General features: G+C 71.5%; 106 protein-coding genes and 1 other RNA gene (2 of these 107 only partly in view). 73 read left to right on the top strand and 34 right to left on the bottom strand.

Annotated features, from left to right (window positions below; translation table 11 throughout):
• Together FOF48_RS09330 and FOF48_RS09325 are read left to right on the top strand one after the other, a co-directional pair.
• Positions 1–409, top strand: the final stretch of a protein-coding gene (locus FOF48_RS09330; protein WP_143900071.1) for a lysophospholipid acyltransferase family protein. 923 nt of this gene lie to the left of the window's left edge; 409 of the gene's 1,332 nt are visible here — the last part of the coding sequence; the start codon falls outside the window, past its left edge; the stop codon is at positions 407–409.
• A gap of 123 nt (positions 410–532) precedes the next feature.
• Entirely contained in the window at positions 533–1,486 is a 954-nt protein-coding gene (locus tag FOF48_RS09325) for an NAD(P)/FAD-dependent oxidoreductase (RefSeq protein ID WP_143900069.1), read from the top strand.
• Positions 1,487–1,804: 318 nt separating this feature from the next.
• On the opposite strand, the gene FOF48_RS09320 is transcribed toward FOF48_RS09325, so the two are convergent.
• From FOF48_RS09320 to FOF48_RS09285, 8 genes are all read right to left on the bottom strand, one after another.
• Positions 1,805–2,632: an AraC family transcriptional regulator gene (locus FOF48_RS09320; protein ID WP_143900067.1), complete on the bottom strand. Its 828-nt coding sequence runs from the start codon at positions 2,630–2,632 to the stop codon at positions 1,805–1,807.
• Between the two features lie 114 nt (positions 2,633–2,746).
• Entirely contained in the window at positions 2,747–4,024 is a 1,278-nt protein-coding gene (locus tag FOF48_RS09315; RefSeq protein WP_143900065.1) for an MFS transporter, read from the bottom strand.
• Positions 4,021–4,956: a Ppx/GppA phosphatase family protein gene (locus tag FOF48_RS09310; RefSeq protein WP_143900063.1), complete on the bottom strand. Its 936-nt coding sequence runs from the start codon at positions 4,954–4,956 to the stop codon at positions 4,021–4,023. The genes FOF48_RS09315 and FOF48_RS09310 overlap by 4 nt, the downstream gene beginning before the upstream one ends.
• A 14-nt stretch (positions 4,957–4,970) precedes the next feature.
• Positions 4,971–6,158 (bottom strand): aminotransferase class V-fold PLP-dependent enzyme, encoded by a 1,188-nt coding sequence (locus FOF48_RS09305; RefSeq protein WP_143900061.1) that lies wholly within the window; start codon positions 6,156–6,158, stop codon positions 4,971–4,973.
• A 58-nt stretch (positions 6,159–6,216) separates the two neighbouring features.
• On the bottom strand, positions 6,217–7,506 hold the full coding sequence (locus FOF48_RS09300; RefSeq protein WP_143900059.1) for a PD40 domain-containing protein: 1,290 nt from the start codon (positions 7,504–7,506) through the stop codon (positions 6,217–6,219).
• Positions 7,503–8,273: a cell envelope integrity protein TolA gene (locus FOF48_RS09295; RefSeq protein WP_143900057.1), complete on the bottom strand. Its 771-nt coding sequence runs from the start codon at positions 8,271–8,273 to the stop codon at positions 7,503–7,505. The genes FOF48_RS09300 and FOF48_RS09295 overlap by 4 nt, the downstream gene beginning before the upstream one ends.
• Before the next feature lie 3 nt (positions 8,274–8,276).
• Complete coding sequence (tolR, locus tag FOF48_RS09290) at positions 8,277–8,768, bottom strand: protein TolR (RefSeq protein WP_143900056.1); 492 nt, start codon at positions 8,766–8,768, stop codon at positions 8,277–8,279.
• 12 nt (positions 8,769–8,780) lie between these two features.
• A complete protein-coding gene (locus FOF48_RS09285; protein ID WP_143900054.1) occupies positions 8,781–9,497 on the bottom strand; it encodes a MotA/TolQ/ExbB proton channel family protein in 717 nt (238 codons plus the stop codon).
• 153 nt (positions 9,498–9,650) lie between these two features.
• Between FOF48_RS09285 and FOF48_RS09280 the strand changes: the two genes are divergently transcribed.
• Entirely contained in the window at positions 9,651–10,664 is a 1,014-nt protein-coding gene (locus tag FOF48_RS09280) for a hypothetical protein (RefSeq protein ID WP_143900052.1), read from the top strand.
• A gap of 128 nt (positions 10,665–10,792) precedes the next feature.
• Entirely contained in the window at positions 10,793–11,608 is an 816-nt protein-coding gene (gene murI, locus FOF48_RS09275) for a glutamate racemase (protein ID WP_143900050.1), read from the top strand.
• A gap of 27 nt (positions 11,609–11,635) precedes the next feature.
• On the opposite strand, the gene carF is transcribed toward murI, so the two are convergent.
• Positions 11,636–12,493, bottom strand: a complete 858-nt coding sequence (gene carF, locus FOF48_RS09270; RefSeq protein WP_143900048.1) for a plasmanylethanolamine desaturase — start codon at positions 12,491–12,493, stop codon at positions 11,636–11,638.
• 256 nt (positions 12,494–12,749) lie between these two features.
• Between carF and FOF48_RS09265 the strand changes: the two genes are divergently transcribed.
• From FOF48_RS09265 to FOF48_RS09220, 10 genes are all read left to right on the top strand, one after another.
• The gene (locus FOF48_RS09265; protein ID WP_143900046.1) at positions 12,750–13,322 is read left to right on the top strand and encodes a nickel-dependent hydrogenase large subunit; all 573 of its coding nucleotides are present in this window, start codon (positions 12,750–12,752) and stop codon (positions 13,320–13,322) included.
• Between the two features lie 94 nt (positions 13,323–13,416).
• Positions 13,417–14,109 (top strand): cell division ATP-binding protein FtsE, encoded by a 693-nt coding sequence (gene ftsE / locus FOF48_RS09260; protein ID WP_143900045.1) that lies wholly within the window; start codon positions 13,417–13,419, stop codon positions 14,107–14,109.
• On the top strand, positions 14,106–15,008 hold the full coding sequence (locus FOF48_RS09255) for an ABC transporter permease (RefSeq protein ID WP_143900043.1): 903 nt from the start codon (positions 14,106–14,108) through the stop codon (positions 15,006–15,008). Before ftsE ends, FOF48_RS09255 begins: the two co-directional genes overlap by 4 nt.
• The gene (locus tag FOF48_RS09250) at positions 15,005–16,141 is read left to right on the top strand and encodes a murein hydrolase activator EnvC (RefSeq protein ID WP_186001844.1); all 1,137 of its coding nucleotides are present in this window, start codon (positions 15,005–15,007) and stop codon (positions 16,139–16,141) included. The genes FOF48_RS09255 and FOF48_RS09250 overlap by 4 nt, the downstream gene beginning before the upstream one ends.
• An 88-nt stretch (positions 16,142–16,229) precedes the next feature.
• Positions 16,230–17,090: an alpha/beta fold hydrolase gene (locus tag FOF48_RS09245; protein WP_143900039.1), complete on the top strand. Its 861-nt coding sequence runs from the start codon at positions 16,230–16,232 to the stop codon at positions 17,088–17,090.
• Positions 17,091–17,176: 86 nt separating this feature from the next.
• Positions 17,177–18,523, top strand: a complete 1,347-nt coding sequence (locus tag FOF48_RS09240) for a S41 family peptidase (RefSeq protein WP_186001843.1) — start codon at positions 17,177–17,179, stop codon at positions 18,521–18,523.
• Between the two features lie 67 nt (positions 18,524–18,590).
• Positions 18,591–20,477 (top strand): PEGA domain-containing protein, encoded by a 1,887-nt coding sequence (locus tag FOF48_RS09235; protein ID WP_143900037.1) that lies wholly within the window; start codon positions 18,591–18,593, stop codon positions 20,475–20,477.
• 2 nt (positions 20,478–20,479) lie between these two features.
• The gene (locus FOF48_RS09230; RefSeq protein ID WP_143900035.1) at positions 20,480–20,767 is read left to right on the top strand and encodes a hypothetical protein; all 288 of its coding nucleotides are present in this window, start codon (positions 20,480–20,482) and stop codon (positions 20,765–20,767) included.
• A 385-nt stretch (positions 20,768–21,152) separates the two neighbouring features.
• Positions 21,153–22,124, top strand: a complete 972-nt coding sequence (locus FOF48_RS09225; protein WP_143900033.1) for a D-alanine--D-alanine ligase — start codon at positions 21,153–21,155, stop codon at positions 22,122–22,124.
• A 343-nt stretch (positions 22,125–22,467) separates the two neighbouring features.
• A complete protein-coding gene (locus tag FOF48_RS09220; protein WP_143900031.1) occupies positions 22,468–23,991 on the top strand; it encodes a cellulose synthase family protein in 1,524 nt (507 codons plus the stop codon).
• Positions 23,992–24,080: 89 nt separating this feature from the next.
• Here FOF48_RS09220 and FOF48_RS09215 read toward each other — a convergent pair whose 3' ends face one another.
• Complete coding sequence (locus FOF48_RS09215; protein ID WP_186001842.1) at positions 24,081–24,605, bottom strand: hypothetical protein; 525 nt, start codon at positions 24,603–24,605, stop codon at positions 24,081–24,083.
• Positions 24,606–24,688: 83 nt separating this feature from the next.
• Here FOF48_RS09215 and FOF48_RS09210 point away from each other — a divergent pair, with 83 nt between their 5' ends.
• A complete protein-coding gene (locus FOF48_RS09210; RefSeq protein WP_143900028.1) occupies positions 24,689–25,696 on the top strand; it encodes a PEGA domain-containing protein in 1,008 nt (335 codons plus the stop codon).
• Between the two features lie 36 nt (positions 25,697–25,732).
• Here FOF48_RS09210 and FOF48_RS09205 read toward each other — a convergent pair whose 3' ends face one another.
• The gene (locus tag FOF48_RS09205; RefSeq protein ID WP_328700962.1) at positions 25,733–26,326 is read right to left on the bottom strand and encodes a hypothetical protein; all 594 of its coding nucleotides are present in this window, start codon (positions 26,324–26,326) and stop codon (positions 25,733–25,735) included.
• A gap of 51 nt (positions 26,327–26,377) precedes the next feature.
• Between FOF48_RS09205 and FOF48_RS09200 the strand changes: the two genes are divergently transcribed.
• Complete coding sequence (locus tag FOF48_RS09200; RefSeq protein WP_143900026.1) at positions 26,378–28,219, top strand: M1 family aminopeptidase; 1,842 nt, start codon at positions 26,378–26,380, stop codon at positions 28,217–28,219.
• A 15-nt stretch (positions 28,220–28,234) separates the two neighbouring features.
• Here the strand turns inward: FOF48_RS09200 and ftsY are convergent, their stop codons facing one another.
• Positions 28,235–29,794, bottom strand: coding sequence for a signal recognition particle-docking protein FtsY (gene ftsY / locus FOF48_RS09195; RefSeq protein WP_143900024.1), 1,560 nt, complete (start codon positions 29,792–29,794; stop codon positions 28,235–28,237).
• Between the two features lie 68 nt (positions 29,795–29,862).
• Between ftsY and FOF48_RS09190 the strand changes: the two genes are divergently transcribed.
• Positions 29,863–30,426 (top strand): hypothetical protein, encoded by a 564-nt coding sequence (locus FOF48_RS09190; protein ID WP_143900022.1) that lies wholly within the window; start codon positions 29,863–29,865, stop codon positions 30,424–30,426.
• An 11-nt stretch (positions 30,427–30,437) separates the two neighbouring features.
• Here FOF48_RS09190 and rnpB read toward each other — a convergent pair.
• Positions 30,438–30,831, bottom strand: an RNA gene (gene rnpB / locus FOF48_RS09185) — RNase P RNA component class A.
• 172 nt (positions 30,832–31,003) lie between these two features.
• Between rnpB and FOF48_RS09180 the strand changes: the two genes are divergently transcribed.
• From FOF48_RS09180 to FOF48_RS09150, 7 genes are all read left to right on the top strand, one after another.
• The gene (locus FOF48_RS09180) at positions 31,004–31,453 is read left to right on the top strand and encodes an AAA family ATPase (protein WP_143900021.1); all 450 of its coding nucleotides are present in this window, start codon (positions 31,004–31,006) and stop codon (positions 31,451–31,453) included.
• A complete protein-coding gene (locus tag FOF48_RS09175) occupies positions 31,440–32,207 on the top strand; it encodes a tRNA(His) guanylyltransferase Thg1 family protein (protein WP_143900019.1) in 768 nt (255 codons plus the stop codon). Before FOF48_RS09180 ends, FOF48_RS09175 begins: the two co-directional genes overlap by 14 nt.
• A gap of 265 nt (positions 32,208–32,472) precedes the next feature.
• Positions 32,473–32,970, top strand: a complete 498-nt coding sequence (locus FOF48_RS09170; protein ID WP_143900017.1) for a hypothetical protein — start codon at positions 32,473–32,475, stop codon at positions 32,968–32,970.
• Between the two features lie 45 nt (positions 32,971–33,015).
• Positions 33,016–34,839, top strand: coding sequence for an Hsp70 family protein (locus tag FOF48_RS09165; protein ID WP_143900015.1), 1,824 nt, complete (start codon positions 33,016–33,018; stop codon positions 34,837–34,839).
• Between the two features lie 10 nt (positions 34,840–34,849).
• Positions 34,850–36,364: a S16 family serine protease gene (locus tag FOF48_RS09160; RefSeq protein WP_143900013.1), complete on the top strand. Its 1,515-nt coding sequence runs from the start codon at positions 34,850–34,852 to the stop codon at positions 36,362–36,364.
• A complete protein-coding gene (locus FOF48_RS09155) occupies positions 36,361–38,640 on the top strand; it encodes a DnaJ domain-containing protein (protein ID WP_143900011.1) in 2,280 nt (759 codons plus the stop codon). Before FOF48_RS09160 ends, FOF48_RS09155 begins: the two co-directional genes overlap by 4 nt.
• Positions 38,637–40,421, top strand: coding sequence for a hypothetical protein (locus FOF48_RS09150; protein ID WP_143900010.1), 1,785 nt, complete (start codon positions 38,637–38,639; stop codon positions 40,419–40,421). Before FOF48_RS09155 ends, FOF48_RS09150 begins: the two co-directional genes overlap by 4 nt.
• 68 nt (positions 40,422–40,489) lie before the next feature.
• On the opposite strand, the gene FOF48_RS09145 is transcribed toward FOF48_RS09150, so the two are convergent.
• Both FOF48_RS09145 and FOF48_RS09140 read right to left on the bottom strand, forming a co-directional pair.
• A complete protein-coding gene (locus FOF48_RS09145; RefSeq protein ID WP_143900008.1) occupies positions 40,490–41,137 on the bottom strand; it encodes a ribonuclease HI family protein in 648 nt (215 codons plus the stop codon).
• Positions 41,138–41,167: 30 nt separating this feature from the next.
• Positions 41,168–41,905, bottom strand: a complete 738-nt coding sequence (locus FOF48_RS09140; protein WP_143900006.1) for a zinc ribbon domain-containing protein — start codon at positions 41,903–41,905, stop codon at positions 41,168–41,170.
• A gap of 299 nt (positions 41,906–42,204) precedes the next feature.
• On the opposite strand from FOF48_RS09140, the gene FOF48_RS09135 reads away from it, so the two are divergent.
• The gene (locus FOF48_RS09135) at positions 42,205–42,870 is read left to right on the top strand and encodes a hypothetical protein (protein ID WP_255442019.1); all 666 of its coding nucleotides are present in this window, start codon (positions 42,205–42,207) and stop codon (positions 42,868–42,870) included.
• A gap of 188 nt (positions 42,871–43,058) precedes the next feature.
• Positions 43,059–43,217: a hypothetical protein gene (locus FOF48_RS36410; protein WP_186001841.1), complete on the top strand. Its 159-nt coding sequence runs from the start codon at positions 43,059–43,061 to the stop codon at positions 43,215–43,217.
• Positions 43,218–43,374: 157 nt separating this feature from the next.
• Here the strand turns inward: FOF48_RS36410 and FOF48_RS09130 are convergent, their stop codons facing one another.
• Complete coding sequence (locus tag FOF48_RS09130; RefSeq protein ID WP_143900004.1) at positions 43,375–43,671, bottom strand: TIGR02300 family protein; 297 nt, start codon at positions 43,669–43,671, stop codon at positions 43,375–43,377.
• Between the two features lie 139 nt (positions 43,672–43,810).
• Here FOF48_RS09130 and FOF48_RS09125 point away from each other — a divergent pair, with 139 nt between their 5' ends.
• The gene (locus FOF48_RS09125) at positions 43,811–45,106 is read left to right on the top strand and encodes a GYF domain-containing protein (protein ID WP_143900003.1); all 1,296 of its coding nucleotides are present in this window, start codon (positions 43,811–43,813) and stop codon (positions 45,104–45,106) included.
• Positions 45,107–45,236: 130 nt separating this feature from the next.
• Here the strand turns inward: FOF48_RS09125 and FOF48_RS09120 are convergent, their stop codons facing one another.
• From FOF48_RS09120 to FOF48_RS09110, 3 genes are read right to left on the bottom strand one after another with little or no spacing between them, the layout of a single operon-like run.
• Positions 45,237–45,476 carry a DUF3006 domain-containing protein gene (locus tag FOF48_RS09120; protein WP_143900533.1) on the bottom strand — a complete coding sequence of 80 codons (240 nt, stop codon included), beginning with the start codon at positions 45,474–45,476 and terminating at the stop codon, positions 45,237–45,239.
• 17 nt (positions 45,477–45,493) lie between these two features.
• Positions 45,494–46,858 (bottom strand): ComEC/Rec2 family competence protein, encoded by a 1,365-nt coding sequence (locus tag FOF48_RS09115; RefSeq protein ID WP_143900002.1) that lies wholly within the window; start codon positions 46,856–46,858, stop codon positions 45,494–45,496.
• On the bottom strand, positions 46,855–48,114 hold the full coding sequence (locus FOF48_RS09110) for a ComEC/Rec2 family competence protein (RefSeq protein WP_186001840.1): 1,260 nt from the start codon (positions 48,112–48,114) through the stop codon (positions 46,855–46,857). The genes FOF48_RS09115 and FOF48_RS09110 overlap by 4 nt, the downstream gene beginning before the upstream one ends.
• A gap of 111 nt (positions 48,115–48,225) precedes the next feature.
• On the opposite strand from FOF48_RS09110, the gene deoC reads away from it, so the two are divergent.
• The 4 genes from deoC to FOF48_RS09090 all read left to right on the top strand — a co-directional run bounded on the left by deoC (position 48,226) and on the right by FOF48_RS09090 (position 51,964).
• Positions 48,226–49,083, top strand: a complete 858-nt coding sequence (gene deoC, locus FOF48_RS09105; protein WP_143900001.1) for a deoxyribose-phosphate aldolase — start codon at positions 48,226–48,228, stop codon at positions 49,081–49,083.
• Between the two features lie 20 nt (positions 49,084–49,103).
• On the top strand, positions 49,104–49,499 hold the full coding sequence (locus FOF48_RS09100) for a TraR/DksA C4-type zinc finger protein (protein WP_143900000.1): 396 nt from the start codon (positions 49,104–49,106) through the stop codon (positions 49,497–49,499).
• A gap of 30 nt (positions 49,500–49,529) precedes the next feature.
• Complete coding sequence (locus tag FOF48_RS09095; protein ID WP_143899998.1) at positions 49,530–51,257, top strand: phospho-sugar mutase; 1,728 nt, start codon at positions 49,530–49,532, stop codon at positions 51,255–51,257.
• A 68-nt stretch (positions 51,258–51,325) separates the two neighbouring features.
• The gene (locus FOF48_RS09090; RefSeq protein WP_186001839.1) at positions 51,326–51,964 is read left to right on the top strand and encodes a hypothetical protein; all 639 of its coding nucleotides are present in this window, start codon (positions 51,326–51,328) and stop codon (positions 51,962–51,964) included.
• 46 nt (positions 51,965–52,010) lie between these two features.
• Here FOF48_RS09090 and FOF48_RS37515 read toward each other — a convergent pair whose 3' ends face one another.
• The 5 genes from FOF48_RS37515 to FOF48_RS09065 all read right to left on the bottom strand — a co-directional run bounded on the left by FOF48_RS37515 (position 52,011) and on the right by FOF48_RS09065 (position 58,431).
• The gene (locus FOF48_RS37515) at positions 52,011–53,183 is read right to left on the bottom strand and encodes a sensor histidine kinase (RefSeq protein WP_143899996.1); all 1,173 of its coding nucleotides are present in this window, start codon (positions 53,181–53,183) and stop codon (positions 52,011–52,013) included.
• A 357-nt stretch (positions 53,184–53,540) separates the two neighbouring features.
• On the bottom strand, positions 53,541–54,470 hold the full coding sequence (locus FOF48_RS09080; protein WP_143899994.1) for an ABC transporter permease: 930 nt from the start codon (positions 54,468–54,470) through the stop codon (positions 53,541–53,543).
• Positions 54,463–55,590 carry an ABC transporter permease gene (locus FOF48_RS09075; protein WP_143899992.1) on the bottom strand — a complete coding sequence of 376 codons (1,128 nt, stop codon included), beginning with the start codon at positions 55,588–55,590 and terminating at the stop codon, positions 54,463–54,465. Before FOF48_RS09075 ends, FOF48_RS09080 begins: the two co-directional genes overlap by 8 nt.
• A complete protein-coding gene (locus tag FOF48_RS09070; protein ID WP_143899990.1) occupies positions 55,583–57,199 on the bottom strand; it encodes an ABC transporter ATP-binding protein in 1,617 nt (538 codons plus the stop codon). Before FOF48_RS09070 ends, FOF48_RS09075 begins: the two co-directional genes overlap by 8 nt.
• Positions 57,200–57,237: 38 nt before the next feature.
• Positions 57,238–58,431 carry a BMP family protein gene (locus FOF48_RS09065; protein ID WP_143900527.1) on the bottom strand — a complete coding sequence of 398 codons (1,194 nt, stop codon included), beginning with the start codon at positions 58,429–58,431 and terminating at the stop codon, positions 57,238–57,240.
• An 89-nt stretch (positions 58,432–58,520) separates the two neighbouring features.
• Between FOF48_RS09065 and FOF48_RS09060 the strand changes: the two genes are divergently transcribed.
• From FOF48_RS09060 to FOF48_RS09040, 5 genes are all read left to right on the top strand, one after another.
• Complete coding sequence (locus FOF48_RS09060; protein WP_143899989.1) at positions 58,521–59,825, top strand: thymidine phosphorylase; 1,305 nt, start codon at positions 58,521–58,523, stop codon at positions 59,823–59,825.
• Positions 59,826–59,858: 33 nt separating this feature from the next.
• Positions 59,859–61,019 (top strand): molybdopterin-synthase adenylyltransferase MoeB, encoded by a 1,161-nt coding sequence (moeB, locus tag FOF48_RS09055; RefSeq protein ID WP_143899987.1) that lies wholly within the window; start codon positions 59,859–59,861, stop codon positions 61,017–61,019.
• A gap of 136 nt (positions 61,020–61,155) precedes the next feature.
• Entirely contained in the window at positions 61,156–61,527 is a 372-nt protein-coding gene (locus tag FOF48_RS09050; RefSeq protein WP_143899985.1) for a PilZ domain-containing protein, read from the top strand.
• Between the two features lie 58 nt (positions 61,528–61,585).
• Positions 61,586–61,990, top strand: coding sequence for a cytidine deaminase (locus tag FOF48_RS09045; RefSeq protein ID WP_143899983.1), 405 nt, complete (start codon positions 61,586–61,588; stop codon positions 61,988–61,990).
• A gap of 11 nt (positions 61,991–62,001) precedes the next feature.
• Positions 62,002–63,336, top strand: a complete 1,335-nt coding sequence (locus FOF48_RS09040) for a 5'-deoxyadenosine deaminase (RefSeq protein WP_143899980.1) — start codon at positions 62,002–62,004, stop codon at positions 63,334–63,336.
• Here FOF48_RS09040 and FOF48_RS09035 read toward each other — a convergent pair.
• Positions 63,333–64,730 carry a sensor histidine kinase KdpD gene (locus FOF48_RS09035; RefSeq protein ID WP_143899978.1) on the bottom strand — a complete coding sequence of 466 codons (1,398 nt, stop codon included), beginning with the start codon at positions 64,728–64,730 and terminating at the stop codon, positions 63,333–63,335. The two genes, FOF48_RS09040 and FOF48_RS09035, sit on opposite strands and share 4 nt — an antisense overlap.
• Positions 64,731–65,010: 280 nt before the next feature.
• Here FOF48_RS09035 and FOF48_RS09030 point away from each other — a divergent pair, with 280 nt between their 5' ends.
• From FOF48_RS09030 to FOF48_RS08990, 9 genes are all read left to right on the top strand, one after another.
• Positions 65,011–65,748: a PspA/IM30 family protein gene (locus FOF48_RS09030; RefSeq protein ID WP_120528049.1), complete on the top strand. Its 738-nt coding sequence runs from the start codon at positions 65,011–65,013 to the stop codon at positions 65,746–65,748.
• A gap of 33 nt (positions 65,749–65,781) precedes the next feature.
• Positions 65,782–66,969: an ABC transporter substrate-binding protein gene (locus FOF48_RS09025; protein WP_143899976.1), complete on the top strand. Its 1,188-nt coding sequence runs from the start codon at positions 65,782–65,784 to the stop codon at positions 66,967–66,969.
• Between the two features lie 47 nt (positions 66,970–67,016).
• A complete protein-coding gene (locus FOF48_RS09020; protein ID WP_143899974.1) occupies positions 67,017–67,823 on the top strand; it encodes a hypothetical protein in 807 nt (268 codons plus the stop codon).
• A 165-nt stretch (positions 67,824–67,988) separates the two neighbouring features.
• Positions 67,989–69,641 (top strand): hypothetical protein, encoded by a 1,653-nt coding sequence (locus FOF48_RS09015; protein ID WP_143899972.1) that lies wholly within the window; start codon positions 67,989–67,991, stop codon positions 69,639–69,641.
• Positions 69,638–70,342 carry an ABC transporter ATP-binding protein gene (locus tag FOF48_RS09010; RefSeq protein WP_143899970.1) on the top strand — a complete coding sequence of 235 codons (705 nt, stop codon included), beginning with the start codon at positions 69,638–69,640 and terminating at the stop codon, positions 70,340–70,342. Before FOF48_RS09015 ends, FOF48_RS09010 begins: the two co-directional genes overlap by 4 nt.
• Complete coding sequence (locus FOF48_RS09005) at positions 70,339–71,625, top strand: ABC transporter permease (RefSeq protein WP_143899968.1); 1,287 nt, start codon at positions 70,339–70,341, stop codon at positions 71,623–71,625. Before FOF48_RS09010 ends, FOF48_RS09005 begins: the two co-directional genes overlap by 4 nt.
• Positions 71,622–72,386, top strand: a complete 765-nt coding sequence (locus FOF48_RS09000) for a hypothetical protein (RefSeq protein WP_143899965.1) — start codon at positions 71,622–71,624, stop codon at positions 72,384–72,386. The genes FOF48_RS09005 and FOF48_RS09000 overlap by 4 nt, the downstream gene beginning before the upstream one ends.
• Before the next feature lie 108 nt (positions 72,387–72,494).
• Positions 72,495–75,047, top strand: a complete 2,553-nt coding sequence (locus FOF48_RS08995) for a serine/threonine-protein kinase (protein ID WP_143899963.1) — start codon at positions 72,495–72,497, stop codon at positions 75,045–75,047.
• Positions 75,048–75,132: 85 nt separating this feature from the next.
• The gene (locus FOF48_RS08990; protein WP_186001856.1) at positions 75,133–76,890 is read left to right on the top strand and encodes an ATP-binding protein; all 1,758 of its coding nucleotides are present in this window, start codon (positions 75,133–75,135) and stop codon (positions 76,888–76,890) included.
• A 4-nt stretch (positions 76,891–76,894) separates the two neighbouring features.
• Here the strand turns inward: FOF48_RS08990 and FOF48_RS08985 are convergent, their stop codons facing one another.
• The 4 genes from FOF48_RS08985 to FOF48_RS08970 form a co-directional block, all read right to left on the bottom strand.
• Positions 76,895–77,773 (bottom strand): L,D-transpeptidase family protein, encoded by an 879-nt coding sequence (locus FOF48_RS08985; protein WP_143899959.1) that lies wholly within the window; start codon positions 77,771–77,773, stop codon positions 76,895–76,897.
• A 475-nt stretch (positions 77,774–78,248) separates the two neighbouring features.
• The gene (locus FOF48_RS08980) at positions 78,249–80,201 is read right to left on the bottom strand and encodes a lytic transglycosylase domain-containing protein (protein WP_143899957.1); all 1,953 of its coding nucleotides are present in this window, start codon (positions 80,199–80,201) and stop codon (positions 78,249–78,251) included.
• A gap of 124 nt (positions 80,202–80,325) precedes the next feature.
• Positions 80,326–81,885 (bottom strand): multiheme c-type cytochrome, encoded by a 1,560-nt coding sequence (locus tag FOF48_RS08975; protein ID WP_143900525.1) that lies wholly within the window; start codon positions 81,883–81,885, stop codon positions 80,326–80,328.
• Positions 81,886–81,890: 5 nt separating this feature from the next.
• Entirely contained in the window at positions 81,891–82,277 is a 387-nt protein-coding gene (locus FOF48_RS08970) for a PleD family two-component system response regulator (RefSeq protein ID WP_143899955.1), read from the bottom strand.
• A gap of 179 nt (positions 82,278–82,456) precedes the next feature.
• Here FOF48_RS08970 and FOF48_RS08965 point away from each other — a divergent pair, with 179 nt between their 5' ends.
• The 8 genes from FOF48_RS08965 to FOF48_RS08930 all read left to right on the top strand — a co-directional run bounded on the left by FOF48_RS08965 (position 82,457) and on the right by FOF48_RS08930 (position 91,240).
• Positions 82,457–84,100, top strand: coding sequence for a mechanosensitive ion channel family protein (locus FOF48_RS08965; RefSeq protein ID WP_143899953.1), 1,644 nt, complete (start codon positions 82,457–82,459; stop codon positions 84,098–84,100).
• 120 nt (positions 84,101–84,220) lie between these two features.
• Positions 84,221–84,784, top strand: coding sequence for a hypothetical protein (locus FOF48_RS08960; RefSeq protein ID WP_143899951.1), 564 nt, complete (start codon positions 84,221–84,223; stop codon positions 84,782–84,784).
• 7 nt (positions 84,785–84,791) lie between these two features.
• On the top strand, positions 84,792–85,607 hold the full coding sequence (locus FOF48_RS08955) for a hypothetical protein (protein WP_143899950.1): 816 nt from the start codon (positions 84,792–84,794) through the stop codon (positions 85,605–85,607).
• 14 nt (positions 85,608–85,621) lie between these two features.
• Entirely contained in the window at positions 85,622–86,233 is a 612-nt protein-coding gene (lpoB, locus tag FOF48_RS08950; RefSeq protein ID WP_143899948.1) for a penicillin-binding protein activator LpoB, read from the top strand.
• Positions 86,234–86,241: 8 nt separating this feature from the next.
• Positions 86,242–87,525: a COG3014 family protein gene (locus tag FOF48_RS08945; protein ID WP_186001838.1), complete on the top strand. Its 1,284-nt coding sequence runs from the start codon at positions 86,242–86,244 to the stop codon at positions 87,523–87,525.
• Between the two features lie 32 nt (positions 87,526–87,557).
• Positions 87,558–88,316, top strand: coding sequence for a ZIP family metal transporter (locus FOF48_RS08940; RefSeq protein WP_143899946.1), 759 nt, complete (start codon positions 87,558–87,560; stop codon positions 88,314–88,316).
• A 7-nt stretch (positions 88,317–88,323) separates the two neighbouring features.
• Positions 88,324–89,121, top strand: a complete 798-nt coding sequence (locus FOF48_RS08935) for a bifunctional 2-polyprenyl-6-hydroxyphenol methylase/3-demethylubiquinol 3-O-methyltransferase UbiG (RefSeq protein ID WP_143899944.1) — start codon at positions 88,324–88,326, stop codon at positions 89,119–89,121.
• 397 nt (positions 89,122–89,518) lie between these two features.
• Positions 89,519–91,240, top strand: coding sequence for a sigma-54 dependent transcriptional regulator (locus tag FOF48_RS08930; RefSeq protein ID WP_143899942.1), 1,722 nt, complete (start codon positions 89,519–89,521; stop codon positions 91,238–91,240).
• A 48-nt stretch (positions 91,241–91,288) separates the two neighbouring features.
• On the opposite strand, the gene FOF48_RS08925 is transcribed toward FOF48_RS08930, so the two are convergent.
• Genes FOF48_RS08925 through FOF48_RS08910 form a run of 4 tightly spaced genes read right to left on the bottom strand, consistent with a single transcriptional unit; the run spans position 91,289 to position 94,935 of the window.
• The gene (locus FOF48_RS08925) at positions 91,289–91,786 is read right to left on the bottom strand and encodes a GDYXXLXY domain-containing protein (RefSeq protein ID WP_143899940.1); all 498 of its coding nucleotides are present in this window, start codon (positions 91,784–91,786) and stop codon (positions 91,289–91,291) included.
• Positions 91,783–92,892: a DUF4401 domain-containing protein gene (locus tag FOF48_RS08920; protein WP_143899939.1), complete on the bottom strand. Its 1,110-nt coding sequence runs from the start codon at positions 92,890–92,892 to the stop codon at positions 91,783–91,785. The genes FOF48_RS08925 and FOF48_RS08920 overlap by 4 nt, the downstream gene beginning before the upstream one ends.
• A 2-nt stretch (positions 92,893–92,894) precedes the next feature.
• Complete coding sequence (locus FOF48_RS08915; protein ID WP_143899937.1) at positions 92,895–93,905, bottom strand: DUF2157 domain-containing protein; 1,011 nt, start codon at positions 93,903–93,905, stop codon at positions 92,895–92,897.
• Positions 93,906–93,954: 49 nt separating this feature from the next.
• Entirely contained in the window at positions 93,955–94,935 is a 981-nt protein-coding gene (locus FOF48_RS08910) for an alpha/beta fold hydrolase (protein ID WP_255442018.1), read from the bottom strand.
• A 117-nt stretch (positions 94,936–95,052) separates the two neighbouring features.
• Here FOF48_RS08910 and FOF48_RS08905 point away from each other — a divergent pair, with 117 nt between their 5' ends.
• From FOF48_RS08905 to FOF48_RS08865, 9 genes are all read left to right on the top strand, one after another.
• The gene (locus FOF48_RS08905; protein ID WP_143899935.1) at positions 95,053–96,042 is read left to right on the top strand and encodes a MoxR family ATPase; all 990 of its coding nucleotides are present in this window, start codon (positions 95,053–95,055) and stop codon (positions 96,040–96,042) included.
• 24 nt (positions 96,043–96,066) lie between these two features.
• Positions 96,067–96,948 carry a DUF58 domain-containing protein gene (locus FOF48_RS08900; protein WP_143899933.1) on the top strand — a complete coding sequence of 294 codons (882 nt, stop codon included), beginning with the start codon at positions 96,067–96,069 and terminating at the stop codon, positions 96,946–96,948.
• Positions 96,945–97,937 carry a hypothetical protein gene (locus FOF48_RS08895; protein ID WP_143899931.1) on the top strand — a complete coding sequence of 331 codons (993 nt, stop codon included), beginning with the start codon at positions 96,945–96,947 and terminating at the stop codon, positions 97,935–97,937. The genes FOF48_RS08900 and FOF48_RS08895 overlap by 4 nt, the downstream gene beginning before the upstream one ends.
• Positions 97,912–98,922 (top strand): VWA domain-containing protein, encoded by a 1,011-nt coding sequence (locus FOF48_RS08890; protein WP_143900519.1) that lies wholly within the window; start codon positions 97,912–97,914, stop codon positions 98,920–98,922. The genes FOF48_RS08895 and FOF48_RS08890 overlap by 26 nt, the downstream gene beginning before the upstream one ends.
• Entirely contained in the window at positions 98,922–99,977 is a 1,056-nt protein-coding gene (locus FOF48_RS08885) for a VWA domain-containing protein (protein ID WP_143900517.1), read from the top strand. Before FOF48_RS08890 ends, FOF48_RS08885 begins: the two co-directional genes overlap by 1 nt.
• On the top strand, positions 99,974–101,002 hold the full coding sequence (locus FOF48_RS08880; protein WP_143899929.1) for a tetratricopeptide repeat protein: 1,029 nt from the start codon (positions 99,974–99,976) through the stop codon (positions 101,000–101,002). Before FOF48_RS08885 ends, FOF48_RS08880 begins: the two co-directional genes overlap by 4 nt.
• Complete coding sequence (locus FOF48_RS08875) at positions 100,986–102,866, top strand: BatD family protein (protein WP_143899927.1); 1,881 nt, start codon at positions 100,986–100,988, stop codon at positions 102,864–102,866. The genes FOF48_RS08880 and FOF48_RS08875 overlap by 17 nt, the downstream gene beginning before the upstream one ends.
• Positions 102,863–103,588: an SH3 domain-containing protein gene (locus FOF48_RS08870; RefSeq protein ID WP_143899925.1), complete on the top strand. Its 726-nt coding sequence runs from the start codon at positions 102,863–102,865 to the stop codon at positions 103,586–103,588. Before FOF48_RS08875 ends, FOF48_RS08870 begins: the two co-directional genes overlap by 4 nt.
• A 129-nt stretch (positions 103,589–103,717) precedes the next feature.
• Positions 103,718–104,119 (top strand): response regulator, encoded by a 402-nt coding sequence (locus tag FOF48_RS08865; protein WP_143899923.1) that lies wholly within the window; start codon positions 103,718–103,720, stop codon positions 104,117–104,119.
• A gap of 3 nt (positions 104,120–104,122) precedes the next feature.
• Here FOF48_RS08865 and FOF48_RS08860 read toward each other — a convergent pair whose 3' ends face one another.
• The gene (locus FOF48_RS08860; RefSeq protein WP_143899921.1) at positions 104,123–104,449 is read right to left on the bottom strand and encodes a PilZ domain-containing protein; all 327 of its coding nucleotides are present in this window, start codon (positions 104,447–104,449) and stop codon (positions 104,123–104,125) included.
• 227 nt (positions 104,450–104,676) lie between these two features.
• On the opposite strand from FOF48_RS08860, the gene FOF48_RS08855 reads away from it, so the two are divergent.
• From FOF48_RS08855 to FOF48_RS08805, 11 genes are all read left to right on the top strand, one after another.
• Positions 104,677–105,186 (top strand): hypothetical protein, encoded by a 510-nt coding sequence (locus tag FOF48_RS08855; protein WP_143899919.1) that lies wholly within the window; start codon positions 104,677–104,679, stop codon positions 105,184–105,186.
• A 12-nt stretch (positions 105,187–105,198) separates the two neighbouring features.
• A complete protein-coding gene (locus FOF48_RS08850; RefSeq protein ID WP_143899917.1) occupies positions 105,199–105,687 on the top strand; it encodes an ATP-dependent helicase HrpB in 489 nt (162 codons plus the stop codon).
• 15 nt (positions 105,688–105,702) lie between these two features.
• A complete protein-coding gene (locus tag FOF48_RS08845) occupies positions 105,703–106,518 on the top strand; it encodes a flagellar M-ring protein FliF (protein WP_143899915.1) in 816 nt (271 codons plus the stop codon).
• Positions 106,519–106,534: 16 nt separating this feature from the next.
• On the top strand, positions 106,535–107,014 hold the full coding sequence (locus FOF48_RS08840) for a hypothetical protein (RefSeq protein WP_143899913.1): 480 nt from the start codon (positions 106,535–106,537) through the stop codon (positions 107,012–107,014).
• Between the two features lie 154 nt (positions 107,015–107,168).
• Complete coding sequence (sctQ, locus tag FOF48_RS08835) at positions 107,169–108,323, top strand: type III secretion system cytoplasmic ring protein SctQ (RefSeq protein ID WP_255442017.1); 1,155 nt, start codon at positions 107,169–107,171, stop codon at positions 108,321–108,323.
• The gene (locus FOF48_RS08830) at positions 108,320–108,805 is read left to right on the top strand and encodes a flagellar biosynthetic protein FliO (protein ID WP_143899909.1); all 486 of its coding nucleotides are present in this window, start codon (positions 108,320–108,322) and stop codon (positions 108,803–108,805) included. The genes sctQ and FOF48_RS08830 overlap by 4 nt, the downstream gene beginning before the upstream one ends.
• Positions 108,802–109,527: a type III secretion system export apparatus subunit SctR gene (gene sctR / locus FOF48_RS08825; protein WP_143899907.1), complete on the top strand. Its 726-nt coding sequence runs from the start codon at positions 108,802–108,804 to the stop codon at positions 109,525–109,527. Before FOF48_RS08830 ends, sctR begins: the two co-directional genes overlap by 4 nt.
• 4 nt (positions 109,528–109,531) lie before the next feature.
• Entirely contained in the window at positions 109,532–109,801 is a 270-nt protein-coding gene (locus tag FOF48_RS08820) for a flagellar biosynthetic protein FliQ (protein WP_143899906.1), read from the top strand.
• Positions 109,798–110,592: an EscT/YscT/HrcT family type III secretion system export apparatus protein gene (locus tag FOF48_RS08815; protein ID WP_143899904.1), complete on the top strand. Its 795-nt coding sequence runs from the start codon at positions 109,798–109,800 to the stop codon at positions 110,590–110,592. Before FOF48_RS08820 ends, FOF48_RS08815 begins: the two co-directional genes overlap by 4 nt.
• Positions 110,589–111,635, top strand: coding sequence for an EscU/YscU/HrcU family type III secretion system export apparatus switch protein (locus FOF48_RS08810; RefSeq protein WP_143899902.1), 1,047 nt, complete (start codon positions 110,589–110,591; stop codon positions 111,633–111,635). The genes FOF48_RS08815 and FOF48_RS08810 overlap by 4 nt, the downstream gene beginning before the upstream one ends.
• 11 nt (positions 111,636–111,646) lie before the next feature.
• Positions 111,647–111,817 carry the beginning of a flagellar biosynthesis protein FlhA gene (locus FOF48_RS08805; RefSeq protein WP_143899900.1) on the top strand. It continues 1,893 nt past the right edge of the window, so the window shows 171 of its 2,064 coding nt (coding positions 1–171); it begins with the start codon at positions 111,647–111,649; its stop codon lies off the right edge, out of view.

Here is a 111,817-nt window from a genome sequence, read left to right as displayed (position 1 = left end):
GTTCGCGGTGGGGCTCGCGCTGTTCGCGATTCCGTATCCGGTGCCCCGGATGGCGGCGCGGCGCGCGGAGCTGGACATCCAGGCCACGGTGAAGTTCCTCACCGCGGTGGTGGTGTCGCTGGTGTGGTGGTGGGGCCTCACCGCGGTCGCGGCGGTGGGGGGCGGGTGGGGCTGGGGGCTTGGGACCTTCGTGGGGGTGCCGTCGCTGGCGCTCTTCACGTTGTCGTTCGCGGAGCGCTGGGATGCCATCCGTCACGACCTGGAGCTGTTCTTCACCCTGGGCAACCGGAAGCGGCTGAAGGCCCGGCTGCTCGCGGAAGGGGAGCGGCTTGCGGGGGAGGTGGAGCGGGTGGCGGAGGAGTACCGGCCGAGGATCGAGGTGCCCGAGGCCTCGCCCGTCGTGCGGTAGACGCGCGGGCCGTGGCGGCCCGGAAGATCCGCCGATGCCGTCGAAAAAGCCGCCCTGCTGGGGGCCTTGGGCCGGTCGTTAGATTTCCTCCAGGAATCAACGACAGCTCAAGGGAGCAGGGCAATGGCGGCATACGACGTGGTCATCGTGGGAGGCGGTCCGGGAGGGCTCAACGCCGCGCTGTATCTGGGGCGCGGGCGCAGGGCGGTGCTGTTGTGTGACGCGGGCACGCCCCGCAACGCGGCGGCGGAGCACATGCACGGCTTCGGGTCGCGCGACGGCATCCCGCCCTCGGAGTTCCGGCGCATCAGCCGCGAGCAGCTCCGGGCCTATCCGAACGTGGAGGTGCGCGACACGCGGGTGGGCTCCGTGGAGAAGCATGAAGGGGGCTTCCGCGTGGCGCTGGGCGACGGGAGCACGGTGGACACGCGCCGGCTCCTCCTCGCCGTGGGCATGGTGGACGTCATGCTGGACATCCCCGGCTACAAGGAGCTGTGGGGCCCCAGCATCTTCCAGTGCCCGTACTGTCACGGCTGGGAGGTCCGGGACCAACCCCTGGGCGTGTTGCTCACGGAGCCGCAGTACCTGGACCACTCGGCCGTCATCCAGAACTGGTCACAGGACACGACGGTCTTCACCCATGGCGCGTTCGCCGTGACGGCCGAGCAGCGTGAGAGACTCCAGGCCCTGGGCATCGGCCTGGAGGAGCAGCGGATCCGCGCGCTCCACGGGAAGGACGGCCATCTGGAGGCGGTGGAGCTGGAGGACGGGACGCGGGTGGCGCGCAAGGTCATGTTCTCCGCGCCGCCGCAGCGACAGTCGGAGCTCGTGACCCGGCTGGGACTGGCACTGGATGAGCAGGGCTTCGTGAAGGTGGGCCCGGTGGGCGAGACGTCCGTGCCGGGCATCTCCGCCGTGGGGGACATGACGACGCGTCTCCAGGGTGCGCTCATGGCGGCCAGCGCTGGCGCTGTCGCGGCGGCCATGATGAACCACGGCCTCATCCAGGAGGACGCGGACCGTCGCTACACGGCCGTGACGGGGAAGCCTCCGGCCTCGAAGCAGAAGCCGCACTGAGGCCCGCGCACGCGGTCGTGAGGCCACTTTTGCCGGTGTTTGCCGCGTGAGGCCCGGCGTGGCTTCCCGGCCGGTGTTCGCTTCGCGGGGCCTTGCGCGAAATCGCCTCTGGCTTCGCGGGGCTCGGCGTGGATTTCCCGGCCGGTGTTCGCTTCGCGGCCCTTGCGCGAAATCACCTCTGTCTTCGCGGGGCTCGGCGTGGGCTTCCCGGAAGGTGTTGGCGTCGCGAGGCCATGCGCGGCATCACCTCGGGCGGTGTTCGCTTCGCGAGGCTGCCGCGGCCCGCGGGGCGTTCGCCTCGTGCAGGCGCCGCGTGGCTCAGCTGGCGGACGGCGCGCGGTGCTGCCGGCGCCACGCGGCGGGCGTGAGTCCCTCCGAGCGCCGGAACAAGCGGATGAAGTGCGTGGGGTCCGCGTAGCCCACGCGCTCGGCGATGATGTCCACGCGCTCGTCGGTGGACAGCAGCCGCCGCCGCGCTTCCGCGAGCCGTCCGGAGATGATCCACTCCACCGCGCTCTTGCCCGTGGCCTGTTTGATCGCCGTCGTGACGTGAGAGGGAGAGCGGTTCACGGCGGCGGCCACTTCGCGCAGCGAGATGGGCTCCAGGCAGTGCCGTTCGATGAACGAGAGCGCTTCCCCCGCGAGTGACGCCCGCATGTCCACGGGCGTCCACGCGCTCGCGCGAGCCACCTCCGCCAGCACCAGCGAGAACAGGCTGCGCGTCACCTGCTCCCCCAGCGGACGGTGCTGCGTGAGCGTCTCCTCACGCAGCTCCGACAGCAGGCGCACCAGGTGCTCCTGACGACTGGAAGGAATCGATACGACGGCGGAGGCACCCTGGCGCACGCGCTCGAAGGGCTCCAGCAGCGGAGCTACCTCCGTCCGGGCGAACGCGGACGGATGGAACCCGAGGCCCCAGGCCTCCGCCCGCTCGGCCATCACCATCCGGTGCTTCTCCCCAGAGGGGATGAGCATCACGTCGCCCGGGGACAGGGTGAAGCGGGTGCGTTGATGGATGACGGCCCGGCCGCCCGTGTAGAGGGCGAGGACGGCCTGGGGATGCGACGCGACATGGGCGGAGGGCGTGGGGTGGCTGCGCCCGCACGCCACGAACACAGGGGCCGAGGATGCGTGCAAGGGATGCATGGGTTGCCCGGCAGCCACGAAATGCCTCCGCTTCCTTCCCTGGCGAGCAGCGAACCTGCCCGCACGACCGGATGGGGGCTCGGATGTATTCCGCGCCCCTGCGTTTCTCCCGGCTCAGGCCTGCGCGCGGGGCACGGCCTCCCGGAACAGCTTCGCGCCCAGCAGGAGCGCCAGTCCGCCCAGCAGCACTGGCACCGCGTTGATGGCGATGGCGGTGTGGAGGCTGGCCATGTCGGCGATCTGCCCGATGAGCGTGGGGGAGATGGCGTCCCCCAGCATGTGGATGCACAGCACGTTGAGGCCCATCGCGAAGGCGCGGAACGCGGGCGGCACGCAGTTGACGATGGCGGCGTTGATGGGCCCGCTGTTGAGGAAGATGAGGAACTGCGCCACGCCAATGGCCGCGAACGTGAGCGCCGTGTCCTGCAGGTTCACCGCCAGGTACATGCACGGCGCCGCGAGCAGCAGGCCCACGCCGGACATCCACAGGCCGCCACCCACGCGCTTGCGGTCCAGCCTGTCGCCCAGCCAGCCGCCGGCCACGGTGCCGGTGAGGCCCGCCACGGCGGTGATGGCGCCGAAGACCAGCCCCACGCGGCCCGGATGCTCCAGCCACAGGTGCCGCTCGCGCACCAGGTACGTGGGCATCCAGAACGCCAGCCCGCCAATGGAGAACGTCATCAGCGTGTAGCCGGCCGTCGTCGCCCAGAAGGCCATGTTGCGGCCCAGCCCCTTGAGGCCTTCCATGAAGGGCAGCTTCACTGTCGCTTCCGGCCCGTCCATGGCACCGCGTCGCGGCTCCGGCATGAAGAAGGCCATCGTGCCCAGCACGAGCCCGGGCACGCCGCCCGCGAAGAACGCCGCGTGCCACGAATACGTCTGCGTCAGCCACCCGCCCAGGCCGTAGCCCATCGCGGAGCCCACCGGGATGGCGATGTAGAAGTACGACAGCATCCGCGTGCGCTGCTCGCGCGGGTAGAGGTCGGAGATGATGGACGGAGCCACCGCGCCGTAGCCCGCCTCGCCAATGCCAATCACCGCGCGCGCCAGCAGCAGCGCGGTGAACGAGGCCGCCAGGCCGCTGGCCCCGGTGGCCAGGCTCCACAGGACGACGCCGCCCGCCACCAGCAGCCGGCGCGGCACCCGGTCTCCCAGGAAGCCTCCCAGGGGCGAGGCCAGCATGAACACGATGATGAAGACGGTGCCCAGCAGGCCCGACTGCGCGTCGTTGATGCCGAAGTCCTTCTGAATCTCCGGCAGCGCCACGGCGATGATGTACCGGTCGAGGTAGTTGACCAGGTTGATGAGCGTGAGGATGAACAGCGCGTAGCCCGCGCGCACGGACTGCGTGGCGGACGCGCTGGACGAAGCGGTGGGGGAAGAGGCGTTCATGAGGAGGACGGGGCCGAGCCGAAGCGGTGTGCCAGCAGGCCCCAGCGCAGGCCGCGGTCACTCACGCGGCACGCATCCAGGCCCAGCGCCTTCACGGCTTCGCGCAGGATGAGGGCCCCCGCGGGGATGACGTCCGCGCGCTTGGGCTGCAGGCCCGGCAGCGCCCGTCGCGCGTCCAGCGGCAGGCCGCACAGCATGTCCGTGAGCGCGTCCAGCTCGCCCCGGGACAGCGTGCCGCCGTGGACCGCCTCCGCGTCGTAGGTCGCCATCCGGTGCTGCACGGCGTACAGCGTCGTCACCGTCCCGGCCACGCCCACCAGCATCGCGGCTGGCGGAGGCGGAGGCAGCGCGGAGAAGGTGTCGCGCAGGTGCGCCTCGATGGCGGCGCGCTCGTCCGGGGACAGCGGGTCGGTGCGCACGAAGCGCTCGGTGAGCCGCACCGCGCCCACGTCGAAGCTGTGGCGGAAGGCCACGGTCCCGGCGTCACTGCCGTAGATGAACTCCGTGGACCCGCCGCCAATGTCCACGACGAGCAGCGGACCCGCCGCGTCCCCGGCGAAGTCCTGGGCCACCGCGGCGAAGGACAGCTGCGCCTCCATCCCCCCGGGGATGATCTCCACCGTCACGTCCGCGCGGGCCTTCGCGGCGGCGATGAAGTCCGCGCCGTTCTTCGCGTCGCGCGCGGCGCTGGTGGCGGACACCGCGATGCCCTCGGCGCCCAGCTCGCGGGCCTCGTTCGCGAAGGCGACCAGCACGGACAGCGTGGCCTCCATTCCGTCGGAGGAGAGCACGCGGCTGGTGTCCACGCCCCGGCCCAGCCGGGTGATTTCGGCGCGTTCCACCACGGCCTGGAAGCGCCCGTCCGGCAGGCGGTCCGCGACCAGCAGCAGCACGGAATTGGTCCCGATATCGATGGAGGCGAAGCGCGGCATGCGGCGCACACTACTCAACGCAGCAGCGCTTCCAAAGCGTCCCCCAGGGCCTCGTAGTCCGCCGGGGTGTTGTACAGCTGCGCGGACAGCCGCAAGTGCCGCCGGGGCGCCCGGGGCCACGGGGTGACGGGGACCTCGATGTGGTGTGCATCGAACAGGCGCACATGCAGCGGGTCCAGGTAGAGCGGAGGCTCGGGGCGCTCCGGGAAGCCGTCCGGCAGGGCGACGCACGCCATGCTGCCCACCATTGACTCCGGGCAGAGCGGGGCCGCGTTGCCCAGCCGCGCGTCCAGGCGCTTGCGGGCGGCCAGCACCTTCGCCCGGTTGGACGCCATCACCTCCGGCCACCCGCCCGGCACCAGCCCCCCGATGACGCGCAGCGCGGTGGGGATGCAGAGGAAGGGCGTCGGGTCGTGCGTGCCCGTCCAGTCGAACTCCAGCCGGAAGCGCGAGCGGTCCGTGCGCGGCGAGTTGTGCCCGTGGCTCACCACCAGCGGCTTCAGGGCCGGCTGCAGGTCCCGGCGGACGTAGAGGAACGCGGCGCCCTTGGGCGCGCACAGCCACTTGTGGCAGTTGCCGGTGTAGTACGCCGCGCCCAGCTCCCTCAGCTGGAGGGGCACCATGCCCGGCCCGTGGGCCCCATCCACCAGCGTCTCCACGCCCCGCTCGCGCAGTCGGCGCACCAGCTCCGCGAGCGGCAGCACCAGCGCCGTCTGGCTGGTGATGTGGTCCACCAGGAGCAGCCGCGTGCGCGGCGTGACCTGCGCCATCACCGCGTCCACCACCGCCTCCGGCGAGGTCACGGGCCAGGGCAGCTTCGCCACCACCACCTTCGCGCCCAGCGCGGCGCAGGCCACGTCCAGCGCGTTCTTGGACGCGTTGTATTCGTTGTCGGTGGTGAGCAGCTCGTCACCCGGCTGGAAGCGCAGGCCGCGCAGCACGGTGTTCACGCCCGTGGTGGCGTTGGGCACGAACGCCACGTCGTCCGCGTCCGCGCCCACGAAGGCCGCGAGCGCGGCGCGCGCTTCATCCAGCAGCGCTTCCACCTCGCGGCCCAGGAAGCGCACGGGCTCGGATTCCAGGCGTGCTCGCAGCTCGGACTGGTGCTGGAGCACCGCCGTGGGGCACGCGCCGAACGAGCCGTGGTTGAGGAAGACGACCTGCGGATCCAAGCCCCAATGGGAGCGGAGGGGAGCGCTCATGAAGTGCGCAATGCACTCCGGCGCGTCCCCCCTGTCAACGGCACCCCCGGTGCGACGACTACTTCGCCGCCGGAGCGGAGCCCCAGTCCGGGGTCAGCCAATTCCCCTTCTCCATGGGGAGCGGCAGCTGGTTGTTGCCGTCGGAGGTCATCACGTACAGGTGCGCGCCGCCGATGCGGTTGGAGCTGAACATGATGAGCCGGCCGTTGGGGGAGAAGGTGGGCTCCTCGTTGTTGCCCTGGTCCTGCGTGAGGCGCGTCACCTTGCCCGTGTCCACGTTGACGGTGAACAGGTCGAACGCGTTGCGCTCGTCGCGGGCGGTGAAGGCGATGAGGTCCCCGCGCGGCGACCAGTCCGGCGTCTGGTTGTAGTTGCCCTGGAAGGTGAGCCGCTTCACCCCGGAGCCATCCGCGCCCATGACGTACACCTGCGGGCTGCCGCCCCGGTTGGACACGAAGGCGATGCGCTTGCCGTCCGGCGACCAGGTGGGGCTGGTGTTGAGGCCGTAGGGCGTGTCGGTGATGGCCTTGGCGCCGGAGCCGTCCGCGGCGGCGATGTAGATCTGCGCGCTCTCACCCTCCGCCAGCGCGTACGCGATGCGCTTGCCGTCCGGCGAGTACGCCACGCCCGTGGCCATCTGCCCGTCCGTCACCAGCGGCTTCGCCTCGCTGCCCGGCGTCTGCACGTAGATGTCCGGGCGGTTCTTCCGGTAGGACGTGAAGGCCACCTGACCGGACGGGCTGAGCGTGGGGAGGATGTGAGTGCCGCCCTTGGTGAGCGCCTGCGCGTTCATGCCGTCCCAGTCCGCCACGAACACGTCGCGGTTGGCGCCCGCCTTGCGCACGTAGGTGATGCGCGACAGGAAGGGGCTCGCCTCGCGGGTGAAGTGCCGGTAGAGCGCGTCCGCCAGCGCGTGCGCCAGCTGCCGGGGCTCGTTGGCCGGCGCGTCCTTGGCCACCTTCAGGTCCTCGTGGCCCGTGGCCACGCTGAACAGGCGCAGCTCCCCGCGCAGCGCGCCGCCGTCCTGCGCGAGCGACACCTTCACCAGCGACTCCGCGCCTACGTCCGCCCAGCGGCTGAAGTTGATGCTGCCCGCGGTCATGCCCTCCTTCGCGTCGGCGGTGAAGCCCGCGCGGTCCAGCACCTGGAAGATGCCGGAGGCGGCCAGGTCGTACGTGAAGGCGGTGTCGAACGTCTGGGCGGTCTTCTTGTCCGCGCCGTCCTGCACCACGGGCGCGGGGGCCGCGAGCGGCAGCGGGCGGAAGTTCGCGCCGGAGATTTCGATGACGGGCGCCTGCGCCAGGACCAGCGCGGGGACGAGGAGGAGCGACAGCAGGAAGGCTTTCATGGGCTGAACACCAGGACGACGCCGTTCTTCTGGAGCGCGTCGCGAAGCGCATCGGGGGGAGGAGAGAAGGGAGAGGCCTTGCGCACGGCGGCCACCACCGCCGCGTCGAACAGCTCGTTGCCACTGGCCTTGGCCAGGCTCACGTCCAGCACTTCACCCGCGCGGCCCAACCGCATGGCCACCTGCGCCTTGAGGTACAGGCGCTCCGCGTCGGGGATGGTGTCCGCCACGTTGTAGTGGCGGCGCACCTGGGACTTCAGCAGCCCGTAGTACCGCTCGCCCTCCGCGGTCGCGGAGTCACCGTCGGGGTCGCCGTCCTCGGCCCCCTCCAGCTCCTCCGGCTCGCTGGGCTTCGCGGACTTGTCGAACGCGCCGAACAGCTTCTTGCGCCGGTCCTCCGCGGTCGCCTCGCCCTTCTGGGGCGCGGGCGCGGGGGCGGGCTTCACGCCGGGCACCGCCACCGCGGTGGGGGAGGGCGCGGGCGCCTCCGTCGGGGGCGTGGGCGTGGGCTTCGCCACGACCTCCTTGGGCGGAGGCTGCGCGACCTCCTTGCGAGGCAGCAGCTTCGGGTCGCGCGGCTTGCCCAGCCGCACCAGCGACGCGTTGATGGGCTTCTGGTCCAGGTTCAGCTTCGGCGCGGACGTGAAGCGCGCGTAGAGCAGCGCCGCCGCGAGCACCGCCACGTGCCCGCCCACGGAGAAGGCGACGAAGCGCGACAGCCGCGTGGGCCGCGTCACCAGCAGGCTGTGATTCACCGCGGAGCTCATGGGCTAGCGCTTCGCCTCCTTGGGCTTGCCCTTGCCGCTGGGGGCGGCGGGCGCCTTCCCGGAGTTGGACGTCTTGCCCCCCGGCGCCGGTTCCGTGATCATCCCCACGTTGGCGATGCCCGCGCGCTGCGCCGCCGCCATCACCTCCACCACCACGCCGTAGGGCACGTCCCGGTCCGCGTGGAGGTAGACCTCCTTGTCCGCCTGCGCCTTGGCGTTGGCGGCGAGCTTCGTCTCCAGCTCCTCCAGCGGCACCTCCGCGTCCCCGATGTAGACCTTGCGCCCCGCGTCGATGGAGAGGACGACCTTCTTCTCCGCCGCCTCCACCGGGGCCGCCTTCGTCTCCGGGAGGTTCACCTTCACGCCCTGCTGGATGAGGGGCGCCGTCACCATGAAGATGATGAGCAGCACCAGCATCACGTCCACCATGGGCGTGACGTTGATCTCGCTCATGGTGGTGCGGCCACCGCCGCCCTTTCCTCCGCCCATGCCCATGTGGTGGGTCCCCTAGCGGAAGAAGTGCCGCTTGATGATGTTGAGGAAGTCCGCGGAGAAGTTGGACATCTCCGTGTCGAACACCTTGATGCGGCTGACGAACGAGTTGTACGCGACCACCGCCGGGATGGCCGCGAACAGCCCCGCCGCCGTAGCGAAGAGCGCGTTGCCCACCGGCGCCGCCACCGTGGCCAGCGTCGCGTTGCCCTGCTCCGCGATGTTGTTGAACGCGCCCAGGATGCCAATCACCGTGCCGAACAGGCCCACGAACGGCGACGCGGCGCCCACGGTGCCCAGGAAGGACACCCGGTTCTCCAGTTCGGTGATCTGCGCCGTGGCCGCGCGGTTGAGCGCGCGCTCCACGTTTTCAATGCCGCCCAGCTTGGCGCTCATCGCGTCCTCGGCGCCGCCGCCCTCCTTGCCCGTCTGCGCCAGCTTGCTCAGCTCCTCGTAGCCCGCGCAGAACACCTTCGACAGCGGCGAGCCCTCCAGCTTCTGGGCGGACTGGTAGATGGCCTCCAGCCGTGACGCCTTCCAGAACGTGTCGAGAAAGGTGAGCGACTGGGCGCGGGCGCGCGACAGCTGGGTGGCCTTCATGGCGATGAGCGCCCAGGAGGCCACGGACACCGTCATGAGGAGCAGGAGCACCGCGAGTTCGATGAACGACGCGTCGCGGATGATCTCCACGTAGTTCATGGCGGCGAGGGCCAGGGGCAGGTGGGCAATCATGGGGTCCAGCGCGTAACATCCTGTGCTCGGGCGGGTCAAACCCGCCGTCGATGCCCGGTTGCTTTGGGCGGGAGTGAATAATTCCCGGACTGAGTCGTCTGGACAGGTGTTACGGGCCGACGACCTCAACTTCCCGAAACACGGATGCCCACCATGAACGCGAGAACGCTCGCCGCATTCCTCTGTCTCTCCGCCGGCGCCACCGGCTGCATCATCGAAGACAACAGCCCGCGCTACCCCGGCGACGTCCGGATGACGTGGAGCTTCGACGGCGCCAGCTGCAGCCAGATGCGAGACATCCAGGGCGTCGACATCTCCATCGGGGGGGAAATCCTGGAGAACGACGGCCGCTATCCCTGCCAGGCCAACGGCTTCGACGGCATCGTCCTGCACGACTTCGCGCCCGGCACCTACGCGTTCGACGCGGTGGCGGTGGACTACAACAACGCGGCGCGTTTCACGTACCACGGCAGCTTCACGGTGGACGGCAACATCTCCGTCCCCATCACCTTCTCGTCGGGCGGCCCGCAGCAGGGCAAGACCTTCGCGTACGTGAACTGGCTGTTTCCCACGGAGGCGGGGTCGGGCTATCCGACCTGCCAGCAGGCGGGGGTCGCCTACGTGGATGCCCGCGTGGATGACGGCTCCTGGGCGCGCTTCGACTGCTACCAGGGGAGCGAGGGCCGGTCGGTGAGCACCCCGGAGCTGGCGCCCGGACAGCACTACCTGGAGGTGGTGGCCATGGACGTCCGCGAGCGCCCCCTCTACTACTTCGGCGGTGGCTTCACGGCGCAAAACGGGGTGCCGGCGTCCGTCACGGCGAACACCTACGCCATCGGCGGGGCCGCGGTGGGCTGGCAGCTCTACGAGGGCAGCGTGAAGCTCAGCTGCAGCCAGGCCGGCGTGAGCGAGGTGGGCATCAACTTCCAGGACACGCACACCGGCGAGTGGGTCTACGGCTCCGAAGGCCAGTGGTTCGGGTGCAACGAGTCCCCGGCCATCTTCGAGTTCCTCCGCCCCGGCGAGTACTTCGTGTCCTTCCGCGCCTCCGGCACCGGCAACCGCGCCTACGAGTCCCGCAGCGACCTGCCTCCCATCCGCGTCTATGCCCACGACTTCCCGGGCGTGCCGGATGCCCTCAACGCGCCGGTGTTCCGCGTGCGGTAGGCCGCACCCTCCGGTCCGGGTGGCACGGGCCAGGGTCGGAAGCCATCCAGGCTTCCGGCCCTTCGTGCGTTCCGGGGCCCGGAGGCCGGCCACGGGCGTTGGCATCAAACGTGATAGGGACTGCCCCTATGCGGCAAGACAGCCACGGTCCCATCGGCGTGTTCGACTCCGGCATCGGAGGGCTCACGGTCCTCAAGGCGCTCATGGCGCGGCTTCCCCACGAGCGCACGCTGTACCTGGGGGACACCGCGCGGGTGCCCTACGGCACCAAGTCCGGCGAGGTGGTGACGCGCTACTCGCTGAAGAACGCGGAGTTCCTGCTGGAGCGTGGCATCAAGCTCCTGGTGGTGGCGTGCAACACGGCCTCCGCCGCGGCGCTGCCCGCGCTCCAGGCCGTGCTGCCGGTGCCGGTGCTGGGCGTCATCGAGCCAGGGGCCCGCACGGCGCTCCAGCGCACGCGGGGCGGCGGGGTGGGCGTCATCGGCACGCCGGGCACCATCCGCTCCGGCGCGTACCAGCGGGCCCTGGAGGCCGGCGACCCGAGCGTCGCGGTGAAGGCGACGGCGTGCCCGCTCTTCGTGCCGCTGGCGGAGGAAGGGTGGACCACGGGGGACGTGCCGCTGCTGGTGGCGAAGGAGTACCTGGCCGGCTTCGCGCGAGACGGCGTGGACACGCTGGTGCTGGGCTGCACCCACTACCCGCTGCTCAAGGGCGTCATCGCCGAGGTCGTGGGGCCGCACGTGTCGCTGGTGGACTCGGCGGAGGCCACCGCGGAGGCGGTGGCGGAGCTCCTGGAGGCGAGGGGACTGCTGGCGCCCGCCTCCGTGGGGACACCGGAGCACGCCTTCTTCGTCACCGACGTGCCGGAGCGCTTCGTGGACGTGGGGGCCCGCTTCCTGGGGCGCCCCATCCCTTCCGCGGAGCAGGTGGACCTGCGCTTCTAGGCGGCGGGGCGCGGCCCGGGCCCCTCATCAGGGCGCGGAGCGGCTGGACGCGGGGGCCGCGGGGTCCTCGGCGGTGGCCTTGAGCAGCTCCTTGGCCGCCTGGAGCACGGGCACCTCCTGGGCGCCGTCCACGGCGACCAGGGCCTGGGCGGCCTCGGTGCCGATGTCGTCCTGGCGGGGCAGCTGGCCGGTGGCCCAGGTGATGAGCCGCTCCATCAGCGGGAAGAAGTGGATCATCTTCAGCGGCCGGTTCATCCAGCCCACGGTGATGCAGTAGTACTGGTTGAAGGGCGCGGTGTGGTGGATGCGGTGGTGGTCCGGCGGCAGGATGAGGTGCACGCGCTGGAGGAAGTGGATGAGCGCGGGCGGCGAGTCCAGGTGCGACCACTTGTGGAACTGGTTGGTCGCCATCACCCAGAAGATCATCGCGCCCAGGAACGCGGCCAGGAACACCCAGCCCGGCCCGTTCAGCGGCACCGCCACCGCGAGCGCGGCCACCGGCAGCGACACGAGGCAGTTGTTGCCGTTGGTCTCCACGAAGTCGTGGCGGGTGATGGCCTTCTCGTCGACGTGGTGCTCACGGAAGGGGCGGATGAAGGCCTTGCCCAGCACGGGCATCTCCGTGGATCCCCACGTGTCACCCATCCAGTGGACCAGGCCGGATACGAAGTCCGCGGCCAGGTAGCCCAGCACCACCGCCAGGATGAGCAGCCACGGCCCGGTGTGGTGGGTGCTCCAGAGCTTGTAGATGAGCGCGCCCTCCAGCGTCACGAACGCGAGGATGGAGGCGATCTCCATCGCGCGGATGGCCGGGGAATAGCCCTGCGCGAGCGCCTGGGCATCCTGCAGGCGGACCTTGTCGGCGATGGTGTCCGGCTTCTTCATCGGTGGCTTTTCCGCCCGCGGCAGGGAAGGTGGGTCCGACGGCGCGATCGTCAGAGGGGTTTACGTACCCCAGGGCGTTTCGGCTTTTCAACAGAGGTGGCCATGCCCGCCAGGCTGGTGTCCCCGTGTGGATCCGCACACGGAAGGTGGCGGACGCACACGGACCTGGAGCGCGCGGACGCGGGGTTCGGAGCGGGGTGCGTGACGCTTACCTTGTGAAGCCCGGACCCCGCTGGTACGGTGCCCGACCTCGGCAATGGCGAAAACCTTCGAAAAAGCCGTCACTGGCTTCAATCACAACATCAAGCACAAGGGGAAGGTCTACCACGTCCAGACCGAGGACTCGGGCGTCAACAACCCCCACATCATCACCCACCTGTTCGTGGGCGGGAACATCCTCGCGTCCAAGAAGACGTCCTACGCGGACATCCTCAACGCGGAGAACCTGGCGGAGGTTGTTCGCGAGTTGATGGAGGAGCAGCACAAGGAGATGCTGCGCAACCTCATCAACGGCGTGTACGACAACTACGAGTCCACGGTCCGTTCGTACCAGCCGGGCCAGCTCGCCACGGACGCGGAGGTCGCCGCGCAGCCCAAGCTGCAGCCGGTGCCCACGCAGCAGCCGCGTCCCCCCACGCCGCCTCCGCCGCCCGTCGCGGCCACGGGCTCGCAGCTCCCTCCGGAAGTGGCCGCCGCGCGCGCCCTCAAGGAGAAGCCCCGCATCAACGAAGTGGGCGTGGAGACGCTCTTCGGCGAGGACCTCATCTCCGAGAAGAGCCTGGACGAGGTCATCCTCAGCTACCTGGCCAGCGAGGGCGAGCCCTCGTAGCACCCGCCGTGCGTCGTGGCGCCGCGCCCGGGCCCGTTCCTGGGCGGGCTCCAGGGCCGTGGTAGGCTCGCCGGAGGCGCCCCCGCTTCCGGTCATGATCCAGTTCTTCCACGTCTACAAGGCGTATCCCGGCGATCCGCCGGTGCTGCAGGACATCAACCTGAACGTGGAGAAGGGCGAGTTCGTCTTCCTCACCGGCCCTTCCGGCGCGGGGAAGACGACGCTGCTCAAGCTCATCTTCTGCGGGGAGAAGGCCACCAAGGGGCAGATACTGGTGGGCGGCAAGAACATCGCGCGCATCCGCGAGTCGGCGGTGCCGTACCTGCGGCGCAACATCGGCGTGGTGTTCCAGGACTTCAAGCTGCTGCCCCACCGCAGCGTCGCGGACAACGTGGGCTTCACGCTGGACGTGCTGGGCGTGCCCCGCGCGGAGGCGCGCGACAAGGTGTACCGGATGCTCAAGCAGGTGGGCCTGGAGCACAAGGCGCACTCGCTGCCGCTGCGGCTTTCGGGTGGAGAGCAGCAGCGCGTGGTCATCGCGCGCGCGCTGGTGAACGACCCCACCATCCTCCTGGCGGACGAGCCCACGGGCAACCTGGACCCGGCGCTCACCGTGGAGATCATGGACCTGCTCACGGACATCAACATCCGCGGCACCACGGTGATGGTGGCCACGCACGACGCCACGCTCCTGTCGCGCTACCAGAAGCGCACGGTGCGCCTGGAGCGCGGGCTCATCGTCTCCGACGAGGACGGCGTCAAGGCGGCGCGGCGGATGCTGGTATGAGCGTGTTGTCGAAGGCGGCCTACTTCTGGCGCTCGGCGGCCGGGGGCTTGAAGCACGCTCCCTTCGTGCACTTCATCGCCGTGTCCACCATCGCCATCGCGCTGTTCGCCGCGGGGCTGGCGCGCGGCGCGTCGCACGTGGTGGACAACCTGCTCGCGTCGCTGGGCGGCGAGGTGGAGGTGACGCTCTACCTGGCGCCGCAGCTGGGCGAGGACGAGGTGCACGGCGTGCACACGCGCGTGGTGGAGCTGAGCCACGGCGAGGTGACGGTGGTGCCGCCGGAAGCGGCGCTGAAGCGCCTCAAGCGCGAGCTGGGAGACCTGGGCGAGGCCTTGTCGGAGCTGCCGGAGAACCCGTTGCCCGCGACGCTGGAGCTGCGCGTGCCGGAGGCCAGGAGGTCTCCCGCGGCGCTCCAGGCCCTGGCGAAGGAGCTGCGCGCGCTGCCTGGCGTCACCGGCGTGGACTACGGCGAGGCCGCGGTGGAGCGGCTGTCCGCCATCGCCCGGGCGCTGAGCTTCGGGGCGCTGGTGGCGCTGGTGGTGGTGCTGGGGACGACCGTCGTCATCGTCGCGGCGACGCTCCAGCTGGCCATCTATTCGCGGCGCGAGGAGATTGAAATCCAGAAGCTGGTGGGCGCCACCGACCGCTTCGTGAAGACGCCCTTCCTCCTGGAGGGGCTGCTCCAGGGGCTGTTGGGCGCGCTGGTGGCGGTGGGCGGGCTGTGGCTGTTCGGCCGGCTCCTGGGGCCCACGCTGGGCTCGCTCTTCGCGTTCCTCCTGGGGCCGGGCGTGGCCGCGCCCTGGGTGGAGACGCGCACCGCGCTGGAGCTGCTGGCGGCCGGGTGCGCCCTGGGGCTGGGCGGCAGCTTCGTCGCGGTGGGGCGCTTCCTGCGCGTATGAGACGGCTCGTCTGGCTCATGGTGCTGCTGGGCGCGGCGACCGCGTCCGGTCAGCAGGACGAGGCGGCGGAGCGCGCGGCCATCCGCGAGAAGCTGGCCGCGCAGCGGGCCACGCTCGCGCTGGTGGAGGCGAAGAAGCTCTCCGTGCTGGAGGGCATGGAGCTGATGGAGGACATGGCCGCCTTCTCCCGCCGCCGCGTGCGCGCGCTGGAGGGGGACTTGAACCTCTTCCGCCGCCGCGTCGCCCTGGCCGAACGCGAGGAGGCCGTGCTGCGAGAGGCCCTGCGCGCCCAGCTGCGCCGGCTGTCCCCGCGCCTGCGCACCCTGTACCGGCTCCAGCGCCGCCGGCCCCTGGAGGTGCTGCTGTCCGCGGAGGACTTCGCCGCGCTCATGTGGCGCTCCCGCGCGCTGGAGGCCAGCATGGCGGGGGACCTGGAATTGCTCCGCACCGTGCAGCACGTCGCGGGGCTCCAGCGGCAGGCGACGCTGGAGCTGAAGCGGCTGCACACCTCGCTGTCCGAACGCGTGGCCTTCCTCCAGCAGCAGTCGAAGCAGGCCCAGGCCCAGCAGGAGGCGCTGGAGGAGGTGGTGGGGAAGCTGGCCGGCGAGGCGGAGCTGGCGAAGCGCGCCGTGCGCGAGCTGGAGGGCGCGGACGCGGAGCTCACCCGCATGCTGTCGGACCTGCACGAGGCCCCCGCGACGAGCGGCTTCGGCGCGCTGAAGGGCAAGCTGCCCCGGCCCGTGGCGGGCATCGTGGAGGTGGGCTTCGGCCGCGTGGTGAACCCGCGCTTCAACACCGTCACCGTGCAGAAGGGCGTCGACATCCGCGTGCCCGCCGGCACCCCCGTGCACGCGGTGGCGGAAGGCACCGTCGTCTACGCCGGCTGGCTGCGCGGCTACGGCAACCTGCTCATCGTCGACCACGGCGATGACTTCCACACCCTGGTGGCCCACCTGTCCACCATCGCCGTCGCCGTGGGAGCCCGCGTGGCCCCCGGTGAAGTGGTGGGGGAGGTGGGCGACACCGGCTCCCTCAAGGGCGCCTACCTGTACTTCGAGGTCCGGCGCGCGGGGCAGGCCGTCGACCCCGCCCCGTGGCTCGCCCCCGCCTCCGCCTCCGTGAGCACCCCCTGACATTGTCATCTTGATGCGCTGCGTCTGAGGTGCGGGGGCGTTAGAAGGTGCCGGCCAGCGGCGGTCGCTGGAAGAGGGAGGCCCGCGCGTGGACCTGATGGGTGGGATGCAGAAGGCGATGCGCCGCGTGCTGGTGGCGCGGGGCGTGGCGTCGGAGATGGTGGACGTGGGTGGGCAGAAGGTGCACCACTACGCGCTCGAGGGGCAGGGCAAGGGGCCGCCGGTGGTGCTGGTGCACGGGCTGGGCGGTTCGGCCAACGGCTTCGGGCGGACGTTCTTCGGGCTCGCGCGGCGCTTCTCGCGGGTGCTGGCGCCGGACCTGCCGGGCCACGGCTTCTCCGGCGAGTACTGCGGCGGTCCCACCTGCGTGCGCGGCCAGTTCGACGTGCTGCGCGCCTATTGCGAGGACGTGGTGAAGGCGCCCGCGCTGGTGGTGGGCAATTCGCTGGGCGGGGCCATGGCCGTCAACCTGGCCTCCGAGCAGCCGGCCCTGGTGAAGGCGCTGGCGCTGGTGGCCCCCGCGGGCGCGGAGCTGACGCCGGAGGCGCTGACGGCGCTGCTGGGCGCGTTCGCGGTGAAGTCCAACGCGGACGTGCGGGCGCTGACGAAGCGGCTCTTCCACCGTCCGCCATGGGCCGCGATGCTGCTCGCGTCGGAGCTGCGGAAGTTCTACACGACGCCCACCGTGCGGGCCCTGTCGGATGACGCCCTCGCCACGCAGGCGAGCATCGCGCCCCAGGCGGTGCGGGACCTGAAGATGCCGGTGCTCCTGCTGTGGGGCGGCAGCGAGCGGCTCCTGCCTCCGGAGATCCTCTCCTGGTACCGGCAGCACCTGCCGCCCCAGGCGGAGGTGCGTGTGGTGGAGGGCTTCGGCCACGTGCCGCAGATGGAGCGGCCGGACGCGTTCGTGTCCCACCTGGTGGGCTTCGCGGACCGGGCCGGCCTCTAAGGGCGGGAATCGTGCGGCGGGCCGGGTGTAGACTCGGGGCCTTGCGAAGGCCCCTTGCTCCCCGCAGCCCCAAAGGACGCGCTCCCGTGACCCGTTTCCCGAAGCCGTGGCGCATGGGACTCGCCGCGCTCCTGCTGTGGGGCGCGCCCGCGCTCGCGCAGAAGCCGGCGGACGCGGCCGGCCGGGACGAATCCGCGTACCGCCAGCTGGAGCTGTTCGCGCGGGTGCTCTCCTACGTGGAGAACAACTACGTGGAGTCGGTGGACCGCAAGACGCTCATCCAGGGCGCCATCCAGGGGATGCTCGAGACGCTGGATCCCCACACGCTCTTCATGCCCCCGGAGGTGTTCCGGGAGATGAAGATCGACACGTCGGGTGAGTTCGGGGGCCTGGGCATCGAGATCGCGCGCAAGGGCGACCGGTTGGTGGTGGTGGCGCCCATCGACGACACGCCGGCGGCGCGCGCGGGCATCAAGGCCGGGGACGAGCTGCTGGCCATCGACGGGGAGAGCACCCTGGGCATGGACCTGGGCCGCGCGCTGCAGAAGATGCGCGGGCCCGCCGGTGGCCGCGTGCTGCTCACGCTGATGCGCGCGGGCTTCAACGCCCCGCAGGAGCTGGCCATCCTGCGCGACCACATCCGCATCGTGTCGGTGGAGGGCGCGCTCTACGACGGCATCGGCCACGTGAAGGTGAAGAACTTCCAGGACCGCACGGACCTGTCGCTGAAGAAGGAGCTGGACCGGCTGCGCGCGCTCAACGGCGGCCGGGAGCTGGACGGCCTGGTGCTGGACCTGCGCAACAACCCTGGGGGCCTGCTGGATCAAGCCGTGGCGATGAGCGACCGCTTCCTGCCGGGCAACCTGACCATCGTGTCCACGCGCGGGCGCGACGGCCGCAACGCCTCCGAGGAGCGCAGCCGCGACCGCGACACGGAGAAGGACTACCCGCTGGTGGTGCTCGTCAACGCGGGCAGCGCCTCCGCGTCCGAAATCGTCGCCGGGGCGCTCCAGGACCACGGCCGCGCGGTCATCATGGGGACCCAGACCTTCGGCAAGGGCAGCGTGCAGACCATCATCGAGCTGGAGGACGGCTCCGGGCTGAAGCTCACCATCGCGCGCTACTACACGCCCAAGGGCCGCAGCATCCAGGAGAAGGGCATCACCCCGGACTTCCTCGTGCCAGAGGACGCGTCCGGGAAGCCGGGGAGTGACGCGCCCCGGGAGAAGGACCTGCGGCGCCACTTCAAGGCGGAGCCGTCCCAGGCGACGTCGGAGGTCGCGGCCGCGCCGCGTGCACTGCCCGCGAACCTGAAGGACTGGGCGGTGACGGCGAAACTCGCGGATCCACAACTCAAGGTGGCGCTCAACTACCTCCACGGGTTGGCGCCAGGGCCCGCGTCCCGGGGCTCCGGGAGCACCGCGGGTCGCTGAAACCCCTTTCGAGGCTGGCGTTCCGCCGCGCAGTGCGTGTAATGCGCACAGCAACGAGGGAGACCGGATGCGACGTCCTTTCAATCGCGCGCTGCACGCGACGCTCAGTGGCTGGCTGGTGGGAATGCTGGCCATGGGTCCCGCGGCGGCGCAGCAGCAACACGTACCGCTGCGGCTGATGCCGCGCACGCTGCCGGCGGCGGCGGGCCCCCGCGTGGCGGTGGTGGCCATTCCCGTGGATGCCTCGCTCGAGGGTGAGGCGCTGGCGCTGGCGCATTGGGCCGAACAGGCCGTGGCGCGCTCCGGAAGGCTGGAGCTGGTGCGGCTGACGGACGCGCTGGACGCCCAGGGCGCGAGCGCTCGCCAGACGAAGGCCGTGGAGGGCAACGCCGCATTCAAGGACGGCGCCAAGGCCTACGACGAGCTGGACACGGTGAAGGCGCTCCAGAGCTTCGACAAGGCGGTGCGGGCCTATGAGCAGGCGGACCTGTCGCGTGCGTTCGGGCTCTTGAGCCGCGCGCGGGTGATGAAGGCCGCGACGCAGGTGGCCAACGGAGAGAACAAGGCCGCGGAGCTGGAGATGCGCGCGGTGCTGGCGGTGGACCCCCGCGCCACCTTCAACCCCAACTTCTTCCCTCCCGAAGAGGTCGCGTTCGTGGAGAAGGAGCGCAAGGCGCAGCTGTCCTCGGCGGAGGCCGCGCTGTCGGTGCGCACGCTGCCAGGGCCCGCGCAGGTGTTCGTGGACGGGGCCTACCGGGGCGTGTCCCCGTTGGCGCTCACCGGCCTGACGCGCGCGGACCACTACGTGACGCTGGTGGCGCCGGGCTACGCCGTCACGGAAGGGCGGGCCCGCGAAGGCGAGGCCTCCTTCACGCTCGCGCGCCTGCCGGTGCAGCAGCGATACGCGGCGCTGGTGGAGCGCATCGCGAAGAACCCCGACGAAGAGGACCGTGACAAGGCGCTCCAGGAGCTGGGCGTGCTCGCGGACGTGCCGCAGGTGCTGGCGCTGCTGGTGCGCGGCGGTCCGGGCAACACGCCCCTGACCGTGACGGGCCTGCGCATGGACGTGGCGGACGGCCACAACCTGGCGTACGCGCTGGGGCAGGTCCCGCGCGGCGACGCGATGGCCACGGGCTCCGAGGCGCTCCTGACGGGGCTGGTCTCCGAGGACGCGGCGCGCGTGGGCGGCAAGCCGGTGAAGCACTTCTCCGGTGGCGGAAGCGTGAGCCGCCGCACGGCGGGCTACGTGCTGCTGGCGACGGGCGTGGCGCTCCTGGCGGGCGGCATCTACTTCGGGCTGGAGGCCTCCTCGAAGTCGGATGCCTTCAAGACGGCGCCCCAGGGCAGCTCACGGGCGGAGGACCTGAAGAACACGGGCAAGACGTACGCGCTGGTGGCGGACGTCGGCGTGCTGGCGGGCCTCGTGTCCGCGGGCGCGGGCAGCTACCTGGCCTTCTACAAGAAGGGGGGCGGGTCGTCGTCCAGCGCTCCCCCGGCCAAGAGCGCTCCGCGCGCCGAGCCGGTTCGTGAAGTGAAGCCGATGGAGAAGGCGCTGCCCATGCCTCCGCCTCCGCCGGCGGCTCACACGGAGCCCGCGGCTCCGAAGGCGAACCCCGCGTCCACGCCGGCCCCGGAGAAGCCCGTGGCCCCGCCGCCTCCGCCGCCGGCCTTCGAGCCGCCCCCGCAGGCCCCGCCGCCCCCTCCGCCCGCGAAGAAGCTGACGCGCAAGGAGCGCGAGGCCGAGGCGAAGCGCCAGCGGGAGGAGGAGGCCCGCCTCAAGCGCGAAGAGGAGCAGCGCAAGAAGGAAGAGGAGGCGAAGCGCAAGCAGGAGGAGGAGGCGAAGCACAAGCGAGAGGAAGAGGAGAAGCGCCAGCGCGAGGAAGAGGCGAAGCGCAAGCGCGAGGAAGAGAAGAAGCGCCCCAAGCTCGACGACGACGATCTCCGGAACTACTAGCCATGCGCCGCCTTTCATCGCTCATTGTTCCCTCGGCCCTGGTCCTGGGACTGTCCGCCTGCAGCCTGCTCGTCGACTTCGACCCGGAAGGGCAGCCCTGCGACCGGGGCCAGTGCATCGAGGGCTACGTCTGCCGGAACGAGGTCTGCGTCTCCGGTGACAGCATCCCTCCGGACGGAGGCCCGTCCGACGCGGGTTCCTCCGATGCCGGTGACGCGGGGGATGCGGACGCCGGCACGACTGACGGCGGGCTGCTGCCCGACGGCGGCGTCCGCGGCGACGCGGGCTGAAGCATCCGGTCCGTGGCGGGGGCCTGAACGGGCCCCCGGTATGTCTGGACGGGCCCGCGCCCCCACGCGGCGCGGCCCCTGCGTGTCCCGGTTCGAGCGACGGTCTCGTGGCTCGCGCCGCCCCGGCTCGAACCGCTCGGGGCGGGGTCCGACGCTGCCCGAGCCGAGCGCTGGAGTGGGCCCCTCGTGGCTCGCGCCGCAGGACCCGTGTCCGCACGTGTCCGCCGGGCCGCGCCGTGTCCCCCCGGACACGGCTGCTTGGTCACGGGTATCACCCTGAAGCCCTGTCATTCCGGAGGCTTGCACGCGTGGTCCGCGCCGGGGAGGACCGCTGGTGCGTGGCATCATCCGTGCTCTGGCGTGGGCCCAAGGAGGCATCAAGGACATGGGCAAGCGCGTGGGAGTGCTGATGGGCGGGTGGGGCGAGGAGCGGGAGATTTCGCTCAAGACGGGGGAGGCCGTGGTGGCGGCCCTGGAGACGCTGGGCCACGCCGTCACGCGCGTCTTCGCGGGTCCGGGGCTGGACCGGGCGCTGCGCTCGGCGGAGCTCGACGTGGCCTTCCTCGCGCTGCATGGCCGCATGGGGGAGGACGGCCGCGTGCAGGGCCTGCTGGAGCTGTTGGAGCTGCCGTACACCGGCTCCGGCGTGCTGGCCTCCGCGCTGGCCATGGACAAGCCCATGGCGAAGAAGCTCTTCCAACTGCACAACCTGGCCACCCCTCGGGGCTACCGGGTGGGCCGCGCGGACGTGGAGCGCGCGCTGGAGCTTCACGGCGACAGCGGCTTCCCTTGCGTGGTGAAGCCCGCGAAGGGCGGCTCGTCCGTGGGCCTGTCCGTGGTGCACGACGCCGGGGCCCTGGTGCCCGCGGTGGCCCAGGCCTGCCGCTTCGGGGGCGAGGCCCTGGTGGAGCGCTTCGTCCGGGGGCAGGAGGTGACGGTGGGCATCCTCGGCGACGCGGTGCTGGGCAGCTGCGAGGTGTCCTTCCCGCGCGAGGGCTTCGACTACGAGGCCAAGTACAAGGGCGGCTCCCAGTACTTCCTCCCCCCCCGCCTGTCCGACACGCGCCGCGTCAACGTGGAGTCGCTCGCGCTGGCCGCGTATCGCGCCCTGGGCTGCCGGGGGTACGGCCGCGTGGACCTGTTGTGCTCGGACACGGAGAATGACGTGGTGCTGGAGGTGAACACCCTCCCGGGCTTCACCCCCACCAGCCTCCTGCCGAAGATCGCCGCCCACGCCGGCCTGGACTTCCCGGAGCTGGTGCAGGGGGTCCTCGACCGCGCCACCCGCGACGAGGCCCAGGTCGCGGAGGCGGCCCCCCTCCCGGTGACCCCGGCGCCCCTGCGTGTCGCCCGCTAGGTCCTACGCCGCTTGAAGCACCCGGGACGTCCTCCCCGGGTGTGGCCATCAGGCCCTTCCAGACCGCCCCGACGCAGGGAAAAAACGGGGGTGACACCCTGCGTCAATGTCGTCCTTCCAGATCTCTCGAATCCGGGGAATAGTTTGACACGACCCGGGTGGCTCCCTATTGTCCGCCGGCATCAGTAACCGGAAGGTCAAAGCCCTGTCTTTTCGGGCACATACGGGGCGGGGCTCAGCGGACCCAGGAGGCGGCGGTCAGCGTGAGCGGTCGGTCGGGCATGCCGCCACGTCTGGTAGGACCGCTAGCAACAGGGCCGGCGGGAGGGGCTGAGCGTCACCGATGACCACCGTCGAGATCATCTTCCTGGCTGTCTACTTCAGCCTGCTAAGCGTACTGGGGGTCTACGGATCCCACCGGTATCGCATGGCGTTCCTGTACTACCGCCACAAGTTCAAGTTGCCCACGCCCAACGGCACGCTGACGGCGCTGCCCCGGGTGACCATCCAGCTGCCCATCTTCAATGAGATGTACGTGGTGGAGCGCCTGGTGGAGTCGGTGTGCCGCATCGACTATCCGCGCGAGCTGCTGGAGATCCAGGTGCTGGACGACTCCACGGACGAGACGTGCGCCATCGCGCGCGCGTGCGTGGAGCGCCACCGTCAGAAGGGCCACGACATCGTCTACATCCACCGCGTCAACCGCCAGGGCTTCAAGGCGGGCGCGCTGGAGAACGGCCTGAAGCTGGCCACGGGCGAGTACGTGGCGGTGTTCGACGCGGACTTCGTCCCCAGCCCCGACTTCCTGATGCGCACGGTGCCCTTCTTCGCGGACGCGAAGGTGGGCATGGTGCAGGTGCGCTGGGGCCACCTGAACCGTGAGTTCTCCATCCTCACGCAGGCCCAGAGCATCTTCCTGGACGGGCACTTCATCATCGAGCACACCGCGCGCAACCGCGCCGGCTGCTTCTTCAACTTCAACGGCACGGCGGGCATCTGGCGCCGCTCCACCATCTCCGACGCGGGCGGCTGGCAGCACGACACGCTCACGGAGGACCTGGATCTGTCCTACCGCGCCCAGCTGAAGGGCTGGCAGTTCGTGTTCCTCCCGGAGGTCATCTCCCCGGCGGAGGTGCCGGTGGACATGAACGCCTTCAAGAGCCAGCAGCACCGCTGGGCCAAGGGCTCCATCCAGACGGCGAAGAAGCTGCTGCCCACCATCCTCAAGAGCGACCTGCCGCTCCTGGTGAAGCGCGAGGCCTTCTTCCACCTCACCAACAACATGGCCTACCTGTTGATGGTGCTCCTGTCCGTGCTGATGCCCATCAGCATGGTGGTGCGCTTCCAGCACGGCCTGTACGGCACGCTGTTCCTGGACCTGCCCTTCTTCATCACCGCGACGGCCAGCGTCTGCGTCTTCTACGTGGCCGCCCAGCGCGAGCGCGGCGCGAAGGGCTGGGAGCGCTTCAAGTACCTGCCCTTCCTGATGAGCCTGGGCATCGGCCTGGCCATCAACAACGCCAAGGCCGTGGGCGAGGCGCTGCTCAACCAGCAGTCGGGGTTCGCGCGCACGCCGAAGACGGGCGCCGAGGGCAAGAGCGTCAAGGCCGTGAAGAAGAGCTACCGGGGCAGCAAGACGCTGATGCCGGTGGTGGAGCTGCTCTTCGCCGCCTACTTCACCGGGGCGCTGTGGTTCGCCATCGACGCGCGCATCTACACGTCGGTGCCCTTCATCGTCCTGTTCCAGGCGGGCTTCCTCTACGTCGGCGTGTCCAGCCTGCTGCAGGGGCTTGCGGGCCGGGTGAAGGTGGCGGACGCCGCCCCCGCCGTGACGTCCCCCGAGGAGCAGCCGCGCCAGGCGGCCTGAGCCGCGCTCCCGCCTCCGCTGGCTGACTCGCGCCGCCGCTTCCCACCGGGCTTCCCGGGCGGGGACGGCGGCGCGGTGCTTCGAGGGGACTACCGGCCGGCGTCGGGTGCGCCGCGCAGCAGCACCTGCTCCTGGCGCACCGGGGCGGGGCCGGAGGTCGCGGAGCGGCAGCCCTCGTCAATGGAGGTGCTGGACGCGGCCCGCAGGGTGATGCCGGCGTCGGTGCAGGCCACCGCCTCGGTGGGGAAGCTGACGGGGCAGGGCGTTCCGGAGGCGGTGAAGCCGGTGGCGCGGGTCTCGCCCACGAAGCCGTCCGGGGTGCGGTGGAGGATGATTCCCACGGAGCCCGCGTCCGGGGACTCCACGCCGCCGTCCGCCCAGGCCCGCACCACCGCGAGCGACAGGGTGCCGCCGTCGTCCTGGCCCAGGTAGCGGAAGGCCGGGTTCTGCGCGTGGCGGTAGTCGCCGGATTGATCCTTCTCGCAGCCAGCGGGCACGTGGATGGCGGGGGGCGCGGAGGAGGGCGTCTCCACCCGGGGCGGGGCCTTGCCGGGACACGCCGTCAGCGAGAGGACACAGAGGCCAAACGGGAGGGCGACGAGGGTGCGGTGCATGGGGCGCGGAGTTTCGCCCAACCCACGGTTCGGTGGGACGGTGTTTGCTTCCCCTGGGATGACTCTCTAACCTTCGGTCCGTCATGAGTCTTCGCCGCTTCGCCATCCTGTCGCTTGTTGCCTCCCTGGCGCTGCCCTCCGCGGTGTTCGCCCAGGAGGATGATCTCCTCGCCCCCACGGAGGAAACCAAGCCCTCGAAGTCCAAGGGCAAGACGACCAAGACGGCGAAGCCGAAGGCGACGGTGAAGCGCAAGGCTCCGCCCAAGAAGGAGCGGGTGAGCACGCGCAAGGGCAAGCCCGCCGTGACGCCCACGGTCGACGACGCTCCCCCAGCGAAGGCCACCCTGGCGCTCAAGCTGGGCAGCAACGCGCGCGGCGCGAAGGTCACCGTGGATGGCCAGGAGGTGAACCCCCAGACGCCGCTGGAGCTGACGCCGGGTGAGCACACCGTCGTGGCCCGCCGTCAGAACTACCTGGACTTCACCCAGCAGGTCACGCTGGCGCCGGGCCTCGCGACGGAGCTGACCGTGTCCCTGGACGCGGCGACGGGCTTCGCCACCCTGCGCGCGGACGTGCTCCGCTCCGTGGTGTTCGTGGACGGCACGCGCGTGGGCGTCGCCCCCATCGAGAACTACGCCCTGTCCCAGGGGCCGCACGAAATCGAGTTCCGCGGGCCGGGCCTCAAGGACGTGAAGAACATCAACGTGCGCGCCGGCCAGCTCTACGTGGTCGAGGGCCGCCTGCGTCCGTCGGCCAACACGACGACGGCGGTGGCGCGGGGGGATGACACGCCGCGCACGCCCGTGCTGGAGCCGACGACGTCCACGGCGCAGGTGGAGCAGCCGGGCCTGGCGCTGGGCACCGAGCAGCCTCCCGAGCTGAAGGAGAGCACCAGCAAGTCCTGGTACCAGCGCTGGTACGTCTGGGTGGGCGTGGGCGTGGTGGCCGCCGCGGCGGGCGCGGGCGCCTACGCGGCGACCCGGAGCCCCGCGGCGCTGACCCCGGGCCAGGTGTGCGGCGGGGAGTGCGACGGCTCCATCGGCTTCTCGGGCCTGCGCCCGGCGCCGGCCGCGAACGCCCTGCGGTTCTGACGCGCGGGGCGCAGGGGTCGCTCTCGGGGACCCGGGTCAGTGTCCCCGGAGGTCGTCCTCGGCGCGGCCCGTGCCCGGCTCCAGCCTCAGGAAGACGTCCGTCACCCGGCCCACGCCCCAGTAGTCCAGCGCGGTGGCGCGGAGGCGGAACGGGCCGGACTCCGGCAGCAGGCTGGTGACGTCCACCTCGTTCGGCTCGAAGGTGAAGGCGCGCCGGCCCAGGTTGTCCACCTGCTCGTTGCCCATGAAGATGCTGTCCGCGAAGCCCACGGCGGCGCGGCGTGACACGTGCCCCTTCGCGTCCAGCACCTCCAGCAGGAGGAAGTTGTCCACGGCGAAGCCTCGCGTGCAGGCCGCGTCCCCGCAGAGGTGGGCCTGGGCGCCGTCCAGCTGGAGCGGCGGCGTCTCCGCGGTGGCGACGACGCGGGGCGTGCGCTCGCCCTCGCGCGTGTCCACCTCCACGTCCTCGCGCCGCTTCTCCAGGCGCGCCGTCTCGCGCTCCGGCGTGGCGGACAGCAGCTGGACCGAACGCGGCTGAGGCGGCGCGGCGGCGGTGCTCGGAGGAACCTGCTTCGCACAGGCCACCAGGCCCAGGGCGGCGGTGAGGGTCATCGTTCGCGGAAGTCGCACCCGGAGGCTTGTAGCGAGCAGCCCTGGACGGGGTCAATTAGCATGCCCTCCATGCGGACCCTCCCCGGATGGTGGCTGCTGTGTGTGCTGGTCGCGAGCCCCGTGGGCGCGGCGCCTCCCGCCGCGGCGCCTCCCGCCATCCCGGGCGCGGGCAGCGTGGCGCCAGAGGTGCAGCTGTGCCTCCAGCACCTGAAGCCCTCGGAGCGGGACCGGGCCGCGAAGGCGCTGGGGCCGCTGGAGTCCGTGCCGCTCTACCGCGTGCAGCTGGAGGTGTCGCCGAAGGAGCGACGGGTGTGGGGCAAGGTGCAGGTGGAGCTGGTGGCGAAGGGCCCCAGGCCCCTCACGGAGCTGTACCTCCGGCTGACGCCCAACACCCGCTCCCGCCAGGTGACGCTCTCCGGCGCGAAGGTCAACGGGAAGGCCGTGGCGCTGGAGCTGGGGCCGGAGCCCACCCTGCAACGCGTGGCGGTGGAGCCGCCGGTGGCCCCGGGCGGCACGGTGTCGCTGGAGGTCGCGGTGAAGGGCACGGTGCCGAAGGCGGCTCCAGGCGCGGAGTCGCTGCTGGGCGCGGGCGGGCTGCTGGGCGGCGCCGGCGCGAAGGGCGGCGCGGACGACCATGGGGCCTTCTCCGCCACGGCGGACGTGCTGAGCCTGGTGGGCGTGGTGCCGCAGGTGCCCCCGGTGGATGACCAGGGCCAGCCGTGGGCCGGCCCGCAGGGGATGGGGGACCTGGCGCTGTACGAGCCCGCGCACGTGCTGGCCACGCTCACCGTGCCCTCGGGCTGGGCGGCGCACGCCACCGGGACGCCCCTGGGGGAGGTGCCCGAGCGCGACGGCCGGGTGCGCTACAGCTTCGCGGCGGCGGCGGTGCGCGACTTCCCGGTGCTGGTGACGCGCGGCTACACCGCCGCCACCGCCACGGTGAACGGCGTCACGGTGGAGAGCCACTTCGCGCCCCAGGACGCGGCGTCCGGCAAGCGCGTGCTCAAGTACGCGTCGCAGGCCCTGACGGAGTTCGAGAAGCGCCTGGGCCCGCTGCCCTACACCCACTTCCGCGTGGTGCAGGCGCCCTTGAGCGGGGGCGCGGGAGGGATGGAGTTCCCCGGGCTCGTCACGGTGGCGACGTCGCTCTACCGCGCGAAGCAAGACCCCCTGAAGATGCTGGCGGGCATGCCCGGCATGGAGGCCTTCGAGGACCTGCTGGACGCGCAGGGCGCGGGGCTGCTGGCCCAGATGGGCGCCCAGGTGGGCGAGTCGCTGGAGCGCACGCTGGAGTTCACCGTGGCGCACGAGGTGGCGCACCAGTACTTCGCGGGGCTCGTGGGCTCGGACCCCATCCGAGAGCCGGTGGTGGACGAGTCCCTGGCGCAGTACGCCGCGCTCCTCTACATGGAATGGGCCCACGGCCCGGAGGTCGCCGAGTCCCTGCGCAACGAGGCCCTGGTGATGCCCTACCAGTTCTTCCGGATGACCGGAGGCCGCGACGGCCGCGCGGACCGCCCCACGGGCGACTTCGACGGGGGCGAGCTGGAGTACGGCGCGCTCGTGTACGGCAAGGCGCCGCTGCTGCATCACGCGTCGCGCGAGCTCGTGGGGGACGCCGCCTTCTTCAAGGCCCTGCGCGCGTACGTGGACACGTACCGCTTCAAGTGGGCGTGCAAGGCCTGCTTCACGCAGGAGCTGGCGAAGGCGAGCCCCGTGAACGCGAAGGCGCTGGGGCGGCTGCGCGTGCGCTGGTGGGAGGAGGCCCACGGCGACGAGGACCTGGGCGCGGCGGACCTCCAGGGGCTGATGGAGGCCATGGGAGGCTCGGGCGGCCTGGGCGGCGTGAAGCTGGACGCCCAGACGCAGGCGCTGCTGGAGCAGCTGCTGCCCCAGCTCATGGGGCCCTGACGGACCGCGGGGCCCTCAGTCGAACAGCGCCCGCACGAACTCACGCGGCTCGAAGCGGCGCAGGTCGGCGATCTTCTCGCCCACGCCCACCCAGACCACGGGCAGCTTCAGCTCGTCGCAGATGCCGATGATGACGCCGCCCTTGGCGGTGCCGTCCAGCTTGGTGAGCGCGATGGCGGTGACGCCCACGTCCTCGTGGAACTGCTTGGCCTGCTGGATGGCGTTCTGCCCGTTGGTGGCGTCCAGCACGAGGAGCACCTCATGGGGCGCGCCGGGCAGTGCCTTGCCCAGCACGCGCTTGACCTTCTTGAGCTCCTCCATGAGCCCGGCCTTGTTGTGCATGCGGCCCGCGGTGTCCGCGATGAGGACGTCGGCGCCCTCCGCCTGGGCCTTCTTCACCGCCTCGAAGACGACGCCGCCAGGGTCGCCGCCATCCACGCCCTTGACGAGCTGCGCCCCGGCGCGCTCGGCCCACACGTCCAGCTGTTCGGTGGCGGCGGCGCGGAAGGTGTCACCCGCGGCGAGCACCACCTTCTGCCCCTTGCCGGTGAGCTGCGCGGCCAGCTTGCCGATGGTCGTCGTCTTCCCGGCGCCGTTGACGCCCACCACCATCACCACGTGCGGCGGGCCCCCGCCCTCCAGCGAGCGCGGCACGGGCAGGTCCACCATCCGCGCCACCTCCTCGCGGATGGCGTCCTTGATGCGCTCCGGGTCCTTCAGCTCCGAACGCTTGAGCTTGTCGCGGGCCACCGAGACCAGGTGGTCGGCGGTGCGCACGCCGATGTCGGCGGTGAAGAGGATGTCCTCCAGCTCCGCCAGCACGGACTCGTCCATCGCGCGCTGCTGGCCGAACAGTCCGTTGAGCCGCGCCATGAAGCCCTGGGTCTTCGTGCGGTCCAGGCCCTGCGCCAGCGTGTGGCCGCCCTCCGCCTCCACCTTGGCGCGCTGGGCCGCGGCCTCCGCCTGACGGGCGGCCTCCGCCTGGGCGGCCTCCTGGGCCACGGCCTCCTCGCGCAGGCGCACCGCCTCCACCTGCTCCCGCTTCCGGCGCTCGCGCGTCTCGTCGTCGACGGCCTTCTTCGCGCGGTACTCGACGCGCTTGGCCTCTTCTTCGCGCTCCTTGAGGGCGCGGACCTCGGCCTCCAGGCGGGTGCGCTCGGCGCCGTCCTTCGCGTCGTGGGCGGCGAACGAGGCCGTCTCCCGCTGGCGGCGGAGGTCCTCCGTGTGGGCGTGGGCGGTGTCCAGCTCCCGGCGCAGGGCCAGCTCCGCCTCCGAGGGCGGCAGCTCCACGCGCAGCTCGGGGCGCTCGGCGGGCAGTTGGGGAGGGGCCTCCTCCTGGGGCTTGCGGGGGGCCTCCGGCGCGCGCTTGCGGCCGAACAGCTTGCGCGCCGCCACGACCACCAGGACCAGCAGGACGGCCGCGCCGCCAATGCCCACCACGTCGCCGCCGGTGAGCCCGGTCTGGGGCGGGGTGCCCGTGCCCGGCTGCGTCGTCCCGCCGCCGGGAGTGGGGGCAGGGGAGGGGGCGGGAGGCACCTGCGCCAGGAGCGCGTCGAGGGCGTTCGGGGTCTTCATCGCCGCTCCGCATACACCAACGCGCAGTTGGATGCAGCGCCCGTGGCCGGTTAGAACTGCCCTCCGCCATGCGCCTTCCGCCCCTGAACGTCCTGTTGTCCGCCTCCGTCCTCCTGGGCACCTCCAGCGCCTGCATCGTGGAGGCGCCGGGAGGGGCCAGCCCCGAGGAGCGCCGGGCGGCCACCGTCAGCCAGGTCCCCCCGCTGTCCATCCGCAGCGGCGCCAACCTGGGCGGCAAGGTGGAGGTGGTGGGCGCGTCGGTGCAGCCGGGCCGCATCCCCGCGGGGGACCAGGCCCGCGTCACGGTCTTCTTCAAGGTGCTCCAGCCGCTGGAGGACGACTACCTCGTCTTCGTCCACGTGGAGGACGCGGACGGGCGCATGGAGCGCCTCAACGTGGACCACAAGCCCGCGGGCGGCCTCTACCCCACGACGCAGTGGAAGGTGGGGGAGACGGTGAAGGACGAGTTCGTCGTCGCCCTGCCGCCGGGCGCGGCGCCGCGCGCGGTGAACGTATGGATGGGGCTGTGGGAGCCGCGCAACGACAGCCGCCTGCCCATCACCAACCCGCAGGCGGTGCGCAACGACGGCCGGGGGCGCCTGCTGCTGGCGCAGGTCCCCGTGGGCGGATGACAGGGAAAAAAAACCGGAGCGGCCCTGTAAGCCGGGTTTTGTCACCACCCCTTTCGGGATGGGCAGCGAACATTCATCTAGGGCCCTGGTTGCCCAGGGGCCTCATCAGCGAGCAACCCGAGCGCGTAGGACGGGCCATCCCTGTCCCCTTTCGGGGACGCGCTCCTATTGGCTCTTGCTCCAGGTGGGGTTTACCGTGCCGTCCGAGTCACCCCGGACGCGGTGCGCTCTTACCGCACCGTTTCACCCTTACCCGCCCCCTCGCGAGGACAGGCGGTCTGTTTTCTGTGGCACTTTCCTGCGAGTCGCCTCGACTGGCCGTTAGCCAGCACCCTGCCCTGTGGAGCCCGGACTTTCCTCCCGCCATCCATGCCTGCGATGGCCGGCGTTCACCCGGACCGCTCCGGCACCTGGGGGATACAACAGCCGCCCCTCGCGGGTCCACTTTGGGGATGGGGACACCGTTCGAAGGTCGCTGACCCCCGGGTCCGGCTGAGCGTCCGGAGGCTTGTCGGGTCCGCGTGGGTCCGGCCGTCCAGCAGTCCCCGCGGGTGACCTCGCGACAGGGGAGGGACGGGTGGAAGCGATCATCTTCACGGGCATCCAGGGAACGGGGAAGAGCACCTTCTACCGGGAGCGCTACTTCACCACCCACGTCCGCCTGAGCCTGGACATGCTCAAGACGCGGCACCGGGAGAAGGTGCTGCTCCGCGCGTGCCTGGAAGCGAAGCAGCCCTTCGTGGTGGACAACACCAACCCCACGGTGGCGGAGCGCTCGCGGTACATCGCGGCCGCGAAGGACGCCGGCTTCCGCGTGGTGGGCTGCTACTTCCAGTCGAAGGTCGCGGACGCGCTCATTCGCAATGAGCAGCGCCCCCTGGAGCAGCGCGTGCCGGTGGTGGGCGTGCTCGGCACCTACCGGCGCTTGCAGGTCCCCAACCCCGAGGAGGGGTTCGACGCGCTGTTCTTCATCCGGCTGTCTCAGGACGGCTTTGTCGTGGAGGAGTGGCAACGTGAAGTTCGATGAGCTGGACGAGCGGATGCGCGTCTTCGAGACCGCGCACGACCTGTGCGTGCTTCCCGGCGTGTTCATGGTGGCCCGAATCGATGGGCGCGGCTTCACGCGCCTGACGAAGGAGGTGCACGCGTTCGAGAGCCCCTTCGACGTGCGCGTCCGGGACATGATGGTCGCGACGACCGAGCACCTGATGAGCTGCGGGTTCCGGATCCTCTACGGCTACACGCAGAGCGATGAGATCTCGCTGCTCTTCCACCCGGACGAGGACACGTTCGGGAGGAAGACGCGCAAGCTCAACTCCATCCTCGCGGGCGAGGCGAGCGCGAAGTTCTCCCTGCTCCTGGGCGGCCTGGCCGCGTTCGACTGCCGCATCTGCGAGCTGCCGAACGCGGAGCTCGTGCGCGACTACTTCCGCTGGCGCAACGAGGACGCGCACCGCAACGCGCTGAACGGGCACTGCTACTGGAGCCTGCGCCGGGAAGGCAAGGGCGTGGACGAGGCCACGAACACGCTCGTGGGCCTGTCGGTGGCGCAGAAGAACGAGCTGCTGTTCCAGCGAGGCATCCAGTTCAACGACCTGCCGAACTGGCAGAAGCGGGGGACGGGGCTCTACCGGGAGGCGTACGAGAAGGAGGCTCGCAACCCGAGGACAGGAGCGGCGGTCCGCGTGGAGCGCCGTCGCCTCAAGGTCGACTTCGAGCTGCCGATGAAGGACGCGTACGGTGCCTTCATCCTGTCCCTGCTGGAGGGACAGGACCGATGAGCATGGACGCCGGCCGGCGGATGCGGCGGTTCGGGGGCCGGCGTCGTCGTTCTGGAGTTGAAGGGCTGTCTGCTTTTGGCGTGGCAGGGCATCGCCAGGCCGCGACCAGAGAGAGGCGGTCCTGCCGTATCTCCCTCCGTGGGGTGCGCAGCGGCGCCCCGACTGTCATTGGGGATTGCAAGAATTCACCCGGGTGCCGCAGGATTCGCGCCCGCGTGGCGTGGGGCCTCCGGGGCACGGCGCGCCCGTTTCGAGGGGGAATCACATGATCATTTTCGGTTCGAGGCTCTACGGCAAGGTCGACGAGGTTCCAGGGCTGGGCTACGTGGCGACCAAGTTCGGCCACCTCTACTACGTGCCGCTCCTTCCCCTGGAAGGGTGGCTCGTCGTGGGCGAGGACGGCAATGGATGGCGAGGGCAGGCCATCCCCATGAGCGGCAAGTCCGTGCTCGTGGCGTGGGCGCGCGTGGTGTTCCTCTTCGTGGGCCTCGGTGCTCTCTTCGGGGGGCTCACCATGCTCTCCGGCCAGGTTTCGGGGCTCACGATCTCGCTGGCCCTGGTCTCGGTGCTCTGCATCGCGGGGCTCATCGCCTCGTACACCTGGAGGCCGTTCACTCACGCGTCGCCAGAGCGCGCGCTGGAGATCGCCGCGCAGGCGGGCATCAGTGAAGAGGGGCTGGAGCAGCTGCGCCGGATGTACGCGAGCCCCGTGGCCTCGATGGCCGCCGCGCCCGCCCAGCGCTGGACGCCCCCGGAGTCGTAGCCCGTCGCCCGCAGTCCTTCGCTGAACGGCCCCGAGTCCCATTCCATGAGTCATGTTGTCGGCATCGATCTGGGCACCACCCACTCGCTGGTGGCCTCGCTCGACGGCGCGGGTCGCCCCACCCTCCTGGCCAACCGGCTGGGGCAGCGCCTCACGCCCTCCGTCGTCGGCCTGGACGCGGAGGGCCGCCTCCACGTGGGGGAGTCCGCGCGCGCGCAGCTGCTCGTGCATCCCGAGCGCACCGTGGCCGAGGTGAAGCGGCGCATGGGCCGCGACCTGCCGGTGATGCTCGGTGAGCGGCGCTACAGCCCCACGGAGATCTCCGCGCTCATCCTGCGCGCGCTGCGCGAGGACGCCGAGCGGGCCCTGGGAGGGGCCGTGACGGAGGCGGTCGTCACGGTGCCCGCGTACTTCAGCGATGCGCAGCGCCAGGCCACCAAGGATGCGGGCGAGCTGGCGGGACTCAAGGTGGAGCGGCTGCTCAACGAGCCCACGGCCGCGGCGCTCGCCTACGGCGTGAACCACCTGGACGCCGAGCAGTACGTGCTGGTGTACGACCTGGGCGGCGGCACGTTCGACGTGTCGGTGCTGGAGATGTTCCAGGGCGTGCTGGACGTGAAGGCCTCCGCGGGCAACAACCAGCTGGGGGGCAGCGACTTCGACCAAGCGCTGGCCGCCTGGCTGGGCGCGGAGTTCGAGCGCCTCCACGGCGTGTCCCTGGCGGGCAACCTCGCGGCGCGGGTGCGGCTCAAGGCCGCGGCGGAGGCCGCGAAGATCGCGCTCACGTCGGTGGACGCGACCCCCGTCATCGTGCCGTTCCTCGCGTCTGGCAGGGGTGGTGCGCTCGCGTCGCTGGAGGTGGAGGTGACGCGCGCCCGGTTCGAGGCGCTGGTGACGGACCTGGTCCGCGCCACGCTCGAGCCCATGGAGAGCGCGCTTCGAGACGCGAAGCTGTCGAAGAAGTCCATCGCGGAGGTGGTGCTGGTGGGCGGCAGCTCGCGCGTGCCGCTGGTGCGCCAGCTGGTCGCCGAATACTTCGGGCGCGAGCCGCGCGAAGGCGTGCACCCCGACGAGGCGGTGGCGCTGGGGGCCGCGTTGCAGGCGGGCCTGAAGACGGGCGCGATGAGCGCCGCGCACGGCATCATGATCACCGACGTGTGCCCCTTCACGCTCGGGGTGGAGGTCCAGGCGTCGGTGGGGCGCGAGCGGGTGGGGGGCGTCTTCTCTCCGCTCATCCCGCGCAACACGACCGTGCCGGTGTCGCGGACGGAGACCTTCGCCACCACGGCGGACAACCAGCGCGCGGTGGAGATCCGCGTGTTCCAGGGCGAAGCGAGGCTGGTGAAGGACAACCTGCTGCTCGACGCGTACACGGTGGAAGGCGTGCCGCCCGGGCGCGCGGGCGCGGAGAAGGTCGCGGTGACCTTCACGTACGACATCAACGGCATCCTCGACGTCACCACGCGCGTGGTCTCCACCGGCAAGGAGGCCACGCTGGTGGTGGACAAGCGCTCGCAGCGCCTGGGGCCAGAGCAGCGGGTGGAGGCGAGGGATCGGCTGGCGCGTGAATGGGGTGCCGCACCCGCCCCGAGCGTGTCCGCGCCCGGAGCCGCGTCCATGGCTTCGTCCATGGCCGGGGCCGCATCCGCGCCGGCGTCCACGGCCGTGCCCATCGCCGCGTCCACGGTGAGCGATGCGGACGCGCTGCTGGCCGCCGCGACCGAACGGATCGCCACCGCCCCGGCGAACGTACGTCCCCGGCTGGAGTCGCTGTGCGCCGACTTGCGGGACGCCCGTGCGCGAGGCGACCGCGTCGCGGCGGCCCGGCTCGATGCCGAGCTGACCGACCTGTTGTTCGACCTGGGCTGAGAGTGACCGCGTGCTGCTGACCCAACTCAAGCGCGCGGTGGTGTTGCGTCCCAGCGAGCCATCGGCGCGGTTGGCCCTGGCCGAAGCGCTCTTCCAGGAGCGGGACTTCAGCGGCGCGGCGGAGCACGCGCGGCGGGCCCTGGACCTGGGCGGGGGAGGGGCCGCGCGCCGCCTCCTGTGTGGCGCCTGGGCGCGTGACGGACGGCGGGAGGAGGCCCTCAAGCTGCTGGAGACCTGCGCGCGGGAGACTCCCGGTGACGCGGCCCTGCGCGCCGAGTTGATCACCCTGTTGGAGGAAGCGCGGCCGGACGACGCGCTGGTGCATGCGCTCCTGGCCACGGAGGCCGCCCCCGGGGAGCTGGAGGCCTGGCGCGCCGTCATCCGCCTCTGTGAGCGCACGAACCGGCCCTCCGAAGCCATGCCCGCGCTCAGGCGGGCCCGGCTGCTCGCGCCAGAGGACCCGCGCCTCGCGGAGTCGGTGCTCGAAGCGCGCGCGGCGCTCGGGCTCCCGGCCACCACCGCCATGCTGGACGCGCCACCGCTGGAGCAGGCCGCGCAGGCACTCGCGCTGCCCACGGCGCGAGCCGCGCTCTCCTTGGCGAAGCTCGACGCGGCCGTGGAGGCCCTGGCCCGGGGAGCGCTCGGGGAGGCCAAGCGGCAGCTCGTGACCGCACCCGCGACCAGCCGCTCGGGGGCCGCGGCGGCCTTGCTGCGCGCGGAGTTGGTGTGGCTGGAGGGACGGCCCCTGGCTCAGGTCGAGGCGGCCCGCCGCGCCGCGCTGGAGGCGCGCGGAGCGCCAGGGGCCGCCGCGCTGCGCCTGGGAGATCATCAGCTCGAAGCCGGAGCCCTGGACGAGGCGCGGGCGCTCTATGCCCAGGCGGCCGCGAATGGCGAGTCGCTGGCGGCGGCGGGGCGCGAGGCGGAGGTCTCCGAGCGCCGTCGGCTCCTGGCGCGCGATGTCCCCGCGGTCGGACGGTTGGGCGTGCTCGGATGGCATCCGAACGGCGGGCATGTCTCGCCACTGGAAGCGGTGGCGGTGCCAGGACGAGGCGTGCTGCGGTGCAGTGGCCGCGTGGGACCGGAGGGGCAGGAGGCCGCGGACATCGCCTTCAGCGCGGTGCGTGCACGCGCGCCCGCGCTGGGGCTGGGCGCGCTGGTCACCCGCTACGATCTGCACCTGCACTTCATCGACACGGAGGTGGGCAAGGACGGCTTGTCATGCGGCCTCGCGCTCGCGCTCGCGGGCCTCTCCGCCTACACGCAGCGCCCGTTGCCGGCGCGGCTGGCCGTCACCGGCGAGCTGACGCTCTCCGGCGACGTGCGGCAGATCGGCGGCGTGCACGAGAAGCTGGTGGCTGCCCACCTCGAAGGCATGCGCGTGGTGCTGCATCCGCGCCGGAACCTGCAGGAAGTGGCGGCGTTGCCGCCTGACGTGGCCGGGCGTCTGCGTCTGGTCGCGGTGGACAGCTTGGACGAGGCATGGCGGGTCGTGACCGCGACCGCGCCAGGAGTGGAGCGACGGTGAACAACGAACCCCGGCCGAACCCCTACGAGGTCCTGGGCATCGAGAGGGACGCGGACACCCGCGCCATCAAGAAGGCCTACTTCGAGCGTGTCCGGCAGAACCCGCCGGAGACGCACCCAGAGGTGTTCAAGCGCCTGCGCGAGGCGTACGAGCTGCTCTCCGACCCTGAAGCGCGTCAGGCCTTCGACGCCAGCACCGACGCGCCGGTGGATGGACCGGAGGCGGTGAAGAACGCGCAGCTCCAGGAGGCCGTCGACCTCTTCGAGGCGGGCGACAAGGCCGGGGGGCGCAAGGTCCTCAAGGCCCTGCTCACGGAGCAGCCCGACTTCCACGAGGCGCGCCTGCTGCTGGGCCGCAACCTCCTCTTCGAGAACGAGGCCAAGGAGGCGTTGGAGGAGTTCGACGCCCTCATCGCTCGGGCGCCCGGGCATTGGCAGGCGCACCTGTACCGAGGCTGGGCGCTCAACCGCCTGGACCGGCTGAAGGAGGCCGCGGATTCCTTCTGGCGCGCGGGCAAGCATGGCCCGTCGGAGGTGAGCCCGCGCGTGGCGCTGGCGGACTGCCTGGAGGCGATGGGGCAGGTGCCGGACGCGCTCGACGTGCTCGCGCAGGCCCAGGCGCTGCCCGGCGTGTCGCGCATGGACGTGCTCGCACTCAAGGTGCGGCGGATCGCGACGATGCTGGAGTACGGCCAGGAGGCCGACGCGGCGAAGGAGCTGGAGCAGCTCGACGCGGAGCTGCCGGAGGACGCGGACCCCGAGCTGCGCCGGTGGGCCGGAGGCCAGCTCTCCGCCGCCGCGGCGCACCTGTTCTCCCAGCAGAAGTCACAGGGCGCGAACCGCCTGCTGGAGTTCGGCCGGCGCTTCAATCCAGAGAGCACCACCGAGGTCTCCTATCCGACCCGCGTCACCGTGGACATGGACGCGCTGCCGGCCATCACGCGCGAGTGGTTGCACTCGGAGGCCGAGCGCGTCGGAGGCTGGCGCACCCTGTGGACCAGCTTGAAGTCGGCGGCCCTGACCCTGGTGCTCGTCACGGCCACCTGCTTCCTCCTGGCGCACATCTCCTTCGGAACCTCCGCGCGCGGCGTTTCGGACTGGGTCTGGTGCGCGCTCTACGCGGCCGTCTTCTGCGGCGTCACCTACGCCTGGGCCCGCCACTTCCTGAGGGTGATGGCGAGCCCCTATGCGCGCTTCAACACCATCCATCCGCTGCACCTGGTGCAGGTCGACATCGACCACATCACCGTGTGGCCGCTCGTGCACCTGCAGGACTTGAAGCTGGTGAACCACCAGCGCAACGGCGTCTATCAGCACACCGCCCTCGAGCTGCGCTTCAACAACGAGCGCACGGTCCTGACGGTGCAGGGCAAGGACAAAGCGGAAGCGCAGGCCCAGGAGCTGATTGCCCGGCGCCGCCGGGTCCTGGAGCTGCTCGGCCGCGGGATGCTGGATGCGGAGAGCGGTGTGGAGCACCTGCCTCCGGCGCTGCTGGCTCAAGCGGACAAGCGGGGGCATGTGCGCGCGCAGCGCGCGCGTTCGCCGTGGCCCGGCGTGTTCGCGGCCGCGGGGGTCGGGGTGTTGCTGGCGGGCGGAGCCGTGTGGCAGCAGAGGCGTTCGGTGCAGGACCACGCCTGGATGCGCGTCGCGGCGCGGTCGGACCTGGGCTCCATGCTCGAGTATCTGCGCGACTCGCCGGACAGCCGCTTCGCACCGCGGATCCAGGCCCTCGTGGATGCACAGCTGGCCCAGGCCCGAGCGCGGCTGGATGCCCGGTTGGATCCAGACAGCGCCGCGGCTCCGTCCCGTCCGTTCTTCGAGAGCCTGCTGGACGCGGTGTCGCGAGACCACCGCCGGCGCATCACGGTGGTGTGGAAGGCGCCCGCCGAGGACGACGCGTTGCCCGTGCGGGACGACCCTTCGGAGTCGCTGGTGGTGGCGTGGCAACGGACGGTGGATGAAGTGCTGGGGACAGGGGTCCTGGTCGTGGACGGAGGCTGGGGGCGCTCTCGGGAGGAGCCGCCCCTGCTCACCCTCCACGTGCGGGATGAGTCACGGGGCGCTTCGGGGACCCAGCGCGTCTGGTCTGTGACCCAGGAGGGCCTTGCTCCGGACGGGCCCGCGCGGGCCTTGGAGCTCGTGGCGGACGCCGCGGATCCGCGCGCTTCGGAAGTCCTCTTCCATGCCTGGGTGGACGCCTGGCACCTTCCCGGTGCGCGCCAGCGCCACCCCCTGCTGCTCACCACGTCGACGCTTGCCCAGGAGGCCCAGCCGTGAGTGCTCCTTCGACTTCTCCTCGCCTGGGGCTGCTGTTGCTCGGTGGAATCGGTCTCTGCTCGCTCGCGTTCGTGGCGGTGGTCCGGCTCTCCATGGCGTACGAGAAGGTGCTCTTCGTCAACGGGCTGGACAGCGAGGTCACGGTCTCCGCGGGCGGCAAGCGGTTCACGCTCGATGCGAATGGTCACCGTCTGCGCAGGCTGCCCGTGGGGCCGCTGGAGGTGGACGTGCGCAACGCGACGGGCCCGCTGGCGCACGAGACGGTGTTCGTGACCGACGAAGGGGGCCTCTTCATCTACAACCTGCTGGGCGCCGCGCCGCTGTATTCGACGACGGTCCGCTACTCGCGGACGCAGGACTCCAACGGCGCGCCGGACTCCCAGCCGCTGTCCCTGGGAGGCAAGGTCTTCCAGCGGGTGGGGCAGTTCGACTACGTGCTCACCGACCCTCCGGAGCGCATGTCGGTCCGTAGTGAGAGTGGCCGCTCGATCACGCGCACGCACCTGGGGCGGTTTCCCGGCGGTTGGACGACGACCTTCGGGATGTTGATGGACTCCCGGCAGACCGCCGAGGCGAACCAGCTGGCGGAAGCCTTGTGGCGCGCCCTGCCGGAAACCCGGAGCGCGGAGGAGGCTGCCTTCGTTTCGCGGTTGTCGCTCGCGCGCAAGGAAGGGCTGCTCGCGTCCGTCGCGGTCTCGCGCGCATGGCGGGACGCGCATCGGGACGACCTGACCGCGCACCGGCTCTGGGCGAGCGAGATGCGTCGTGCGGAGCGCAACGACGAGGTCCGCGCCTACTACGTCGCGGAGCTGGAGCGTGAGCCCGGGGCTGTTGTCATGGCCATCATGCTCTCGCGCTACGAGCCCGCCGGGGAAGGGACGAAGCGGCTGGAGGCCTTGATGCGCGACCATCCGGGTGAGCCGCTCCCCCGAAAGGCGCTGGCGCTGCGTTATGTGCGTCAGCAGCGCTGGGCGGACGCGCTCCCGCTGCTGGAGGCGATGGAGCAGCAGGACTCCGATTACGCCCTGGTCCTGGACATGCATGCGGAGACGCTGGTGGCGCTGGGCCGCCGCGAAGAAGCCGCGCGCAAGGTGTCCGAGCGGTTGCTCAAGGCCGGCGCCAAGGACGACACCGTGAACCCGGACGACGTGCTGCTCTACGCGAAGCTCGTCGGGGGCTCCTCTCAGAAGGGAAAGAAGAACGCCGTGATGCGGCAGCTCATCACCTGGGCGTCGAAGAAGCCGGCGGACGCCGTGGTGAGCGAGTGGGTCGCGGCCTCGCTTGGTGAACCTGTGGTCTCCCCGGAGTCGAGCAATGCTCCCTCGGACAACGTGCTCGCCGCCGCGACGCGGGTGTTGATGGCGCTCGCGGAGGAGCCCAAGGTCGCCGCGAGGGATTGCGCCGACATCGAGTTCAGTGTGTTCCGCCGCATGGGCACGGATGCGACCCTGCTGCTCGCGGCGGAGTCCGAACGGCTCGGGGACTCCGCGCTCGCGGCGAGGATTTTGGACGTGTCCGCTGTGGAGATGGGCTTCGGCGAACTGCAGGACGTGGTGCACGGCAAGCTGCCGCTGGAGTCCCTGCCCACGCTGGACTGGGGCGAGCGCGCCGCGCTCTCCCTGGTCGTCGCGCGCCGGCTGGACGCCGAAGGTGTGGACTCCAAGGCGGCCTATGCGCGCGTGAAGCGGGAAGCGCTGCTGCCCGGCCCGGTGACGGCCGCGCTCGAGCACTGGGCCCGGCCCAAGCCGTCCAGCGCCGTGGCGGGGGACACCGAGCCCTGAGTGGGGTCCATGCCATCCGGGCCCACCCGCCTCCCGTGGCTTAGGAGATGGAAGGCCCGGAGGTGCGGCTACATCCGCTCGTCGATGGCGCGGTTGCTCATCTCATCCGCTTCCGCGTTCTGCGCGCGGGGGACGTGGGCGAGCTTCACCTTGCCGAAGCCGGCGAGCAGCTTCTGGGCTTCCAGGAACAGGGGCTTCAGGGTGGGGCTCTTCACCTGGTAGCGCCCGCCCAGCTGCCGGATGAGCAGCTCGCTGTCGGCGAACACCTCCACCTCGCGCGCGCCCAGGCTCTTCGCGTGCTGGAGGCCGATGAGCAGGCCCATGTACTCGGCGTAGTTGTTCGTCTGGGTGCCCAGGAACTTGCCCAGGCGCGCCACCACCGCGCCGTGCGTGTCCATCAGCACCGCGCCCGCGCCCGCGGGGCCCGGGTTGCCGCGCGCGGCCCCATCCGAATAGACGCGGACACGGGTCAGCGAGCCCCCCGCGGCGGGCACCACGACCTCGACACCGGGGGCCTCCGACTGCAGCGCGACGGCCTGTTCGGTGGCGGACACCGGCACGGGCTCTCGCGGAGCGCCGCCCAGCTGGTCGGCGGCCTCGTCCAGCAGCTGGCCCAGGTGCTCCCGGGTGAGCCCGCGAAAGGCTCGCACCGTCGCCGTCAACGGCTCCTCACGGGCGATGTGACGGAGGAGGTCGACGAGCGAGGGGGGCGGCATGGAGGGAGGGGAGCGTGGGGCTCGCCGCCGCTACTTCTCGGCGGAGTCCTTCGGCTTCTCCTGCAGCGCTTCAATGGCGAAGATGATGCGGTTGCACGAGGGGCACACGTCGGTGCCCAGCGTGGTGCGCAGCATGTTGTACATCTGCGGGGGCAGGTTCATGTTGCAGCCCTGGCAGGTCCCCGCCACCACGCCCACCATCGCGGGCAGCTTCTTCTTGCGGATGACCTCGTAGCGACGGAGCAGGGTGGCGTCCACGTTCGCGGCGACTTCCGCGCGGCGCCCCTCCAGCTCCTTCACCTGGGACTCGGACTCGCCCAGCTTCCCGCGCAGCTCCGTCATCCGGGCCGACAGGCCCTGCTGCTTGGTGGCGTAGTCCGCCTCCTTGCCCTTGATGGCGTCGCGTGCGCCGCCCAGCTCCTTCACCTTCTCCGTGAGCGCCTCGGACTGGGTGAGGATGCCCTTCTTCGCGATGTCGATTTCGCGAGCGAGCGCCGAGTACTCACGCGTGGAGCGCTGGTCGGACAGGCGCGCTTCCCACTTCTTCACCTTGTCCTTCTCGTCCGTGATGTTCTGCTCGAGCAGGGCCTTCTGCTTCTCCAGGTCGGCCACGCGTGTCCGCTCGGCTTCGATGCCATTGCGTGCGCCGCCCAGCTCCCGCTCCAGCTCGGAAATCTGGCGGGGATGCACGTCCGCCGCCTTCCGGAGCGAGGCGACCTCGAGGTCAACCTTCTGCAGCTCCGCCAGGGCCTTCAGTTTCTCCCGCAAGTTTGCTGCCTCCCACACGGCCGCACCGACGCACGGCTCGGCTCTTGTACCAACAAGGATGCTGGGGTTCCAACGCCCAAATGGGCAGCCTTCCATCCCCGTGTTCCCCGCCCGCCCGTTGGGCGTTTGAATCCGCTTCACGCACCCGTTAGACGGGGCACGTGTCCAGCCACCGCCTCCGACCCCTCCTGGCCCCCGCGCTCCTCCTCGCCGCCGGGGCCTGCCGCGACGCCCCCGCGCCTCCGCCGCCTCCGGCGACGCCCCCTCCCGCCGCCGTGGCCCCCCGTCCGGCAGGACCCGTGAAGTGGGGTGAAATCGAGGGCCGGGTCCTGCTGACGGGGACTCCACCCCCACCCCCCAGCGCGCCGACCTCCGCCACCGTCGCCAGCGTCTGCGGCGACCAGGCGCTGGACCGCTCGCTCGTGGTGGGCGCGCAGGGCGCCCTGGCCTACGCCGTCGTCTCGCTCCAGGACGGCGCCGCGCTGCCCGAGCCGGAGACGCCCGCGCCCCCGCCCGTGCTGGACCAGAAGCAGTGCCACTACGAGCCCCCGGCCCTCGCGGCGAAGGCCGGCGGCGAGCTTCTGCTGCGCAACTCCGACCCGCTGGTGCACAACGTCCGCGCCCAGGCGGGGACGAACCGCTCCGTCTTCAACGTGGCCATGCCCCTGGAGGGGATGACGCTGCGCCGCCCCCTGCCCGCCGAACCCGGCACCGTCCAGGTCCGCTGCGACGTGCACCCTTGGATGCACGCCGTGGTGCGCACCTTCAACCACCCCTATTTCGTCGCCACCACCCCGGACGGCCGCTTCCGGCTCCGCGTCCCCGAAGGCGCGCACACCCTCACCTTCTGGCACGCGCGGCTTCCGGAAGCCTCCCGCCCGGTCACGGTCCGCGCGGGGGAGACCGTCCAGCTCGAGCAGACCTGGGACGTGGGTGCCCTGCTTCAGGAGGGCTCGGGGAAGTAGCGCCCCCCTGACATCGCTGTCAGGGCCGACCCGCCTCTGGAGGAGTTGTCTGATGGGGAGCCCCTCCAAGTGCCGGAAAACACGGCCCTTGTTCGGGCTTCTGTCTTGGTGGCAAAATTGCTTTGTCGGAAGCCAACACTTCCGCGCGAGGGGGACTCGTCATGCATCAGTCCAGGAAGCAACCCGCAGTGTCCGCCGCTGGGGAGCGGTCGCCCATGGGGGTCCGCCGCAAGGGGACCCGCCCCGTGGGCATGCAGGAGATGGGACCCAACCTCTACGAGGAGATCCGCAGCGCGCTGACCGAGCTGTCGCTGGTCTCGTCCCATGAGCGCCTGAGCGGCACCTGAGCCGACGCCCGGGTGGAGCGGGCCCCTTTTTGGGGCTCCCTCCCGGGGAAGCGGCGTTCCCGGCTTGGCCCTGGGGAGGGCGGGCAGGGAAATGACAACGGGGCCCGCCCGAGCAGTTCGGGGGGCCCCGGTAGGATGCGAGCGTAAGGGGAAGGCGCTAGATGTCGTCGTCCTCGGCGGGCTCGGCGCCCGCCTCGGCGTCCTCATCATCCCCGAAGGAGTCGAGGTTCTCCTCGTCATCCTCGGAGGCGGGCGTCTCCTCGGGCTCGGCCGGTTCAATGACCTTCGGCGCGGCCGCCAGACGGCCACGGCGGCCCTCGGCGGGCTTGGCGACCACGTTCTCCCGCTGATCCGCCCCGCACTTGGGGCAGATGGGGTCCGGCTTCTTCATGTCGTAGAACTTCGTCCCGCACTTGAAGCACGAGTGCTTGGTCCCGAGATCCTTCGCCGGCATGCGCCACCCTCGTCGAGCCTGGAGTGAAAGGGAGGGCGGCTGAATAGTTGGGCCGACGAACGGAGTCAACCGTGTGTTTGCGCGGGAGATTTCTGGCGGTAGCATCCCCGGCGGTTTCCCCCGAGAGCCGGACGCCCCTTTGAACTTCACCTGCGACAATTGCCAGAAGCGGTACTCCATTGCGGACGAGAAAGTCCGCGGCAAGACGGTCAAGGTCCGTTGCAAGAACTGCCAGAACGTCATCACCGTGGAAGGGCCCGCCGAGGAGGAGAGCACCCGCGTGGTGTCCCTCGCCGACGTGGAGCGCATCCGGGCCCAGGAGCGTTCGCTCGCGGGCGGCGGTGCCGCGGCCGCGGCCGCGCCCGCCCCGGTGGCCGCCGTCGCAGCGCCTGCACCCCTGGCCCGACCTCCTGCGTCGGCTCCCCAGCAGCCCTGGGACGATGAGCCCACGCGCACCGCGCCGCCCCGCCAGACGGCCGGGGCGCCCTGGTTCGTGATGGTGCGCAACAAGCAGGAGGGCCCGCTCGACGAGGCGGCCGTGGCCGAGTGGATGGCCGCCGGCAGCATCAGCGCGCGCAGTTTCTTCTGGCGCCAGGGCATGCCGGACTGGAAGCGGGGCTCGGACATCCCGGAGCTGGCGGCGCTGCTCGCGCCCGCCGCGCCGGAGCCGCCGCCCGCGCCTCCGGAGCCGCCGCCCGTGGCCGTCGCGCCGCCTCCGCGCGCCGCGCCTCCGGCTCGCCGCGAGCCGGAGCCCCAGCAGCCCTTCTACGCCGAGTCCGAATCCGGGTCGTCCGAGGACGGTGACGACGGCGGGTTCGAGCGCGACGGCGACGAGGACGAGGGCACGCTCTTCGGCAACAACCGAGAGGCGCCCGCCCCCGCGGCGGCTCCCGCCGGGCGCCGCGCCGCGCACGTGGAGCAGGCCCCCGCCGCCAGCGGCGCGCCCCTCAACGAGCTGTTCTCCGACCTGGATCTGCCCGGCAACCGGGGCGACTCCCAGGACGACGAGGACGCCTACCCGGACGAACAGCGCGACGACGGCCGCGACGACGAGGAAGAGGACGCGCGGCAGGCCGTGGAGGACTCGAAGGCCGCTCGCAAGCGCCCGGTCGTGGCGAAGAAGAGCGGCGGCGGCGCGCTGAAGGTCGTGGCGCTGGTGCTGGTGCTGCTCATCGTCCTGCCGTTGGCGGTCGTGTTCGGCCTGTCGGCGGCGGGGATGTTGCCGCCCGCCCTCGCGGACATCGTCAACAAGGCGACCGGCAAGGCGCCCGCGCCCGCCGCGCCGGCGCCGCGTCAGGCCGCGCCGGCGACGGAAGGCACCCAGCCCGTGGCGCCTCCGGAAGGTTCGGCCGCGGGGGGCGAAGCCAAGGCCCCGGCGGAAGGTTCGGCCGCGGGGGGCGAAGCCAAGGCCCCGGCGGAAGGCTCCACGCCGTAGTCACCCCCTGATGGGTGGGCCTGCTCCCGCGCCTCGCGCAGGAGCGGGCCCTGCCCGGTGCATCCCGTTCCACCGGGAGGACCTGGCACGTCGAGCCGGACGCTCCAGCGGGCCACGCGCCCCGAACTCCTCAGAGGTCGAAGTCTCCGGACGGCGGCTTCTTGCCGCGCAGGGCCTGCTCCCTCGCGGCGCGGACCTCGGCCCTCAGGGTTTCGGTGGCTTCGGGGTCCACCGTCCCTGTTTCGAGGTCCACGACGTCGCCCTCGCGCACGCCGGGGGGCAGGGTGCTCAGGGCGCGAGTCACCTGGCGGCCATCCACGACCAGCACGGCGACGTCCTCTTCGATGCGGTCCACCGTGGCCTTGGGCATGGCCTTCGCTTTCTTCGTCACGGGTGGCAATCCCCGGCGGGCTCGCGATCCGTCTTCATGGCTTCCTCGCGCGTCTTGAAGATGAGGAGGTTCTCCTGCTTGATGAGCCGTACGCTCTGGCACGTGGACTTGTGGAAGATGCGCTTGTGCCGGCTGGCCCGGTAGTCGACGCCCATGGAAGCAGGCGCGCTGGTGGACGAGCGCACCGACTCCGTCCGGTTGCCCTGGCGCGTGGCGGGCAGGTCATCCACGTCCGTCATGTTGCCGACGCGCGAGGAGGTGGCGCGAGTCGCCTCCGCGCGCGCGGGCTCCGTCCGCCCGGCGGGCGTCGGCTCGGGAGGGGCCGGCTTCACCACCGGCGGCGGGGGCCTGGCCGTGCGCACCAGGGCGGGGCGGGGATCCAGCCCCGGGAAGACGCGGCGCACGGAGGGGGGCTCGCCCGGGGAGGGGCGCTGGAGCGCGAGCTCGAACTGCTTGCCGTCGCTCACCGCGTGCACCTCGCCGTTCACGTCCGTGCGGAACGCCCGCGCGTCCATGGCCCGCAGCCGCCCGAGCAGCTCCTTCACCTTCGCGCTCCGGCCCAGGCCGTCGTCCCCGCTGAACACCGCGGCCTGGGGATGCACCTCCTCCAGGAACGCCTGCGTGTTGGCCCCGTCCACACCCGGTGAGCCGACCTTCAGCAGCGTGGCGGGCGCCAGGAGGCCGCCCCCCAGGAGCCGGGCCTCCGTCTCTCCCCGGGCGGCGCCCGCGAAGATGATCGAGGTGTCGTCGTACGTGAGGCGCAGCACGATGGAGTTCGCCGCGTTCCGGCCCTCCGCGTCCGGTGCCCCCTTGAGCAGCGGCTCCGCGGGCGCGCGCGGCCAGAGCACCGTGAGGTTCACCCGGTCCTCCAGCGTCAACCGGACCAGCTCCCGGGGCGCGGCGGAGGACGGCGCGGGGGAGAAGACCTGCACCCCTCGCGACCCCACCGCCGTCAGGAGCGCGTCGTAGGCCTTCGACGTGTCGGGGAGCTGCGACTCCATCAGCCGCCGCGCGCCCACGCGCTTGAGCACCGCGTCCAGCGCGCCGTGGTGCCTTGGATCCGGCTGGGTGAGGACGACGAGGTCCAGCTCCCGCCGCAGCAGCTCTGGCAGCCGGTTCACCAGGTGCGATTCCGCCGACGCGGGCCCCGAGTCCACCAGCACCGTGTTGCCGCGCGGCGTGACGATGAGCGCGGCGTCGCCCGCGCCCACGTCGAAGAAGTACACGTGGAGCTTCCCGTCCGGCGCCCCGCCGAAGTAGCGCGACTTCTCCGGGGCCTTCTGGGCGGGGGGCGCGGACGGCTGCTGGCAGGCCAGGGAGGCGAACAACAGCCCCACTCCGAGCGCGATGCGGGCACTCATGGATGGCAATCCTCGGCGGGGCGGCGCTCACGCAGGGCGTCGGCGCGGCTGGAGTAGACGGTGCGCTCGTTCTTGGAGCGCTTCAGGGTCGAGCAGTCCTCGCGGTGGAACACCTTGCTGCCCTTCAGGGACACGTAGCGCTGGCCCGAGGCCTCGTCGGACGTGTCCGGGGACACGGGGGCCGTGCGCTCCGCGGGCGCGCGCGTCCGGGAGCCTCCCGGCTCGGGTTCCTTCTCCACCGCGCGGCCGGAGCGGCGGTTCGGCGTGGGCTCGATGGGGCCGAGCGCCACGGGATTTCCCGCGGGCTGCGTGCCGGGCAGGCTCACGGACCGGGCGTCGCCCCTGGCTGAACGCAGGGTGACGGTCGCGCCGTCGCTCACCGCCATCACCTCGCCGTCCTGGTCGGTGCGGAAGGTCCGGGCGCTCACGCCGCGAAGGCGGCCCAGGACCTCCGGGCTCGGGTGGCCGTAGTCGTTGCCCACGCCGCAGGAGATGACCGCCGCCTGCGGCTTCACGCGCTCCAGGAAGGCCGCGGTGGACGAGTGCTTGCCGCCGTGGTGCGCCACCTTCAGCACCGTGGCCGTGAGGTCCAACGGCTTCTGCAGCAGCAGCTCCTCCGTGGGCGGCTCCGAGTCGCCGGTGAAGAGGAACGCCGTCTTCGCGTAGGTGAGCTTGGCGACGATGGAGTTCGCGTTCGCGTCCGAGCGCGTGTTCGCGAGGAACTCCTCCTGGGGGACGCGTGGCCACAGCACGGTGAGCGCGACGCCCTCGCCCAGGCCCACGGTGAGCAGGGTCTGGGGCGTGGCGGGGTTCGGCTCCGGGCTCATCACCTGGCCCACCTCACGGCCCACGAAGTCCAGCAGGTCGCGGTACGCCTCGCTCGGGTGGTCGAAGCCCGGGTCCATGAAGCGCTTCGCGCCCACCGCCTTGAGGGCGGCGCGCAGCCCGCCCAGGTGGTCCAGGTGTGGGTGGGTGAGGATGACCAGGTCCAGGGGCTGCTTCACCAGCTCCCGCAGCCGGGCCGCCAGCCGCGTCCCGGCCTCCGGTGGCCCGCCGTCGATGAGCACCGTCTTCCCCGTGGGGGACACGATGAGCGCCGCGTCCCCCTGGCCCACGTCGAGGAAGTAGACCGTGAGCCGCCCCGGGACGGGGGCAGGGAAGGCCCCGGGGGTGGGAGCCGCCGGAGCCGCCGCGTGGCCCGGCACCGCCGCGAACAGGAGGAAGAGGAGACCCAGGAACCGCGCGAAGACCTTCACGGGATGGAACTCTACAGCCCCGCTCCCCTCCACGGCACCCCGTGCGTTGCCCGGGGCCTGGGCCCCCCGCGAGCGCTTCCCCGGGACCCGGGACTGGGTTATGGGGCCCCCATGCCGTCCGACGCCGATGCCGTCATCCCCGTCCTGGAAGCGCTGCTCGACCAGGCCCGTCTCCGTCTGAACGCCTGGAAGGTCCCGCAGGAGTCGGTGCCCGCGCCCGCCGCCGCGCTGAACGCCGAACCGCCGCGCACGCCCGGGGTGAAGACCGCCACCGCGCGCGTCGACCCCGCGTCCATCCTGAAGGCCACGGACCTGGCGCGGTACATCGACCACACCCTGCTCAAGCCCGAGGCGCGCGCGGAGGACGTGGTGCGCGTGGCCGAGGAGGCCCGCCAGTACGGCTTCGCCACCGTGTGCGTGAACAGCTGCCACGTCGCCACCGCGGCGCGGGTGCTGGCCGGCGCGTCCGCCGTCCCCATCGCCGTGGTGGGCTTCCCCCTGGGCGCCATGCTGCCGTCCGCGAAGGCCTTCGAGGCGCGCGAGGCCATCCGCGCCGGGGCGCGCGAAATCGACATGGTGCTCAACCTGGGGGCGCTCAAGGCGCACGACTACCAGCGCGTGCACCAGGACATCGCCGCGGTGGTGGAGGCCAGCCACCCCATCCCGGTGAAGGTCATCCTGGAGACGGGCCACCTCACCGACGAGGAGAAGGTCGTCGCCTGCGCGCTGTCCAAGGCCGCGGGCGCGGCGTTCGTGAAGACGTCCACCGGCTTCGGGCCCGGCGGCGCCACGGTGAAGGACATCGAGCTGATGCGCGCGGTGGTGGGGGACGAGGTGGGCGTGAAGGCCTCGGGCGGGGTGCGCTCGGCGGAGGACGCCATCAAGCTGCTGCGCGCGGGGGCCAACCGCCTGGGCGCGTCCGCGTCCGTGGCCATCGTCACCGGGCAGATCTCCACCGCGCAGTACTGACCCCTCCTGGAGCACGCACCGTGACCCCGAAGCAGCGAGAGGACTTCCTCCAGCAGTTGCTCGCGCTCCACGCGGAGCTGACCGGGAAGACGCCCCTGCGCATCGAGCCCAACCGCACCGACGAGACGCGCGTCGGCGGCGACGAGGACGAGCAGCCTCTCAATGAAATGATGCAGGCCATCGCCTCCAGCCGGAACCGCAACACCGACGGCACGCTGGCGCGCGTGGTGAAGGCCCTGGGCAAGCTGCGCGAGGACCCGGACTCCTTCGGCGAGTGCGAGGAGTGCGGCGACGACATTCCCATGGGCCGCCTGAAGGCCATGCCCTACGCGGAGTTCTGCGTCGCGTGCCAGAACAACAAGGACGGGCCCAAAGGCCCGGTGCGCCGCAAGCACCTCACGGATTACAAAGGCTGAACCCCCCTTTTCAAGACGAGGCAACGCGCGATGGACACCACCGGACTCAGGGAGCGGGCGGAGGCCTGGCGCAGGGCGGATCCAGACCCGGAGACGCAGGCGGAGCTGGCCCAGGTGCTCGCGACGTCGGACTGGGCGGACCTGGCGGACCGCTTCGCCCAGGACCTGGAGTTTGGCACCGCGGGCCTGCGAGGCGTGCTGGGCGCCGGCCCCAACCGGATGAACCGCGCCGTCGTGCGGCGCACCACGGCGGGCCTCGCGCGCTACCTCAAGGCCACCGTGCCGGACGTCACCACGCGCGGCGTGGTGGTGGGCCGTGACGCGCGCCGGCTGAGCCGTGAGCTGGCGGAGGACACCGCCGCCGTGTTCGTGGCGGAGGGCATCCCCGCGCACGTCTTCCCGGAGCCGGTGCCCACGCCCGTCACCGCCTTCGCCGTGCTGCACCTCAACGCCGCCGCCGCGGTGATGGTGACCGCCAGCCACAACCCGCCGGAGTACAACGGCTACAAGGTCTACTGGGGCAACGGCGCGCAGATCGTCCCGCCGCAGGACGTGGGCATCGCGGACGCCATCGCGAAGGTGGAGCCCGCGAACCAGGTCCCGCTGCTGACGCCCGCGGAGGGCCGCGCGAAGGGGCTGTGGCGCGACCTGCCGGAGGACGTGGGCAACGCCTACCTGCGCGCCATCCTGGACCTGCGCCTGTACCGCAAGGGCAGCGACACGCTGTCCGTCGTCTACACCGCGATGCACGGCGTGGGCGGCGCGTGGGCGGTGCTGGCGCTCAAGGAGGCGGGCTTCCCCCGCGTGACGCCGGTGGCCGAGCAGCAGGAGCCGGACGGCCGCTTCCCCACGGTGCGCTTCCCCAACCCGGAGGAGCCGGGCGCCATGGACCTGTCGCTCGCCACCGCCGAGCGCGTGAAGGCGGACCTGGTGCTCGCCAACGACCCGGACGCGGACCGGCTGGCCGTGATGGCGCGCGATGCGTCCGGCAAGCTGCGCCTGCTCACCGGCAACGAGGTGGGCGTGCTCCTGGGCCACTACGTGCTCACGCAGGGGACGAAGCGCGCGCGTCCGCACGTCGTCACCACCATCGTGTCGTCCACGCAGCTGGGTGAAATCGCGCGCGGGCTGGACGCCGCGTACGACGAGGTCCTCACCGGCTTCAAGTGGATCGCCAACCGCGCGCTGGAGCGCACGCGGAGCGAAGGCACGCAGTTCGTCTTCGGCTACGAGGAGGCGCTGGGCTACACCGTGGGCACCGCCACGCGCGACAAGGACGGCGTGGGCGCGGCGCTGGTCGTCGCGGACATGGCCGCGTGGTGCGAGTCGCGCGGCACCACCGTGCTGGGCTACCTGGAGGAGATCCAGCGCCGCTTCGGCCTGCACGTGGGCGCCCAGCGCAACGTGACGCTCCCCGGCGCCGCCGGCGCGCAGACCATCCGCGCCATCATGGAGGCCTTCCGCGCCTCGCCGCCCCCGCGGATTGGCGGCACCCCCGTGAGCGCCGTGCGCGACTACCAGAAGGGCGAGGGCGGCCTGCCTCCCTCCAACGTCGTCGCCTTCGCGCTGGAGGGCGGCGGGCGCGTCACCCTGCGCCCCTCCGGCACCGAGCCGAAGATCAAATACTACTTCGAGCACAAGGAGACGCCCGCCCCCGGGGAGCCGCTCCCCCAGGCCCGCCAGCGCGCCGAGGCCCGGCTGTCCGCCCTCATCGACGCCTTCCTCGCCCTGGCCCGCGAGCGCGGTCAGCCCGCCTGAGTCCTGAATCACCCTTCAACCCCGGGCCGCGTCTCCTCCCGTCGTGGCCCATCGCAGAAAGGAACCGCGTGAAGCGCTTCATTCCTGGTTTCCTCCTGGCCGTCCTGCTGGCCGTTCCCGGCACCGCGATGGCGCGTGGCCAGGGCTGGTCCCTGCTGGCCGCGGACACGCTGGGCTCCGGCCGCAACATGTTCAGCGCGCAGATTGGCTTCCCGGGCCTGACGCTGGGCCTGCTGCACGGGGGCTCGGACAACGTCGATATCGGCGGCAAGTTCAGCTTCAACTGGGGCCGCGAGGGCCTGGTGGACGCCTCCGACGAGGGCATCAAGCTCCAGGGCTGGCTGCGGGTGATGATCGCCCGGACGGACAAGGTGGCCATGGCCATCACCTTCCAGCCCGGTCCGTTCCTCTACTTCCCCCGCGGCAACACCCTCTTCGGCATGGCGCTGCCGGTGGCGTTCGTGGTGGGCATCCCCGTGGGCAGCGCGCTGATGATCAACGCGGGCCTCGACGTGCCGTTCAACGTCTACATCGGCGAGGGCATCGGGCCGGTCATCCCCATCCTCTTCGGAGGCGGCCTGGAGTACTTCGTGAGCAACAACTTCAACGTGAACTTCAACCTGCGGCTGGGGCCCTCCATCGTCCCGCGCTTCGACGACAGCTACTTCACGATGGAAGCCCTGGCGGGCGTGGCCTACCGCTTCTAGCGCTCCGGCGCGGGCGGGGAGTCGCCTCCCGCCCGTGCCCCCGGCTTCACCAGGAGGACGTCTGCTCGGGCAGCTCCACCGTGAAGGTGCTGCCCAGGTTGACGCGGCTCTTCACCGTCAGCTTGCCGCCCAGGCTCTCCACCAGGGTGCGCGCCACCGTGAGGCCCAGGCCCACGCTCTTCTCCGGGGCCTTCGTCGTGTAGTACGGCGCGAAGATGGCCTGCAGTTCGCCCTCGAAGATGCCGATGCCGGTGTCCTTCACGAACAGCTGCGGCCCGAAGTCACCGAACATGTCCGGCAGCTCCACGCCCACCTGCACCACGCGCGGCCGGTCCTGCACGTCCTCCACCGCGTCCACCGCGTTGCAGACGAGCTCCGCCACCACCTGCTCCAGCTGACGGCGGTTGAACACCACCGCGATGGGGTCCTCCGGCAGCACCACGCGCACGTCCGCGCGGCCCAGGCGGTGGTTGGCGCGCAGCCGCGACACCACCTCCGGCACCACCTCGCGCAGGTCGAAGCGCTGGATGTCCTTGGGGTTGGTGGGGCCCAGGGACAGCAGGTGCTGGCCGTGCAGGCGCATCTGCTCCCCGGCCACGCCCAGCTTGAGCAGCTCCTCCGGATCCGGCGGCAGGCCCAGGGCCGCGCGGGCGCGCACGTGCTCCAGCGCCCGCTGGAGGCCCACGCCCAGCTGGTCCATCTGCGTCGCCAGGTCCGCGGCGAGCGTGCCCACGCGCGCCAGGCGCTCCATGCGCACCCAGCGCGTGCGCGGATCCTGGAGCACTTCCGAGAGGCCGCCCTGCTCGCGGTGCGCCTTGAGCTCCAGCAGCGTGTGGACGCGCACCTTCAGCTCCAGCGGGTCCAGCGGTTCGGTCGTCAGCAAGTCGTCCACACCTGCCTCCATCACCTCGCGGCGCGTCTGCCGGTCCGCGGAGGGCGTGAGCATGAGGATGGGGAGCTGCGGCGGGGCCAGCTCCTCGCGGAAGCGCCGGTACGCGGCGAGGCCCACCGTGCGGGCCCGCTCCACGTCCAGCAGCACCAGGTCCGCGGAGTGGCGCGACACCGCCTCCAGCGCGGCCGTCGTCCCGCGCGCGGGCAGCACGTCGTAGCCCGCGGGCGTCAGGATGGAGCGCACCCGCTCCACGCTGCCGGATTCCACGTCCACCGCGAGCACGCGCGGACGAGCGTGGGACGTCGAGCCTGTTCCCGTCGTCTCCATGTCACCCCACCCCGGCCTGGAAACCGGGACCGCCCACGCCCGGAGGCGTCAGCGGGTGCCCGGGGGAGTGCGCCGCCCAACCGCGGAGGCCCACGTGCTGCGCCTGCTCGCTGTCCGGTACGCAATCCGACATGGGCGCACTCTCTTGCCAGCGGCATGCCGGACGTCCACCAGACGGCAGATCAGCCCACACTGGAAATACCGGAAATGCGATCCAATAAGGTCAGGGGGTTGGCGGCCCCCTTCGCCATGACCTGACGCATCAGGACAGGTGGCCGCTTCAGATTTGACGAGTCGGTCTTGACCAAAAGTGGATCCAGACCCGGGTGTTTATCTACCCACTCGCTCTGGAAGCGCTCAGCGGGACTCCTGCTCGTAGGGGGTGCCGAGCGCGGCGGGGGCGTGGCCGCGCTGGCCCTGGAGCGCCAGGACGAGGAGGGTCAGCAGGTAGGGCAGGGCGAGGAGGAAGCCCTGGGGTACCAGGTCGAGGAGCCAGGGCGCGCTGGAGGCCAGTCCGATCCTCAGGGCGTTGCCGAAGGCGAAGAAGAGGGCGGCGGCGAAGGCGCCCAGGGGCGTCCAGCGGCCGAACACCATGGCGGCCAGGGCCATGAAGCCCAGGCCCGCGGGGGTGTGCTGCTCGAAGCGGTCCAGGACGGCGGTGGATAGCACCGCGCCTCCCAGGCCCGCCATCAGCCCGCCGCCCAGCACCGCGCCCCAGCGCAGGGCTGCCACGGACAGGCCCAGGGTGGCCACCGCGTGCGGCTTGTCGCCCACGGCGCGCAGCCGCAGGCCCAGGGGCGTGCGTGACAGGAGCAGGTGGAAGAGGAAGGGCAGGGTGAGCGCCAGGTACGTGGGCGCCGCGTGGCCCGACAGCGCGCCCAGGAGCGGCACGTGGGACAGGCCCGGGACGTTCCAGCGGGACAGCTGGGTGATGGCGGGCGTGCCGTTGGGGCCGAAGAGGGACTCCAGGAGGAAGGTGCCTCCCGCCATGGCCACCAGGTTGAGCGCCATGCTGGAGACGACCTGGTCGGAGCGCCAGCGGATGCTGAGGAAGCCGTGCACCGCCGCGATCGCCGCGCCCGCGGCCATGCCCACGAGCACCGCGAGCGGCGTGGGCATGGCGAGCGCCGCCACGGCCGCGCAGAAGGCGCCCGTGCGCATCATGCCTTCCACGCCCACGCTCACCACGCCGGCGCGCTCGGAGAGCATGGCGCCCAGCGCGGCGAACACCAGCGCGGGGGCCGCGTCCAGGGTGGAGAAGAGGAGCGAGTGCAGGACCTCAAGCACGGGGCACCTCCACCAGGGGCCGCGCCTGGGCCAGGGCGCGCTTCTGGCGCCGCTCCAGCAGCGCGAGCCACACCATGCGGCCCGCGACGAAGAGCAGCGCGAAGCCCTGGATGAGCTCCGGGAAGCTCTTGTGCACACCCAGCAGCTGCATGCGGGTGCCCCCCGCGCGCAGGATGCCGAAGAAGGCCGCGGCCAGGGCCGTGCCCAGCGGGTGACTGTTGCCGATGAGCGCGATGGCGATGCCGTCGAAGCCGTAGGGCGCGCCCAGCGAGCCCGGATAGCGTCCCTCCGTGCCCAGCACCAGCACCGCGCCGGCGAGCCCCGCCATCGCGCCGGCGAGCGCCATGGCCCCACCCGCGCGCCACAGCGTGGGGATGCCCGCCGCGCGGGCCGCCTCTGGCGTGAGGCCCACCGCGCGCGTCTCGTAGCCGGAGCGCGTGCGCGCGAGCCACACCCAGACGCCCAGGGCGGCGGCCAGGGCCAGCGGGAAGCCCAGGTTGAGGCGCGAGCCGTCGCCCAGCAGTCGGGGCAGCTGCGCGGTGGGGAGGATCTCCGCGGTGCCGGTGATGGACGACGCGCCCTCGGCCACGGCGCGCAGCGGCCCGATGACGAGCCAGTTGTCCACCAGGCTCACCGCCACCCAGTTGAGCATGATGGTGGAGATGACCTCGTGCACGCCGCGCTTGAGCTTGAGCACGCCGGCGATGCTCGACCAGACCGCGCCCGCCGCGGCGGCGGCGATGAGCGCCAGCGGCACGTGCAGCACGGCGGGCAGCGACACGTGCGCGCCGACGAGCGCCGCGGCCAGCGCGCCCCAGATCATCTGCCCCTGCGCGCCGATGTTGAACAGCCCCACCTTGAAGGCCACCGCCACGGACAGGCCAGTGAGGGTGAGCAGCGCCGCCTTCATCGCGGCCTCGCCCAGGGGGCGCAGCACGGTGTTGGCGCTGCCTCCGTCCAGGAAGGCGGGCCAGTTGCCCACGCCGCCCCAGAGCATCTGGAGGTAGGCGCGCGTGGCGGTGTCCGCGTCGCGCGTGAGGGCGATGGCCAGCCAGCACACCGCGAGCGCCAGCAGCACGGAGAGCACCGACGGCAGCGCCTGCCGCGCCCGCTCACCCATGGCTCGACTCCGCGCCCAGCATGCGGCGGCCCAGCTCGCGCTCGTCCAGGTCCTGGCGCGGGAAGTGTCCCGTCACGCGCCCCTCGTAGAGGACGTAGACGCGGTCCGACAGGGCCAGCACCTCCTCCAGGTCCAGCGACACCATCACCACTCCCGCGCCCCGGGCCTTCGCCTCGCGAAGGCGCTCGTGCACCTGGGCCACCGCGCCAATGTCCAGCCCGCGCGTGGGCTGCACCACGACGAGCAGCCGCGGATCCGCGTCCAGCTCGCGCGCCACCACGACCTTCTGCTGGTTGCCGCCGGACAACCGCTGGAGCGCCAGGGTCGGGTCGGGCGGACGCACGTCGTAGGCCGCCAGCAGCTCGTCCGTGCGCTCGCGGCGGCCCTGGAAGTCCACCCAGGGCCCTCGCGCGAAGGGCGGCTGGCGGTGCCGGCCCAGCGCCACGTTCTCCTCCACCGTCATCGCCTTCACCACGGCGCGCGCCAACCGGTCCTCCGGAACGTGGCCCACGCCTCGCGCCTTCGCCAGCGCCGGGGTGAGCCCCGCGAGGGGCGCGCCCAGCAGCGTGCCCTCTCCGCCCTCCAGGGCGCGCAGCCCGGTGAGCACCTCGGCCAGCTCGCGCTGCCCGTTGCCGTCCACGCCGGCGATGCCGACGATCTCGCCTGCCCGCACGGTGAGGCTCACGCCCTGGAGCGCGGGCCGGCCGTTGTCGCCCTTCGCCCGCAGGTCCTTCACGTCCAGCACGACGGGGCCCACCCCCGCGTCCTTCGGCGCGGGGGCGGCGGCCAGGGCCGCGCCGGGGGCGTGGCTCGCGGCGGGGGCCCGCAGGTCCGTCGCGCCCAGGGACCCCGTTCCCGCCAGGTGCGCGCCCGCGCCCGCGGCGTCCAGCACGGCGGGGACCTGCGTGGCGGGCACGCCGGTCAGCGCGGCGCTTCGCGCTCCCTCGCCCACCATCAGCGCGGCCAGCGCGGAGACGGTGGTGTCGGCGGCCCGGACCTCCGCCACGGTGCGGCCCCGGCGCATCACCACCACGCGGTCCGCCACGCCCAGCACCTCCTTGAGCTTGTGGCTGATCAACACCACCGTGCGCCCCTGGGCGACCAGCCCGCGCATCACCTGCGACAGCTCGTCGGACTCCTGCGGGGTGAGCACGGCGGTGGGTTCATCCAGGATGAGCACCTGCGCGCCCCGGTGCAGCGCCTTGATGATCTCCACCTTCTGCTGGGAGCCCACCGTGAGCGTGTCCACGCGCGCCCGGGGCTCCAGCTGGAAGCCGAAGCGCTTCGCCGTGGCCGCCACCTCGTCACAGGCCCGGTCCAGGTCCAAGAGGCCGTGCTTCGTGGGCTCGCGGCCCAGCACCACGTTCTCCGCCACGGTCAGCGTGGGCACCAGCATGAAGTGCTGGTGCACCATGCCGATGCCGCGCGCGATGGCGTCGCGCGGGCTCTTGAAGCGCACCGGCTGCCCGTCCATCCGGAACGTGCCCGCGTCCGGATGGTAGAGCCCGTAGAGCACGTTCATCAGGCTGGACTTGCCCGCGCCGTTCTCGCCCACCACGGCGAGCAGTTCCCCCGGGGCGATGTCCAGCGACGCGTCCTCCAGGGACACGCACGACCCGAAGCGCTTCGCGATGTGTTGGAGGGAGATCAGGGCCGCGCGACCTGGAAGGAGGCCAGCTCCGCCTGCGTCCCCGGCACCGTGAGCTTCCCGGCCAGGATGTCCTGGCGCAGCGCCTCCACCTTCTGGAGCACCTCCGCCTTGCCGGGGAACTCCACGCGCACGTCCGCCATGCCCACGCCGCTCTCCTTGAGGCCCAGCACCTGCTCGCCCGCCGTCAGCTTGCCGTCCACCAGGTCCTTCGCCGCCTGGTACACCGCCAGGTCGCTGTGCTTCACCATCGACGTGAGGATCGCCTCCGGCGCCAGGTGGGACTGATCCGAATCCACGCCAATGGCGAACACCGACTTGCCCGCCGCGCGCGCCTCCTTCACCGCCTGGATGACGCCCAGGCCGTCCGTGCCCGCCGCGTGGAAGATGACGTCCGCGCCCTTGGCGATGAGGTCCTGCGCCACTTCCTTCCCCGCCGACACGCTGTTGAAGCTGCCGGTGTAGACGCCCATCAGCGCGTCCGCCGCCTTCGGGTTCGTGGTGCGCACGCCCGCGCGGTAGCCCACGTCGAAGCGCTTGATGAGGGGCACCTCGATGCCGCCCACGAAGCCCACCTTGTTCGTCTTCGTCACCAGCCCCGCCAGCGCGCCCACGAGGAAGCTGCCCTCCTGCTCCTTGAAGAGCACCGTGCGCACGTTGGGCAGCGACTTCGGCTTGCCCTGCGCGTCCAGTAGCTGACTGTCGATGAGCAGGAACTTCGCCTCCGGGTTCTCCGTGGCCACGTCGCGCACCGCGTTGGCCAGCAGGTACCCGTTGCCGATGGTCAGCTTCGCCCCTTGCTCCACGAGCAACTGGAGATTGGGGGCGTAGTCCTCCTGCGCCTTGCTCTGGAGCACCAGCGGCTGCACCGGCAGCGGCTTCACTTCAGGTGCGAGCGACGCCAGGTCGGAGGAGATGGACTGACGCACTTCGCCAGAAGGGGCGTCCACGTAGCGGCCCCCCTCGTAGCGCTTGCCCGCGGCCCACAGCTCCAGGCCCCGCAGGGAGGCGTCGTTGAAGGAGTGGTCCCCCCGGCCCCCCACGTCGATGACGAGCCCCACGACGACCGGCTTTCCCTCGGGCGGCTTCGCGGCGGTGGCCGCTGGAGTCGGGGCCTTGGGGACTTCCTCGGACTTCTTGGAACAGGCGCACAGCAACGCGGCGAGTGCGAGCACGTGGAGTCGGTGGAGCATCATGGGCCCTGCTATCTATCAGATGCGGCTGGGGCTTTCCCTTTCCTGGGAGTGCATCAGGAGGGGACTTCCTGCTATGGCCTTGTCCCGTGCAACCCTACGAGCTCATCAAGGCCAAGCGCGACGGCGGCAAGCTGGACCCGTCGGACATTGAGGCGTTCATCCAGGCGTACACCGCCGGCACCGTGGCGGACTACCAGATGGCCGCCATGTGCATGGCCATCTTCTTCAAGGGGCTGGACTCGCGGGAGCTGGGGGCGTGGGCGCGCGCCATGCTCAACTCCGGCGAGGTCCTGGACCTCTCCGACACGCCGGCCATCAAGGTGGACAAGCACTCCACGGGCGGCGTGGGCGACAAGGTGTCGCTGAGCCTGGCGCCCCTGGCGGCGGCCTGCGGCGTGCCGGTGCCCATGATTTCCGGACGGGGCCTGGGTCACACCGGCGGCACCCTGGACAAGCTGGAGTCCATCCCCGGCTTCCGCGTGGACCTGTCCACGGAGCGCTACCGCCAGCTGGTGCGCGAGGTGGGCTGCTGCCTCATCGGCCAGACGGCCCAGGTGGCCCCGGCGGACAAGAAGCTCTACGCGCTGCGCGACGTGACGGCGACGGTGGACTGCATCCCGCTCATCGCGTCGTCCATCATGAGCAAGAAGCTGGCGGAGGGCATCGACGCGCTGGTGCTCGACGTGAAGGTCGGCAGCGGCGCCTTCATGAAGACGGCGGACGACGCGCGCGTGCTCGCCCGGACCATGATTGGCCTGGGCGCGGAGATGAACCGCAAGGTCGTGGCCCTGCTCACGGACATGGACCAGCCCCTGGGCCGCCAGGTGGGCAACGCCCTGGAGGTCCGCGAGGCCGTGGACATGCTCCGCGGCGAGGCGCCCGACGACTACACGGAGATCACCTACGCGCTGACCGCGGAGATGCTGGTGCTGGGCAAGAAGGCCGCCACCGTGGAGGAGGCGCGCGGGATGCTGCGCCGCTGCGTGGAGGACGGCAGCGCGCTCAAGAAGCTCAAGGAGATCGTCCGCTCGCAGGGCGGCGACCCGCGCTCCATCGACGACTACTCGCTGTTGCCCACCGCGAAGGCCACCACGGAGGTGGTCGCGCCGCGCGACGGCTTCGTCACCGGTATCCACACCGAGGGCGTGGGGCTGGCGGCGGTGGCGCTGGGCGCGGGGCGGCAGCGGGTGGACAGCCAGATCGACCCCGCCGTGGGCTTCACGCTGCTCAAGAAGGTGGGCGACGTGGTGCGGGAGGGCGAGCCCGTGGTGCAGGTGCACTACAACGACGCCGGCCCCGTGGACGACGTGCGGGCGCGGCTGCTCGCGGCCTACCGGTTTGGCGACCAGGCTCCCGCGGTCCGTCCCCTCGTGCTGGACCGGCTGGAGTAGTCGCGCTCGCCGCGTCCCGTCCCCCTGCGCGCCATGGCCCCCTCGTTCCGCGAGCTGCTGTCGGAGGTGAAGAAGGAGATCCACGAGGTCTCCCTCGAGCACGTCCGAGGCCTGTTGGACTCGGGCGCGAAGGTGAAGCTCATCGACGTGCGCGAGGCGGACGAATACGCCGGGGGGCGGCTCCCCGGCGCGGTGCACATCCCCCGGGGGTTCCTGGAGCTGCGCATCGAGGAGAAGGCGGACCGCGACGAGGAGCTCGTCCTCTACTGCGCGGGCGGCACCCGGTCCGCGCTCGCGGCCCGGACGCTGCGGGAGCTGGGCTACACGCGGGTGGCGTCGCTCGCGGGCGGCTACAACCGCTGGAGCGACGCGGCCCTCCCGGTGGAGAAGCCGGTCGTGCTCTCCCCGGACCAGAAGGAGCGCTACCGCCGCCACCTCATCCTCCCGGAGGTGGGCGAGGAGGGGCAGGCGCGGCTCCTGAAGTCGAAGGTGCTGCTTTTGGGCGCGGGCGGGCTGGGCTCTCCCGCGGCGCTCTACCTGGCCGCCGCGGGCGTGGGCACGCTGGGCGTGGTGGACGCGGACGTGGTGGACCTGAGCAACCTCCAGCGGCAGGTGCTGCACACGCTGGAGCGCCGGGGCCAGCCGAAGGTCCAGAGCGCGAAGGCCGCCCTCGAGGCGCTCAACCCGGACGTGAACGTGGTGCCCTTCCAGGAGCGGCTGACCTCCGCCAACGTGGAGCGCATCCTCGGGGACTTCGACCTGGTGCTGGACGGCGGGGACAACTTCCCCACGCGCTACCTGCTCAACGACGCGTGCGTGCTCCTGGGCAAGCCGAACGTCCATGGCTCCGTGTTCCGCTTCGAGGGACAGGTGACGACCTTCCTCCCGGGACAGGGGCCGTGCTACCGCTGCCTCTACCCCGCGCCTCCCCCTCCGGAGCTGGCGCCCTCGTGCGCGGAGGCCGGCGTGCTGGGCGTGCTGCCCGGGCTCATCGGGATGCTCCAGGCGACGGAGGCCCTCAAGCTGCTGCTGGGCGTGGGGGAGTCCCTGGCGGGGCGGCTGCTCACCTTCGACGCGCTGGGCACGCGCTTCCAGGAGCTCAAGCTGCGCAGGGATCCAGCGTGCCCGGTGTGCGCCCCAGGCGCGAAGGTGGAGCTCATCGACTACGAGCGGTTCTGCGCCACGGGGGCCTGAGGTCTCCCGGGATGCATTTTCAGGGGCAACGGTCTAGATGAGGCCGCGTATGATGCCGCCAGCCCAGACCCGGGGCGGTGGTGGAGCGCGACCCGGGGTCGGGCCTGAGAGCGGAAGCGGCAGGGAGACGACGGCGATGTCCGAGCAGAACGAGAACCAGGACACCAGGACGGGGGAGGACCGGCGTGACTCGCCCCGCGTCCCCATGCGTCTGAAGGTCCGGCGGCAGGGGGAAGAAAGCTACCTGGACCGCGCGGGGGACCTGTCCCTGGGCGGCGTGGGGTGGGTGGGTGAGGCGCTGGAGGCGGGCCAGGTCGTGGAGGTGCGCTTCGCGCTGCCTTCGCCCCTGGACGAGGTGCAGGTGCAGGGCGAGGTGCTGCCTCCCAAGCCCGGCATGACGGGCCCGGTGGTGCGCGTGCGGTTCCTGGATCTGCCGGTGGAGGTGGAGCTGGGCATCGCCCGGCACCTGGAGGCGCAGGTCAAGGACGAGCCCCGGAGCGCCTCCTAAGGCACGGGCTCCCGGATGGGACGGGCGCCCCCTGGGGCGTCCCGCGAAGGAGGGTGTCATGGCGGAGGAGATTCCCTGGGAGCGGCTGTTCGAGGAGGCCCTGCGGGTGCGTCAGCGCGCGCACGTGCCGTACTCGCGCTTTCCGGTGGGGGCCGCCGTGCTGTACGCGGACGGCTCGGTGGTGGCCGGCTGCAACGTGGAGAACGCCACCTACGGCCTCACGGTGTGCGCGGAGCGCGGCGCGTTCGTCGCGGGCGTGGCGCAGGGCCGTGAGAGGCCGGTGGCCGTGGCCATCGTCGTGGATACCCCGGAGCCCTGTCCCCCGTGCGGCATGTGCCGCCAGGTGATGGCGGAGTTCTCCGGGTCTGACCTTCCGGTGCGCAGCCGCACCCTCCGCGGGGAGGAGGCGCGCTACACGCTCGGTGAGCTGCTGCCGCACGCCTTCACCCGCGCCTTCCTCTAGGAATCTCTCGCGTGGACTTGCTCCTCACTGGCGCCACTGTCGTCACCATGAACCGCGACCGCGAGGTGCTGCCTCGCGCGGACGTGCTCGTGCAGGACGGGCGCATCGCGAAGGTGGGCCGGGGCCTGAAGGTGAAGGGCGCTCGCCGCGTCCTGGACCTCACCGGGCAGGTGGTGATGCCCGGCCTCATCCACGGCCACCTGCACGCCTGCCAGACGCTGTTCCGCGGCCACGCGGACAAGCGGGAGCTGCTGGACTGGCTGCGCGAGCGCATCTGGCCCATGGAGGCGGCGCACGACGCGGCGTCCCTGCGCGCCAGCGCGGACCTCACCTTCGCGGAGCTGATCCGCTCCGGCTCCACGGCGGCGCTCGACATGGGCACCGTGCACCACTACGACGCCGTCTTCGAGTCCGCGCGCGACAGCGGCTACCGGCTCGTCGGTGGCAAGGCGATGATGGACTCCGGCGCGGAGGTGCCCGCGGGCCTGCGGGAGACCACGGCGGACTCGCTGTCGGAGAGCCTGGCGCTGATGGCGCGCTGGCACGGCACCCACGACGACCGCCTCCGCTACGCGTTCGCGCCCCGCTTCGCCCTGTCCTGCACGCCGGAGCTCCTGCGCGAGGTGGGGCGGCTGTCGCGCGAGAAGGGCGTGCGGATCCACTCGCACGCCAGCGAGAACCGGACGGAGACGGACGTGGTCCGCCAGGTCACCGGCGAGGACAACGTCGCCTTCTTCCACGGGCTGGGCCTGACCGGGAAGCACGTCACGCTGGCCCACTGCGTCTGGGTGGAGGGCCGGGAGCAGGCGCTGCTGCGCGAGTCGGGCACGGTGGTGTGCCACTGCCCGGGCTCCAACCTGAAGCTCGCGTCGGGCTACGCGCGCGTGCCGGAGCTGCTGGCGGACGGCATCCCCGTGGCGCTGGGGGCGGACGGCGCCCCGTGCAACAACACGCTGGACCTGTTCCACGAGATGCGGCTCGCGTCCGTGCTGCACAACCCGCGCGTGGGCCCGGTGGCGATGACGCCCATGCACGTCCTGGAGATGGCCACGCTGCACGGCGCCCGCGCGCTGGGCCTGGAGGACGAGGTGGGGTCGGTGGAGGTCGGCAAGCGCGCGGACCTGACGGTGGTGGACACGCGCGGCTTCCACTTCTGCCCGCTGCCGGAGGACGTGACGGGGCCGCTGGTGTACTCGGCGCGCTCCACGGACGTGTCGCACGTGCTCATCGACGGCAAGCTGGTGCTGCGCGAGGGCGAGCTCACCACGATGGACGCCTCCGCGGTGCTCGCCAACGCCCAGACGCAGGCGCGCAAGCTCTTCGCCCGCGCGAAGCTGAAGGCCTAGCGGCGCTGGGCGGTGGCCGCGTCCTGGGCCTGCGCGCGGGGCAGGCGCAGCACGAAGGACGTGGCCCAGCCGTCCGCGTCCTCGACGGAGAGCCGGCCCCCGTGGGCCTCGGCCGCGAGCCGGGAGAAGTACAGGCCCAGGCCGTAGCCCCGGCGGCCCTCCTTCTCGCGGCTGCCCTGCACGTACTTGTCGAAGAGGGACTCGCGCGCCTCGGGGGGGATCGCGATGCCGTCGTTGCGCACCGCCAGCCACTGCAGGCCCTCGGACTCGCCCGCCTCCAGGCGCACCCGCCCGCCGGACGGCGCGTAGCGGAGCGCGTTGGTGGCCAGGTTCTCCACCACGCGGATGAGCAGGCCCGCGTCCCCCGTCAGGTGCAGGCCCGGGGAGGAGGCCAGCTCCAGCCGGATCTTCCGCAGGCGGGCCGCGCCGTCCAGGGAGCGGCGCACCTCGTCCAGCAGGGGGGCCACCGGGAAGGGCTGCTTGCGCGGGGACAGCCGGCCCTGCTCCAGCCGGGGCACGTCCAGCAGGTCGGAGATCATCCGGTCCAGGCGGGCGGTGACGGCGAGCCCCGTGCGCACCGACTCCACCAGCGGGGTCCCGACGGGCAGCTCCTGCTCCATCCACGACAGCGACAGCGTCACGGCCGACAGCGGCGAGCGCAGGTCGTGCACCAGGAACTGCATCAGCTGCTCCTGGTGGGCCTGGAGCGCCTCCAGCTGGGCGTTGCGCCCGTGGGCCTCCGACAGCATGCGCTCGATGGTGCGGTGGGCGTCCTCCACCTCGGTGGCGCGGCGGGCGTCCAGCTGCCGCGCCACCTCCGCGCGCGACAGGTCCATGGCCAGCTGCCGCAGCCGCCCGGTGCCGTAGTGGCTCACCGCCGCGACCAGCACCAGCGTCACCGCGGCCACGGTCACCGCGCCCAGGCCCACGCCCGCCTCGCGCATGAGCACCGCCTGCGCCAGCGCGGACAGGCCCGCCGTGCCATAGACGAGCCAGGGCATCAGCTCCAGGCCGGACAGCGCCACCACGAGCGCGAAGAGCCCCAGGCTGAAGCCCGCGACGCCCGCGGGGAAGGGCGACACGGGCAGCGCCAGCTGCTGGAGCCCGAACACCAGCCCCACGTCCACCAGCGACTGCACCACGCCCAGCTGCCGCGAGAAGGGCCGGGAGCGCAGCGCGAAGAGCATCGCCACCACGCCGCCGTAGCAGAGCAGCAGCGGAGGATAGTGGGTCCAGTCGCGGGCGCCGGACAGCCACAGCCCCACGCTCACGGCGAAGAACACGGCCGTGCCCACCAGCCGCACCGCCGCTCCCGCGCCCAGCACATGTTTGCGCTGGGCGGCCACGACCCGCGCGAGTTCATTCTCAAAGGCGACGGGAGGTTCTGTGTCCATGGGACGCTCCCGTTTTCCCCGCTTCCTCCCCGCCCGGCAAGTTCATGGCCGCCTCGTCTTTCGCGACACCCGCCGGACCCCTAGAAACAGGGGCTGGCGGGAGGGGGTCGTCCGGTGGCCCTGGCCCCGGCCGGGCTGGCGGGCGGTGGCCGTCCGGGGGCAATCATCCGTTCCGGGCAGGCGTAGTCACGATGACACGCGCCTTTCGGCCGGGTGCTTGTGGGTGGCGGAGTTCGTGTAAGGTGGCTGGGATTACGCACAGGCGGAGGTGAGAGCCGACATGTGGCAGCGATTCAAGAGAGCGATGCGGAGCTTCGCGGGCTTCTTCGTCTCCTCCATCGAGGATCCGGAGCTGATTCTCGAGCAGAACATCCGTGACCTGAACGACCAGGTCCCCAAGATGAACGAGTCCATCGCCATGGTCCGGGCGAATGTGACGCTGCTCGAGAAGGAGAACATGAAGTACCAGCAGGACGTGCGGGAGCTGACCGCCAAGGTGAAGGCCGCCATCCAGGCCGGCCGCGACGACCTGGCCGGCACGTACGCGACCAAGCTCCAGGGGGAGAAGGAAGCGCTCGCCCGCAACCAGCAGCAGCTCGACATCGCGAAGCAGGCCTACGAGAAGGCCCTGAACGTCAAGAAGGCGTTCATGCGCGAGAAGGACCGCAAGACCCAGGAGGCGATGAACGCCGTCCGGGACGCGCGGCGCGCCAAGTGGCAGGCGAAGGTCGCCGACACGATGGAGTCCTTCACGGTCGCCGGCGTGGACTCCACGCACGACGAGATGCTGCGCAAGGTGCAGGAGAAGACGGCCATCAACGAGGCGCGCATGCAGATGGCGCTGGAGTCGGTGGACCACCAGGCCGCGGCCATCGAGGAAGAGGCCGAGAAGATCCAGGGCGACGAGCTGGTCAAGCAGTTCAAGATGGAGATGGGCCTGCTGGACAGCCCCGCGCCGGTGTCGGACGTGGGGGCGGGGCCCGAGAAGACCATCGGCAAGAAGGTGGAGATCAAGTAGTTCTCCCCCCATGAAAGAGGCCGGCGCACACGGATGAAGCTGCACCGCGGACCCGGCCTCTTTCTCTTCCTCGCGCTCTGTGTCCTGGGCGCGGGGTACGTGTTCGCCTCGCGGGCGGGCTACCTCGACCGCTTGCAGGCGCGCTTCTTCCCCTCCACCCGCGAAGCCGTGCGGCTGTCCCCCGGTGACTTTCCCGCGGGCGTGGCGGCCCCGGTGGCGGACGTGGCGTCGGTGCCGCTCAGGCCCGTGCTCATCGGCTTCACCCCGCGCGGCTCCGCCTCCGCGCTGCTCGTCGCCGCGGGTGGCTCCACCACGCTGGACAACCCGGTGACGCCCGCTGGCGCGGCCCAGGGCCTGCTCAAGACAGCGTACGCGCTGGACGCGCGCGCGGTGCTCTTCGCCCGGGAGGAGGAGCTGAAGCAGGCCCTGTCCGTGGGCGCGGAGAACGGCGGCGTGGACATGGCGGCGCTGTCGGTGGACCGGCTGGCGTCGTGGGCGCCCACGCTCCGGGACGCGGCGCCGCGCACGGTGTTGCTCGTGGGGCGCAGCCGGGGCCAGGAGGCGATGGCGGCGGTGGGGGTGCCGGACCTGGCCAGCCTGCGCGGCAGGCGGGTGGGCGTGTATCCGGGCGGCTCGTCGCACTACTTCGCCCTGTGGGTGCTGGCGCGGGCCGGGCTGCGGACCTCCGACGTGCGGTGGGTGGACCTGCCCTCCACGCTGGACGCCGGCCGGGCGCTGCGGGAGGGCCGGGCGGACGTGGTGGTGGGCTTGTGGGGCGACGTGGAGCTGGCCGCGCGCGACCGGGGCGGCAAGGTGCTGGCGACGACGGCGGACGCGCCGCACCTCCTGGCCACGGTGCTGGTGGCCCGGGGCGACTTCGCGGCGCGCTACCCGGACGCGGTGCGCCGGGTGCTCCGGGGCCTCCTGGACGCGGGGCAGGGCGTGCTCAAGGACCCGGCGGCCGGGGCGCGGCTGTTGGGCGAGGTGGCGCCCTACCTGGGCGACCCGACGGAGGCCATCCGCAGCGCGCCGCCCGCGACGCTGGCGGACAATCGGGCCTTCTTCGGACTTTCCGGCGAGGCGCCAGTTACCTATGACGAGCTCTTCCAGAGCGCCGCGGCGCTCTTCCAGAAGCTCAAGCGCGGGACCGCGCCCCCGCCCGCGGAGGACACGCGGGACCTGGGCGCGCTGAAATACGTCTCCGAGGCGCGGGGGCCCTAGGCCCTGCTTTAGGCTCTGGGAGTGGGCAGCGGGAAGGGGAGTCGGACGTGGCGAAGACACCGAACTACATCAAGGCCGCGTTCCTCCTGCCGGCCAACCTGGTGGGCCTGACGACGGCGGCCATGTCCAGCGCCGTGACGCAGCAGCCGCTGCCCATGCTGGTGGCGCTGGGCGTGGAGGGCCTGTACCTGGGCGTCCTGTCGTCCATGTCGCGCTTCCAGCGCGCCGTGCGCTCGAAGCAGCCGGACAACCCGGAGGCGGCGCGCGCGGCGGTGGACGCGCTGCTCGCGGACCTCGCGCCGTCGCAGCGCGACCACTACCAGCAGCTGGTGGGGCTGAAGGAGAAGATCCTCGGCAACTATCGCAAGCTGCCCGGCGGGCGCGTGCTGGTGGCGGACAGCGAGCCCAAGCTGGACGCGCTGCTCACGTCGTTCCTGCGGCTCATCTCCGCGCTCAACCAGTACCGCACGTACCTGGGCGGGTCGGACCGGGAGCACCTGGCGGGTGAGGTCGCGGCGCTGGAGGCGGAGGTCGCGGAGGAGCCCAACCCACGCCTCAAGGACGTGAAGGGCAAGCGCGTGGAGATCCTGCGCAAGCGCCTGATGCGCTTCGAGCAGGCGGGCGAGAGCCGCGAGGTGGTGAGCCACCAGCTGGCCGGCATCGAGGACCTGATGCGGCTGACGCACGAGCAGTCCATCGCCATCCGCGACCCGGAGAGCGTCAACCGCCAGCTCGACGTGCTCTCCGCGGAGACGGAGGCCACCGATGAGACGGTGCGCCAGATGGAGCGCTTCCTCGACTTCACCGAGGAGACGCGCGGGCCCCTGCCGCACGGCGGCACGCGCGTGCGGTGAGCCGGGCGCGGGCCCGCATGCCGGTCCGCCCCTGCTGGCCTGGACCGCCCCTCGCGGTGGGGCGGGTGGCGCCTGTTCACCGTGGCACCTTGGGGGCGAGGCAGCGGCCGGTGACGGCGCACGAATAGATTGACTCTCCGCCGCAGGCATCCTGTCCTGACGTCCATGCTCCGCCGCGTAGGCTTCCTCCCGCTGCTCTTGGTGTTGGTCGTGTTCGCCGGCTGCTCGCGCTGCGGGAAGGACGCGGCCGGGCCCGCGGCCTCGCCGTCGGGTGTGTCGCGCTACCTGCCGCGCACGGCGCAGGCGGCGGTCGTCATCGACGACCTGGGCACGCTGGGCGAGAAGCTGGCGCGCTTCCAGAACCTCAAGGTGGCCTCGTTCGTCGCGCAGCTGCAGAACTTCCCGTCCGCGGAGCGCTACGTGTCCGCGGTGATGCGGCAGGTGGGCGTGGACCTGCGCAGCCGCAAGGCGCTGGAGGATGCCGGCATCGATCCGAAGCGCGGCGCGGGCGCGGCCTTCCTGGGCGGCACGCAGGTGGTGTCCGTCATCGGCGTGAAGGACGCGGACAAGCTCAAGACCACCTTCGCCACCTTCGCCCGCACGCGCCTGGGCGCGTCGGAGGAGAAGGAGGCGAAGTCGGACGCGGGGCGGCTCGTCACCTTCCACCGCCCGGGCTCCACGGAGCCCCTGCTGGGCATGCTCTTCCTCAAGCACGACCTGGTGCTGCTGTCCGCGGGCGCGTCGGTGGCGCGGCTGACGGAGCTGGCGGCGCTGCCGGAGGAGAGCTCGCTCGCGAAGGAGCCGGTGCTGGAGGCGTCGCTCAAGCGGCTCTCCGGCGACCGGGACTTCCACGTGTGGCTGCCGGGCGGCACGGGCCTGCTGCCCATGGGCACGGTGCAGGGCATCACCTTCACGGGCCACATCGAGGAGCGCGCGGTGACGCTGCGCGCGGACGCGCCGTGGCCGGACACGCAGGCGTCGCTCGCGGCGCTGGAGCCCAAGGGCGGTGAGGCGCTCGTGGGCTGGCTGCCGCAGGACAGCTTCTTCGTGGCGCGCTTCCGGGGAGACCCCGCGCAGCTCGACGGCGTGTGGCCGTACCTCGCGGGCTCGCAGGTGACGCGCGCGGTGCAGGAGGCCGGCTTCAACGTGAAGACGGAGGTGTTGGACAACCTCAAGCCGGGGATGGTGCTGTCGCTGTCGCTGTCGCCCAACGTCAACCTGTCCTCGGGCATGCCGGACCTGGACCTGCGGCGGACCAACCCCTTCCGCTTCGTCAACCTGGTGGCGCTGGCGGAGGTGAAGGACGTGGCGAAGGGGCAGGCCACCTTGGAGAAGGTGCCCGGCTTCGCGGGCGGCTTCGGCGCGAAGGTGGAGCCCATGGACGTGAACGGCCAGAAGGCCTACCTCACGTCGTACCGCGCGGGCGAGGGCGCGCACTTCGCGCTGTCGAAGGACGGCAAGCTGGTGCTCGCGGCGCCGCGCGCGCGCCTGGAGTCGTCCCTGGCCGCGCTCGCCCAGCCGGCGGGCACGGGCCCCGTGTCGGAGGACCTGAAGTCGGTGGGCAAGGACGCCGCGGTGGTGGTGCTCCTGGACCTGCGCCGGCTGGCGGACGCGGTGAAGGCGCTGCCGTCCGCCGCGTGGGGCATTGGCGGCTTCGCCATCAAGGCCACCACGGTGCGCTGGCTGGACGCCACCGACGACCTGCGCGCCGTGACGATGGCGCTGTCGCGCAAGGACAAGGCGCTGCAGGCTGAAATCTCCCTGAGGCTGACGCCCGCGCCGGCCGCCACCACGACCACGACCCCGGCCACGCCGTGATCCGCGCGCGAGACGTCGTGAAGGAATACGAGGACGGCGAGGGGGCGCGGGTGCGCGTCCTCGACGGCGTGTCCCTGGACGTGGAGGCCGGCGACTTCGTCGCGGTGGTGGGCGCGTCCGGCAGCGGCAAGTCCACGCTGCTGCACCTGTTGGGCGGCCTGGACGTGCACTACCAGGGGCAGCTGGAGGTGGGCGGGGTGAAGCTCACCGGCCTGCGCGACAGGGAGCTGGCGCGCTTTCGCAACACGCACGTGGGCTTCGTCTTCCAGTCGTTCCACCTCATCCCCAACCTGTCCGCGCTGGAGAACGTGCTCCTGCCCTCGCACTTCGGTCCGGCCACGGCGGACGGGCGCAAGCGCGCGAGCCAGCTGCTGGAGCGCGTGGGCCTGGGCGCCAAGCAGGACCGCGCGCCCATCCGCCTCTCCGGCGGCGAGCGCCAGCGCGTGGCCATCGCGCGGGCCCTCTTCGGCAGTCCCCGGCTGCTGCTGTGCGACGAGCCCACGGGCAACCTGGACGCGGCGACGGGCGCGGGCGTCATCCAGCTCTTCCAGGAGCTGCACAAGGAAGGGCTCACCGTGCTCACCGTCACCCACGAGGAGCGCATGAGCGCGGTGGCGCGCCGGGTGCTCCGGCTCAAGGACGCGAGGCTCGTGGAGGAGTCCACCTCCTCCGAGCCCCTGGCCTCGCGAGGTGCGCCGTGAGGTGGGACGCGCTGTCGAGGCTGGTGCGGCTGTCCCTCGCGCGCGAGCGCCGGGGCGCGTTCTTCTCCGCTTTCGGCGTGGCCATGGGCGTGGGCGCGCTCGTGTTCTTCGTGGGCCTGGGGCTGGGCGTGGGGAGCGTCATCCGCGAGCGCATCTTCCCCACGGACTCGCGCCTGGTGGACGTGGTGCCCGCGTCGGTGTCGCTGGGCCTCTTGGGCGGCGGCAAGCTGGACGCGGCGGCGGTGGAGCGCCTGGGCGCGCTGCCCGGCGTGGAGACGACGTACCGGAAGATGAACGTGCGCGTGCCGGCGGTGACCCGCTACGACGGCGTCTTCTTCGGCTCGCGCCTGCGCATGGGCATGGAGGTGCTCGCGGTGGGCGTGGACCCCGGCCTCGTGCGCAAGGACGTGGGGCTCCAGGAGGCGAAGGACTTCAGTGACCCGGGCGAGGGCAAGGCCATCCCCGCGCTCATCTCCACGCGCTTGCTGGAGCTGTACAACAAGACGTTCGCGCCCGCGCGCAAGCTGCCGCAGCTGTCCGCGGAGATGCTCATCGGCTTCGGCTTCCCGGTGGAGTTCAACCGCTCCTACGTGGCGGCCACGTCGGGCGGCCCCAGCACCACGCAGCAGGCGCAGGTGGTGGGCGCGTCCGACCGGGCCATGCTCGCGGGCATCACCATCCCCCTGGACACGGCGGTGCGCATCAACCGCGCCGCGGGCGCGGACGCGGACAGCTACTCCGGCGTCACGCTGGTGGCGGCGGACCCTTCGCGCGTCCCGGAGCTGGTGGACGCGGTGAAGGGGATGGGCTTCGAGATCGATGATCAAGAGCGCAGGATGGCGGAGAACGCGGGCGCGGCGGTGGCGCTCACCACCTCCGCGCTGGCGCTGCTGTCCATCCTCATCTGCGTGCTGGCCGCGGTGAACATCGCCCATGCGATGTCCTCGTCGGTGCGCGCACGGGCAAGGGAGATTGGCGTGATGCAGGCCGTGGGCGCTTCGCGCGCGGACGTGCGCGCCATCGTGCTGGCGGAGGCCAGCGTGGTGGGCGTGCTGGGCGGTGGGGCGGGGACCGCGGCGGCGCTGGTGCTGGCCTTCGCGGTGGACCGGTTCGCGGCGGGCTACCTGCCCAACTTCCCCTTCAAGCCCGACAGCTTCTTCTCCTTCCCCGTGGGCGTGGTGCTGGGCGGCGTGCTGCTGGGCCTCCTGGCCGCGCTCGCCGGCGCCTACTTCCCCAGCCGCCGCGCCGCCGCCACGGACCCGGCCAGGACGCTCGCGGGATGACCGGCCCTGCTCGCAAGACGCTGCTGACCAACGGGGTGTGCCTGGTGGGGTTCGCGTGGATCTACGGGGGCGACCTCGCGGATGCCCTGCGCGCCCGCTCCGCGGAGGTCTCCGCGCTCATGACGCCGCCGTCCGCCGTCCGCTCGGGCGTGGTGCTGGGGCTCGCGGCGGTGGGGCTGGCCGTGTTCCTGGGGGGACTCCTGCGCAAGCAGCCGGAGGGCTTCAAGGGCTACCGGCTCCTGCCCATCCTGCTCGTGGGCGCGCTCTTCGTGGACCTGGTCCTGGCGGAGGGGCGGACGCCGCTGGACTCGCCCGAGCTGGCCGCGGTCGCGCTCCAGCGCTTCCAGAGCGGGGCCCAGAAGCTGGCCACGCCGCAGGCCGTGCCCACGCAGGCGCGCGTCCTCCAGCCCCTGGTGGAGGAATTGGGCAGCCCTCCGTATTTGGAGCGGGGCGTGCCGGTGCCGGCCTACGCACTCCAGGTGCGCACGGACTGCGAGGGTCCCCCCCGTGAGGCTCCTGGGACACGCCCCGGGACGCTGCTGTACTGCGTCGCCCGGGATGGCAGGCAGGCCTGGGTGGGGCTGGTCGGGCTGCCCGCCGAGGTGCGCTTTGGTGCGCCAGCGGTGTTCTCGCGCGGGGGCGAGCCTCGCTTCGCCGTCGTCCGCGTCCAGGTCCCAGAGGAGGAAGGCGTCATGGAGGGCATCGATCTGGAGATTCCCCAGGTGGATGGGGGTGGCGCGGTGACGTCCCCTGTGCCTTGAATCCGGGTCGCCTGCAGGGCAAGCGTGCGGAAATAGGTCCGCGTGCGCGGTTGACCCCTCGGAGCCGCGATCGATAGGCTCCCTGCAAGGACTCGACCCCCACTCAAAGTGACGACCTCTCAACCGAAGCGGCAACCCATCCCGTTCGGGAAGTATCTCCTCCTGGACCGCGTCAACATCGGCGGCATGGCGGAGGTCTGGCGCGGCAAACAGTTCGGCGCCAGTGGCTTCGAGCGGCTCGTCGCCATCAAGCGAATCCTCCCGAACATCGCGGAGGACGAAGAATTCATCTCGATGTTCATCGATGAGGCGAAGATCAGCGTCCAGCTGACCCACGCCAACATCGCGCAGATCTACGAGCTGGGGCAGATCGCCAGCAGCTACTTCATTTCGATGGAGTACATCCCCGGCAAGGACATGCGGGCCATCTTCGACCGCTGCCGGAAGAAGGGGGAGCCCGCGCCGGTGCCGCTGGTCGCCTTCTGCGTGGCGAAGATGTGCGAGGGCCTGGACTACGCCCACCGCAAGAAGGACGGGATGGGGCGCGACCTCAACATCGTCCACCGCGACATCTCGCCGCAGAACGTGCTCGTGTCCTTCGAGGGCGAGGTCAAGGTCATCGACTTCGGCATCGCGAAGGCGGCGGGCAAGGCGACGAAGACGCAGGCCGGCATCCTCAAGGGCAAGTTCGGCTACATGAGCCCGGAGCAGATCCGCGGCCTGCCGTTGGACCGGCGCTCGGACGTGTTCGCCATTGGCGTGTGCCTCTACGAGATGCTCACGGGCGAGCGCCTCTTCGTGGGCGACAGCGACTTCAGCGTGCTGGAGAAGGTGCGCAAGGCGGAGGTGCCGTCCCCGTCCACGTACAACCGGCGCATCCCAGAGGCGCTGGAGCGCATCGTCCTCAAGTCGCTGGCGAAGGACGTGGACGAGCGCTACCAGTATGCCAGCGAGCTGGGCGACGACCTCCAGCGCTTCCTGCTGACGAACGACTCCATCTTCGGCCGCAAGGACCTCATGCAGTACATGAAGTCCACGTTCGCCGAAGAGGTGGAACGGGAGAAGCAGCGGCTGGCCGAGTACGCGGACATCCGCGCGCCGGACGGCATGCTGGCGGCCATCGAGGCGGGCTTCAGCGGCCCGTCGCCGGTGCCCACGCAGAGCATGACCAACATCCCCGCGGTGGCGCCCTCCGCGCCCGCCGTGGAGCCGGTCTCCGCGCCGCCGCCGCGCGCCTCCAACTCCGGCGCGAACGCCGGCCAGGGGGCCCGCCGCTCGCCCACGCTCGCAGCGCTGCCCAAGCTCACCGCCGCGCCCGCCGCGCCCTCGCCCAAGGAGGACGAGGAGCTGGCGACGCAGATGGTGGACCGCGACGCCGTCTTCGACGACGCCCCGGAGCCCACCACCCAGCCGGGGGCCGCCATTGGCCGCGCCGTCACGCCGCTGGAGACTCCAGCCGCGCCCGTGGACGACGATGAGGACGTGGCGGGCCGCACCGCAGTCATCCCGCCGCCCTCGTCGCTGCCCCCGCCTCCTCCGGGGCCGCCGCGCCTGTCCCAGAGCAACGCCCCGGTGCTCAGCGCCGCGCCCCCGCGCCCGTCGCTCACCAACGTGCCCACGCTGATGGCCCACGACGCGCCCGCGCCGCGGCAGACGCCGAACCGGGGCAACGACAGCCAGCTGCCGCGCCTCCACCGGCCGGACGCGCCGCCGGAGCAGCTGCCGCCCTTGTCGCGCCCGCCCGGGCCGCCCGTCCTGAGCGGGGCGAACGCGCCGCCGCGTCCGCCCCCGGCGAAGGAGCCCCACGCGAGGGATGCACGGACGAAGGAGGCGCCCGCGGAGGCCTCTGGCGGTGGCATGGGCCTGCGCGGCATCGACAAGCGCCTGCTCTACAGCGCCGTGGCCCTGGCCTCGCTGCTCCTGCTGGTGGGCATGGCGGTGGTGCTCTCGCCGAGCAAGGCCGCCCTGGGCTACGTGATGGTGGAGCTCAAGTCGCTGGACGTGAAGGACCGCGCGATGGTGTCCATCAACGCCGGCCCTCCGGAGAAGTTCCCCTCGAACGGCTTCATCCTGAAGCAGGTGCCGGTGGGCAACGTGCTGGTGGTGGTGACGGCGGACGGCGCCGACGCCTTCAACCAGGCCGTGATGGTGTCCGAAGGGGCCAACGCCACGCAGGTGCCCGTGGTGCTCAAGCGCCAGTCGCGCTCGGTGGTGGTCGTCTTCAAGACCCAGCCCGACGACGCCGAGGTGAAGATCGACGGCAAGGTGGCCCGGGCGCAGGGCAGCCACGAGCTGGTCAACCGGGAGTTCTCCCTCAGCTCCGACTCGCCGCTGGTGGAGGTGTCGGCGCCCGGTTACGCGCCGCACATCTCCACCGTGCAGGTGAAGAGCAGCGGCCTCGACGTGGCGGCGGTGCTCGAGCGTGCCCCGGTGGACGTGCGGGTGGAGTCCACGCCGGAGGGCGCCTCCATCTTCCTGGGCAACAAGGACCTGGGCGCCGTCACGCCGACGAACGTGCGGGTGCCCTTTGGCACGCGCGAGCTGACGCTCAAGGCGAAGTGCTTCTCCGACGCGGATGTGTCCGTGGGAGCGCCTGCTACGCCGGGCGGCTCGGTGAAGGTGGAAGCGTCCTTGAAGAAGCTGGCGCGCTGCCGCGATTAGCGGCGGCGCGGTCCCGACACTAAAGGTAGGCCTGGGGGTCCTCCCCCCGGATGTCCCTGGGGGGAGTGGCGCCGGAGGGATGTCCGTGACGAAGGTGCGCAAGGTGAACAAGGCGGATCCGCTGGCGGATCTGCCCCGGTGGGCGCAGCAGCTGGCGCGCAAGTACTACACGAAGACGGTCAGCACCTTCCTGCTGTACGGGGCCGTGCGCGACCTGCAGCCCTTGCAGCTGGAAGGCGGTGGGCGCGGCTTCGGGACGCTCAAGACGTTCCTGTCGGAGGAGCTGTTCGGTGGGCGGGACCACGTCCTGTTCTACGACCGCTCGTCCGGCATCCGCTCCGCGACGCCGGAGACGCAGAAGGACCTGGTGCGGGCCATGTCGGGCTACGACGCCATGTACGGCACCGACTACGCCAAGGTCATGCCGCGCGATCCGGGCCGTGCGTTGCAGATCCTGGAGAACTTCCTGCGCATGCGCCTGAGCGAGGGCCGCTCGCTGGCGCTCATCATCGACTTCGCGGAGACGCTGGTCCCCGGCGGGGAGATGAGCCACCTGTCCGCGGAGGACCGCTTCGTCGTGGCCACGCTGGACAAGTGGGCGCACGACCCGCAGTTCCTCGCGGGGGACGTGTCGGTGGTGCTGCTGGCGGAGAACCTGGCGGACATGTCGCCGCGCATCAGCCGCAACCCGTACGTGGCGCCCATCGAGCTGCCCCTTCCCACGGAGGAGGAGCGCCTGGACTACGTGCGCTCCAAGCTGGAGGGCAAGCGCCTCCAGTCGCTGTCGGAGGTGCCGCTGGCGGGCCTGGCGAAGATGACGGCGGGCCTGTCGCGCATCAACCTGGACCGCGTGCTCACGGAGGCGCTGGAGCGGGAGATCCGCATCACGCCGGACCTGCTCAAGGAGAAGAAGAAGGAGCTCATCCAGGCGGAGTGCCACGGCCTGCTGGAGTTCATCGAACCCGCGCACACGCTGGACGCGGTGGCGGGCCATGCGCCCGCCAAGCAGATGCTGCGGCAGGCGGCGTCCGCGCTGAAGAAGGGCCGCATCGAGGTCATGCCCATGGGCTACCTGGTGAGCGGCCCGGTGGGGACGGGCAAGACGTTCATGGTGAGCTGCTTCGCCGGAGAGATTGGCATCCCGGTGGTGAAGTTCCTGAACTTCCGCAGCCAGTGGCAGGGCGTCACGGAAGCCAACCTGGAGAAGATCTTCAACCTGCTGAAGGCCCTGTGGCCGGTGGCGGTGATGATCGACGAAGCGGACACCTTCCTGGGCAACCGCGACTCTGGCGGGGACTCGGGGACGAGCAGCCGCATCTTCGGCTCCATCGCGTCCTTCATGGGCAACACGCAGTACCGCGGGAAGATCGTCTGGTTCCTGCTGACGGCGCGGCCGGACCTGCTGCCCATCGACCTGAAGCGTCAGGGGCGCGCCGAGGAGCACATCGCGCTCTTCTATCCGCAGACGGACGCGGAGCGGAACGAGCTGTTCCAGGCGATGAGCCGCAAGACGGGCGTGGCGGTGGAGGGGGTGGAGTCCTTCTCCTCGCTGATTCCGGAGGGCCTGCGGGCCTTCAGCGGCGCGGACATCGAGGCGGTGATGGTCCGCTCGAAGTTCCGCGCGCTGGCGGACGGGCGGGACCAGGTGACGAAGGACGACCTCATCGCCGTGCTGACCGACTTCGTCCCGCCCAGCTATCCGCTGGAGATCGAGATGCAGAACCTGGTGGCGGTGCAGGAGTGCACCAGCCGGGCGCTGCTGCCAGAGAACTTCCGCAAGGTGGACCGGGACTTCATCAGTCGGCGCGTCCGCGAGCTGAAGATGCTGCTGGAGGAGCAGTAGGGCCTCAGCCAGCGGTGAGGGGGACGCCCAGGTTCGGATCCTGGAGCGTCTCCACCACCGCGATGCGGTCGCCCACGGCGAGCGCGTCATGCAGCACCAGGATGTCCTCGTTCGCGTGACGGATGCAGCCATGGGACACGTCGCCCCCGAGCAGGGCGGGGGCGCTGGTGCCGTGCAATTCCTCGCCGCTGCGGTGGCCATCCACCCAGGAGAGGTCCAGCAGCCGCGCGCCGAAGACGTGCCGGTCGTTCCACAGCCGCGCGCCCGCGTCCTCCGTGGCCACCTGATCCAGCTTCGCGCGCACCACCTTGAGGCCCGCGTGCGTGGGCGTGGCGGCGGTGCCGACCGCGTTGGGGAAGATGTCCAGGAGCTGCCCCTCCGGGTCGAAGAGGAAGGTGCGGTGCTCGCGCAGGGCGATGACGACGCGCACGGGCTGTCCCGCGTAGAAGGGGGAGGGCAGGGCGCGCGACTGTCCCCGGGCCCCCAGCGCGGGGGCGAGCGCCACCAGGGCGCGCAGCGTGGCCGCGTCGAGCACCCCGTTCGAGCGCACCTCGGGGAACCCCGCGCGAGCATGCACCTGGAAGTTGCGCAGCGCGCGGGCCGTGTCCGGGCCGTAGCGTCCGTCCGCGCCGCCGTACAGCGCGAACCCCATGTCCAGGAGCGCGCCCTGCACCGCGAGAAGTCCGTCACCCCGTGAGCCCGCGCCCAGCACCGCCCCACCCGAGGCCACGTCCATGAGCTGGGAGGAGCCGGCGAAGCGAGGGTGTTCCAGGAGCGGCGTCGACGAAGGGCTCGCGCCGTCCGTGCCTCCGGTGCGCGCGCTGTCGCCCGGAGGTGTGGGCCTGAAGGTGACGGCGTTCGCCAAGGCGAGCGATGAAGCCATCCGTGTCACCGGTGCCGTCGACACAGCCTCCCATGCGCGGGCCGTCTCTCCGGACCATGGCATCGCGCTCGCGCGGCCATCCGTCGTCGCGGCGCCGCGCGAGCGCTCGTGGAAGGCCGTGCCCGGTGCGCGCGGCGTGGCCCCGGTCCCGGCTCCCGGTGGCGCGCTGGCAAGCGGTGCGTGCGCGGATGAAGGGGACTCACGGAAGCGCGTGAGCGAGTTGGGCTCGGAGGCAGGAGGCTCGCGGCGCGGAGTCGGTTCCCTGGGAACCGTCCTGTCTCCCGGACGACCGGCTCCACCAAACAGGACGGACCGGAGCAGGGGCGCTCCCGGCGGCCGGCCCGCGTCGATGGGCGCGGGCTCTCGCGTGTCGGGCGTTTCAGGGAGGACCGCGGACGTCTCTCGAAGCAGGGCGGATGCGAGCATGGCTCCGGGGACTGCAAGCCCCCGGCCGTCGCCTCACGCCCTCATGCCGCTACGGCGCGCTCAGCGACAGCAGCTTGCCGGTGGGGACCGTGCGGTGGTCCTTGATGTGGTTCCACTTCATGATGTCCTCGACGGACACGTTGTAGCGCTGGGACACCGACCAGAGCGTCTCGCCCTCGGCCAGGGTGTGCACCTTGCCCTTGGGACCCACGGGGGCCTGGCCCGCGACGGTGTTCGCCACGACGATGGTCCCGCCGCGCTCCTCCACCTTGGCGGGCGCCGCGCTCTTGGCGTCCGACGGCCACACCGCCAGCAGCGTGCCCACCGACAGCGTGCGGTTGCGGCGGGGCAGGTTGTTCCACTTCTTCAGGTCGTCCACGGACACCTGGAAGCGGTTGGCGATGAGCCACAGGCTGTCGCCGTCCTGCACCCCGTACGTCACGCGCGTCTTCCCATCCACCTTCTCGGTCTTCACGGGACCCGCGGCCACGGGCCCCTTGGGCGTTCCGGCGGGCACTTCGTCCTCCGGCCGCGCCACCACCACGCCGCTGCGCCGCGCCTGCGCGACCTTCGACGCCAGGGCGCCACCCGCTTCGCCGCTGCCGCCCCGGCCGTTCGCCGGCACCGGAATCACCAGCTCCGTGCGCAGCTTCAGCGTCCGCGCGTTCTTCAGCCGGTTCATCTGGAGGATGGCCTCGGGCGCCGTGCCGTACTTCTGGGCGATCTGCGACAGCGTGTCGCCGCGCTTCACGGTGTGCACCCGGAACGTCAGCCGGTCCGCCGGCGACAGCTTCTGGAGGTTCTCCGCGAAGAGCGTCGTGGTGCCGCGCGGCAGCTTGAGCACGTAGGGCTTCGAGGTCGTCGCGGGCGGCGTGCACCAGCGCCGCAGCTCCGGGTTCAGCTCCTGCACGTCCGTCACGCTCACCCCGGCCGCGCGCGCCACCACGTCCAGGTCGGTCGCGTCCGTGAGCTTCACCTCGTCGTATTCCAGCGTGGCCTCGTACTGGAACTCCTCCTCGGAGAAGCCGAACGCGGTGGGGTTCTTCGCCACCAGCGCCGCGGCGATGAGCTTGGGCACGTAGTGCTTCGTCTCCTTCGCCAGCCCGCGCTCCTCCGCCAGCACCCAGAAGTCGTTCGTCCCGTAGCGCTCCACCATCTTGCGCACCCGGTACGAGCCGGTGTTGTAGCCCGCCCACGCCAGGTACCAGTGGCCCAGCTCGCCGTAGAGGTCCTTCAGGTACGCCGCCGCCGCCTGCGTGGCCTTGATGGGGTCGCGCCGCTCGTCCACCCAGAAGTCCTGCTTGAGGCCGTACTGCTTGCCGGTGCTGGAGATGAACTGCCACGGCCCGGCCGCGTGCGCCCAGGAATAGGCGTTCGCGGAGAAGCCGCTCTCGATCATCGCCAGGTACACCGTGTCCCGGGGCAGGCCCTTCGCCTCCAGGATGGGCTGCATCACCGGCAGGTAGCGCGTGGAGCGCGCCATCCACTTGCGGAACCACTTGCGGCCGGGGCCCTGGAAGAACTGGATGTACTCGGCCACCCGCGGCTGCATGTCCACCGGGATGTCGTAGCGGTCCTTCACCCGCGAGATGTCGAAGGTCGCCAGGTCCGTGATGCGCGCCAGCGCCGGGGGCGTGTCGTCCTCGCGGAAGGTCGGCTCCTCCAGCGCGTCCAGCATCCGCAGCCGCAGCGGGTTCGTCAGCCCCAGCCGCCGCAGCGACTGCATCATCTCCGCGTTCGGCTTCGACTCGGGGTCCAGCGTGGCGCCTTCCAGCGCGCGAAGCTCTTCCAGCTCGGCGGACTCGGACTCCACCTCGTCGCTGTCCTCGCCCTCCTCCATCATGGGGACCGGAGGCGCGGCCAGCGTGCCGTCCGCCGTCAGCGAGGGTGCTTCCGAGGAGGGAACCGCATGCACGCCCGGCGGCGGCACGGGTTTCGGCGCCACCCCCGGCGGGGAGGGGACCGAGGCCAGGGCAAGCAGGATGAGGGAGAGAGGCGGCATGGGAACGCCAGGCGATGTCGCCCAGAAGCAGGCGAAGGCCGCAGTATTCGCCAGCTTTCTTGACAGTCAAACAACAAGTCGCTCGGTGTGCCCCCCGAATGGACACCGAGTGGGAGCGAGCGCCCTATTTCGACGGGGGCTCCGCCGCTTGCCCGCTCTTCTCCGGTCTTCCGTGACCCGGCCCGAGCACGCGGGGCAGGTAGGTGGCGAAGTCGAAGTGCGGCGAGTTCTCCGTGTTGTGGCAGGTGACGCACACGGCCTGTCCCGGCTTGCCCACGATGGTCTTCGGGCTGGGGGCGTCCACATGACGCGAGCCGGGGCCGTGGCAGCTCTCGCAGCCCACGTCCTCGCGTCCGGCCACCTTGTCCAGCCGGCACACGCCGCCGGGCTGCTGCCAGCCGGTGACGTGACAGCCGACGCAGTTGAGGTGGTGCTGCTTGCCCACCTCCTCCAGCGTCGCCCACGCGTGGTGGTGCTTGGTGCCTTCCCACACGGCGGTCGCGTCGGGGTGGCAGTCCGCGCAGGCCGCGCTGCCGACGAAGCCCGACTGTCCCTTCGCGGGCAGCGGGCAGTCCTGGCCGTGCGCCTTCGCCCACGCGAGGTTCAGCGCGCCCACGTCCGCGTCGTAGGCCTTCACCAGCGCCTGCGTGTCCGGCGCGGTGGGCAGGTTCGACTCCAGCGGCAGGAAGCGCAGCGTGAAGCCGTTGACGTCGGTGGCGGTCGCGGGCGGCGCGGTGAGGGCGGTCTGTCTGCGCGCCGCCAGCTCGTCGCGCTTGCCCTGCTTCAGCGCCTTCAGCTTCGGGTCGAGTCCCGGCAGGGCGATCTCCTTGTCCAGGAGCGCGATGCGCTGCTCCAGCGCGGCCACCTCCCGGTCCACGTCTCCCTGCGAGGCCTGGAGCGCGAAGGGTCCCTTCGCGGCCGCGTACGTCAGGTCCACGCGCAACAGCGAGCGCCCCTTGCTCTGCAGCGCCACCACCGGCACGTCGGAGCGCACCAGCCGGTTCTCCTCCGCGGAGAACTCGCTGGCGCTGTGGGTCGCGACCACCAGGTTCGCGGCGAGCCCCGGCAGCGCCGCGGCGGCCTGCGCGGTCTCCAGCGGTTGGTCCAACAGGCCCACCACGAAGTCCGCGCCCTGCTCCCGCGCCCGCTGGCTGGCCTTCACCAGCGCCTCGCCCGAATCCGCCGCCACCACGCCCACCTGGCGAGCCCCCGCGTCCAGCACCTTCACCTCGCCCGGCGCCACCTCCGGGAGGCCCAGCCCCCGGCGGAAGTCCGCGCCGCGCGTGTCGTCCAGCGCTCCCGTGGCGCGCACGGCGAGGCCCATGGTGCGCAGCGCGTCCGCCAGCGCCTTCGCCTTGCGCTCCTCCTGCGGCACCTGATCCGCCTTGAGGTGCGTCTCCCCGAAGAGGCTGTTGCCGCCGTCCACGTACAGCACCGGCTGGCCGCCCCTGCGCGCCTCCTGCACCTGGAACGCCGCCCGTCCGATGCCGCCGCGCATGTTCTCGCTGCAGCCGCAGGGGCCCAGGTAGCCGCGCGTGTCGGCGGAGAGGAAGAGGACCGCGCCCGGAGGCGCGGGGGTGGGGGCCTGCTTCGCCGGGGCGCCGCCTTCCTGGGGGCGCGACTCCTGGCGTCTGCAACCGGCGAGAAGCGCGCTCACGAGCACCGCGAGGACGGCCGCGCGCATCGTCATCACCAGAGGATGCTCTGCACCAGTTCGTCGATCTTCTCACCCATCGCCTCCAGGCCATTCACCTTGGAGAGCGAGCCGTCCGCGCCCACCTGCTCCGCCAGCTTCGACAGCTCGTCGTCCGGCAGGCTGGAGAACAACACGATGGGGATGTCCTGCGTGTTGTACTCGTTCTTCAGCGTGCGGCAGATGTCCGTGCCCTTCGCCTCCGGCATGTGGATGTCCGTGAGGATGAGGTCCGGTCGCCAGCTCTGAAGCGTTTTCTCAAACTCCATGAGCGTGGAGGTGGCCACGACCTCGTAGCCCCGCGCCTCCAGGACGGCCTTCTCCATGGCGAGGGTGATCTCGCTGTCGTCAATCAGGAGGATTCTTCGCTTCTGCTCGGACACGGCGACCTTCCTTGGGGTCGGTTCTAGCCCACCACCCAGCGTCGCACCAATGCTTTCCCGTGTCGCAACCCAGGCCGGGTTCGCGGCTTTGCCCGAGGGGCGTCCCAGCCGCCGGGCGGGCGCGGAGGTCGTGGCCGTCTTTCACGGGCAACGGGACCGAAAAAGGGTAAGGAAGCGCCATGAAGCACCGCGCCTCCCGGGCCCTGGCGGCCCTCCTCCTCCTGGGGTTTCTCCTCGGTGGCCTCCCCGCGGCCGCCCTCAACCCTGGACTGGGGCAGGTCCCCCAGGACCTCGACCGTTCGTCGCCGCGCGCCACCACGCAAGGCTTCCTGGACGCGGTGCATCGCGGGGACTACCCCCGCGCCGCCTTCTACCTCTACCTGGACTACCTCCCGGCTTCCGAACAGGCCGCGCAGGGCGCCCAGCTGGCGCGGAAGCTGAAGTTCGTCCTGGACCGCGAGCTGGCCGTGGAGGTGTCCGCCCTTCCCAAGGTGCCGGAAGGCGAGCCTCCGGGGGCGCGCTTCAGCTCCCTGGGCGCCATCCCGCTCAAGGGGGAGAGCGTGCCCATCCGCCTGCAACGGGTGACGGTGGACGGCGCGCCCACCTGGGTCTTCGCGGAGGCCACCGTGAAGATGGTGGACCCGCTCTTCGACGAGTACGGCCCGCTGCTCACCGAAACGCTGCCGGCCTTCTTCTTCGACCGCACCGTGCTGGGCCTGGAGCTGTGGCAGTGGCTGGGGCTCGCGGTGACGCTGCTGGGCGCGTGGATCTTCTCGTACCTGTTGGAGAAGCTGCTCCTGTCCGCCGCGATGCGGGTGGCGCGCTGGACGAAGATCACCTGGGATGATCAGCTCGTCGGCGCGGGACGGGGCCCGCTGCGGCTGCCGTTCTTCTCGCTGTTCCTCGCGCTGGGCACGTCGTTCCTGCTGCTGCCCCCCAAGCTGCGGCTCTTGAGCGACCGGGTGAGCTACTCGCTCGTCATCGTCGCGGTGTCGTGGTTCATCCTGCGCTTCCTCCGGGTGTCGGAGGCGTTCGTCCAGAGCCGCGTCACCACCGAGGGGGGAAACCAGCCCCGCGCGCGCTCGCTGCGCACGCAGCTGGCCGTGCTGCGCGCCGTGTTCGAGGTGGCCACCTACGTCATCGCCGCCGCGCTCCTGCTGATGCAGTTCGAGGTGGTGCGCAACGTCGGCGTGTCGCTGCTCGCCTCCGCCGGCATCGCCGGTCTGGTCATCGGTCTCGCCGCGCAGAAGTCCATCTCCACGCTGCTCGCCGGCATCCAGCTGTCCATCACCCAGCCGGTGAGCATTGGAGACCAGGTGCTGGTGGAGAACGAGTTCGGCGTCGTGGAGGAGATCACCCTCACGTATGTCGTGCTGCGCATCTGGGACCAGCGCCGGATGGTCATCCCCATCACCCAGTTCCTGGACAAGCCCTTCCAGAACTGGAGCAAGGGCTCCCCGGAGATGATGGGCACCGTCATCCTCCAGGTGGACTACATGGCGGACATCGACGCGCTGCGCGCCGAACTGGACCGCATCCTCGCGAACGAGGGCAAGCACCTGTGGGATGGCCGGGTGAAGACGCTGGTCGTCTTCGACGTGATGGACAAGACCCTCACCGTGCGCGCCCTGGTGAGCGCGGCGAACTCCAGCCAATTGGGCGACCTGCGCTTCCTCGTGCGCGAGCGGCTGGTGCTCTTCCTGCGCGGCCGTCCCCAGTGGCTGCCCATGGTGCGCAGCGAGTCCCGCGCCGCCCAGCTGCCCCCGCCTCCCAAGGACGATCTGGAGGAGGCCACGGCGGGCGCCCCGGAGCCCCGGGCCTGAATCCGGCGCCTCCGGGGGAGCGGGCGCTTGCACGGAAGTTCGCCACCCGATGAATATGTCGCCCGTCGCGACGTATGACGCGCGTAAGAGCAGTCGCACCCTCGCTGGGGAGTCCAAGAGATGAAGCGTCCTGTCACGTTGTGCGGAGCCCTGGCGCTCCTGGCCGTCGCCGCGCCGCTGACCGCGAGCGCCCAGGAGCGGGGTCGCACCGACGGGCCCGAGGAGTCGGAGTACGGCGCGGGCGGCTACGGCGACAACCGCCGGGGCGTGTCGCTCCAGTTCGACTGGGGCGCGGCCATCAACGCCCAGAAGAACCCCGCGGGCGCGCCGGAGGGCCCGCCGCTGTTCGTGGGCGCCACCGTCTCCCTCTGGGGCGATGACTGGTACCGCCTGGACGCCAGCGGCGCCTACGTGTTCGACGGAGGCCGCTTCATCGGCAACGTGGGCCCCACCTTCCGCACCTGGGGCTGGCCGGTGTCCTTCACCCTGGGCATCAAGGCGGGCGCCATCGTCATCCCGGAGGGCGAGGGCCTTCGCTTCGCCCTGTCGCCGCAGGTGGGCGCGGAGCTCTTCCTGGGCCGCCGCGACCGCGTGCTCATGGGGCTGCACTACTCGCCGGACATCCCCATCGGGGGAGGAGGAGTGACGAACCGGTTGTTCATGAACATCGGATACCGGTTCTAACGTCGCCATGATCGCCCAACTGCTCGCCGCCGCTGTCGCGTTGACCGCCGCGCAGGCGCCTCGTGCCTCCGCGCCCCCGGTCTCGCTGCCGTTCCCGTCGGGGGACGTGCAGACCTACAACATCATCCAGTGGGACCCGAACCAGCTGCCCCGCATCTACGAGCGCTCGGATCAGCTCCCGCTCACCGATGAGGAGCTGACCAAGCTGTCCCAGGCCGGCTTCGAGCCCGCCCAGCTGGTGAAGATGATTGAAGAGCGCCGCTGCTCCTGTGACGCCAGCGCGGACGGCCTCATCCGCCTGAAGAAGGCGGGCGTGGACAAGACGGTGCTGGCGGCGGTGTCGCGCCACGGCCTGGCGCCCAACCGGCAGCTGGACGTCCTGGTGACGCTGGACTTCACCGGAGAGAGCCGCACCGCGCGCGAGGCGTTCCTCTACTTCTTCGTGGACGACGGGGACATCACCCGCGTGTTCTCCGCGAACCTCCCGGAGCTGCTCCAGCGCAGCAACAGCCACGAGACGATGGTGGACCGCAGCGACATCATGGTGGCCCGCACGGTGCGCCGCATCCAGCTGGCGGGACACGTGCCGCTCAAGACCTACGGCGCGCACCGCGTGCTGGTGGCCGCCAGCGCCAGCCCCACGCTCACGCACCCCTCGCAGCTCACCCCGCAGGAGCGCGCGAAGGCGCAGACGTACACCTTCGACTATCCGCGCGCGTCCTTGCAGAGCCTCTGCCGGCTGACGGCCGGCTACCGCCGCGACGCGGTGCTTGCCTACAAGTGGAACTTCGAAGGCAGCCGCTTCGAATGCGAATGGAACTAGGAGTCGACCCGACCATGAACACCCGCCGCCTGCTGCTGTCCGCCCTCGTCGCCGTGTCGCTCGCCGGCTGCGCGGGCCCCCGCGCCTTCACGCGGGGCACCTATGAAGACCCCAACACCATCGAGATGCTGGGGGACCGCTTCAACGAGAACGACCTGCAGCTCATCGCGAAGAAGATGGCCGAGTCGCTCGCCAGCTCTCCGCGCTTCGCCCAGGCCCCGCCGCAGGGCCAGTCCCTGCCCATCGTCCTCGTGGGCAAGCTGCGCAACAGCACCAGTGAGCACATCGACATGCGCTCGCTGGCGGACAAGATCCAGACGGCGCTCGCGCAGACCGGCCGCTTCGCGCTGGTGGACCAGGCCGCGCGCCAGGACATCGCGGAGGAGTACGAGTACCAGCAGTCCGGCTATGTGAACCCGAACGCCGCGAAGGCCCCGGGCCAGCAGGCGTCGGTGGACTTCCTGATGACGGGCGACCTCGCCTCCATCATCCAGGAGGTCGGCCGCGACAAGCTCGTCTATTACAAGATGACGGCGAAGCTGAACGACGTGCGCACCGGGACGCTGGCGTGGACGGACGAGAAGCAGATCCGCAAGAAGTTCGAGAAGCAGGGCGTGAGCTGGTAGCCGTCCCCGTGTCCAACCTCCCTGACATCGTCCCCCAGGCCCCACGCGCTCCCGTCCGTCCCGCGGCCGCGCGCTGGGGCCTGTTGTTCGCCGTGGCCTTGAGCGTCCTGGGCACGGGCTGCGCCAGCGACTACGTGGCGCGCACGGCCTCGGCGCGCTGGGCGTACCAGTCCTCGGACTACCCGCGCGCGCTGAGCGCGCTGGATGCCGAGCAGCGGGAGTCCCCGGAGCGCGACCGGCTCCTGCTGCTGCTGGACCGGGGCATGGTGCTGCACGCGGCCGGCCAGTGGGAGGAGAGCACGAAGGTGTTGGCGGAGGCGGACCGGCTCAGCGGCGAGCTGGACATCACCTCCGTGAGCGAGGAGGCCGGGGTGCTGCTCAGCAACGAGCGGCACCGCGCCTACCGGGGAGAGGACTTCGAGAAGCTGATGATCTCCGTCCTCCAGGCGCTCAACTACACGGAGCTGGGCCGGGACGAGGACGCGCTCGTGGAGGTCCGCCGCGTCAACGAGCGCATCGAGAAGATGATCGTCGACGAGAAGAAGCCCTACGAACAGCTGGCCATCGCCCGCTACCTGGGCGGCGTGTTGTACGAGGACCAGCGCGAATGGGACTCGGCCTTCATCGACTACATGAAGGCCTATGAGCTGGAGCCCCGGCTGGGCGGGCTGGCGGAGCCGCTGCTGCGGCTGGCGAAGAAGACCGGCCGCGACGACGCCTACGACACCCTGTCCCGGAAGTTCTCGGGCGTGGCGCACGACCCGCTCGCGCCAGGGGACGGGCAGCTGGTGGTGGTGGTGGAAGCGGGCCTGTCTCCGGAGAAGCAGCGGATGTCGCGCTCCAGCGGTGACTCCGGGGAGCTGATTGAAGTGCCCGTCTATCGCGACCGCGGCGGCACACCGCCGGTGCGTGTGTCGGTGGAGGGGCAGGCGGAGCGGGCCATCACGGTGACGTCGCTGTCGCGCGTGGCCCAGGTGCACCTGAACGACCGCATCGGCCGCATGCTCGCGAAGCAGCTCGCGGGCGCGGTGGCGAAGGCGGGCCTGGCCGCGGGCGTGGGCGCGCTGACCAAGAGCAAGGAGCTGGGGGTGCTCACCTTCCTGGTGCTCAACGCGGGCAACCAGCCGGACCTGCGCTCGTGGCTCTCACTGCCAGCGGAGTTCCAGGTGGCGCGATTCCGGCTTCCTCCGGGAAAGCACACCGTCCAGGTGGACGCGCCGGGCCGGCCGACGACGCACCTGGTGGACGTGAAGCCGGGACGGGTGGCGGTGCTCGTGGTGCGAAGCTACTGACCCGGGCGTTTTGGGAGTAGGGTGCGCGCCCCATGTCGCCGGTCGTGGCCGAAGTCCTCCTGTATTCCTTCATCGTCGTGGTGAGCGCGCTGTCTGGCGCGAGCGTGGTCATCTTCAACGACCGCTCCACGCGGCTCGTGACGTTCCTGGCCTTCGCGGCGGGCGTGATGTTCGGCGCGGCCTTCTTCCACATGCTCCCGGAGGCGTACGAAGGCGGGGGCTGGTGGGCCTTCGCGCTGGTTCCCATGGGGTTCCTCTTCGTGCTGGTGCTGGAGCGCTACCTGCTCGCCCACGCGTGCGAGGAGCCGCCGGACTGCGCTGAACACGTGCACGGCCACGCGCTGGGCCTCAGCGCGTTCCTGGGGCTGTCCACGCACACGCTCTTCGACGGCATCGCGCTGGGCTCCTCCGTGAAGGAGGGCGTGGGCGCCATGGCGCTCCTGGCCATCACCGCGCACAAGGTGCCCTCGTCGCTGTCGCTCGCGTCCATCCTCCAGGCGGAGGGCAAGAAGCGCGGCACCATCCTGGCGTACACCGCGCTGTACGGCCTGATGGTGCCGGTGGGCGCGGTGCTCTACTTCGGCTTCGACGCGGTGCTGCGCTTCGAGTCCCTGGCGCCCAAGGCGCTGGCCTTCTCCGCGGGCACCTTCCTCTACATCGCCGTGTCGGACCTGCTGCCGCACGTGAACAAGCACGGCAGGGACAAGCCCGGACGCAACCTGGTGGCATTGGCAGCCGGGTTGCTGGTGATGTTCGTGCTCGCGCGGGTCCTGGGACACACGGAGCACTGAAGGCGCCATGGAACGACGCAAGGACTGGTACGAGCACCCGGAGTACTACGAGGCCATCTTCGGCACCGACACCGTGCGCGAGGCGGACTTCCTCCAGGCGTTGAGCCAGCGCTACGGCACGGGGGGCAACCAGTGGCTGGAGCCCGCGTGCGGCGCGGGGCGGCTGGTGGCGGAGGCCGCGGGGCGGGGCCTGCGCGTCGCGGGCTATGACCTGTCGGAGGCCATGCTCGCCCACGCGCGCAAGCGGCTCACCCCCGCCGAGCGCCGCCGCGTGAAGCTGTCGCAGGCGCGCATGGAGGACTTCTTCGACCCGGCGTTGGAGGGCCGCGTGGACCTGGCCCACACGCTGGTGTCCACCTTCCGCTACCTGGACAGCGAGAAGGCCGCGGTGGAGCACCTGTCCGGCACCCGCCGCCTGCTCAAGCCGGACGGCATCTACGTGCTGGGCTTCCACCTCACCGACTACGCGCGCTCCGGCCCCGAGCACGAGCGCTGGGTGGGGCAGGTGGGGCGCGACAAGGTCGTCTGCAACACGCACGAGGGCCTGCCGGAGAAGCAGCTGCGCCGCTCGCCCATGCGCAACCGCCTGCGCGTCACCGGACCCGGCAAGGACTGGCTCATCGAGACGACGTGGCACTTCCGCACCTACGACGAAGCCCAGGTGAAGCGCCTGTTCCGCAAGTCCGGCCTGCGCGTCGCCGCCACCTTCGACTTCGACTACGACCTGGAGGCGCCCGTGGGTCGCGGCAGTCCGCGCCTGGACCGCGTGTTCATCCTGAAGCCGGACGTGGGCGCCGCTCCCTGAAGCACGCGCTGACCGGTATGGAATGACCCCAGGTGCTCCCGCTAAGCGGGACACCGAGGGGCGCGTCAGGCCTTGGGGCTCAAACGGTGCCGGGGTTGCGTTCCATCAGGACGCGCCTGCGTTCCATCAGGACGCAGTGGAAGAGGGCCGCTGTGGAGAAGCCGCTGGAATCACAGGGCTTTGTTCCTGGCACGACATCCGCAAAGCGTCCCGCCCATACGCCGGCAACGGTGTGTACCGCATCCAGATGCTTCCGGAGCGCGGAAGGAGGGGCCGCTCCTTCCGCGCTCTCCATCTGGATCCGCACCTCCTCGTCATCTCCGATAGAGTCCGCGTCTGATTTCTGGACGGCTTCGCCGGTCGGCGGTGGCGTGGCTTCCGCACGGGAGGCGAGGGGATGCAAGACGAGTTGGCGCAGCTCATGGCTGCGCTCAGGGATTCCAGGGACTTCGAAACGGCGGCGGCCGCGACGTTGCGGCGGATGCTGACCGTGGCGGAAGCCGCGGTGGCGGCCAGCCGCTATGCGGGGCGGGCCCGGGTCCTGCGCGGCATCGTCCACCTGCGTCCCGGAGAGGCGTACCGGCGGCTGGCGGCGCTGGACGTGGGCGGCAAGGAGACCACGGACGCGGGCGTCGGGACGCCCTTCTTCACCTCCGCCACGGCCTGGCGCGCGGTGGTGGAGCACCGGTGCGCGGTGTCCATCGACGTGAACATCGGCACGGTGCAGCCGCACGCGCCGGACGCGCCGGTGACGGGGGACCCGGGGCTCGCGGGCTTCCACAGCAACGAAAGCAAGCAGCGCTTCCTGGGCCGCCACGCCACGCACGTGTGCGTGCTGCCCCTGCGCACGCCCGCGGGCATGGAGGGCATGATTTCGCTGGAGGCGGACTGCCTCGCCGCGATGGGCCAGGAGTTCGTCTGGCGCGACGCCGGGGACCTGCTCCAGCTGCTCACGGACATCGCCGCGCCGTACCTCACCGCGCTGCCGCAGCGGCCGGTGGCCACTCCGGAGGTGGACGAGTTCCTTCCCGTGGTGGGCCACTCCATGGCGGAGCTGCTCCCCATCCTCCGCGTGTTCGCGCTCCAGGACGAGACCATCCTCGTGAGCGGCGCCACCGGCGCGGGCAAGTCGCGCCTGGCGCGCTGGTGCCATGAGCGCTCCAACCGCCGGGGCAAGCCCTTCGAGACGCTGGACCTCGTCACCGTGCCGGAGGACCTCCAGATGGCGGAGCTCTTCGGCTGGAAGAAGGGGGCCTTCACCGGCGCGGTGCGCGACGCGCCGGGCGTGGTGGCCCGCTCGGACGGGGGCACGCTGTTCATCGACGAAATCGACAAGCTGTCGCTGAAGGCGCAGGCCGGCCTGCTGCACCTCTTGGAGTCGCGCAGCTATCGGCCGCTGGGCGAGGGCACCGGCGAGAAGCTCGCGGACGTGCGCTTCATCATCGGCACCAACGCGGACCTGCACGCGCAGGTGCGGGCCGGGCGCTTCCGCGAGGACCTGTACTACCGCGTGAACGTGCTGCCCGTGCGCATGCCGCCCCTGCAGGACCGCCAGGACGAGATCCCCCTCTGGGCCCGGTACATGGTGAACCGCCGCCACCGCGAGCGGATGCCGGAGGGCTCCGCTCGGCTGGCCTCGGAGGCGGAGCACCTGCTGACCACCAGCACCTGGCCGGGCAACCTGCGGCAGCTCGACAACATCGTGCGGCGCGCCTACACGCTGGCGATGGTGGAGCAGGCGGCCGGCGCGGGCGACCTCGTGCTGCAGGAGAAGCACGTGGCGCGCGCGCTGGACTACGAGCAGGCGCCGGGCGGCCGTCCCCTCCCCGAAGCGCTGCGGGCCGCGGCGCAGGCCTTCGTGGGCGAGGCGCGCAGGCGCGGGGCTCCGCTGGACCTGGACTGCGCGGACGGCTTCCGCGGACTGGTGCTGGGGCTGGCCATCCGCCAGGTGGGCCGCGACGAGGCCTTCCGCCTGCTGGGCCGCGAGAGCCTGGTGAAGAACCGCAACCACCACAAGGCGCTCAAGCGCGAGCTGGAGAAGGTGGACGTCCTCTACAAGGCGTTGGGCGAGGGGGGCTCGCCCTTCTCCGACCTGCTCGAGAACGAAGACGCCGAGTAGCCTCGCCGCCCCCGCGCCCCATCCGCTGGGGCGCGGAGCGTGGCGACCTCAGTGCACGTTGCTGCCGAGCAGCTCGTAGTTCTCGTCGCGCAGGCCCACCAGCACGCTGGAGCCGTTGTCCATCACGCGCAGCTCGCCGTAGCGCGCCTTCGCGAAGCGCTCCGCGTGGCCCTCCTGGAAGAAGAAGGCCTCCGCTCCCAGGCGCATCTGCGAGTTCCGGATGCGGAAGTGCAGCCGCACCTCGCCCGGGGCCAGCGGGGTGCCCGGCGTCTCGTAGCGGACGAACTCGCCCACGTTGTGCTCATTCAGGTGCAGCACGATGTTGCCGTCCTCCTGGGGTTCCTCGCGGCCTTCGCGCCAGCCCTGGTTGATGGCGTAGTCGAGCACCATGTAGTCGCCCTGGATGAGCGAGCGGGGATCGACCGGCGCCAGCCGCAGCAGCACCGGCTGGCCCTGGGCCAGCACGGTCTCCTTCTGCACGACGAGGAACGCGATGGCGAGCAGCACCACCGCCAGCCCTCCGAAGATGACGACGCCGCGTTTCATCGCGCCTCCGCGAGCACGGCGGGGTCCCGCCGCAGGACGAACTGCCGCACGCCCAGCAGCACCAGGCCTCCGCCCACGAGCGCGAGCGCCTTGGCCAGCAGCGTGAGCTGGAGGTCGTAGTAGTAGAACGACCCGAACGTCAGCAGGAAGGCCGCCGCGAGCCCCAGCATCACGCGGCTGCGGCGGTGGAAGCCGAGCGTCAGCATCAGCCCCGCCATCAGCACGCCAGGAGTGTGCAGCGTCATGACGGTGAGGAGCAAGAGCGCGCAGGCCGCCGGGACCCAGGCACGCTTGTCCCCCGCCAGTCCCTGCTCACGCAGCACCCGCCAGCCCGTCCCCAGCGCGAGCAGGGCCAGCACGAGGGAGATCCCCGCGCGCGGCACGAAGTCGCTGGCGAAGTGGAACAGGTAGCGGAAGCCCTGCTGGGCGCCCTCGATGCTGCGGAACAAGAGCCAGCCGGGCACCGCGCACGCGAGCGCGAAGGCGATGGGGCCCACGCGGGCCCCCAGCGGTCCGCGCCGGAGTTGAGGCTCGAAGAGGAGGAAGCCGCAGAGCGCCGTGGCGCCCACCAGCATCCACGCGTCCACGCCCACGCCCCCCAGGCCTTGGTACGCCAGGACCGCGCCCGACACGCAGATGCCCACCGTCGCCAGGAAGTAGAGGATGACATCGGGGAACGTGGCGAGCAGGGCGATTCCCATCAGCATTCCCGCCAACGCCAGGAGGTCCATGTCCAATTCCTTGATGCCCAGCCCTGAAAGGAACGCTCCGACGCCCGACAGGCACAGGGCCAGGGCGAGCTGCTCCATGAAGGGCCCGCGCGTGCCGCGGCGCAGGAACACCGACGCCACGGCCAACGCCAATCCCAGGCCGGTGAGCGCCGCCTCCTCCTTCCAAAGGCCCACGCAGGCGAAGAAGCTGAGCATGAAGGCGGCGGACAGCCATGCGCCCAGCCCGGCCAGCGCCTTCACGAACCAGGGGGACGCGCCCACGGTCTTCTGCCGGACCTCCAGGGCGGTGCGGGCGCGGGCGTCCACCTCCGCGCCCACGTGGCCCTCGGCCGTCAGGCCCTCCAGGACTTCGCGCATCGTCGGTCGCAGGGCCATGGTCAGGTCTCCTCCGAAACGCCCGTGGCCTGCGACTCATGGCGCAGCCAGTACACCGCCAGCCCCACCTCGCAGATGAGCAGCAGGGGCAGGAGGAAGAGGGTCAGCTCCTCGGCGCGGGTGACCTCGATGAGGAAGTAGCCCGCCGCCGTGGTGACGAGGATGATGGCGCACAGCGCGCCCACGGTGAGCAGGAACAGCTCGCCGTGCAGGTGCCGGTGCAGGGCGTAGATGGCGGCGAAGGCCCCCAGCAGCAGCAGCAGCGACAGGCCGGTGTCGAACGCGCGGTTGTACTGGCTGACGATGAACAGGATGGACATGCCCACGAGCGGCCCCATCGCCATCAGCGCGAGCACGCGCGGCATCCACCGCCCCTGGAGCCACGGCACCCGCCGGTTGGCGAAGTGCTCGTAGGTGGCCCACGCGAACCCGTTGAGCAGCCCGAGGATCAGCGCCAGGTTCGTGCCGCGCGACTCGAAGCCGTGCATGCGCTGGCCCCAGAAGAGGATGAGGCCGGTGTTGATGAGCACGAGCTGCAACAGCCACAGCGGCGTGAAGCGCGCGAGCGCCACCCACGGGAGGATGAGCACTCCCCAGCCGATGAACAGCTCATACGGGTCCGCGCCCGTCTGGTACGTCTGGCCGAAGACGGCGAGCAGCGGGCCCACGAGCACCGCCGCCGCGAGCAGCGAGAACTGCCCCGAGGGCCGCTCCCCCAGCCGCCACGCACCCACGGCCGCCCCGGTGATGCCCAGGGCCACGAGGCCCAGCTTCGCGAAGCGTCCCAGCTCCGCCCAGTTGAAGGCGAAGAAGTACACCACGCCCGCGAGCACCAGCAGCGCGCCCAGGGCCATCAGCGTCGTGGACAGGAACGCCCTCCACGCGGAGCGCGACGGCGTGGCGACCGCCAGGTGCAGCGCGCGCCCGTACGCGTCGGGGCTCAGGATTCTGGCGTCCACCAGCGCTTGCAACCGCTCTGGCGTCGCCTCCAGGTCTAGGAAGTCTCTCGGCACGGCGCAGGACTGTACCCGGTTCGGATGACGGCGGGGATGCCGGGCCCGCTCAGTCGCCGGTGCGCTCCGCGTCCAGGAAGGCCTTCAGCTCGGGGAGCACGCGCTCGGGGCGCTCGAGTTGCGGACTGTGTCCGCAGTTCACGCGCAGCACACGGGCCTGGGGCAGCCCGCGCGCGGCCTCGTCCGCCAGGGAGACAGGCAGCGTCTCATCCCGTTCACCCCAGATGAGCAGCACGGGGACCTTCACCTCGCCCAGCCGCTCGCGGCGGTGGAACACCGGGCCCGTCAGCGGCGCCAGCATGTTGAAGGCCCGCGCCGCCTCTGGCCTGCCGCCAGGGACGGCGAGCAGCTCATAGCCCAGCGCGCCCAGCTTCACTCCCAGCGGGGTGGGCGGCGGCGGCAGCATCCGCGCCATCGCCCAGGGCCCCAGGTTGCGCGCCAGCCGCTCCGGCCCCGCGTGGAAGAAGAGGCGCGAGGCCCGGGTCATCTCCGGCCCCAGCCCCATCGCGTCCACCAACACCAGCCGCTCCACCGGCACCGTCCCGCGAAGCGCCAGCTCCAGCGCCACCAGCCCGCCCAGGGAGTGACCGACCACCGCCACCGGCCCCGGCGCCACCAGCCCGAGCGCCTCCTCCACCGGGGCGGTGAAGAAGCGCGCCGCGTCCTCCGGGGAGCGCACGGCCAGGTCCGGGGCGGTGGACTGTCCGAAGCCGGGCAGGTCCAAGGCCAGCACCCGGTGGTGCCGGGCCAGCGCCGTCAGAGAGGGGAACGCGTGCGTCGCGCAGTGGCCGCGCCCATGGAGCCAGACCACGGTCGAACGCGCGCCCTCCGGGGGGCCTCCCTCGAGGATTCGCACCGCGCCCCCTCCGGGCAGCCAGTGCACCTGGGGCACCACGGCGGGGGCCAGCTGGGCCAGGAGGCCCGCCTCCACCGGGCCCACCGGGGGTGTGGCGCCCGGGGCCCCCGGGCGGCCGGCGGCGTCCCAGCGAGGGGGGAGGGGAGAGCGGCGGGGGGGAGGCGGGCGGGACATGGTGAGGATGACCCTTTACGGGACGGGGCGGCTTGACGGAATGTCCGGCCTACAGCGGTGTTGAGCCGGACGCCCGGGAACCCTAGGCTGCCCGCCGCCCAGGCCGACAGAGGGGACATGAACACCGACATCCGCGCGCTCACGGAGCGCGTGCAGCAGGAAAGCAGCTTCGTCGAGGTCCTCAACCAGGAGACCGGCAAGGTCATCGTCGGGCAGCGGTACATGCTCGAACGCATCCTCATTGGTCTCTTGTGCAACGGGCACGTCCTCCTGGAGGGCGTGCCTGGACTCGCCAAGACGCTCACGGTCCGGACCGTGGCGGACTCGCTCAGCGCCACCTTCATGCGCGTGCAGTTCACCCCGGACCTGCTGCCGGCGGACCTCGTCGGCACGATGATCTACAACCAGCAGACGGCCGCGTTCACCGTCCGCAAGGGGCCCATCTTCGCGAACATCGTCCTCGCGGACGAAATCAACCGCGCCCCCGCCAAGGTCCAGTCCGCCCTCCTGGAGGCCATGGCCGAGCGCCAGGTCACCATCGGCGACCAGACCTTCGGCCTGCCCTCGCCCTTCCTCGTGCTGGCCACCCAGAACCCCATCGAGCAGGAGGGCACCTACCCCCTGCCCGAGGCCCAGGTGGACCGCTTCATGCTCAAGGTGAAGGTGGGCTACCCGACCCGTGATGAGGAGAAGGTCATCATGGACCGGATGTCCGGCGGCTCCTCGCCCAAGGCCCAGCGGGTCATCGCGCTGGAGCACCTGGTGCGCGCGCGCGAGCTCGTCCACGCCATCTACATGGACGAGAAGGTGAAGGAGTACATCCTCAACGTGGTGTTCGCCACGAGAGAGCCCGCGCGGTACGGCCTCAAGGACCTGGCGGACTACATCCAGTTCGGCGCCTCGCCGCGCGCCACCATCGCGCTCGCGCAGGCGGCTCGCGCGCACGCGTTCCTGCGCCACCGCGGCTTCGTCACGCCGGAGGACGTGAAGGCCATCGCCTTCGACGTGCTCCGCCACCGCATCGCGATGACCTACGAGGCCGAGGCGGAGGAGCTCACCCAGGAGAAGATCATCCAGCGCGTCTTCGACCGCGTGGAAGTCCCCTGACCGCCCCCCGGTAAGAGCGCGCCCGTGCTGCCCAAGGACCTCATCCGCCGCATCCGCAAGCTGGAGATCCGCACCCGCAAGGTGGTCTCCGACATGCTGGCCGGCCAGTACCATTCGGTGTTCAAGGGCCGAGGCATGGCCTTCTCCGAGGTGCGGCAGTACCAGCCCGGGGATGAGATCCGCTTCATCGACTGGAACGTCACCGCGCGCATGAACGAGGCGTTCATCAAGGTCTTCACCGAGGAGCGCGAGCTCACGGTGATGCTCCTGGTGGACGTGTCCGCCTCCAACGAGTTCGGCTCGAAGGAGCGCACCAAGGCGGAGGTCGCCGCGGAGGTGGCCGCGCAGATCGCCTTCAGCGCCATCGCCAACAACGACCGCGTGGGGCTCATCCTCTTCTCGGACCGGGTGGAGAAGGTCGTCCCGCCGCGCAAGGGCCGCACGCACGTGCTGCGGCTGGTGAGCGACATCCTCACCTTCAAGCCGAAGGGCCGGGGGACGGACCTGGCGTCGGGGCTCACGTACCTGACGCAGGTGTCGAAGCGGAAGGCCGTGACCTTCCTCGTGTCGGACTTCATGGCGACGGGCTACGAGAAGCCGCTGCGGCTCGTGGGCCGCAGGCACGACCTGGTGCCGGTGGTCATCGAGGATCCGCTGGAGCAGGCGTTCCCGCGCCACGGGCTCGTGGAGATGGAGGACCCGGAGACAGGGGAGCGCTTCGTCGTGGACACCAGCTCTTCCACCGTGCGCGGGCGGTTCGCGCGCGCGATGCAGGTCCAGCGCGACGAGCGCCGCAAGCTGTTCAAGAAGCTGGAGCTGGACCACGTGGAGCTGCGCGCCGGAGACGACCACGGCAAGGCCCTGGCCAACTTCTTCCGCGCGCGGGCCCGGAGGATGGCGGCATGAGGCGCGCGCTCGTCCTCGCGGCCGTGCTCGGCTTCAGCGCGCCAGCGGTGTGGGCGCAGGCCCCGGCCCCGGCGAAGGCTCCGGCCGTCCTGGAGTCGGTGACGCCCACGGGGGCCTCCGCGCGCGTGGAGCCGGAGGAGGTGCGCATCGGCGAGCCGTTCACCTACCAGGTGACGCTCACCCACCCGAAGGACCAGCGCTACGAACTGGTGCCCCCCACGGGAGAGGGCGCCGTCGAGCTGCTCCAGCAGACGCGCCAGCGCCAGGACAACGCGAACGACGCCATCACGACGTTCGGCCTGCGCTTCTCCGCGTTCGAGCTGGGCGGCGTGCAGCTGCCCGACCTCACCTTCGACGTGGCGACGCCGGAGGGCCCCCGGCGCTTCGTGCTCAAGGGCAAGCCGGTGGAGGTGGTCTCCTCGCTGCCTCCGGACGCGAACGGGCAGGGCGCGGAGCTGTTCGACTACCAGCCGCCGCAGGAGGTGCCCATCCGGTCCTGGACGCTGCTCTACGCGCTGGCGGTGGCGCTGGCGGTGGGGCTCGCGGTCTGGGCGCTGGCGCGCTGGTGGCAGCGCCGCCCGAAGCGCGAGAAGGTCGTCCCGCTGCTGCCCCTGGACGTGCGCGTGCGCCAGTCGCTGGACGCGCTCAAGCGCGAGGACCTGCCGGGCCGGGGCCACGCGAAGGACTTCTACTTCCGCCTCTCCGAAATCGTGCGTGGCTACCTGGGCGAGCGCTACGGCTTCGAGGCCCTGGAGTGCACGTCGTCCGAACTGATGACGTCCCTGCGCAGGCTGCCCACGCCGGGCCTGCCCGAGGACGCGCTGATGCGCTTCGTCTCCGAGTCGGACATGGTGAAGTACGCCCGCGCCGACGCCTCCCCCGAGTCCTGCAATCAGGCGCTGGCCTTCGGCTACGACCTGCTGGCCCGGACGTACGTTCCTCCCGCTCCCCCCACGCCCGATGCTGCCTCCGGACCTCGCGTTCAATAACCCGGAGGTGCTCTGGGCCCTGCTCCTGGCGCCGCTGTTGCTGGGGCTCGCCTTCTGGGAGCGCAAGCGCCGTGCGACGCTGCGCTTCTCCGCCGCGCACGTCTTCGCGAAGGGCGGGCGCGGGCTGCGCACGTACCTGCTGCCCCTGTTGCCCGTCCTGCGCGCGGCGGCGGTGGTGGCGGCGGTGGTGGCCATCGCCCGGCCGCAGTCGCGCGACTCGCGCGTGCGCGACCTGTCGGTGGAGGGCATCGACATCGTGGTGGCGCTGGACCTGTCCACGTCCATGGAGGCGGGTGACTTCCGGCCGCAGAACCGCCTGAACGTGGCGAAGGAGGTGCTCGCGGACTTCATCACCGGCCGCGTGAACGACCGCCTGGGCCTGGTGGTGTTCTCCGGCGCCGCGTACACGCAGTCCCCGCTGACGCTGGACTACGGCGTGCTCAAGGAGGTGCTCAAGCAGCTGCGCACCCGCGTGCTGGAGGACGGCACGGCCATTGGCGACGCCATCGCCACGTCGCTCAACCGCCTGCGCGACTCGGACGCGAAGAGCCGGGTGGTGGTGTTGATCACCGACGGCGACAACAACGCCGGGAAGATCTCCCCGCTGGACGCGGCGAACATGGCCGCGTCGCTGCACATCCCCATCTACACCATCCTCGTGGGCAAGGGCGGCAAGGTGCCCTTCCCGCAGGGCACGGACCTGTTCGGCAACACCGTGTGGCGTGAGACGGAGATCCCCATCAACCCGGAGCTGATGCAGGACATCGCGGACCGCACCGGCGGCGAGTACTACCGCGCCACCGACCCGGAGGGACTCAAGCAGGGCCTTCAGAAGGTCCTGGACGCGCTGGAGCGCTCGAAGCTGATGGAGGGCGGGGCCAGCGCCACGTACAAGGAGAACTTCCACCCGTTCCTGCTCGTGGCCTTCGGGCTCGCCGCGCTGGAGCTGCTGCTGCGCGCCACCTTCCTGCGGGTGTTCCCATGATGCCCACGATGGAGGCATGGCGCTTCACGCTGCTGGGCTATCAGGTGGGGCTCGCGCAGCCGCTGTTCCTGGGCCTGCTCCTGGTGGGCCTGCTCTTGGGCCTGCTCGCGCTCATGAAGGCGCTGGGCCGGCGCACCCGGCTGTCCGCGCTCATCGCGGAGCGGCACGTGGCGGCGCTCGCGCCCGGCGTGTCCGTGTGGCGGCCCGCGGCGCAGGGCGGCCTGTACGGGCTGGGGCTGATGCTCTTCGGGCTGGCGCTCGCGCAGCCCCAGTGCGGCACGAAGAGCGAGCTGACGAAGCGCCGGGGCATCGACGTGGTGGTGGCGCTGGACGCGTCCAAGTCCATGCTCGCGCGCGACGTGCAGCCCAGCCGCCTGGACCGTGCGCGCCTGGAGCTCAACACGCTGTTGGACGAGCTGAAGGGCGACCGCGCCGGGCTGGTGGTGTTCGCCGGGGACGCGTTCGTGCAGTCGCCGCTCACGTCGGACTACTCGGCGGTGAAGCTGTTCCTGCGCGCGGTGGATCCGGACGTGATGCCCCAGGGGGGCACCAACGTGGGCGCGGCGCTGAAGCTGGCCAAGCAGGTGCTGGACAACGCGGACCGCGGCTCCAAGGAGCGCGTGGTGGTGCTGCTTTCGGACGGCGAGGACCTCACGGGCGAGGTGCGCGAAGCCACGGACGCGCTCAAGGACGCGCACATCCAGGTGCTCGCGGTGGGCGTGGGCTCCGACGCCGGTGAGCCCATTCCCGTCTACGACCGGCGCGGCGAGTTCGTGGACTACAAGAAGGACTCCACCGGAGAGACGGTCATCACCCGCCTGGACCGCGCGGGGCTCACGGCGATCGCGGACGCGACGGGCGGGGCTTTCTTCTACCAGCCCAACGGCGTGGCGATGAGCCAGGTGGTGGAGCGCATCGACCAATTGCAGAAGAGCGAGCTGGAGAGCCGCGTGACGGTTCGCTACGACGAGCGCTTCCAGATGTTCGCCATCCCTGGCCTGGCGCTGCTGGTGCTGGGCATGGCGCTCATCCCTTCGCGCCGGAGGGGCGCATGAGCGCGCGTTCGATGCGGCGGCGCGCGGCGCGCACGGTGGCGGTGGGGCTGGCGGGGCTGCTGGCGTTGCCGGGCCCCGCGTGGGCCGTGGGCCCCTTGGAGAAGGACCACCCGCTGGTGCAGCGCGGGCGCGAGTCCTACGCGGCGGGCCGCTACGAGGACGCGCTGCGCGACTTCGAGGCCGCGAAGAAGGAGCGGCCCAACGACCCGGCGGTGGAGTTCAACCGCGCGGACGCGCTCGCGAAGCTGGGCCGCACGGCCGAGGCGCGCGAGGCCTTCAAGCAGGTGGCGGAGTCCTCGCGCCAGCCCGACCTGGCGCAGAAGAGCTGGTACAACCTGGGCAACCTCGCGGCCACCTCTGGCGACCGCACGGAAGCGCTCAAGTCCTACCGCAAGGCGCTCACGCTGGACCCCACGGATCCGCAGGCCCGCCACAACTACGAGGTGGTGCTGCGTGACCTGCCGCCGCCCCAGAACGGGCCGGATGGCGGCACGGATGGAGGCCAGGACGGCGGCAGCGACGGTGGGCGTCCGGACGGCGGCGAGGACGGCGGAAAGAAGGACGACGGCGGCACGCCGCAGGACGCGGGCCAGGACGGTGGCGCGCCAGATGGCGGCGCCGACGGTGGCCAGGATGGCGGTGCACCGGATGGTGGCGCGGATGGCGGCGCGGACGGCGGTGGGGGTGATGCCGGGCCTGGCGATGGTGGGGCGGATGGCGGCTCCGATGCCGGGCAGCAGGATCCGAACCAGAAGGGCGACGGCGGGGCGGATGGCGGCACGGCCGACGGCGGCCAGGACGAGGGCGACGGCGACTCGCGCGATGGCGGCGCGGACGGCGGCAGCGAGGGCGAGGAAGAGAAGGAGTCGAACCCGCGCGACGGCGGCGTGTCACCGGGAGACGTCGACCGGCAGGAGGCCGAGCGCCTGCTGGATGCGATGAAGCAGAACGAGAAGAATCTCCAGCTCTGGCGTTTCCAGCAGCAGAAGAAGAAGCAGAGGAAGCCCAATGAGAAGGACTGGTAGCGGACGCACGGCGCTGCTCGCCGTGCTCGCCCTCCTGGCCACGGCGCCGGCGTGGGCGGCGGACATCGAGTTCTACCAGACGGTGGATCGCACCGAGGTGGGCACCGACGACACCTTCAAGCTCACCGTGGTGGTGGTGGACGCGCCGCCCAACGCCCAGGTGCGCATGCCCGAGTCCAACGACTTCGAGGTGCTGTCCTCGTCGCGAGGCAGCCAGCGCTCCATCTCGTTGTCCGGCGGCGGCCCGGCCGTCATCCAGGACATCACCCGCCACGAACTGCTCATGCGCCCGTTGCGCGCGGGCAAGCTCACGATTCCGCCCGCGACGCTCAGCGCGGGCGGACGCACGCTGCGCACGGACGCCGTGCAGCTCACCGTGCGCGAAGGCCGCGCGGGCAACGCGCCCCAGGCGCAGCAGGGGGGCCGGCCCGGGTTGCCGGATCCATTCCGCAACCTGCGCAACATGCCGGACCCCTTCAGGGATGACGACTCCGACGTGAGCGACGACGCGCCGGTGATTCCGCGCGGGGACTCGGACCTGTTCCTGCGCGCGAGCCTGGACCGCGACGACCTCTATGTCGGTGAGCAGGCCACGCTGTCGCTGTACATCTATTCGCGCGTGGACCTGTCCAGCGTGGACGCCGTCACCATGCCCAAGCTGGAGGGCTTCTGGACGGAAGAGGTGGAGAGCCCCACGCAGCTGACGGGCGAGCAGAAGGTGGTGGACGGCATCCCGTACCGCGCCTACCTGCTGCGCCGCCGCGCGCTGTTCCCGGTGAAGTCCGGCACGCTGGCCATCACCCCGGCGGAAGCGGACATCACCACGGGCTTCCTCTTCGCGGGCCACCGCGTGCACCGCGTCTCCAACGGCCTGAAGGTGAAGGTGCGGCCCCTGCCGTCCGGCGCGCCCGCGAACATGTCCAACGCGAACGTGGGCGCGTGGCGCATGTCACTGGACGTATCGCAGACCCGCGTGGAGCTGGGACAGCCCATCACGGTGAAGGTCATCCTGGAGGGCGTGGGCAACGTGAAGAACGTCACCCCGCCGAAGCTCACCGGCCCCGCCGCGCTGAAAATCTATGAGCCCACCACGACGGACCGGCTCACGCCCAACCGCAACCGCATCCAGGGCCGCCGCGTGGTGGAGTACCTGGTGATGCCGCAGCGCACGGGCACCTTCACGCTGCCAGAGCTGCGCTTCCCGTACTTCGACCCCAACCGCCGCCAGTACGACGTGGCGCGCACCGACCCCATCACGCTCACCGTGGAGGCGGGCGCGGGCGGGGTGTCGTCCCTGCCTTCGACGATGACCCCCTCGCAGATGGTGGACGCGGCCAACGAGCAGAAGAACGTGCTGACCGCGGGAGGTCTGCGCCCGGTGCGCTACCAGGCCCACTTCGTGGGGCCGTCGCAGCCGGTGTGGATGCGGCCCTTCTTCCTCGCGGGCGTGCTGGCCCCGTTGGGGCTGCTCGTGGGCGTGGCGTTCGTCGGCGGCATGCGTGGCCGGCTGGCCACCCGCTCCGAGGCGGGCCGGGGCCGTCAGCAGGCGAAGGCCGCGCGCAAGCGGCTGGCGGAGGCGGAGAAGCTCAAGGCGGGCTCGGACGCGGGGGCCTTCTACGTGGAGGTGGAGAAGGCGATGGTGGGCTTCCTGGAGGCGCAGCTGGGCTTCCCCGTGGGCGGCCTGACGCGCGAGGCGCTTGGGGAGAGGCTGGCGGCGGCGGGCGTGGACGCGGAGCGGCGCGCGCGCGTGCTCTTCGTGCTGGAGGCGTGCGACCTGGGTCGCTACGGCGGTGGGGTGGAGCCGGGGGAGCGCCGCAAGGTGCTGGCGACCGCGGCGGCGGTGATGGAAGGCTGGTCCGCATGAGCGACGCGGCGACGCAGGGCTACTACACCGCCGAGGAAGCGGAGGCCGTCTTCCAGCAGGCCAACGACGCGTACGGGCGCGAGGACTACGCCACCGCGCAGGGCCACTACGAGAAGCTCCTCGCCCACGGCTTCGGCGGGCCGGACGTGCTCTACAACCTGGGCACCACGCACCTGGCCCGGGGCGACCTGGGCCGCGCGGTGCTGGCCCTGGAGCAGGCCCGGAAGCAGGGCGGCCGTTCCTCGGACCTGGAGGCCAACCTGGCCCTGGCGCGGGCGCGGCAGGTGGACAAGGTGGTGGGCTCCACCGCGGACGAGGCCTTCCTTCCCCGGCTGGCGGCCGCGACGGACGGCGCGGCGGTGGCCTGGGTGTTCTTCGTCGCGTGGCTCGTGGGCTTCGCGCTGCTGCTCCTGCGGCGCGTCTTCCCCGCCATGCGCCGCACCGGGGTGGTGGTGCTGATGGCGCTGTGCCTCACGGCGGCGGTGCCCGCGGCGCTCCTGCTGGGGGCGCACATCTGGGTTCACGAGAACGTGCACGAGGCGGTGGTGCTGTCCCCCACGCTGGTGGCGCGGGAGCTGCCTCGCTCGGAAGGGCGCTCGCTCTTCGAGGTACACGCCGGCCTGAAGGTGCAGCTGCTGGAGGAGACGGGGAAGTACGTGCGCATCCGTCTGCCCAATGGCCTGGAGGGCTGGGCCGAGCGCGACGGCGTCGCCGAAATCTAGGCGGGGCCGGAGCGACCCCAGCCGCCAGGGAAACCGGCCGTGGCTCGCTTTCGTACAGAGGGGGACCGGGCGTTGTCGCTTCGCTGGACGTCGCCGGGCCAATGGCCTACGAGAGGCCCCCGAGGAATCATGGCTGGCAACGCCCAGGCGCCGTTCCACATCCTGCTCGTCGAGGACGAGCCCGTCATCCGCGAGCTGGTGCGCTCCATGCTGAGCGACGGCGCGGTGGACGTGGTGTGCGCGGCCAATGGCCTGGAGGGCCTGAAGCTGGCCCGCGGCGGCGCCTTCCAGCTCATCCTGATGGACGTGGTGCTGCCGCAGCTGGACGGCATCTCCGTGTGTCGCATCTTGAAGAGCGACCCCGTCACCGCGGGGGTGCCGCTCTACATGCTCACCGCGAAGGCGAAGAAGGCCGACGTGGAGAGCGCGACGCAGGCGGGCGCGGATGGCTACATCCACAAGCCGTTCCGAGGCGCTGAGCTGATGGACCTGGTGGAGCGGCTGCGCGCGGCCCGGACGGCCGCGGACTGACGCCTACGGCAGGTGCGGATGGAGGAAGCGGGCCAGGGCGATGAGGTCGTCCCAGTCCAGCTCGCCGAACTCCAGCGCGACGCCGTCCACTTCCCGGCGGCGGATGGCGCACATGGTGACGAGCTCCCGGTCCCCTGGCAGCGGCAGGGCGATGGTGAGCGCGCGCTGCGTGTCGGCCGGGTGGGCCTGGAGGAACAGGCCGTTCATGGAGATGTCGCGGGCCTGCGCGTGCACGGTGCGGCCCGACAGAAGCACCTTGACCTGGAGCCGGGCTTCCACGCGCGGGTGGTAGCGCTCGGTCGTACGGGGTCCGTTGGAGGGGGTCATCATCGGATTGCTCGCCTTTGGGTGCGACAGGACGCGACAACTGTGAAGCAGGTTGGCGCGGAGGCAAGTTTTCGGGCCGCCGTCCGCCGTCCCGCGCCGTGGACCTGGAGCCGTCCTGGCGGAGACGTCTGGGATGGGCGCACGGAGGCACGTCCCAGTTCTTTCAAGCGGTTGGGTCCTGGCACGGACGGTGGAAGGCAACCCCGGTGAATCCCTGCCGGAGGCACCTCGTGGAGCAAGACCGCCGCATCCCCTCGTTGAGCATCGCCCCGTCCGTCGCGCGTCAGACGCCCCAGACGGACTTCGGCCCCACGTTCGCGCGAGCGGCGCGCGAGGTGGTGCGCACGGGCGCGGGCCTCGTGGGCGGCATGCTGCCTTCGGGGCCCATCTCCAGCGCGGTGGTGTCCACCCTGCGCGGCACGGTGTCCGCGGCGGTGCCCGCTGAAGCAGCGACGTCGGTGTCCGCGGCGGGAGGGCTCTCCTCGGTGGGCAGCGCCGCGACGGTGTCTTCGCGCGCGAGCAGCGCGGGAGCGACGGGGACCTCGGCGACGGGACAGGGCGATGCGTGGGACCTGCTGGAGGCGCAGAAGGTGATGGCCGCGGATGGCCAGAAGTTCAACATGGCCTACCTCGCGCTCCAGAACGAGATGCAGAAGGAGAGCCGCGAGCACAACGCCATCTCCAACATCATGAAGGTCCGCCACGACTCGGCGAAGGCCGCCATCAACAACATCCGCTGAGGCGCGTTCGCGATGGCCATCGACAAGTTGGGAGCCGTGGGAGGAGCGGGCCCTTCGCCCGCGCTGGAGTCCGGGAGGGAGTCGTTCAGCAAGGTTCTGGACGGGGTGCGCGCTCCTGCGTCGCGCCCCGTACCGGTGACGACGGAGGGGCCGCCAAAGCCGGTGCGCACCCCCACCGAGGCCGCCGCGGGCTCCTCGCGCGCGGAGGGCGTGGAGCGGGCGAAGGCGGGCTGCGCGGAGGTCGCGCCGGGCGCCCGGGTGGATTCGGTCCAGGCGGCGAGGAGCCAGCAGGCCGTGGAGGTCTTGGACCGGGTGGGGCAGGCGCAGCAGCGGCTGGACCACATCCTGAAGCTCGCGGAGTCCGGCCGCACGTTCAGCCCCACGGAGTTGCTTGCGCTCCAGGCGCACGTCTACCGCGCCAGCCAGGAGCTCGATCTCGCCGGCAAGGTCGTCGAGAAGGCCACCGGCGGCGTCAAGCAGGTCCTCCAGACCCAGGTGTGAGGAGTCCTTCCTTCCATGCGATCCGCTCCCCTTCGTTGTCTCTTCTTCCTCTTGCTCCTGGGCACACCGGCGTGCCGGGAGCGCATCCAGCACGGCCTCGACGAGCGTCAGGCCAACGAGCTGCAGACGGTGCTCGTCGAGCGGGGGCTCGATGCGCGCAAGGTGCCCGAGCCGGGCAAGAAACCCACCTGGGCCATCGAGGTGGCGGACGCGCAGTCCTCCGACGCGGTGCGCATCCTGGCGGAGCTGGGGCTGCCCCGGGCCGCCGTGGAGACGGGCTGCGATGTGTTTGGTGGCAGTGGCCTCGTGCGCTCCCCGCTGGAGGAGCAGGTCTGCCGCGTCCGGGGAATGGAGCGGGAGCTGGAGAAGACGCTCCAGACGGTGGACGGCGTGCTGCTGGCGCGCGTGCACCTGGTGGTGCCACCCCCACCGAGGCCAGGGCAGGCTCCCATGCCGTCGAAGGCCTCGGCCATGCTGCGCGCGGTCCCTGGCGGCGCGGAGCGCGTGCGCAAATCGGCGGACACGCTGCGCGAGCTCATCGCGGGGGGCGTGGAGGGGCTGTCACCCGAAGCGGTGTCGCTGCGGGTGGACGAGGTGACCACGCGAGTGGCGGCGCCGTCGCCCCAAGGCGGGGCGGTGCCGTTTCGGATGCGGGTGTTGCTCGCGCTGTTGGGCGTGTTGGTCACGGGGCTGTCCGGCGCGCTCGTCTGGGTGATGCTGCGATGGCGGCAAGACCGGCTCCTGGCGGAGAAACCCCCGGCGGTGCCCCCTGCTCCGCCAACGCCCGCGCGACCGGTGGTGACGCCGAGCGCTCCGCGCAAGCTGGCCTGAGCGCGCGATGGGTTCCATGGAAGCCACACGTGTGGGCCGGGCGATCCGCATGGCCCGGAAGCTCCTGCCCGCGCGCAAGGAGCCACCCCGGTCCACGGCGATGGAGGTCACGCTGCCCGCGTTGTCCTTGCCCCTGGAGCGGATCGCGCTGGTTCTCTGCGTCCTCGCGAAGGGGCGCGGCCCGGAATTGCTGGAGGGATTGGTGGAGGCCGAAGCGGGAAGGGCGCTGCGCCATCTGGAGCGGTTCGCCGCCATGCCCTCCGCGCAGCGACAGGCGAAGGTCGCGGTGGAGTTCGGCGAGCGCGCGGACGCCGCGAGTCGGCTGGCCCTCTTCCTGGACGCGGCGCCCGAGGTGCTCCGCCGGGAGGTCTTCCGCGGGCTTCCGCCGTATCACCGGAGCCGGTTCCCCCAGTTGGAAGGACCCGCATCGCCTTCCCACGCCTCGCCGGTCCTGACCGCTCTGGCGGAGCGGCGCATCCGCGAGGCCACGCGCTGAGCGGAGCTGCTCGGGCGGCCCCATCCCGACGCGGAAACACCGCATCCCAACGGTGGACCTCCCCCAGCCGCCAACCGCCTGAATCCACGACGCCGGCCTCATGGCCAGGACCGTGCACAGGGCCGTGTGTCCCTTCGACTTCCTGGAGTCCCGGATGCAGACGAACCCCGTCAGGTCCCCTGGTGCCATCGCGAAGAAGTCCGCGCGCCCGTTCCGTCTCGGCGCGCGCCGGCTGACGCGCACCCATCTGTTGCTGGGACAGCGCCCCCAGGTGGCGCGGTGGGGGACGGAGCTCCTTCGCGATGTGAGCGCGGCGCTGTCGCGGGACGTGGGCGCGGCGGTGGAGGTGGAGGGGCACCTGGTGGACGCGGCGGTCCATCCGGAGCGAGAGCTGGAGTTGGGAGCGGTGTTCGCGCTGGTGGAGCTGTCGGCGGTAGGGGGGACCGCCATCGTGGAGCTGGAGGTGCCGCTCGTCTTCGCGGCCCTGTCGAGGCTGGCGGGGACGGGGATGCGTCCAGCGCCGGTGGCGGAGCTGACGCGGCTGGAGGAGTCCACGCTGGTGTACCTGGTGCTGTCCGCCTTGGCCGCGATGCGCGGGCACGGAGCGTGGGTGGGAAGGCTCGGCCCCCGGCTGTCCGCGGTGTCGATGCGCCGAAGCGACGTGGTGACGCGGGTGGATGCGCGGCAGCCCTATGTGGCGGTGTCCCTGACGGCGAGCGTGGAGGGAGTGAAGGCGGGAGGCCGGGTGCTCCTGCCCGCGCGGGCCGTGCAGAGCGCGTTTCAAGAGCTGCCCATGGAGCAGGAGGGGGACGCCGCTGCCCGGGTGCTGGCGGCGTCGGTGCCCGCGCGGTGCCTCATGGGGCGCAGCCCCTTGCAGGCCTCGGCCGTGGACGCGCTGTCCGCTGGAGATGTCGTGCTCTTCGAGGACGTGCGGCTTCGGGATGGCCGCCTCGAGGGCAAGGGCCGGTTGCTCACCCGGGGCTTCGCGCTCCGGGGCGAGTTTCGCGGGGAAGGCTTTTCGACCGGGAGCGTGCATCCACACGCGGCCCGACTGGAGTCGGACATGGTGGCGACGAACAAGCGGAGCGAGGCGATGCCCCCGCTTCCGGTGGACGTGGAGATTGAACTGACGCGGGTGCTCTTGCCGCTGTCGGAGCTGGCGGCACTGAAGCCGGGGACGTTGCTGCCACTGCGTGTGAACGCGAGCAGCCCCGTGCTGCTGCGCGTGGGCGACCGGGTGGTCGCGCGTGCGGAGTTGGTGGAGATCGAAGGCGAAGTGGGCGCCCGCATCCTGGCGTTGTTGCCGTGAGCACGCCGGTGCACATGCTGGTGGCCTCGTTCTCTCCCCGTGGGCGGCTGCTGTTCGCGGCGGCCCTGCTCGTGGGGTTGGCCGCGCTCGCGCCCCTTGGGGGACTGTCGTGGGTGGGCACCTCGCGCCTTCTGGTGGGCTCGATGGCCCTCGCGGGGCTGGGATGGGTGGTGCTCCGCAAGGGCGGTGCTGGCGGTGAGGCAGCAGCGTTCCCGCCGGAACCCCTGAGCATTGTCTCCAGGGTGGGGCTCTCCCAACGCTGCGGCCTCGCGCTCGTGCAGGTGGAGGGGCGGCGCTACCTGGTGGCGTACGGTGACACCTTCGCGGAGATCCACGAGGCCCGGGGCATGGCGATTCTTCCCGGAGCGACCCTCAGGCCCACGGTGAAGCCTCGATTGGATCTGGAACCGACGGTGCTCTTCACCCGTGCGCGGCAGGCACGGCCTCCGTGCGGCGCTTCCCGGAAGCGGGGTGGGGGATGAGCGCCCTTGGGTTGGGACTCGGCGTGTTCATTCCCGCGCTCGCGTCCGCGTCGGAGACGTCGCTGACGCAGGCGTCCTACGCGGGCAGTCCGCTGGCGATGATGGGGATGCTCGCGCTCCTCTCGTTGCTGCCGTTCGCGGTGCTGATGCTGACGAGCTTCTCGAAGATCGCCGTGGTGCTCTCGCTGGCCCGCTCGGCGATGGGCACCCAGCAGGCTCCGCCGACGGTGGTGCTCACGGGGCTGGCGGTGGTGTTGACGGGGCACATCATGGCGCCGGTGATGGAGCGCATGTACGACGCGGGGCAGGCGGCGTACGACGGGGTTCATTCCGGAGCGCAGGTGCTCGCCGCCGCGAAGCAGGTGACGGAACCCCTGCGCGGCTTCCTCATGAAGCACGGCAGCCCGGAAGAGCGAGCGCGCTTCGTGGACCTGGCCCGCGAGCTGCGGCCTCCAGAGGAAGCGGAGCAGGTGCATGAGACGGACCTGTTCGTCGTCATTCCGGCCTTCGTCATCACCGAGCTGAAGGAAGCCTTCCAGATTGGCTTCATCGTCTTCCTGCCCTTCCTGGTGCTCGACATGGTCATCGCGAACGTATTGCTCGCGTTGGGCATGCAGACGCTGTCGCCGAGCCAGGTGAGCCTGCCGTTCAAGATCCTCCTCTTCGTCGCCGTGGATGGCTGGGCCCTGCTCGCGCGGGGACTCATCCTCGGCTACCGGTGATGTCATGACCCAGGACGTCCTGCTCACGCTGGGGCGCGAAGCCCTGCTGTTGATGGTGCTCGCCTCGCTGCCGCCCATTGGCGCGAGCATGATGGTGGGCTTCCTGATGAGCCTCTTCCAGGCCACCACCCAGCTCCAGGAGAGCACGCTGTCCGTGGTGCCCAAGCTGTGCGCGGCGGTGGTGTCGTTGGTGCTGGCGGGGCCGTGGATCGCCAGTCAGCTCACGCGCTTCACGCAGCAGCTTCTGGCGCTCATCGCGGAGGTGGCGCTGTGAACCCGGACGCGCTGGGTGAACAGTTGCTCACGCTGGGACCGCACGCGGTCGCGGTGGCGCTGTGCGCGGCACGCCTCGTACCCATCGCGTTCCTCTGCCCGTTGCTCGGGGGGCAGGCCGCTCCGACGACGGTGCGCTTGGGGCTGGTGCTCGCGCTGTCGCTCTTCCTGCATGTCGAGGCAGGGGTGGGGTTCAACGGTGAGGTTGAGACGCCGTGGGTGATGGTGGCGCTCGTGGTGCGTGAGCTGGCCTACGGCGTCTCCGTCGGGCTCGTGTCCGCGCTGCCCTTCGACGCGGCGAGGATGGGAGGTCGCTTCATCGACCTCTTCCGAGGGTCCTCCGCGGAAGCGAGCCTACCGCTGGCGGGCAGTCGCGAGTCGGCCACGGGAGATGGGCTGTACCACCTGCTCGTGGCCCGGGTGGTGTCTGGCGCGCTGTTCCCGCTGGTCCTTTCAGCCTTGCTGCGAGGCTTCGGGGTGGTGCGGCTGGGGGCCTTCGTGCCCACGGAGGCCGCTGCCGTGCACGTGGTGGTGATGGTGGGCGGTGCGATGGCCACGGGGCTCGCGTTGGGGGCCCCGGTCGCCGCGGCGGCACTGGCGGTGGACTGCTTCCTGGGGGTGGCCTCGAGAGCCGCGGCCCAGGTGAACCTCCAGGAGTTGGGGGCTCCCCTGCGCATTCTTGGGGGAGGCGCGTTGCTGTGGTTGGGCGTGGGGCTGCTGTGTGAGCGGCTGCTCGCGGGTGTCGCGTCGACCGAGGGCGCGCTGTCGCTGCTGGGGGAGGTCTCGCGATGAGTGGGGAGAAGACCGAGCAGCCCACCGCGAAACGGCTGCGGGAGGCGAGGCGCAAGGGCCAGTTTCCTCGCAGCCGCATGCTCTCCGCCAGCGCGGTGACGCTAGGGGGATTGCTGGGCTTCACCGCGTTCGCGCCAGATGGCTTCACCCGGCTGAAGGACTGGGCATCCCGGTTGATGTTGGAGCAGAGCCTCGTGGGTGCGTGGGAAGACGGGGCCTGGATCGCCGTCCGGCTTTGTGGTCCCGCGCTGGGGGGCGCCGTGGTGGCATCCCTGGCGGTGTCGGTGGCCACCGTGGGCTTCGAGATGGACGCGAGCCATGCCGCGCCGAAGCTTGAACGCATCAACCCGGCGGCGGGCCTCAAGCGCCTCTTCAGCGTGCGGCCCCTCATGGAAATGGGCAAGGCCCTGCTCGTGGCTGCGTTGCTGGCGTCCATCGTCTGGAGCGAGGTGGAGGCGGTTGGACCGGATGCCCTGCGGGCCGCGTGGCTCGAGGGAACCCGGGGACTGGAGTTCCTTGTCGGCCGGTTGGCGGCGCTGGTGTCGCGGCTGGCGTGGGTGGTCCTGGGCTGCGGTGCGGTGGACTACGCGCTCGCGCGTCGTCGGCACCTGCGCGACCTGATGATGACCCGCGACGAAGTCAAACGGGAGCACAAGGAAAGCGAAGGCGATCCGCGTCACAAGGGGCAGCGGCGGGCCCTGCATCGGCAGCTGGCACAGGGCGGATCGGCACGAGGGGTGCAAAAGGCCAGCGCCGTGATCGTCAACCCCACGCACATCGCGGTCGCGCTCCGCTACGACGCGGGCGAATGTGACGCGCCCTACCTCGTGGCCAAGGGGCGCGAACAGGACGCGCTCGCGCTCAAGGAGGAGGCACGGCGTCATGGCATTCCCGTGGTCCGGGACGTGCCGCTCGCCCGCAGCCTCATCCACTTCGACGTCGGCGAGTCCATCCCCGAGGAGCTGTACCAGGCAGCGGCCGTCGTGTTGCGGACCGCGATGGAGACGCGCGGGCCGGACGACCGTCCACGGAGACAGACGTGAAGCAACCGCTCATGAAGGTATTGCTGAAGGCCCGCCAGTCCTCCGACGTCGTGCTCGCGGTGGCGATGGCGGCCGTGCTGGGCGCGCTCATCATCCCGTTGCCCGCGTGGCTCCTCGACGTGGGGCTCGCGGTGAACCTGGCCGCGGCGGTGGCGCTGCTGGTCGCGGCGCTGCACGCGAAG

The organism is Corallococcus sp. Z5C101001 (assembly GCF_007352635.1).
GTDB classification, from domain to species: Bacteria; Myxococcota; Myxococcia; order Myxococcales; family Myxococcaceae; genus Corallococcus; species Corallococcus silvisoli.
Note: the sequence above shows the minus strand (reverse complement) of the source record. Positions and strands in the feature narration are given on the sequence as shown.

What these genes read in the sequence shown, in the direction of transcription:
- FOF48_RS09325 (WP_143900069.1), top strand. Translation starts at nt 533, where the DNA reads ATGGCGGCATACGACGTGGTCATCGTGGGAGGCGGTCCGGGAGGGCTC.
- FOF48_RS09320 (WP_143900067.1), bottom strand. Translation starts at nt 2,632, where the DNA reads ATGCATCCCTTGCACGCATCCTCGGCCCCTGTGTTCGTGGCGTGCGGG.
- FOF48_RS09315 (WP_143900065.1), bottom strand. Translation starts at nt 4,024, where the DNA reads ATGAACGCCTCTTCCCCCACCGCTTCGTCCAGCGCGTCCGCCACGCAG.
- FOF48_RS09310 (WP_143900063.1), bottom strand. Translation starts at nt 4,956, where the DNA reads ATGCCGCGCTTCGCCTCCATCGATATCGGGACCAATTCCGTGCTGCTG.
- FOF48_RS09305 (WP_143900061.1), bottom strand. Translation starts at nt 6,158, where the DNA reads ATGAGCGCTCCCCTCCGCTCCCATTGGGGCTTGGATCCGCAGGTCGTC.
- FOF48_RS09300 (WP_143900059.1), bottom strand. Translation starts at nt 7,506, where the DNA reads ATGAAAGCCTTCCTGCTGTCGCTCCTCCTCGTCCCCGCGCTGGTCCTG.
- FOF48_RS09295 (WP_143900057.1), bottom strand. Translation starts at nt 8,273, where the DNA reads ATGAGCTCCGCGGTGAATCACAGCCTGCTGGTGACGCGGCCCACGCGG.
- tolR (WP_143900056.1), bottom strand. Translation starts at nt 8,768, where the DNA reads ATGGGCATGGGCGGAGGAAAGGGCGGCGGTGGCCGCACCACCATGAGC.
- FOF48_RS09285 (WP_143900054.1), bottom strand. Translation starts at nt 9,497, where the DNA reads ATGATTGCCCACCTGCCCCTGGCCCTCGCCGCCATGAACTACGTGGAG.
- FOF48_RS09280 (WP_143900052.1), top strand. Translation starts at nt 9,651, where the DNA reads ATGAACGCGAGAACGCTCGCCGCATTCCTCTGTCTCTCCGCCGGCGCC.
- murI (WP_143900050.1), top strand. Translation starts at nt 10,793, where the DNA reads ATGCGGCAAGACAGCCACGGTCCCATCGGCGTGTTCGACTCCGGCATC.
- carF (WP_143900048.1), bottom strand. Translation starts at nt 12,493, where the DNA reads ATGAAGAAGCCGGACACCATCGCCGACAAGGTCCGCCTGCAGGATGCC.
- FOF48_RS09265 (WP_143900046.1), top strand. Translation starts at nt 12,750, where the DNA reads ATGGCGAAAACCTTCGAAAAAGCCGTCACTGGCTTCAATCACAACATC.
- ftsE (WP_143900045.1), top strand. Translation starts at nt 13,417, where the DNA reads ATGATCCAGTTCTTCCACGTCTACAAGGCGTATCCCGGCGATCCGCCG.
- FOF48_RS09255 (WP_143900043.1), top strand. Translation starts at nt 14,106, where the DNA reads ATGAGCGTGTTGTCGAAGGCGGCCTACTTCTGGCGCTCGGCGGCCGGG.
- FOF48_RS09250 (WP_186001844.1), top strand. Translation starts at nt 15,005, where the DNA reads ATGAGACGGCTCGTCTGGCTCATGGTGCTGCTGGGCGCGGCGACCGCG.
- FOF48_RS09235 (WP_143900037.1), top strand. Translation starts at nt 18,591, where the DNA reads ATGCGACGTCCTTTCAATCGCGCGCTGCACGCGACGCTCAGTGGCTGG.
- FOF48_RS09230 (WP_143900035.1), top strand. Translation starts at nt 20,480, where the DNA reads ATGCGCCGCCTTTCATCGCTCATTGTTCCCTCGGCCCTGGTCCTGGGA.
- FOF48_RS09225 (WP_143900033.1), top strand. Translation starts at nt 21,153, where the DNA reads ATGGGCAAGCGCGTGGGAGTGCTGATGGGCGGGTGGGGCGAGGAGCGG.
- FOF48_RS09220 (WP_143900031.1), top strand. Translation starts at nt 22,468, where the DNA reads ATGACCACCGTCGAGATCATCTTCCTGGCTGTCTACTTCAGCCTGCTA.
- FOF48_RS09215 (WP_186001842.1), bottom strand. Translation starts at nt 24,605, where the DNA reads ATGCACCGCACCCTCGTCGCCCTCCCGTTTGGCCTCTGTGTCCTCTCG.
- FOF48_RS09210 (WP_143900028.1), top strand. Translation starts at nt 24,689, where the DNA reads ATGAGTCTTCGCCGCTTCGCCATCCTGTCGCTTGTTGCCTCCCTGGCG.
- FOF48_RS09200 (WP_143900026.1), top strand. Translation starts at nt 26,378, where the DNA reads ATGCGGACCCTCCCCGGATGGTGGCTGCTGTGTGTGCTGGTCGCGAGC.
- ftsY (WP_143900024.1), bottom strand. Translation starts at nt 29,794, where the DNA reads ATGAAGACCCCGAACGCCCTCGACGCGCTCCTGGCGCAGGTGCCTCCC.
- FOF48_RS09190 (WP_143900022.1), top strand. Translation starts at nt 29,863, where the DNA reads ATGCGCCTTCCGCCCCTGAACGTCCTGTTGTCCGCCTCCGTCCTCCTG.
- FOF48_RS09170 (WP_143900017.1), top strand. Translation starts at nt 32,473, where the DNA reads ATGATCATTTTCGGTTCGAGGCTCTACGGCAAGGTCGACGAGGTTCCA.
- FOF48_RS09165 (WP_143900015.1), top strand. Translation starts at nt 33,016, where the DNA reads ATGAGTCATGTTGTCGGCATCGATCTGGGCACCACCCACTCGCTGGTG.
- FOF48_RS09145 (WP_143900008.1), bottom strand. Translation starts at nt 41,137, where the DNA reads ATGCCGCCCCCCTCGCTCGTCGACCTCCTCCGTCACATCGCCCGTGAG.
- FOF48_RS09130 (WP_143900004.1), bottom strand. Translation starts at nt 43,671, where the DNA reads ATGCCGGCGAAGGATCTCGGGACCAAGCACTCGTGCTTCAAGTGCGGG.
- FOF48_RS09120 (WP_143900533.1), bottom strand. Translation starts at nt 45,476, where the DNA reads ATGCCCAAGGCCACGGTGGACCGCATCGAAGAGGACGTCGCCGTGCTG.
- FOF48_RS09115 (WP_143900002.1), bottom strand. Translation starts at nt 46,858, where the DNA reads ATGAGTGCCCGCATCGCGCTCGGAGTGGGGCTGTTGTTCGCCTCCCTG.
- deoC (WP_143900001.1), top strand. Translation starts at nt 48,226, where the DNA reads ATGCCGTCCGACGCCGATGCCGTCATCCCCGTCCTGGAAGCGCTGCTC.
- FOF48_RS09095 (WP_143899998.1), top strand. Translation starts at nt 49,530, where the DNA reads ATGGACACCACCGGACTCAGGGAGCGGGCGGAGGCCTGGCGCAGGGCG.
- FOF48_RS37515 (WP_143899996.1), bottom strand. Translation starts at nt 53,183, where the DNA reads ATGGAGACGACGGGAACAGGCTCGACGTCCCACGCTCGTCCGCGCGTG.
- FOF48_RS09075 (WP_143899992.1), bottom strand. Translation starts at nt 55,590, where the DNA reads ATGGGTGAGCGGGCGCGGCAGGCGCTGCCGTCGGTGCTCTCCGTGCTG.
- FOF48_RS09065 (WP_143900527.1), bottom strand. Translation starts at nt 58,431, where the DNA reads ATGCTCCACCGACTCCACGTGCTCGCACTCGCCGCGTTGCTGTGCGCC.
- moeB (WP_143899987.1), top strand. Translation starts at nt 59,859, where the DNA reads ATGGCCCCCTCGTTCCGCGAGCTGCTGTCGGAGGTGAAGAAGGAGATC.
- FOF48_RS09050 (WP_143899985.1), top strand. Translation starts at nt 61,156, where the DNA reads ATGTCCGAGCAGAACGAGAACCAGGACACCAGGACGGGGGAGGACCGG.
- FOF48_RS09045 (WP_143899983.1), top strand. Translation starts at nt 61,586, where the DNA reads ATGGCGGAGGAGATTCCCTGGGAGCGGCTGTTCGAGGAGGCCCTGCGG.
- FOF48_RS09035 (WP_143899978.1), bottom strand. Translation starts at nt 64,730, where the DNA reads ATGGACACAGAACCTCCCGTCGCCTTTGAGAATGAACTCGCGCGGGTC.
- FOF48_RS09030 (WP_120528049.1), top strand. Translation starts at nt 65,011, where the DNA reads ATGTGGCAGCGATTCAAGAGAGCGATGCGGAGCTTCGCGGGCTTCTTC.
- FOF48_RS09025 (WP_143899976.1), top strand. Translation starts at nt 65,782, where the DNA reads ATGAAGCTGCACCGCGGACCCGGCCTCTTTCTCTTCCTCGCGCTCTGT.
- FOF48_RS09015 (WP_143899972.1), top strand. Translation starts at nt 67,989, where the DNA reads ATGCTCCGCCGCGTAGGCTTCCTCCCGCTGCTCTTGGTGTTGGTCGTG.
- FOF48_RS09000 (WP_143899965.1), top strand. Translation starts at nt 71,622, where the DNA reads ATGACCGGCCCTGCTCGCAAGACGCTGCTGACCAACGGGGTGTGCCTG.
- FOF48_RS08985 (WP_143899959.1), bottom strand. Translation starts at nt 77,773, where the DNA reads ATGGCTTCATCGCTCGCCTTGGCGAACGCCGTCACCTTCAGGCCCACA.
- FOF48_RS08980 (WP_143899957.1), bottom strand. Translation starts at nt 80,201, where the DNA reads ATGCCGCCTCTCTCCCTCATCCTGCTTGCCCTGGCCTCGGTCCCCTCC.
- FOF48_RS08975 (WP_143900525.1), bottom strand. Translation starts at nt 81,885, where the DNA reads ATGCGCGCGGCCGTCCTCGCGGTGCTCGTGAGCGCGCTTCTCGCCGGT.
- FOF48_RS08965 (WP_143899953.1), top strand. Translation starts at nt 82,457, where the DNA reads ATGAAGCACCGCGCCTCCCGGGCCCTGGCGGCCCTCCTCCTCCTGGGG.
- FOF48_RS08960 (WP_143899951.1), top strand. Translation starts at nt 84,221, where the DNA reads ATGAAGCGTCCTGTCACGTTGTGCGGAGCCCTGGCGCTCCTGGCCGTC.
- FOF48_RS08955 (WP_143899950.1), top strand. Translation starts at nt 84,792, where the DNA reads ATGATCGCCCAACTGCTCGCCGCCGCTGTCGCGTTGACCGCCGCGCAG.
- lpoB (WP_143899948.1), top strand. Translation starts at nt 85,622, where the DNA reads ATGAACACCCGCCGCCTGCTGCTGTCCGCCCTCGTCGCCGTGTCGCTC.
- FOF48_RS08940 (WP_143899946.1), top strand. Translation starts at nt 87,558, where the DNA reads ATGTCGCCGGTCGTGGCCGAAGTCCTCCTGTATTCCTTCATCGTCGTG.
- FOF48_RS08935 (WP_143899944.1), top strand. Translation starts at nt 88,324, where the DNA reads ATGGAACGACGCAAGGACTGGTACGAGCACCCGGAGTACTACGAGGCC.
- FOF48_RS08930 (WP_143899942.1), top strand. Translation starts at nt 89,519, where the DNA reads ATGCAAGACGAGTTGGCGCAGCTCATGGCTGCGCTCAGGGATTCCAGG.
- FOF48_RS08925 (WP_143899940.1), bottom strand. Translation starts at nt 91,786, where the DNA reads ATGAAACGCGGCGTCGTCATCTTCGGAGGGCTGGCGGTGGTGCTGCTC.
- FOF48_RS08920 (WP_143899939.1), bottom strand. Translation starts at nt 92,892, where the DNA reads ATGGCCCTGCGACCGACGATGCGCGAAGTCCTGGAGGGCCTGACGGCC.
- FOF48_RS08910 (WP_255442018.1), bottom strand. Translation starts at nt 94,935, where the DNA reads ATGTCCCGCCCGCCTCCCCCCCGCCGCTCTCCCCTCCCCCCTCGCTGG.
- FOF48_RS08905 (WP_143899935.1), top strand. Translation starts at nt 95,053, where the DNA reads ATGAACACCGACATCCGCGCGCTCACGGAGCGCGTGCAGCAGGAAAGC.
- FOF48_RS08895 (WP_143899931.1), top strand. Translation starts at nt 96,945, where the DNA reads ATGAGGCGCGCGCTCGTCCTCGCGGCCGTGCTCGGCTTCAGCGCGCCA.
- FOF48_RS08885 (WP_143900517.1), top strand. Translation starts at nt 98,922, where the DNA reads ATGCCCACGATGGAGGCATGGCGCTTCACGCTGCTGGGCTATCAGGTG.
- FOF48_RS08880 (WP_143899929.1), top strand. Translation starts at nt 99,974, where the DNA reads ATGAGCGCGCGTTCGATGCGGCGGCGCGCGGCGCGCACGGTGGCGGTG.
- FOF48_RS08875 (WP_143899927.1), top strand. Translation starts at nt 100,986, where the DNA reads ATGAGAAGGACTGGTAGCGGACGCACGGCGCTGCTCGCCGTGCTCGCC.
- FOF48_RS08870 (WP_143899925.1), top strand. Translation starts at nt 102,863, where the DNA reads ATGAGCGACGCGGCGACGCAGGGCTACTACACCGCCGAGGAAGCGGAG.
- FOF48_RS08865 (WP_143899923.1), top strand. Translation starts at nt 103,718, where the DNA reads ATGGCTGGCAACGCCCAGGCGCCGTTCCACATCCTGCTCGTCGAGGAC.
- FOF48_RS08860 (WP_143899921.1), bottom strand. Translation starts at nt 104,449, where the DNA reads ATGATGACCCCCTCCAACGGACCCCGTACGACCGAGCGCTACCACCCG.
- FOF48_RS08850 (WP_143899917.1), top strand. Translation starts at nt 105,199, where the DNA reads ATGGCCATCGACAAGTTGGGAGCCGTGGGAGGAGCGGGCCCTTCGCCC.
- FOF48_RS08845 (WP_143899915.1), top strand. Translation starts at nt 105,703, where the DNA reads ATGCGATCCGCTCCCCTTCGTTGTCTCTTCTTCCTCTTGCTCCTGGGC.
- FOF48_RS08840 (WP_143899913.1), top strand. Translation starts at nt 106,535, where the DNA reads ATGGAAGCCACACGTGTGGGCCGGGCGATCCGCATGGCCCGGAAGCTC.
- sctQ (WP_255442017.1), top strand. Translation starts at nt 107,169, where the DNA reads ATGCAGACGAACCCCGTCAGGTCCCCTGGTGCCATCGCGAAGAAGTCC.
- sctR (WP_143899907.1), top strand. Translation starts at nt 108,802, where the DNA reads ATGAGCGCCCTTGGGTTGGGACTCGGCGTGTTCATTCCCGCGCTCGCG.
- FOF48_RS08820 (WP_143899906.1), top strand. Translation starts at nt 109,532, where the DNA reads ATGACCCAGGACGTCCTGCTCACGCTGGGGCGCGAAGCCCTGCTGTTG.
- FOF48_RS08810 (WP_143899902.1), top strand. Translation starts at nt 110,589, where the DNA reads ATGAGTGGGGAGAAGACCGAGCAGCCCACCGCGAAACGGCTGCGGGAG.